This window comes from Paracoccus yibinensis, assembly GCF_030846195.1.
In the GTDB taxonomy this organism is placed as follows: Bacteria; Pseudomonadota; Alphaproteobacteria; order Rhodobacterales; family Rhodobacteraceae; genus Paracoccus; species Paracoccus yibinensis.
On sequence record NZ_JAVCWH010000001.1, the window covers coordinates 112776 to 222137 of the forward strand.

At 64.9% G+C, this 109362-nt stretch carries 119 protein-coding genes (2 of these 119 running past the window's edge); 58 read left to right on the forward strand and 61 right to left on the reverse strand.

Translation table 11 applies throughout. The features are described 5' to 3' along the window. From pheS to pyk, 6 genes are all read right to left on the reverse strand, one after another. Positions 1-740, reverse strand: partial view of a phenylalanine--tRNA ligase subunit alpha gene (gene pheS / locus RAH32_RS00540; protein WP_306605162.1) — the 5' portion only. It extends 343 nt beyond the left edge of the window; only the first 740 of its 1083 coding nucleotides appear in the window; it begins with the start codon at positions 738-740; its stop codon lies off the left edge, out of view. 60 nt (positions 741-800) lie between these two features. Beyond that, positions 801-2165, reverse strand: a complete 1365-nt coding sequence (locus tag RAH32_RS00545) for a cytochrome P450 (RefSeq protein WP_306604089.1) — start codon at positions 2163-2165, stop codon at positions 801-803. A gap of 101 nt (positions 2166-2266) precedes the next feature. Then, on the reverse strand, positions 2267-2626 hold the full coding sequence (gene rplT, locus RAH32_RS00550) for a 50S ribosomal protein L20 (RefSeq protein ID WP_103171045.1): 360 nt from the start codon (positions 2624-2626) through the stop codon (positions 2267-2269). A 16-nt stretch (positions 2627-2642) separates the two neighbouring features. After that, entirely contained in the window at positions 2643-2843 is a 201-nt protein-coding gene (gene rpmI, locus RAH32_RS00555; RefSeq protein WP_187793478.1) for a 50S ribosomal protein L35, read from the reverse strand. A gap of 108 nt (positions 2844-2951) precedes the next feature. Next, the gene (locus RAH32_RS00560) at positions 2952-3176 is read right to left on the reverse strand and encodes a hypothetical protein (RefSeq protein ID WP_306604096.1); all 225 of its coding nucleotides are present in this window, start codon (positions 3174-3176) and stop codon (positions 2952-2954) included. A gap of 33 nt (positions 3177-3209) precedes the next feature. Beyond that, complete coding sequence (gene pyk, locus RAH32_RS00565; RefSeq protein ID WP_306604098.1) at positions 3210-4655, reverse strand: pyruvate kinase; 1446 nt, start codon at positions 4653-4655, stop codon at positions 3210-3212. 113 nt (positions 4656-4768) lie between these two features. Between pyk and RAH32_RS00570 the strand changes: the two genes are divergently transcribed. Then, on the forward strand, positions 4769-5509 hold the full coding sequence (locus tag RAH32_RS00570) for an N-formylglutamate amidohydrolase (RefSeq protein WP_306604100.1): 741 nt from the start codon (positions 4769-4771) through the stop codon (positions 5507-5509). Between the two features lie 155 nt (positions 5510-5664). On the opposite strand, the gene RAH32_RS00575 is transcribed toward RAH32_RS00570, so the two are convergent. The 7 genes from RAH32_RS00575 to purC form a co-directional block, all read right to left on the reverse strand. Further along, positions 5665-6996 (reverse strand): glutamine synthetase family protein, encoded by a 1332-nt coding sequence (locus tag RAH32_RS00575; protein WP_306604102.1) that lies wholly within the window; start codon positions 6994-6996, stop codon positions 5665-5667. 4 nt (positions 6997-7000) lie between these two features. Next, positions 7001-7825: an ABC transporter permease gene (locus RAH32_RS00580; RefSeq protein WP_306604104.1), complete on the reverse strand. Its 825-nt coding sequence runs from the start codon at positions 7823-7825 to the stop codon at positions 7001-7003. Next, entirely contained in the window at positions 7822-8703 is an 882-nt protein-coding gene (locus tag RAH32_RS00585) for an ABC transporter permease (protein ID WP_306605164.1), read from the reverse strand. The genes RAH32_RS00580 and RAH32_RS00585 overlap by 4 nt, the downstream gene beginning before the upstream one ends. A 45-nt stretch (positions 8704-8748) precedes the next feature. Beyond that, positions 8749-9471, reverse strand: coding sequence for a transporter substrate-binding domain-containing protein (locus tag RAH32_RS00590; protein ID WP_306604106.1), 723 nt, complete (start codon positions 9469-9471; stop codon positions 8749-8751). Between the two features lie 26 nt (positions 9472-9497). Continuing rightward, complete coding sequence (locus RAH32_RS00595; RefSeq protein ID WP_306604109.1) at positions 9498-10295, reverse strand: ABC transporter ATP-binding protein; 798 nt, start codon at positions 10293-10295, stop codon at positions 9498-9500. A gap of 81 nt (positions 10296-10376) precedes the next feature. Further along, a complete protein-coding gene (purS, locus tag RAH32_RS00600) occupies positions 10377-10616 on the reverse strand; it encodes a phosphoribosylformylglycinamidine synthase subunit PurS (protein WP_306604111.1) in 240 nt (79 codons plus the stop codon). An 11-nt stretch (positions 10617-10627) separates the two neighbouring features. After that, positions 10628-11389, reverse strand: a complete 762-nt coding sequence (purC, locus tag RAH32_RS00605; protein ID WP_268941687.1) for a phosphoribosylaminoimidazolesuccinocarboxamide synthase — start codon at positions 11387-11389, stop codon at positions 10628-10630. 130 nt (positions 11390-11519) lie between these two features. On the opposite strand from purC, the gene RAH32_RS00610 reads away from it, so the two are divergent. Continuing rightward, positions 11520-11837, forward strand: coding sequence for a DUF1476 domain-containing protein (locus RAH32_RS00610; RefSeq protein WP_306604114.1), 318 nt, complete (start codon positions 11520-11522; stop codon positions 11835-11837). Positions 11838-11882: 45 nt separating this feature from the next. Here RAH32_RS00610 and RAH32_RS00615 read toward each other — a convergent pair whose 3' ends face one another. Genes RAH32_RS00615 through RAH32_RS00625 form a run of 3 tightly spaced genes read right to left on the reverse strand, consistent with a single transcriptional unit; the run spans position 11883 to position 14122 of the window. Continuing rightward, the gene (locus tag RAH32_RS00615; protein WP_306604117.1) at positions 11883-13187 is read right to left on the reverse strand and encodes an MATE family efflux transporter; all 1305 of its coding nucleotides are present in this window, start codon (positions 13185-13187) and stop codon (positions 11883-11885) included. Between the two features lie 9 nt (positions 13188-13196). Then, positions 13197-13703 (reverse strand): PaaI family thioesterase, encoded by a 507-nt coding sequence (locus RAH32_RS00620; RefSeq protein ID WP_373429632.1) that lies wholly within the window; start codon positions 13701-13703, stop codon positions 13197-13199. After that, on the reverse strand, positions 13700-14122 hold the full coding sequence (locus tag RAH32_RS00625; protein WP_306604119.1) for a PaaI family thioesterase: 423 nt from the start codon (positions 14120-14122) through the stop codon (positions 13700-13702). The genes RAH32_RS00620 and RAH32_RS00625 overlap by 4 nt, the downstream gene beginning before the upstream one ends. A 132-nt stretch (positions 14123-14254) precedes the next feature. On the opposite strand from RAH32_RS00625, the gene RAH32_RS00630 reads away from it, so the two are divergent. From RAH32_RS00630 to RAH32_RS00660, 7 genes are all read left to right on the forward strand, one after another. Beyond that, entirely contained in the window at positions 14255-14635 is a 381-nt protein-coding gene (locus RAH32_RS00630) for a MerR family transcriptional regulator (RefSeq protein WP_306604121.1), read from the forward strand. Between the two features lie 122 nt (positions 14636-14757). Beyond that, a complete protein-coding gene (locus tag RAH32_RS00635; protein WP_306604123.1) occupies positions 14758-15156 on the forward strand; it encodes a MerR family transcriptional regulator in 399 nt (132 codons plus the stop codon). Between the two features lie 4 nt (positions 15157-15160). Continuing rightward, a complete protein-coding gene (locus tag RAH32_RS00640; RefSeq protein WP_306604125.1) occupies positions 15161-16933 on the forward strand; it encodes an acyl-CoA dehydrogenase C-terminal domain-containing protein in 1773 nt (590 codons plus the stop codon). Positions 16934-17207: 274 nt separating this feature from the next. Further along, positions 17208-17849: a glutathione S-transferase family protein gene (locus RAH32_RS00645; RefSeq protein WP_306604127.1), complete on the forward strand. Its 642-nt coding sequence runs from the start codon at positions 17208-17210 to the stop codon at positions 17847-17849. After that, positions 17846-19057, forward strand: coding sequence for an acetyl-CoA C-acetyltransferase (locus tag RAH32_RS00650; RefSeq protein ID WP_306604129.1), 1212 nt, complete (start codon positions 17846-17848; stop codon positions 19055-19057). Before RAH32_RS00645 ends, RAH32_RS00650 begins: the two co-directional genes overlap by 4 nt. Then, positions 19057-19536, forward strand: a complete 480-nt coding sequence (locus tag RAH32_RS00655) for a cupin domain-containing protein (RefSeq protein ID WP_306604131.1) — start codon at positions 19057-19059, stop codon at positions 19534-19536. The genes RAH32_RS00650 and RAH32_RS00655 overlap by 1 nt, the downstream gene beginning before the upstream one ends. Continuing rightward, positions 19533-21716: a 3-hydroxyacyl-CoA dehydrogenase NAD-binding domain-containing protein gene (locus RAH32_RS00660; protein ID WP_306604132.1), complete on the forward strand. Its 2184-nt coding sequence runs from the start codon at positions 19533-19535 to the stop codon at positions 21714-21716. The genes RAH32_RS00655 and RAH32_RS00660 overlap by 4 nt, the downstream gene beginning before the upstream one ends. Before the next feature lie 81 nt (positions 21717-21797). On the opposite strand, the gene RAH32_RS00665 is transcribed toward RAH32_RS00660, so the two are convergent. From RAH32_RS00665 to obgE, 3 genes are all read right to left on the reverse strand, one after another. Beyond that, positions 21798-22061 carry a hypothetical protein gene (locus tag RAH32_RS00665; RefSeq protein WP_306604134.1) on the reverse strand — a complete coding sequence of 88 codons (264 nt, stop codon included), beginning with the start codon at positions 22059-22061 and terminating at the stop codon, positions 21798-21800. A gap of 98 nt (positions 22062-22159) precedes the next feature. Beyond that, the gene (gene proB / locus RAH32_RS00670; RefSeq protein WP_306604136.1) at positions 22160-23272 is read right to left on the reverse strand and encodes a glutamate 5-kinase; all 1113 of its coding nucleotides are present in this window, start codon (positions 23270-23272) and stop codon (positions 22160-22162) included. Next, positions 23260-24291 (reverse strand): GTPase ObgE, encoded by a 1032-nt coding sequence (gene obgE / locus RAH32_RS00675; RefSeq protein ID WP_306604137.1) that lies wholly within the window; start codon positions 24289-24291, stop codon positions 23260-23262. The genes proB and obgE overlap by 13 nt, the downstream gene beginning before the upstream one ends. 142 nt (positions 24292-24433) lie before the next feature. On the opposite strand from obgE, the gene RAH32_RS00680 reads away from it, so the two are divergent. The 5 genes from RAH32_RS00680 (at position 24434) to RAH32_RS00700 (ending at position 30031) form a co-directional block, all read left to right on the forward strand. Next, entirely contained in the window at positions 24434-25135 is a 702-nt protein-coding gene (locus RAH32_RS00680; RefSeq protein WP_306604138.1) for an aquaporin, read from the forward strand. A gap of 59 nt (positions 25136-25194) precedes the next feature. Then, a complete protein-coding gene (locus RAH32_RS00685) occupies positions 25195-26595 on the forward strand; it encodes a protein adenylyltransferase SelO (RefSeq protein WP_306604139.1) in 1401 nt (466 codons plus the stop codon). A gap of 89 nt (positions 26596-26684) precedes the next feature. Further along, entirely contained in the window at positions 26685-27371 is a 687-nt protein-coding gene (locus RAH32_RS00690; RefSeq protein ID WP_306604140.1) for an endonuclease/exonuclease/phosphatase family protein, read from the forward strand. 69 nt (positions 27372-27440) lie between these two features. Next, positions 27441-28715 carry a phosphopyruvate hydratase gene (gene eno / locus RAH32_RS00695; protein WP_306604141.1) on the forward strand — a complete coding sequence of 425 codons (1275 nt, stop codon included), beginning with the start codon at positions 27441-27443 and terminating at the stop codon, positions 28713-28715. A 194-nt stretch (positions 28716-28909) separates the two neighbouring features. After that, on the forward strand, positions 28910-30031 hold the full coding sequence (locus RAH32_RS00700; protein ID WP_306605168.1) for a TRAP transporter substrate-binding protein: 1122 nt from the start codon (positions 28910-28912) through the stop codon (positions 30029-30031). 131 nt (positions 30032-30162) lie between these two features. Here the strand turns inward: RAH32_RS00700 and RAH32_RS00705 are convergent, their stop codons facing one another. Both RAH32_RS00705 and RAH32_RS00710 read right to left on the reverse strand, forming a co-directional pair. Further along, positions 30163-32055, reverse strand: coding sequence for a TRAP transporter large permease (locus RAH32_RS00705; protein WP_306604142.1), 1893 nt, complete (start codon positions 32053-32055; stop codon positions 30163-30165). After that, positions 32052-32696: a TRAP transporter small permease subunit gene (locus RAH32_RS00710; RefSeq protein WP_306604143.1), complete on the reverse strand. Its 645-nt coding sequence runs from the start codon at positions 32694-32696 to the stop codon at positions 32052-32054. Before RAH32_RS00710 ends, RAH32_RS00705 begins: the two co-directional genes overlap by 4 nt. Before the next feature lie 579 nt (positions 32697-33275). On the opposite strand from RAH32_RS00710, the gene RAH32_RS00715 reads away from it, so the two are divergent. Genes RAH32_RS00715 through RAH32_RS00735 form a run of 5 tightly spaced genes read left to right on the forward strand, consistent with a single transcriptional unit; the run spans position 33276 to position 38754 of the window. Continuing rightward, positions 33276-34877 carry a peptide ABC transporter substrate-binding protein gene (locus tag RAH32_RS00715; RefSeq protein ID WP_306604144.1) on the forward strand — a complete coding sequence of 534 codons (1602 nt, stop codon included), beginning with the start codon at positions 33276-33278 and terminating at the stop codon, positions 34875-34877. A gap of 12 nt (positions 34878-34889) precedes the next feature. Further along, on the forward strand, positions 34890-35813 hold the full coding sequence (oppB, locus tag RAH32_RS00720) for an oligopeptide ABC transporter permease OppB (RefSeq protein WP_306604145.1): 924 nt from the start codon (positions 34890-34892) through the stop codon (positions 35811-35813). Positions 35814-35817: 4 nt separating this feature from the next. Beyond that, on the forward strand, positions 35818-36744 hold the full coding sequence (locus tag RAH32_RS00725; protein WP_306604147.1) for an ABC transporter permease subunit: 927 nt from the start codon (positions 35818-35820) through the stop codon (positions 36742-36744). A 1-nt stretch (position 36745) separates the two neighbouring features. Then, complete coding sequence (locus tag RAH32_RS00730; RefSeq protein ID WP_306604149.1) at positions 36746-37732, forward strand: oligopeptide/dipeptide ABC transporter ATP-binding protein; 987 nt, start codon at positions 36746-36748, stop codon at positions 37730-37732. After that, complete coding sequence (locus RAH32_RS00735; RefSeq protein ID WP_306604151.1) at positions 37729-38754, forward strand: oligopeptide/dipeptide ABC transporter ATP-binding protein; 1026 nt, start codon at positions 37729-37731, stop codon at positions 38752-38754. The genes RAH32_RS00730 and RAH32_RS00735 overlap by 4 nt, the downstream gene beginning before the upstream one ends. A gap of 61 nt (positions 38755-38815) precedes the next feature. Here the strand turns inward: RAH32_RS00735 and selD are convergent, their stop codons facing one another. Beyond that, the gene (gene selD, locus RAH32_RS00740) at positions 38816-39871 is read right to left on the reverse strand and encodes a selenide, water dikinase SelD (RefSeq protein ID WP_306604153.1); all 1056 of its coding nucleotides are present in this window, start codon (positions 39869-39871) and stop codon (positions 38816-38818) included. 97 nt (positions 39872-39968) lie between these two features. Between selD and hisF the strand changes: the two genes are divergently transcribed. The 5 genes from hisF (at position 39969) to aat (ending at position 43641) form a co-directional block, all read left to right on the forward strand. Continuing rightward, positions 39969-40730 (forward strand): imidazole glycerol phosphate synthase subunit HisF, encoded by a 762-nt coding sequence (hisF, locus tag RAH32_RS00745; protein ID WP_306604155.1) that lies wholly within the window; start codon positions 39969-39971, stop codon positions 40728-40730. Further along, positions 40727-41038 carry a phosphoribosyl-ATP diphosphatase gene (locus RAH32_RS00750; RefSeq protein WP_306604157.1) on the forward strand — a complete coding sequence of 104 codons (312 nt, stop codon included), beginning with the start codon at positions 40727-40729 and terminating at the stop codon, positions 41036-41038. Before hisF ends, RAH32_RS00750 begins: the two co-directional genes overlap by 4 nt. A 108-nt stretch (positions 41039-41146) precedes the next feature. Further along, positions 41147-41647, forward strand: a complete 501-nt coding sequence (gene accB, locus RAH32_RS00755; protein WP_306604159.1) for an acetyl-CoA carboxylase biotin carboxyl carrier protein — start codon at positions 41147-41149, stop codon at positions 41645-41647. A gap of 8 nt (positions 41648-41655) precedes the next feature. Beyond that, the gene (gene accC / locus RAH32_RS00760) at positions 41656-43002 is read left to right on the forward strand and encodes an acetyl-CoA carboxylase biotin carboxylase subunit (protein WP_306604161.1); all 1347 of its coding nucleotides are present in this window, start codon (positions 41656-41658) and stop codon (positions 43000-43002) included. A gap of 9 nt (positions 43003-43011) precedes the next feature. After that, positions 43012-43641, forward strand: coding sequence for a leucyl/phenylalanyl-tRNA--protein transferase (aat, locus tag RAH32_RS00765; protein WP_306604163.1), 630 nt, complete (start codon positions 43012-43014; stop codon positions 43639-43641). Here aat and RAH32_RS00770 read toward each other — a convergent pair. The 5 genes from RAH32_RS00770 to RAH32_RS00790 form a co-directional block, all read right to left on the reverse strand. Further along, positions 43608-43958 carry a DUF2155 domain-containing protein gene (locus RAH32_RS00770; RefSeq protein WP_306604165.1) on the reverse strand — a complete coding sequence of 117 codons (351 nt, stop codon included), beginning with the start codon at positions 43956-43958 and terminating at the stop codon, positions 43608-43610. The genes aat and RAH32_RS00770 overlap by 34 nt on opposite strands. Continuing rightward, positions 43955-44419 (reverse strand): outer membrane lipid asymmetry maintenance protein MlaD, encoded by a 465-nt coding sequence (mlaD, locus tag RAH32_RS00775; RefSeq protein WP_306604167.1) that lies wholly within the window; start codon positions 44417-44419, stop codon positions 43955-43957. Before mlaD ends, RAH32_RS00770 begins: the two co-directional genes overlap by 4 nt. Continuing rightward, positions 44420-44794 carry an NADH:ubiquinone oxidoreductase subunit NDUFA12 gene (locus RAH32_RS00780; protein WP_306604169.1) on the reverse strand — a complete coding sequence of 125 codons (375 nt, stop codon included), beginning with the start codon at positions 44792-44794 and terminating at the stop codon, positions 44420-44422. 147 nt (positions 44795-44941) lie between these two features. Further along, positions 44942-46207, reverse strand: coding sequence for an ATP-dependent Clp protease ATP-binding subunit ClpX (clpX, locus tag RAH32_RS00785; protein ID WP_306604171.1), 1266 nt, complete (start codon positions 46205-46207; stop codon positions 44942-44944). A gap of 152 nt (positions 46208-46359) precedes the next feature. Further along, positions 46360-46992 (reverse strand): ATP-dependent Clp protease proteolytic subunit, encoded by a 633-nt coding sequence (locus RAH32_RS00790; RefSeq protein ID WP_306604174.1) that lies wholly within the window; start codon positions 46990-46992, stop codon positions 46360-46362. A gap of 154 nt (positions 46993-47146) precedes the next feature. On the opposite strand from RAH32_RS00790, the gene pth reads away from it, so the two are divergent. From pth to RAH32_RS00805, 3 genes are read left to right on the forward strand one after another with little or no spacing between them, the layout of a single operon-like run. After that, the gene (gene pth / locus RAH32_RS00795) at positions 47147-47848 is read left to right on the forward strand and encodes an aminoacyl-tRNA hydrolase (RefSeq protein ID WP_306605170.1); all 702 of its coding nucleotides are present in this window, start codon (positions 47147-47149) and stop codon (positions 47846-47848) included. A gap of 57 nt (positions 47849-47905) precedes the next feature. Then, positions 47906-48280: a DUF2237 family protein gene (locus RAH32_RS00800; protein ID WP_306604176.1), complete on the forward strand. Its 375-nt coding sequence runs from the start codon at positions 47906-47908 to the stop codon at positions 48278-48280. Then, a complete protein-coding gene (locus tag RAH32_RS00805; RefSeq protein ID WP_306604178.1) occupies positions 48267-48872 on the forward strand; it encodes a DUF4893 domain-containing protein in 606 nt (201 codons plus the stop codon). The genes RAH32_RS00800 and RAH32_RS00805 overlap by 14 nt, the downstream gene beginning before the upstream one ends. Before the next feature lie 31 nt (positions 48873-48903). Here the strand turns inward: RAH32_RS00805 and RAH32_RS00810 are convergent, their stop codons facing one another. From RAH32_RS00810 to rpsA, 7 genes are all read right to left on the reverse strand, one after another. Beyond that, the gene (locus RAH32_RS00810) at positions 48904-49545 is read right to left on the reverse strand and encodes a hypothetical protein (protein ID WP_306604180.1); all 642 of its coding nucleotides are present in this window, start codon (positions 49543-49545) and stop codon (positions 48904-48906) included. A 59-nt stretch (positions 49546-49604) separates the two neighbouring features. Further along, the gene (gene trpB / locus RAH32_RS00815; RefSeq protein ID WP_306604182.1) at positions 49605-50831 is read right to left on the reverse strand and encodes a tryptophan synthase subunit beta; all 1227 of its coding nucleotides are present in this window, start codon (positions 50829-50831) and stop codon (positions 49605-49607) included. 33 nt (positions 50832-50864) lie between these two features. Further along, positions 50865-51311, reverse strand: a complete 447-nt coding sequence (locus RAH32_RS00820; RefSeq protein ID WP_306604184.1) for a GNAT family N-acetyltransferase — start codon at positions 51309-51311, stop codon at positions 50865-50867. After that, entirely contained in the window at positions 51308-51940 is a 633-nt protein-coding gene (locus RAH32_RS00825; protein WP_306604186.1) for a phosphoribosylanthranilate isomerase, read from the reverse strand. The genes RAH32_RS00820 and RAH32_RS00825 overlap by 4 nt, the downstream gene beginning before the upstream one ends. Before the next feature lie 3 nt (positions 51941-51943). Next, a complete protein-coding gene (locus RAH32_RS00830; protein WP_306604188.1) occupies positions 51944-52363 on the reverse strand; it encodes a LapA family protein in 420 nt (139 codons plus the stop codon). Positions 52364-52425: 62 nt separating this feature from the next. Beyond that, entirely contained in the window at positions 52426-52710 is a 285-nt protein-coding gene (gene ihfB, locus RAH32_RS00835; RefSeq protein WP_089388111.1) for an integration host factor subunit beta, read from the reverse strand. A 211-nt stretch (positions 52711-52921) separates the two neighbouring features. After that, on the reverse strand, positions 52922-54601 hold the full coding sequence (rpsA, locus tag RAH32_RS00840; protein WP_306604190.1) for a 30S ribosomal protein S1: 1680 nt from the start codon (positions 54599-54601) through the stop codon (positions 52922-52924). 283 nt (positions 54602-54884) lie between these two features. Between rpsA and modA the strand changes: the two genes are divergently transcribed. Genes modA through modC form a run of 3 tightly spaced genes read left to right on the forward strand, consistent with a single transcriptional unit; the run spans position 54885 to position 57404 of the window. Further along, positions 54885-55622, forward strand: a complete 738-nt coding sequence (gene modA, locus RAH32_RS00845) for a molybdate ABC transporter substrate-binding protein (protein ID WP_306604192.1) — start codon at positions 54885-54887, stop codon at positions 55620-55622. Between the two features lies 1 nt (position 55623). Continuing rightward, positions 55624-56319, forward strand: coding sequence for a molybdate ABC transporter permease subunit (modB, locus tag RAH32_RS00850; RefSeq protein ID WP_306604194.1), 696 nt, complete (start codon positions 55624-55626; stop codon positions 56317-56319). Continuing rightward, a complete protein-coding gene (modC, locus tag RAH32_RS00855) occupies positions 56316-57404 on the forward strand; it encodes a molybdenum ABC transporter ATP-binding protein (RefSeq protein ID WP_306604196.1) in 1089 nt (362 codons plus the stop codon). Before modB ends, modC begins: the two co-directional genes overlap by 4 nt. Here the strand turns inward: modC and RAH32_RS00860 are convergent. The 10 genes from RAH32_RS00860 to RAH32_RS00905 form a co-directional block, all read right to left on the reverse strand. Then, on the reverse strand, positions 57344-58189 hold the full coding sequence (locus tag RAH32_RS00860; RefSeq protein WP_306604198.1) for a metallophosphoesterase family protein: 846 nt from the start codon (positions 58187-58189) through the stop codon (positions 57344-57346). The genes modC and RAH32_RS00860 overlap by 61 nt on opposite strands. After that, positions 58186-59136 carry a diacylglycerol/lipid kinase family protein gene (locus tag RAH32_RS00865; RefSeq protein WP_306604200.1) on the reverse strand — a complete coding sequence of 317 codons (951 nt, stop codon included), beginning with the start codon at positions 59134-59136 and terminating at the stop codon, positions 58186-58188. The genes RAH32_RS00860 and RAH32_RS00865 overlap by 4 nt, the downstream gene beginning before the upstream one ends. 64 nt (positions 59137-59200) lie before the next feature. Further along, positions 59201-59401: a formate dehydrogenase subunit delta gene (locus tag RAH32_RS00870; RefSeq protein ID WP_306604202.1), complete on the reverse strand. Its 201-nt coding sequence runs from the start codon at positions 59399-59401 to the stop codon at positions 59201-59203. Further along, the gene (fdhD, locus tag RAH32_RS00875) at positions 59391-60215 is read right to left on the reverse strand and encodes a formate dehydrogenase accessory sulfurtransferase FdhD (RefSeq protein WP_306604204.1); all 825 of its coding nucleotides are present in this window, start codon (positions 60213-60215) and stop codon (positions 59391-59393) included. Before fdhD ends, RAH32_RS00870 begins: the two co-directional genes overlap by 11 nt. 3 nt (positions 60216-60218) lie before the next feature. Beyond that, the gene (gene fdhF, locus RAH32_RS00880; RefSeq protein WP_306604206.1) at positions 60219-63125 is read right to left on the reverse strand and encodes a formate dehydrogenase subunit alpha; all 2907 of its coding nucleotides are present in this window, start codon (positions 63123-63125) and stop codon (positions 60219-60221) included. After that, positions 63122-64639: a formate dehydrogenase beta subunit gene (locus RAH32_RS00885; protein WP_306604208.1), complete on the reverse strand. Its 1518-nt coding sequence runs from the start codon at positions 64637-64639 to the stop codon at positions 63122-63124. Before RAH32_RS00885 ends, fdhF begins: the two co-directional genes overlap by 4 nt. Then, on the reverse strand, positions 64636-65112 hold the full coding sequence (locus tag RAH32_RS00890) for a formate dehydrogenase subunit gamma (RefSeq protein ID WP_306604210.1): 477 nt from the start codon (positions 65110-65112) through the stop codon (positions 64636-64638). Before RAH32_RS00890 ends, RAH32_RS00885 begins: the two co-directional genes overlap by 4 nt. An 89-nt stretch (positions 65113-65201) precedes the next feature. After that, complete coding sequence (locus tag RAH32_RS00895) at positions 65202-66089, reverse strand: LysR family transcriptional regulator (protein ID WP_306604212.1); 888 nt, start codon at positions 66087-66089, stop codon at positions 65202-65204. Positions 66090-66107: 18 nt separating this feature from the next. Beyond that, entirely contained in the window at positions 66108-69230 is a 3123-nt protein-coding gene (locus tag RAH32_RS00900; RefSeq protein WP_306604213.1) for an efflux RND transporter permease subunit, read from the reverse strand. A 27-nt stretch (positions 69231-69257) separates the two neighbouring features. Beyond that, complete coding sequence (locus tag RAH32_RS00905; RefSeq protein ID WP_306604215.1) at positions 69258-70448, reverse strand: efflux RND transporter periplasmic adaptor subunit; 1191 nt, start codon at positions 70446-70448, stop codon at positions 69258-69260. A 204-nt stretch (positions 70449-70652) separates the two neighbouring features. On the opposite strand from RAH32_RS00905, the gene RAH32_RS00910 reads away from it, so the two are divergent. Both RAH32_RS00910 and RAH32_RS00915 read left to right on the forward strand, forming a co-directional pair. Next, positions 70653-70979 carry a DUF1330 domain-containing protein gene (locus RAH32_RS00910; protein ID WP_306604216.1) on the forward strand — a complete coding sequence of 109 codons (327 nt, stop codon included), beginning with the start codon at positions 70653-70655 and terminating at the stop codon, positions 70977-70979. A 77-nt stretch (positions 70980-71056) separates the two neighbouring features. After that, positions 71057-71806 carry a WecB/TagA/CpsF family glycosyltransferase gene (locus RAH32_RS00915; protein WP_306604217.1) on the forward strand — a complete coding sequence of 250 codons (750 nt, stop codon included), beginning with the start codon at positions 71057-71059 and terminating at the stop codon, positions 71804-71806. Here RAH32_RS00915 and RAH32_RS00920 read toward each other — a convergent pair whose 3' ends face one another. After that, a complete protein-coding gene (locus RAH32_RS00920) occupies positions 71807-72484 on the reverse strand; it encodes a sugar transferase (RefSeq protein ID WP_306604219.1) in 678 nt (225 codons plus the stop codon). A gap of 341 nt (positions 72485-72825) precedes the next feature. Between RAH32_RS00920 and RAH32_RS00925 the strand changes: the two genes are divergently transcribed. The 9 genes from RAH32_RS00925 to lexA all read left to right on the forward strand — a co-directional run bounded on the left by RAH32_RS00925 (position 72826) and on the right by lexA (position 81674). After that, a complete protein-coding gene (locus RAH32_RS00925; RefSeq protein WP_306604221.1) occupies positions 72826-74007 on the forward strand; it encodes a toxic anion resistance protein in 1182 nt (393 codons plus the stop codon). A gap of 68 nt (positions 74008-74075) precedes the next feature. Then, positions 74076-75032 carry a DUF2927 domain-containing protein gene (locus RAH32_RS00930; protein ID WP_306604228.1) on the forward strand — a complete coding sequence of 319 codons (957 nt, stop codon included), beginning with the start codon at positions 74076-74078 and terminating at the stop codon, positions 75030-75032. A 59-nt stretch (positions 75033-75091) separates the two neighbouring features. After that, a complete protein-coding gene (locus tag RAH32_RS00935) occupies positions 75092-76201 on the forward strand; it encodes an SPFH domain-containing protein (RefSeq protein WP_306604234.1) in 1110 nt (369 codons plus the stop codon). Between the two features lie 3 nt (positions 76202-76204). Beyond that, a complete protein-coding gene (locus RAH32_RS00940; protein ID WP_306604236.1) occupies positions 76205-77452 on the forward strand; it encodes a TFIIB-type zinc ribbon-containing protein in 1248 nt (415 codons plus the stop codon). Positions 77453-77465: 13 nt separating this feature from the next. Beyond that, the gene (locus RAH32_RS00945; RefSeq protein ID WP_306604237.1) at positions 77466-78377 is read left to right on the forward strand and encodes a carbohydrate kinase family protein; all 912 of its coding nucleotides are present in this window, start codon (positions 77466-77468) and stop codon (positions 78375-78377) included. A 42-nt stretch (positions 78378-78419) separates the two neighbouring features. Then, positions 78420-79211: an indole-3-glycerol phosphate synthase TrpC gene (trpC, locus tag RAH32_RS00950; protein WP_306604239.1), complete on the forward strand. Its 792-nt coding sequence runs from the start codon at positions 78420-78422 to the stop codon at positions 79209-79211. After that, a complete protein-coding gene (gene moaC, locus RAH32_RS00955) occupies positions 79208-79681 on the forward strand; it encodes a cyclic pyranopterin monophosphate synthase MoaC (RefSeq protein WP_306604241.1) in 474 nt (157 codons plus the stop codon). The genes trpC and moaC overlap by 4 nt, the downstream gene beginning before the upstream one ends. Beyond that, the gene (locus RAH32_RS00960; protein WP_306604243.1) at positions 79678-80856 is read left to right on the forward strand and encodes a molybdopterin molybdotransferase MoeA; all 1179 of its coding nucleotides are present in this window, start codon (positions 79678-79680) and stop codon (positions 80854-80856) included. The genes moaC and RAH32_RS00960 overlap by 4 nt, the downstream gene beginning before the upstream one ends. Before the next feature lie 101 nt (positions 80857-80957). Then, positions 80958-81674 carry a transcriptional repressor LexA gene (lexA, locus tag RAH32_RS00965; RefSeq protein WP_306605173.1) on the forward strand — a complete coding sequence of 239 codons (717 nt, stop codon included), beginning with the start codon at positions 80958-80960 and terminating at the stop codon, positions 81672-81674. A 14-nt stretch (positions 81675-81688) separates the two neighbouring features. On the opposite strand, the gene hemC is transcribed toward lexA, so the two are convergent. Continuing rightward, entirely contained in the window at positions 81689-82621 is a 933-nt protein-coding gene (gene hemC, locus RAH32_RS00970) for a hydroxymethylbilane synthase (RefSeq protein ID WP_306604245.1), read from the reverse strand. 83 nt (positions 82622-82704) lie between these two features. On the opposite strand from hemC, the gene hemE reads away from it, so the two are divergent. Continuing rightward, complete coding sequence (gene hemE, locus RAH32_RS00975) at positions 82705-83733, forward strand: uroporphyrinogen decarboxylase (RefSeq protein WP_306604247.1); 1029 nt, start codon at positions 82705-82707, stop codon at positions 83731-83733. Beyond that, positions 83730-84602, forward strand: coding sequence for a DMT family transporter (locus tag RAH32_RS00980; protein ID WP_306604249.1), 873 nt, complete (start codon positions 83730-83732; stop codon positions 84600-84602). The genes hemE and RAH32_RS00980 overlap by 4 nt, the downstream gene beginning before the upstream one ends. Positions 84603-84608: 6 nt before the next feature. On the opposite strand, the gene RAH32_RS00985 is transcribed toward RAH32_RS00980, so the two are convergent. Continuing rightward, on the reverse strand, positions 84609-84737 hold the full coding sequence (locus RAH32_RS00985) for a hypothetical protein (protein WP_306604251.1): 129 nt from the start codon (positions 84735-84737) through the stop codon (positions 84609-84611). Continuing rightward, positions 84728-85582, reverse strand: coding sequence for an oxygen-dependent coproporphyrinogen oxidase (gene hemF, locus RAH32_RS00990; protein ID WP_306604253.1), 855 nt, complete (start codon positions 85580-85582; stop codon positions 84728-84730). Before hemF ends, RAH32_RS00985 begins: the two co-directional genes overlap by 10 nt. A gap of 77 nt (positions 85583-85659) precedes the next feature. On the opposite strand from hemF, the gene RAH32_RS00995 reads away from it, so the two are divergent. Further along, complete coding sequence (locus tag RAH32_RS00995; protein WP_306604255.1) at positions 85660-86079, forward strand: hypothetical protein; 420 nt, start codon at positions 85660-85662, stop codon at positions 86077-86079. On the opposite strand, the gene RAH32_RS01000 is transcribed toward RAH32_RS00995, so the two are convergent. Genes RAH32_RS01000 through clpS form a run of 3 tightly spaced genes read right to left on the reverse strand, consistent with a single transcriptional unit; the run spans position 86080 to position 88210 of the window. Further along, the gene (locus tag RAH32_RS01000; RefSeq protein WP_306604257.1) at positions 86080-86886 is read right to left on the reverse strand and encodes an SDR family NAD(P)-dependent oxidoreductase; all 807 of its coding nucleotides are present in this window, start codon (positions 86884-86886) and stop codon (positions 86080-86082) included. Further along, positions 86886-87890: a class I SAM-dependent methyltransferase gene (locus RAH32_RS01005; RefSeq protein ID WP_306604259.1), complete on the reverse strand. Its 1005-nt coding sequence runs from the start codon at positions 87888-87890 to the stop codon at positions 86886-86888. Before RAH32_RS01005 ends, RAH32_RS01000 begins: the two co-directional genes overlap by 1 nt. Before the next feature lie 2 nt (positions 87891-87892). Continuing rightward, on the reverse strand, positions 87893-88210 hold the full coding sequence (clpS, locus tag RAH32_RS01010; protein WP_103171328.1) for an ATP-dependent Clp protease adapter ClpS: 318 nt from the start codon (positions 88208-88210) through the stop codon (positions 87893-87895). A gap of 217 nt (positions 88211-88427) precedes the next feature. Between clpS and RAH32_RS01015 the strand changes: the two genes are divergently transcribed. Next, entirely contained in the window at positions 88428-90071 is a 1644-nt protein-coding gene (locus tag RAH32_RS01015; RefSeq protein ID WP_306604261.1) for a D-alanyl-D-alanine carboxypeptidase family protein, read from the forward strand. A 71-nt stretch (positions 90072-90142) separates the two neighbouring features. Here RAH32_RS01015 and ccoS read toward each other — a convergent pair whose 3' ends face one another. From ccoS to ccoG, 4 genes are read right to left on the reverse strand one after another with little or no spacing between them, the layout of a single operon-like run. Beyond that, positions 90143-90304 carry a cbb3-type cytochrome oxidase assembly protein CcoS gene (gene ccoS / locus RAH32_RS01020; protein ID WP_103171242.1) on the reverse strand — a complete coding sequence of 54 codons (162 nt, stop codon included), beginning with the start codon at positions 90302-90304 and terminating at the stop codon, positions 90143-90145. A gap of 12 nt (positions 90305-90316) precedes the next feature. Continuing rightward, a complete protein-coding gene (locus RAH32_RS01025; protein ID WP_306604265.1) occupies positions 90317-92506 on the reverse strand; it encodes a heavy metal translocating P-type ATPase in 2190 nt (729 codons plus the stop codon). A gap of 1 nt (position 92507) precedes the next feature. Beyond that, the gene (locus RAH32_RS01030; protein WP_306604267.1) at positions 92508-92975 is read right to left on the reverse strand and encodes a FixH family protein; all 468 of its coding nucleotides are present in this window, start codon (positions 92973-92975) and stop codon (positions 92508-92510) included. A gap of 1 nt (position 92976) precedes the next feature. Continuing rightward, positions 92977-94527, reverse strand: coding sequence for a cytochrome c oxidase accessory protein CcoG (gene ccoG / locus RAH32_RS01035; protein WP_306604269.1), 1551 nt, complete (start codon positions 94525-94527; stop codon positions 92977-92979). A 146-nt stretch (positions 94528-94673) separates the two neighbouring features. On the opposite strand from ccoG, the gene RAH32_RS01040 reads away from it, so the two are divergent. From RAH32_RS01040 to RAH32_RS01060, 5 genes are all read left to right on the forward strand, one after another. Then, the gene (locus tag RAH32_RS01040; protein WP_306604271.1) at positions 94674-95333 is read left to right on the forward strand and encodes a glutathione S-transferase family protein; all 660 of its coding nucleotides are present in this window, start codon (positions 94674-94676) and stop codon (positions 95331-95333) included. A gap of 138 nt (positions 95334-95471) precedes the next feature. Next, complete coding sequence (gene parE, locus RAH32_RS01045; protein ID WP_306604274.1) at positions 95472-97430, forward strand: DNA topoisomerase IV subunit B; 1959 nt, start codon at positions 95472-95474, stop codon at positions 97428-97430. A 1-nt stretch (position 97431) separates the two neighbouring features. Then, entirely contained in the window at positions 97432-98265 is an 834-nt protein-coding gene (locus RAH32_RS01050) for a thymidylate synthase (RefSeq protein ID WP_306604276.1), read from the forward strand. A gap of 3 nt (positions 98266-98268) precedes the next feature. Then, entirely contained in the window at positions 98269-98748 is a 480-nt protein-coding gene (locus RAH32_RS01055; protein WP_306604278.1) for a dihydrofolate reductase, read from the forward strand. Between the two features lie 18 nt (positions 98749-98766). Next, on the forward strand, positions 98767-99195 hold the full coding sequence (locus RAH32_RS01060; protein WP_306604280.1) for a VOC family protein: 429 nt from the start codon (positions 98767-98769) through the stop codon (positions 99193-99195). 15 nt (positions 99196-99210) lie between these two features. Here RAH32_RS01060 and RAH32_RS01065 read toward each other — a convergent pair whose 3' ends face one another. Beyond that, the gene (locus tag RAH32_RS01065) at positions 99211-99711 is read right to left on the reverse strand and encodes a MarR family winged helix-turn-helix transcriptional regulator (RefSeq protein ID WP_306605176.1); all 501 of its coding nucleotides are present in this window, start codon (positions 99709-99711) and stop codon (positions 99211-99213) included. Positions 99712-99838: 127 nt separating this feature from the next. Further along, complete coding sequence (locus tag RAH32_RS01070; RefSeq protein WP_306604282.1) at positions 99839-100129, reverse strand: succinate dehydrogenase assembly factor 2; 291 nt, start codon at positions 100127-100129, stop codon at positions 99839-99841. Between the two features lie 85 nt (positions 100130-100214). Here RAH32_RS01070 and RAH32_RS01075 point away from each other — a divergent pair, with 85 nt between their 5' ends. Continuing rightward, positions 100215-101417 (forward strand): pyridoxal phosphate-dependent aminotransferase, encoded by a 1203-nt coding sequence (locus RAH32_RS01075; protein ID WP_306604284.1) that lies wholly within the window; start codon positions 100215-100217, stop codon positions 101415-101417. Between the two features lie 47 nt (positions 101418-101464). Further along, positions 101465-101848 carry a baeRF12 domain-containing protein gene (locus tag RAH32_RS01080; protein ID WP_306604299.1) on the forward strand — a complete coding sequence of 128 codons (384 nt, stop codon included), beginning with the start codon at positions 101465-101467 and terminating at the stop codon, positions 101846-101848. A 27-nt stretch (positions 101849-101875) separates the two neighbouring features. Here the strand turns inward: RAH32_RS01080 and RAH32_RS01085 are convergent, their stop codons facing one another. Next, positions 101876-102658: a 3-hydroxybutyrate dehydrogenase gene (locus tag RAH32_RS01085; protein ID WP_306604307.1), complete on the reverse strand. Its 783-nt coding sequence runs from the start codon at positions 102656-102658 to the stop codon at positions 101876-101878. Positions 102659-103007: 349 nt separating this feature from the next. On the opposite strand from RAH32_RS01085, the gene RAH32_RS01090 reads away from it, so the two are divergent. From RAH32_RS01090 to RAH32_RS01100, 3 genes are read left to right on the forward strand one after another with little or no spacing between them, the layout of a single operon-like run. Further along, positions 103008-104786: an extracellular solute-binding protein gene (locus RAH32_RS01090; RefSeq protein ID WP_373429637.1), complete on the forward strand. Its 1779-nt coding sequence runs from the start codon at positions 103008-103010 to the stop codon at positions 104784-104786. After that, positions 104783-104911 (forward strand): hypothetical protein, encoded by a 129-nt coding sequence (locus RAH32_RS01095; protein ID WP_306604314.1) that lies wholly within the window; start codon positions 104783-104785, stop codon positions 104909-104911. Before RAH32_RS01090 ends, RAH32_RS01095 begins: the two co-directional genes overlap by 4 nt. Further along, positions 104911-105252, forward strand: a complete 342-nt coding sequence (locus tag RAH32_RS01100; RefSeq protein ID WP_306604320.1) for a hypothetical protein — start codon at positions 104911-104913, stop codon at positions 105250-105252. The genes RAH32_RS01095 and RAH32_RS01100 overlap by 1 nt, the downstream gene beginning before the upstream one ends. A 3-nt stretch (positions 105253-105255) precedes the next feature. Here RAH32_RS01100 and RAH32_RS01105 read toward each other — a convergent pair whose 3' ends face one another. Then, on the reverse strand, positions 105256-105582 hold the full coding sequence (locus tag RAH32_RS01105; RefSeq protein ID WP_306604322.1) for a YnfA family protein: 327 nt from the start codon (positions 105580-105582) through the stop codon (positions 105256-105258). 116 nt (positions 105583-105698) lie between these two features. Between RAH32_RS01105 and RAH32_RS01110 the strand changes: the two genes are divergently transcribed. Further along, positions 105699-106586: a cation diffusion facilitator family transporter gene (locus RAH32_RS01110; RefSeq protein WP_306604335.1), complete on the forward strand. Its 888-nt coding sequence runs from the start codon at positions 105699-105701 to the stop codon at positions 106584-106586. Here RAH32_RS01110 and xth read toward each other — a convergent pair. After that, positions 106583-107368, reverse strand: a complete 786-nt coding sequence (xth, locus tag RAH32_RS01115; protein WP_306604343.1) for an exodeoxyribonuclease III — start codon at positions 107366-107368, stop codon at positions 106583-106585. The two genes, RAH32_RS01110 and xth, sit on opposite strands and share 4 nt — an antisense overlap. Before the next feature lie 65 nt (positions 107369-107433). On the opposite strand from xth, the gene RAH32_RS01120 reads away from it, so the two are divergent. Continuing rightward, positions 107434-108006, forward strand: coding sequence for a hypothetical protein (locus RAH32_RS01120; RefSeq protein WP_306604350.1), 573 nt, complete (start codon positions 107434-107436; stop codon positions 108004-108006). Here RAH32_RS01120 and RAH32_RS01125 read toward each other — a convergent pair. Further along, a complete protein-coding gene (locus tag RAH32_RS01125) occupies positions 108003-108326 on the reverse strand; it encodes a HesB/IscA family protein (protein ID WP_306604354.1) in 324 nt (107 codons plus the stop codon). The genes RAH32_RS01120 and RAH32_RS01125 overlap by 4 nt on opposite strands. A 75-nt stretch (positions 108327-108401) precedes the next feature. On the opposite strand from RAH32_RS01125, the gene RAH32_RS01130 reads away from it, so the two are divergent. After that, positions 108402-109362, forward strand: partial view of a deoxyguanosinetriphosphate triphosphohydrolase gene (locus RAH32_RS01130; RefSeq protein WP_306604356.1) — the 5' portion only. It continues 197 nt past the right edge of the window; the window shows 961 of its 1158 coding nt (coding positions 1-961); the start codon lies at positions 108402-108404; its stop codon lies off the right edge, out of view.

Consider the following 109362-nt stretch of genomic DNA (forward strand, 5'->3'; position numbering starts at 1 on the left):
ACCTGGCCCACCTCGAAGAAGGCGCGGCAGAATTCCTCCAACGTCCATTTCAGTTGCGCCATGCTGATGTCCCGGTCGATGGCGAGGCCCTCGACCTGGTGGAACATCGGCGTATGGGTCTGGTCCATGTCCATGCGATAGACGCGGCCAGGGCAGATCACGCGGATTGGCGCACCCTGGTCCTGCATCGCGCGGATCTGGACGGGGCTGGTATGGGTGCGCAGAACATGCGGCGGGCGGTTGTCGCCGGGCGCGCGGTGCATGAAGAAGGTGTCGTGTTCCTGGCGCGCGGGGTGTTCGGGCGCGATGTTCAGCGCGTCGAAGTTGTACCAGTCGGATTCGACCTGCGGGCCCTCGGCCACGGCAAAGCCCATGTCGGCGAAGATCGCCGTCACTTCCTCGGTCACCTGGCTGATCGGGTGGATCGTGCCCTGCGGGCGCGGGCGGCCGGGCAGCGTCACGTCCAGCCATTCGCCGGCCAGCCGCGCCTCCAGCGCCGCATCCTCAAGCGACAGCTTGCGGGCGCGCAGGGCGGCGTCCAGCTCGTCGCGCAGCTCGTTCAGCGCCCGGCCGGTGGTCTGACGTTCCTCGGGGCTCATGCGGCCCAGTTCGCGCATCTTGAGGCTGATCTCGCCCTTCTTGCCCAGGGCGGCAAGGCGCACCTCCTCGATCGCGGCGGGGTCAGTGGCACCGTTGATGCGGTCAAGCCATTGCTGGCGGAGGGGGTTCAGATCGTCCATCGTCATGCCTCGTCCTTGTCGGGCTTGGCGTTAGCATTTGTGCGGCCAAGGGGGAAGCCTTCAGCGCGGCGCCACGTCCAGCCAGACCCCGCCATGCGGGCGCAGCGTCAGGATCATGCGTGGCTGCGGGTTCCGCCCTGGAATGGCGCGAAAGCGGAAGCGCGCCAGCAGCGTGGACAGGATGATGACGGCCTCGTGCATGGCGAAGCTGGCGCCGATGCAGATGCGCGGCCCGGCCCCGAAGGGCAGATAGGCATAGCGGTCGGGCGTGACCAGGAAGCGGTCCGGGTCGAAGGCATCGGGACGATCCCACAGCAGATGGTGCCGGTGCAGTGCGTAGATCGGCAGCATGACGGTGTCGCCGGGTAAAACCTCTCGGCCACACAGGCGGTCCGCGACCTGCGCCGTGCGCGACAGGAAGGCGGCGGGCGGATAAAGCCGCAGCGCCTCGCTGACGATGCGTTGGGTCAGGGGCAGCATGGGCAGGTCGGCGGCCGTGGCGGCGCAGTCGCCCAGGACGGCCTGCCCCTCGGCCGCCGCGCGGTCCTGCACGGCGGGGTCGAAGGCGCAGAGATACAGCGCCCAGGCCAGGGTCAGGGCCGTCGTCTCATGCCCCGCGACGATGAAGGTCAGCAGGTTGTCGCGCAGTTCGTCGCGTGTCATGGTGCGGCCGGTTTCAGGATCGGCCGCATCCAGCAGCAGATCCAGCAGGTCGGGCGCGCCTTCCGTCCGGGGCGCGGCGGCGCGGGCGTCAATGGCGCGGTCGGCTATGTCCTTCATGCGGTTCAAGCCGGGACGAGAAAACATCCGGCCCGGGCGCGGTATCCAGCCTGGAAGGCCCATCACGTCCAGGAGCGAAACCTTGGCCGTCTGCGCGATATAGCCGTCGATGGCGTGATGCACCGCATCGCGGTCAAAGGCCTGGTCGCCCGACAGCGTGACATCGGAAATCACGTCGAAGGTGGCGGCCACCGTTTCCTCGAACAGATTGACCGGCCCACGCGCGGCGGCCAGGCGCCGGCTGGATGCCTCGGCCGCGGCAGTCATGATCGGGCCAAGCGCCTCGACATGGCGCAGGGCAAAGGCGGGGGCCATGGCACGGCGCTGCCACCGCCACTGGGCGCCCTCGGCCACGAACAGGCTGTCGCCGATGGCGGGTTCCAGGATCAGCTTGGTGACGGTGGATTTCGGATAATCCTCGACCCGGTTCTTGAGGATATGGCGCAGCGTAGGCGGGTCCATGACCATGTGGAACCGGACCCCCGTCTTGCCCGATACGATCGGCTGGCGGGTGGCGATCTGAGGGATCAATTCCAGCAGGTTGCGTCGCGCGGTCAGCGCGGTGCCGACAATGCCTAGTGGCTGCCGGGCAAGTACGACCTTGACAGGTTCCCGGGTGCGGATGGGCGCGGTTCCGACGTTCATCCTGCAAGGATAGGAAGCGCCCACCCCTGAAGCAATGGCGCCCATGGAAAAAGGCCGGTGCGCTTTGCACCGGCCTTGTTGCTGTCGCATTCCCTGACGAATCAGGCGGCGGCTTTCGCCTGCGCCACGATCGCGCCGAAAGCCTCGGGCTCGTTCACGGCCAGGTCGGCCAGAACCTTGCGGTCAACCTCGATCCCGGCTTTCGCCAGCAGGTTGATGAAGCGCGAATAGGTCATTTCCGCGTCCACCAGACGGACGGCGGCGTTGATCCGCTGGATCCACAGCGCGCGGAAGTTGCGCTTGCGCGTCTTGCGGTCGCGGGTGGCATACTGGTTCGCCTTGTCCACGGCCTGGGTGGCGGTGCGGAAGTTGCGCGAACGGTTGCCGTAATAGCCTTTCGCCGCGTCAAGAACCTTCTTGTGGCGGGCGTGGGTGACCTTGCCGGATTTAACTCGTGCCATTGTTCAGTCCTCGCGATCAGCGGTTGTAGGGCATGTATTTCTTGACGATCTTGGCATCCGCGTCCGACAGGACGGTGGTGCCGCGCGCATCGCGAATGAACTTCGTCGTGCGCTTGATCATGCCGTGGCGCTTGCCGGCCTGGGCCGATTTCACCTTGCCCGAAGCCGTGAACGAGAACCGCTTCTTGGCGGCCGACTTGGTCTTCATCTTCGGCATTTTCGTCTCCTTGATCGAAGTGAACGTGCGACTCGGCAATGCCATGGTGGCCGGCCGCACGGGCAGGAAGCGCGCCGTATAAGCGCGCTTGGCTGATTTGGCAAGGGCTTACGGCGCAGTCGTGCCGCCGGCAACGCGCGCCCAGGCCTGCGGGATCTGTTCCAGCGTGAAAGGCTGCGGCGACAGATAGGCGGCGGCGAAGATCGCGGCGATCCCCAGCACCAGCAGGATCGCGGCCGCGCGCGGGGGCTGCGTCCGCAAAAGCTGCACGACGGCGACAAGGACCGATATCAGGCACAGCGCGATGCCGCCCAGCAGCAGAAGATCAGACATGGATGTCCCCGGATTTGTTGACGTCCACCGGGCTTATTCTGGATCGGACGCGAAGATCAAGCGTTCGTCGCAAGGCGCGATGCGGACGATGTTGGTGCTGCCCGGTACGTTGAAGGGCACGCCCGCGATCACGACGACCTGACGGGTTTCGTCGGCAAAGTTGAATTCCCGTGCGGCGCGGGTGGCGTTGACCACCGCCTCCTTGAAGCGGCCCAGTTGCGGCGTGATGACACAATGCGTCCCCCAGGTCAGGCACATGCGGCGCAGGACCGATTCGACATGGGTCAGCGCAATGATCGGCACGCGCGGCCGTTCGCGCGCAACCAGGCTGGCGGTCTTGCCGGACTGGCTGAAGGCGCAGATCGCGGCGATGTCCGTGGTTTCCGCGATCTCACGCGCGGCGGTGACGATGGCGTCGGCCACGGTATGCAGCTTGTTCTGGCGCGAAGCCTCGATGATGGCGCGATAGTTGCTGTCGGCCTCGACGGACCGTGCGACGCTGTCCATGGTCCGCACGGCTTCGATGGGATAGGCGCCGGCGGCGCTTTCGGCCGACAGCATCACGGCGTCCGCGCCTTCGTAGATGGCGTTGGCGACGTCGCTGACCTCGGCCCGCGTGGGCATCGGGCTTTCGATCATCGACTCCAGCATTTGCGTGGCAACGATCACCGGCTTGGCGGCAGACCGGCATTTGCGCACCAGCCGTTTCTGGATGGGCGGGACCGAGTGAATGGGCAGTTCCACCCCAAGGTCGCCGCGCGCGACCATGATGCCGTCGGACACCGCAAGAATTTCCTCGAACGCATCGACCGCGGCGGGCTTTTCGATCTTGGACAGGATCGCGGCGCGGCCTTTGGCCAGGGCGCGCGCTTCCTCGACGTCGGCGGCCCGCTGAACAAAGGACAGCGCCAGCCAATCAACACCCAATTCGCAGGCAAATTCCAGATCCGCCCGGTCCTTGTCGGACAAAGCCGCCAGGGGCAGCACCACATCCGGCACGTTCACGCCCTTGCGGTCGCTGATGGTGCCGCCGACCGTCACCGTGCAATCGGCGAAGTCGGGACCGCATTCATCGACGCGCAGACGGATCTTGCCGTCGTTGACCAGCAGGTTGCTGCCCGGAACCAGGGCTGCGAAAATCTCGGGGTGGGGCAACTGCACGCGTTGAGAATCACCAAGCGCAGGGTCCAGATCGAAGCGGAAGCGGTTTCCCTCCTCCAGGTCGCAGGCTCCTGCGGTGAACTGGCCTACCCGCAGCTTCGGCCCCTGCAAATCCGCCAGGATGGCAATAGGACGGCCGGTCTCCGCCTCGACGGCGCGGATCGCGTCATAGCGGGCGCGGTGGTCGGCATGGCTGCCGTGGCTCATGTTCAGGCGAAAGACATCGGCGCCGGTGTCGAACAGCGCACGGATCATGTCCTGGGTGCTGGATGCAGGTCCCAAAGTTGCCACGATCTTCACGTTGCGATGTCGTCTCATCCCGGCGTCCTTCTTCCGTTTGCGCTAACTATGGTCCAGATCGCCAGCGGCTGCAACTGGCGTCCGGTGCGAGCATCGCATAGACAATCGCCAAGATGAAGGATGACCGACCCATGACCGAACGCGCCTTCTGGACCGAGGGCGAGGATCGCCCGTCCCGCTGGCTGATCACCTGCGACCACGCGACGAACCGGGTGCCTGCCTGGGTGGGGGGGGGCGACCTGGGCATCGCCCCCGAAGACATGGCGCGCCACATCGCCTATGACGTGGGCGCGGCCGGGTTGGCGTCGAAACTGGCGGTCATGATGGACGCGCCCGCGATCTTTTCGGATTTCTCGCGCCTGGTGATCGACCCAAACCGGGGCGAGGACGACCCGACCCTGCTGATGCGGCTTTATGACGGCACGGTCATCCCGGCGAACAAGAACGCCGACACGGCCGAGCGGGAGCGTCGCCTGAACCGGTTGCACCGCCCCTATCACACAGCCCTTGCCCGGCTGGCGGACGGCCATCCCGACCGCTGCATCTGCGCGATCCACAGCTTTACCCCGCAATTGCGCGGCCGTCCCCAGCGTCCTTGGCAAGTGGGGATTCTGTATTCCTATCAAGATGTGCGGCTGGGTGTACCCCTGGTCCAGGCCTGTCGCCAGATGGGCTGGATCACCGGGGAAAACCAACCTTATGACGGCCACCTTGAGGGTGACTCAATCGACCGCCATGCCCTGCGCCATGCCCGGCCCAATGTATTGGTGGAAGTCCGCAACGACCTGATTGCGGATGAGGTCGGCCAGGCCGAATGGGCCGCCCGGCTGGCTCCCGTGATCGCCGCGACGCTGACTGCGTCGGGGTTGTGATCCGGCGGGGCGAAATGTCAAGGCAACCGATTTCTGGCCCTTGAAGGCATGACCATCGGAAAACAGCCGGCATCTGCCGGCAGTCCCAACGTCCTGAAGGCTGCGGATGCAGAGATGTGGACTTGCTCGTGATAAGCGTGCGCCTGTATCTTAACTCAAACGGAGTCCAGATACAGTTCCACCGTTTCCTCGTCCGACAGTTCCGACATGTAGTGCAGTTCCTGCCGCTTGGTCATCACGAAATTGTCGATCAGATGGGATGGAAAGATTCGCCGCATTTCGGGGCATGTGTGGAAGGCATCGATCGCCTCGCCCCATGTGGCGGGAAGCTGATCCAGTTTCTGGTCATAGGCGTTCCCCTTGAAGGGTTCGGGTGCCTTCTGCTTTTCAAGCAGCCCGTTCAGCGCGGCCCCCAGGATCGCCGCGACCGTCAGATAGGGGTTCACGTCGCCGCCCGCCACGCGATGTTCGATCCGCCGTGCCTTGGGGCCAGAGGACGGGATGCGGATCGCCGCCGTGCGGTTTTCATAGGCCCAGCCTATGCCGGTCGGCGCATGGGCGTTGGGCACAAGCCGGTCATAACTGTTCTCGTGCGGGGCGAACAGCAGCGTCGATCCCGGCATGGCGCGCAGGCAGCCAGCAACCGCGTGGCGCAGTTCGTCCGTCCCCTCGTCCCCGCCATTGTCGAAGATGTTGCGTCCGTCCTTGTCGAGGATCGAGAAATGCATGTGCATCCCGTTCCCCGAAAACGTCTCGTAGGGCTTGGCCATGAAGCTGCCGGCAAAGCCGTATTGGCGCGCGATCCCCTTGACCAGCATCTTGAACAGCCAGGTGTCGTCCGCAGCCTTCAGCGGGTCGGCCTGGTGCATCAGGTTGATCTCGAACTGGCCCGGTCCTGCTTCGGATATGGCGGTATCGGCGGGTATGTCCATCGCCTCGCAGGCGTCATAAAGCGTGGTGAAGAACTGGTCGAAGGCGTCAAGCGCACGCAGGCTCAGCACCTCGCCGCCGGTGCGGCGCTTGCCTGATCTGGGACTTGGGGGAACGCGCAACTGGCGGCCTGAATCGTCGATCAGGAAGAATTCCAGCTCGGTCGCCACCACCGGGGTCAGTCCGGCCGCCTGGTATCGTTCGACGACACGGGCCAGGGCTTGCCGGGGATCGCCCTCATAGGGTCGTCCGTCCGGGTGGAACATCCACAAGGGCAAGAGCGCGGTCGGCGCGTCCAGCCAGGGCATCGGCAGGAAGCCACGTTCCGTAGGCAGCAGCAGCCCGTCAGGGTCGCCGATCTCGAAGACCAGGGGGCTGTCCTCGACATCCTCGCCCCAGATATCCAGGTTCAGGACGGAATAAGGAAACTTGGTCCCTTCCTCCAGCAGCTTGCTGGCATATCGGGCGGGGACGCGCTTGCCGCGGGCGACGCCGTTCAGATCGGAAGCGGCGACGCGGATGGTCTTGACCTCGGGGTGTTCTCTGAGCCAGTCCATGATTTCACCGGATGATTTGCGGGCGGTACCGGATACGCCCGGCCGCACCGGGCAGGTGGCGGTTCAGGCGCCGGTTCACGATGCCGGACAGACCGATCAGCGCAAGGGTCGAGACGATGAAATAAAGCGCGACGATCGGATAGGCAATGAAGGGGTTGAAAGTCTGGCCCGCGAAATAGCTGGCGTAATACAGGCTGTCGCCCCGCTGCTGAAAGGCCGGAAAGCCCGAAAAGAAGACCAGCGTGGTCGCATGGAACAGGAAGATCGCCTCGTTCGTGTAGGACGGCCAGGCCAGCCGCAGCATCGTGGGCCACAGCACGCGGCGGAACTTGGTCCAGCCGGTCATGCCATACGCCTCGGCGGCCTCGATGTCGCCCTTGGGGACCGACATCAGCGCGCCGTGGAAGATCTGCGCGGAATAGGCGGCGGTGTTCAGCGTCAGCACGATCAGCGCGCCGGCCCAGGCCTTGGTCAGCCAGCTTGTTGCCACGGTGAAGCCGAAGATCTCGACGCCCGCGCGGGGCAGCATCACCAGGGCCTCGTAGGCCAGGAAGAACTGGATGAACAAGGGGCTGCCGCGGAACAGGAAGATGAAGCCTTCGGCGGGCTTGCGCAGCCAGGAATTCGTGCTGGTCTTGGCAAGGGCAAGACCGGTCGCCAGGAAGAACCCGAACAGCAGGGCGAAGAAGGCGAAATACAGGTTCCAGATAAGCCCCGACCCGATCAGCGTGAACTGCTGGCACAGCGTGAAGTCGCTTCGCGGCAGCAGCCGTTCGCCGAAGCCAAGCGACCGCAGGCCATAGTCCATGATCGTCTGCGCGCAACTCACACCACACCTGCCTTGCGCTGCGCCTCGCCCGCCATGGTGGCTTGTCCCGCAGAAAGGCGATGGATCACCCGGTCAAGCACGCGTTCGGACACCCAAGTCATCAGCAGATAGAAGACCAGCACCGCCAGGAAGTAATAAAGCCGCCAGTCGGGGTGCGGATAGGCAAAGGACGATGTCTTGGCCCCGCCCAGTTCGCGTGCCCAATAGACGATGTCCTCGATCCCCAGAAGGAACAGCAGCGGCGTGGCCTTGATGAGGATCATCCACAGGTTCGACAGGCCCGGCAGCGCATAGGTCCACATCTGCGGCACCAGGATGCGCCTTGTGACCTGGCGGGGCGTCATGCCATAGGCCTCGGCCGTTTCCAGTTGCGCTCGGGGCACAGCCTGCATCGCGCCATACAGCACGTTCGCCGCGAAGGCGCCGAAAACGACCGAGAAGGCGATCACGGCCAGCGTCATGGCATAAATGTCATGCACCCATTCCGGGCTGGTGGACAGGGGCAGCTTGGCGGACGCGCAGACGACGAAATCGTTGCCCTGCCGCACTGGCGCGTCGCTGTCGCACAGCGCCTGATGCCGCAGCCATTCCAGCCCCTGATCCAGCGCAATCGGCACGAACAGGAAGAACACGATGTCCGGCACACCCCGCACCATCGAGGTATAGATTTTGCCGAACCACCGGACCGGCGCGATCCGCGACCGGGAGGCCATTGCGCCGCCATAGCCGAACAGCAATGCGATGGGCGCAGTGATCGCCAGCAACAGCAGGACCACCCCGAAGCTGGCATAGAACAGCATATGCGTGCCCGTCGTCAGATAACACGACAGCCAGGCAAGCCCGTCCAGCACCGAAGGGTCGCTGCAAAAGGAAAACATCATCTGTCCCGGTAAAGGCCGCGGGTCGTCCCGCAGCCCGTCAGATCATTCGTAGGTCTGCGCGTCGTCGCCAAAGTGCTTCTTGATCAACTCGTTCAGGCTACCATCTTCCTTCATCGCAGTGATGGCGGCGTCAAGTTTTTCGCGCAGTTCGGTATCGGATTGGCGCACGCCCACGCCGATGCCTTCGTCCAGGTTCACCTGCTCGCCCACGAAGACCAGATCGTTGCTGTCCTCGACGAAGGGGCGCATCACCTCGTGGTCGCCGAAGCCTGCATCCGCCTCTCCGTTGCGGACGGCGGCGAAGACCTGGTCGATGTTCGGGAATTCCAGCATCGTCGCGCCGGTTTCCGCGATGTGCGAGGCCTGCACGGTCCCGGTCTGCACGGCGATCACGCCGCCTTCCAGATCGACGCCATCCTGCAGCGCGACATAGGACGACGGCGCGGGCGGCAGGTAATCCTGCGTGAAGGCGATGACGGCCTTGCGTTCGTCGTTGATGCTCATGGCAGCCATGATGGTGTCATAGTTCGACGACACCAGGTTCGGGATGATCGAATCCCAGTCGTTCTTGACCCAGGTGCATTCCAGTTCCGCGCGCCGGCACAGTTCGTCGCCCAGTTCCCGCTCGAACCCCGCGACCTCGCCCGCCTCGTTGATGAAGTTGTAGGGAGGGTATGCACCCTCGGTCCCCATGCGGACGGTCTGGGTCATGCCCATTCCGGCGGTCAGGGCCAGTGCAGTTGCGGCAAGCAGCAGTTTCTTCATTCTTTCTCTCCTGTTGGTCATCTTTTCTAATGCGCCATCGAGGCGCTGAGGAACTGGCGCAGCCGGTCGGTCCGGGGCGCGCCGAAAAGCTGGTCCGGGGAGCCTTCCTCGGCGATCAGGCCCTGATGAAGGAAGACCACATGATCACTGACATCGGCGGCCAGGCGCATGTCATGGGTCACGATGATCATCGTGCGCTGTTCGTCGGCCAGATCCTTGATGACGCGCACGACCTCTTGCTGCAGCTCGGGATCCAGCGCGCTTGTCGGTTCGTCGAACAGCAGGGCCTTGGGCTGCATGCACAGGGCGCGGGCGATGGCGGCGCGCTGCTGCTGGCCGCCGGAAAGCTGCGCGGGCCAGGCGTCGCACTTGTCGCCGATGCCGACCTTCTCCAGCAGGGCGCGGGCGCGGGCCTCGACGGCGGTGCGATCCTCGCGCAGGACTGTCACGGGCGCCTCCATCACGTTCTGGAGGATGGTCATATGGGCCCACAGGTTGAACTGCTGGAACACCATCGACAGGTTGGTGCGGAACCGTATCACCTGGGCGCGGTCGGCGGGCACGCGGGCCATGCCCTGCCCTTTCCAGCGGACCGCTTCGCCTTCGAAACTGATCTCGCCCGCCTGGCTGTTTTCCAGCAGGTTGCAACAGCGCAGCAGCGTGGATTTTCCCGAACCCGAAGATCCGATCAGGCTGATCACATGGCCGCGCGGCGCGGTCAGGGAAACGCCCTTCAGCACCTCGACCGAACCATAGGCCTTGTGCAGGTCCTGGATCTGGATCACGGGCGCGGCGTCATTCTGGACGGGTTTATCGTTCATCATCGGCGCATTGGGCGACAATCCCGGCGCTTTTGCAACGGGGTCTGCAGGGCAACCTGCCGATAAACGCAGGTTGCCGCTGCGTCAGACGATCTCGACCGCGTATTTCTCGATGACGGTATTGGCCAGAAGCCCCTCGCACATCTTTTCCACCTCGGTCTTGGCCTGCGCCGCATCCGTCGCGTCCAGGTCCAGTTCGATCACCTTGCCCTGCCGGACACCCGAGACACCCTTGTGTCCAAGTCCGCCAAGCGCGTGGCGGATCGCCTCGCCCTGCGGGTCAAGGACGCCATCCTTCAGCATGATCGTGACACGGGCTTTCATGGCGTCTTCCTTCAGTTGATCGCGGTCGGTTTCAGGCTGGTGGTGTTGGCGGGCATCAGGCCCAGCCGGCGCGCAACCTCGGTATAGGCGTCGGTCAGGTTGCCCAGGTCGCGGCGGAACACGTCCTTGTCCAGCTTCTGCCCGGTCTTCATGTCCCACAACCGGCAGCTGTCGGGGCTGATCTCGTCCGCGACGATCAGGCGCATGAAGTCGTTGTCCCAGACCCGGCCGATCTCGATCTTGAAGTCGATCAGCTTGATGCCGACGCCATAGAAGACGCCCGACAGGAAGTCGTTGACGCGGAGTGCCAGCGACACGATGTCGTCCAGATCCTGCTGGGTCGCCCAGCCGAAGGCGATGATGTATTCTTCGCTGACCATCGGGTCGCCCAGTTCGTCGTTCTTGAAGCTGTATTCGACGATGGGACGCGGCAGCAGCGTGCCTTCCTCAAGCCCCAGTCGCTTGGACAGGGAACCTGCGGCGAAGTTGCGCACGATCACTTCCAGCGGCACGATTTCCACCTGGCGGATCAGCTGCTCGCGCATGTTGATGCGGCGGATGAAGTGGTTGGGGACGCCGATATTCGTCAGCCCGTTCATGAAGAATTCGGACAAGCGGTTGTTCAGGACGCCCTTGCCTTCGATCACGGCCTTTTTCTGGGCGTTGAAGGCGGTCGCGTCATCCTTGAAATACTGGACCAGGGTGCCGGGTTCGGTGCCTTCGTAAAGGATCTTCGCCTTGCCTTCGTAGATCTTCTTGCGGCGCGGTGCCATGACGGGCGTCCTTTCGCATGTCCCTTATCCAAAGCGCCTTACCCCACAAGCGCCCCCGGGGGCAATACGAGAGGCTTGCAAGCGCCCGTGGCCGGGATAACATCAAGACCAAGACAACACGGAGGCCACGATGACCACCTTCGACGACCGCGAACGCGGTTACGAATCCAAGTTCGCGCATGACGCAAACCTGCGCTTCAAGGCCGAGGCACGCCGCAATCGCCTATTGGGCGAATGGGCGGCCGGACTTCTGGGCAAGACGGGCGACGACGCGCGCGCCTATGCGATGACCGTCGTGACCTCTGACTTCGAGGAGCCGGGCGAGGACGATGTCTATCGCAAGCTGGCGGCCGATCTGGAAGGCAAGGCCGGCGAGTCGGAAATCCGCACCAAGATGGCCGAATTGACGCAGGTCGCGCGCCACCAGATCATCGACGAAACGAAGTGAAGCCTTTCTGATCACCAGATGCCGGGGGCCGTTCGGCCCCCGTTTTCATGCAGGCCGGGCCGCGGCTTCGGCGCGCGGATAACGCAGCGCCATGGTCACGCCGCGCGACAGGTTCAGCACCATCAGCGCCGCCCACAGCCCATGGTTTCCCCAGACTGGCGGCAACAGCAGCACGGCAGCCAGGAAAGCCAGGGCCGACCAGATCATCGCCACCCGCATGTCGCGCGTCAGCGTCGCGCCGATGAAGATGCCGTCCAGCATCCAGGCAGCGACCCCGATCAGCGGCGCAAGCCCCAGCCAAGGCAGATAGGCCCGCGCCTCGGCCCGCACCTTGGGGGATGTGGTCAGCAGGTCGATGATCCCCCCTCCACCAAGCCAGAACGCCAGTCCCAGGGCAAGCGCCCCTGCGACACCCCAGGCCGAGGTAAGACGGGATGCCTGCCGCACCCCATCCGGCCTGCGCGCGCCGACCGCCTGCCCCACCAGGCTTTCGGCGGCAAAGGCAAAGCCGTCCAGGGCATAGGCGATGATCGACAGGAATTGCAGCAGCACCTGGTTGGCAGCCAGGGTCACATCGCCCTGCCCCGCGCCCAGAAAGACGAAACTGGTGAAGCTGGCCTGAAGCAGGACAGACCGGATCATGATGTCGCTGTTCACGCGCGCAAGCCGCGTCAGCTTGTCCCGCGCGAACAGCCCGGCCGCATGCCAGCCCTGCGCCAGGGGCTTGCGGGTCATCCACAACCCCAGCCCAAGCCCGCAATATTCCGACAACAGCGTGCCGATTGCGACGCCGGGGACGCCCCACTCCAGTCCCAGCACGAACCAGACCGACAGGACGACGTTCAGCCCGTTCTGGACCAGTTGCAGCAAAAGCACGGACTTCGCCCGCTCGACGGCGATCAGCCAGCCGGTTATGGCGTAAAGGGCGATGGTCGCGGGCGCCCCCCAGATGCGGATCGCCAGATAATCGCGGGCCAGGGACTCGACCAAGGCCGAGGTCGGGGCAATCCTGAACGCAGCCCAGAAGACCACGCCCTGCATCAGAACGAAGGCCAGCCCCGCGACCCCGGCTATCGCCAGGGCGCGCAACAGATGCGCGCCGCTTTCCGCACCATCGCCTGCACCGTGGCTTTGTGCCACCAGGCCCGATGTGCCCATCCGCAGGAATCCGAAGATCCAGTAGATCGAGGTCAGGATCACGGACCCGACGGCAACCGCGCCGATCGCTTCTGGCCGGCCCAGTTGCCCGACTACCCCGGTATCGACAAGACCCAGCAACGGCACGGTCGCGTTCGATATCACGATGGGCAGGGCGATCGCCAGAACCCGCCGGTTGGTCGGCCTGTCCATTCCGGCGGCCTAGCCCTGCGGCATCAGGAAATGTCCCGTCGCCTGCGCCATCAGCCGGGCACGGTTGTCCTGCCATGCCTCGACCTGGACGCTGGCATAGCGCCGCCCCGACCGCACGACACGCGCGCGGGCATAGGCGTCGCGCGGCAGGCCGCTGCGCAGATAGTCCACGGTAAAATCGATGGTCTTGGGCAGGCGCGGCGGACTGGCCGCAACCGCTGCGTCGGGAACGGTGCGGCCCGACTCCATGTCCTCCCACATGGCGGCCCAGGCCAGTTCGATGATCGCGGTCGTTTCCAGAAACGCCGCCGTCACGCCGCCGTGGATCGCAGGCAGCATGGGGTTGCCGATCAGTTTTTCCTCGTAAGGCAGGATCGCGGTCAACTCGTCCCCGCGGCGGTCGAAGCGGATGCCCAGCCAGGTCAGATAGGGCACCCCGGACACAAGCGCCGCCAGGGCGGAATCGCGGCGGGACTTGATCCGGTCGAGGGGTTCGCGGCGGTCCATGGGCATCATCTTTCGACCGTGAAGGCGCCGGTGGCGGCGGCCACGGGATTGGCTTCGTCCTCGTCCAGGGCGACGGCCCGGACAAAGGCGACCGTCCGCGTCATGTGATAGCATTCGGCCCGCGCCGTGATCCGCTGGCCCTTGGTGGCCGAACGCATGTAGTCGATGCGCAGGTCGATGGTCGCCGTCGAGGACGGACCCGAGGGATGCGACATCACCGCCGCCCCGCAACTGGTGTCCATCAGCGCGGAAACCACGCCCCCATGCACCACCCCGCTGCGAGGATCGCCCACCAGATGTTCGGCCCAGGGCATGCTGATCGTGGCCGACCCCTCGCCCAAGGCATCGACCCGCATCCCAAGGGCTCGGGCATGGGGTATCGCCTCGATGAACTGCTGGGCGATTCGCGTCTGATCCGTTTCCGCCATGCCTGTGTTCCTGTCCCCATTGCATTGTCGCGCCACGCTATCCCTGACCGGCCCGCCCGCTCAACCCCCCGTCCCTTGCGCTTGGTCGCGCCAAGCGGATAGCTTTGCGTCAGTTGCCGCAGGAGAGGGCCGATGCCGGGCGAGCAGACGATCAGTTTCAAGGACATGTGCGCACGCTTCGACGTAACGCCCCGAACGCTGCGCTATTACGAATATATCGAACTTCTGAACCCCCGGAAGGAAGGCCGCGCGCGCTTCTATGGGCCTCGGGAAATCGCGCGCATGACCCTGATCCTGCGCGGCCGCCGGTTCGGCTTCTCGCTCGAGGAGATCCGGCAATGGCTCTTGATCTATGAACAGAAGGGATCGCGCGAACAGTATCAGGTCTGGCTGGATCTGGCCGACCGGCAGTTGAAGGTTCTGGATGAACAGATCGCCGACCTTCGATCCGCCCGCGCCGATCTGGAAGCCCTGCGCGCAACTGCCGCGCAGGAATTGAGCGACATGGGTTGACCCTGCGTCACGGTTGTCCTTGACTTCACCTGTGACGCGGCGTCTTGCTTACGTTCGCGTCAACTTGCCCCTATATCTGTGGTCAAGGACGGCAGACGGTGAATGAGGAGGAACCGCGATCCATGTCCGACGAGCTGATGACGATTCGCCAGATGTGCGATGCGTTCGGCGTCACCCCGCGCACGCTGCGCTTCTATGAGGCGCGCGAGCTGATCTTTCCCGAACGTCGCGGGCAGCATCGCCTGTATGACCGGAGGGACAGGGCGCGCCTGACGCTGATCCTGCGCGGCAAGCGGTTCGGCTTCAGCCTCGAGGAAATCCGCCAGCTGCTCGAACTCTACGAGCCGGGCGGCACGAACAAGGCGCAGATTGCCGCGACCATCGCGGTCGGCCGGCAGCGCCTTGGCGACATGGAACGCCAATATGCTGAACTGAGCGAGGCGATCGTCGATCTCAGGTCCCAGCTTTCCGATGCTGAAGCCCGTCTTGCCGTCGCGTCCAACGACACGACCACAGGGTAATGCCATGACGATTTACATCCCGCCTGTCCGCGACATGCAGTTTGCGCTGCATGACGTGCTGAAGCTGTCGCAATCCGGCCTGCCCGGCCACGAGGATCTGGATCCCGACTTCACCGAGGCGATTCTGGATGCGGCGGGCAAGCTGGCGGCCGAGGTTCTGGCGCCGCTGAATGCGGTGGGTGACAAGCAGGGCTGCCGGCTGGAGAACGGCGTGGTCCGCACGCCCGACGGTTTCGACCGGGCTTTTCAGGCCATGAAGGACGGCGGCTGGACCGCGCTGGATTGCGACCCCGAATACGGCGGCCAAGGAATGCCCTATGTGATGGGCGTCGCGACGGGCGAGATGTTCGTGTCGGCCAACATGGCCTTCAACATGTATCAGGGCCTGACCCACGGCGCCTATTCGGCGATCCACGCACACGGAACGGACGAACAGAAGCAGACCTACCTGCCCAGGATGGTCAGCTGCGACTGGACCGGCACCATGAACCTGACGGAGCCGCATTGCGGCACCGATCTGGGGATGCTGCGCACCAAGGCCGAGCCGCAGGACGACGGCAGCTATCTGATCACCGGCCAGAAGATCTTCATTTCGGCGGGCGATCATGACCTGGCGGAAAACGTCATCCACCTGGTCCTTGCCAAGGCGCCGGGCGGGGGCGAGGGAACCAAGGGCATCAGCCTGTTCATCGTGCCGAAATTCCTGGTGAACCCGGACGGATCGCTAGGTGAACGCAACGGCGTGACCGTCGGGAAGCTGGAAGAAAAGATGGGCATCCACGGCAATGCCACCTGCGTCATGAACTATGACGGCGCAAAGGGCTGGCTGCTGGGCGATCTGCACAAAGGAATGCGGGCCATGTTCACGATGATGAACGAGGCGCGCCTGGGCGTTGGCCTGCAGGGCTATGCCTGCGCCGTGCCCGCCTATCAGAACGCCGTTGCCTATGCGACGGACCGCCTGCAAGGCCGCGCCGTGACGGGGGCGGCCAATCCCCAGGGTCCGGCCGATCCGCTGATCGTCCATCCCGACATCCGCCGCAGCCTGATGGACCAGAAATCCTTTCTGGAAGGCGCGCGGATGCTGGCACTGTGGGGCGCGCACCTGATCGACAAGGGGCACAATGGCGATGCCGATGCCGAAGGCCTCGTATCCCTGCTGACACCTGTCATCAAGGGCTTCCTGACCGACAAGGGCTTCGAGACCGCCGTTCTGGCCCAGCAGGTCTATGGCGGGCACGGCTATATCGAGGAATGGGGTATGTCGCAATTCGTCCGCGACGCCCGCATTACCATGATCTATGAAGGGGCGAACGGCGTACAGGCCCTGGATCTGGTTGGTCGCAAGCTGGCGCTGGACGGCGGCAAGCATGTCATGGGCTTCTTCGAAATGGTGAAGTCCTTCTGCAAGCAACAGGGCGACAGCGCCATTGCCGCCGATTTCATCGCTCCGCTGAAGAATGCGTCGAAGGATCTGCAGACCGCCGCCATGTTCTTCATGGAGCGCGGCATGAAGAACCCGAACGACGCACTGTCGGGCAGCTATGACTTCATGCACCTGTTCGGCCATGTCGCGCTTGGCCTGATGTGGGCTCAGATGGCGGTCGCGGCACAAGAGGCGCTGGACGCGGGACGCGGCGACGCGGCCTTCCTGAAGACCAAGCTGGCAACGGGGCGTTACTATATGAGGCGGCAGTTGCCGATAACTGCGACACATCTCGCGCGGATCCAGTCGGGCGCTGCGCCGGTGATGGAACTGGAGGCGGAGGCGTTCTGAGCCTGCCAACCATGGCACCTGCTTCACGGACAGGAGCCTCCGGCGGGGATATTTGAGTGAAGAAGAAACGGCGTTTCCGGCCTGCGCTCGGCCATCGGCATCAAACTCGCAGGCCGGAAACTTCTCCTTCAGCGGTCATCGGCTTCCCAGCCTGTACCGCAATGCCAAGATTGGAATGAAAATATTGAAGAAGGATTAATTCCACTCCTTCTTCTTCATGAAAATATCCCGCGGGGGTCCGGGGGCGCGAAGCCCCCGGCGATGGAGGAACAGGATGACTGCGCAACTCTGGTGCTTTGGCGAATCCGGCAACGCCTACAAGGCGGCGCTGACCATGGAACTGGCGGGCTATGACTGGGCGCCGGTCCATGTCGATTTCTTCAACGGAGAGGCGCGCAGCCCTGCGTTCCGCGTCATCAACCCCATGGGTGAGGTTCCCGTCTTTCGTGAAGGCGACCTGACCCTGTCGCAATCCGCTGTCATCCAGCTTCACATCGCTGAACGGACCGGCAAGTTCCTGGGATCGAACCGCAACGAGACCCTTCGCTGGCTGATGTTCGACAACCACAAGCTTTCGGGTCAGGCGGGTCACGCCCGCTTTCTTCTGAACTTCCTGCCTGCGGACAAACGCCCGGCAGGCGCGGCGGAATACCTGCAAGGGCGGCTGAAAGCCGCCTACAAGGTGCTGGACGACCACCTGTCCACCCGCGACTGGGTCGCAGACGGCAGCCCCACCATCGCCGATTTCGCCTGTTGCGGTTACCTGTTCTATCCCGAACCCTTTGGCTTCGACCGCAAGGACTGGCCCCATATCGACCGCTGGCTGGACGCGATCAGCGCCCTGCCCGGCTGGAAACACCCCTATGACCTGATGCCCGGCAATCCCTCGGACCGGGCACCCAAGGAGGACGCATGACCGACGCATTCATCTATGACACCGTCCGCACGCCCCGAGGCAAGGGCCGCAGCGATGGCAGCCTGCACGAAGTGACCTCGCTTGCGCTGTCGGCCCGCCTGCTGAACGCCGTCAAGGAACGCAACAACCTGGAGGGCAACGCGGTCGAGGACGTGATCTGGGGCAATGTCACCCAGGTCAAGGAACAGGGCGGCTGCCTTGCGCGCTCGGCCGTGCTGGCCTCGGACCTGGACGAACGCATCCCCGGCCTGTCGATCAACCGCTTCTGCGCCAGCGGCATGGAGGCCGTGAACCTGGCTGCCAACCAGGTCAAGGCGGGCGCCGGCAACGGCTATATCGCCGGCGGGGTCGAGATGATGAGCCGCGTTCCCATGGGCAGCGACGGCGCGGCGATTGCCGTTGATCCGTCGCTGGCGATGAAGACCTATTTCGTGCCCCAGGGCATCAGCGCGGACATCATCGCCACCGAATACGGCTTCACCCGAGAGGAAGCCGACAAGCTGGCCGTCGAAAGCCAGCGTCGTGCAGCAGCGGCCTGGGAGGAAGGGCGCTTTGCCCGCTCCATCGTGCCGGTCAGGGACCAGAACGGGCTGACCATCCTTGACCGCGACGAATACATGCGTCCCGGCACCACCATGGAGGATCTGGCCAAGCTGAAGCCCGCCTTCAAGGACATGGGCGAGGTGATGCCCGGCTTCGACAAGGTCGCGATGCTGAAATACCCGCATCTGGACCGCATCGACCACATCCACCACGCGGGTAACTCCAGCGGCATCGTGGACGGCGCCGCCGCCGTGCTGATCGGGAACGAGGAGTTCGGCCGCGCCCACGGGCTTAAGCCCCGCGCCCGGATCCGCGCCACCGCCAAGATCGGCACCGATCCCACGATCATGCTGACCGGTCCGGTCCCGGTGACCGAGAAGATCCTGGCCGACAGCGGCATGTCCATCAGCGATATCGACCTGTTCGAAGTGAACGAGGCCTTCGCCGCCGTCGTGCTGCGCTTCATGCAGGCCTTCCAGGTCGATCCCGGCAAGGTCAACGTCAACGGCGGCGCGATGGCAATGGGGCACCCCCTGGGCGCGACCGGTGCGATCATCATTGGCACGCTGCTGGATGAACTGGAGCGGCAGGACAAGGAAGTCGGCCTTGCAACCCTGTGCATCGCATCCGGCATGGGCGCGGCCACCATCATCGAGCGGGTGTGATGCGCAAGCTCGACCTGTCCCAGGTGCCGGTCAAGACCGGCTCGATCTATCCCGGGCCCTATGCGGCGATGATGGCCGGGCGGTCCAGCCTGCGGTTGGGGCAGGCGGCGGGGCTGACGCAGTTCGGCGTCAATCTGATCACGCTGGAACCCGGCGCCATGTCCTCGCTGCGCCATTGGCACCGGGCCGAGGACGAGTTCGTCATGGTGACCGAGGGTGAATGCGTGATGATCACCGATGATGGCGAGGAGATCATGCGCCCCGGTGATTGCGTGGGCTTTCCCGCCAACACGCCGGATGGCCACCACTTCATCAACCGCAGCGATGCGCCCGCCCGCTTTCTCGTGATCGGCAGCAAGGCCGCCGAGGAAGTCGCGACCTATTCCGATGTCGATCTGGTGCTGACCATGAAGGACGGGACTGCGACCTATACCCACAAGGACGGGCGGCCCTATGCGCCCGAGGGAGAGAACGAATGACCGATTTCACCATGCAGAAGGACGCCGATGGCGTGGCCGTCATTACCTGGGACGTGCCGGGCAAGTCGATGAACGTGCTGTCGCTTGAAGGTGCAGCGCAGTTGGACGCGCTGATCGACGAGGCACTGTCCGACGAGGCCGTCAAGGGCATCGTCATCACCAGCGGCAAGAAGGACTTCGCCGCCGGGATGGACCTGAACGTCATCGCGCAGATGAAGCAGGGCGGCGCCCAGCAGATCTTCGACGGAATCATGACCCTGCACCACGCCCTGCGCAAGATCGAGCGGGGGGGCATGGACCCGAAGACGCTCAAGGGCGGCAAGCCCATCGCCGCCGCCCTGCCCGGCACCGCGCTTGGCATCGGGCTGGAACTGCCGTTGGCCACGCACCGCATTTTTGCGGCGGACAATCCCAAGGCCAAGATCGGCCTGCCCGAGATCATGGTCGGCATCTTCCCCGGCGGCGGCGGCACGATCCGGCTGTCGCGCAAGCTGGGCGCCATGGCCGCCGCGCCCTTTTTGCTGGAAGGCAAGCTGTCGGACCCGAAGAAGGCCAAGGCCGCCGGGCTGATCGACGAAGTGGTCGCCGATCCGCTGCCTGCTGCCCGCGAATGGGTGCTGAACGCGAAGGACGCCGACCTGGTCAAGCCTTGGGACCAGAAGGGCTACAAGATGCCGGGTGGCGAGCCCTATCACCCGGCGGGCTTCATGACCTTCGTGGGCGCCTCGGCCATGGTGAACGGCAAGACCATGGGGGTCTATCCCGCCGCCAAGGCGCTGCTGTCCGCGGTCTATGAAGGCGCGCAGGTGCCCTTCGACACGGCGCTGAAGATCGAGGCGCGGTGGTTCACCAACGTGCTGATGAACCCGTCCAGCACGGCGATGATCCGCAGCCTGTTCATCAACAAGGAAGCCTTGGAGAAGGGCGCGAACCGCCCCGAGGCGCCGGACCAGTCGGTCAGGAAGGTCGGCATTCTGGGCGCAGGGATGATGGGCGCGGGCATCGCCTATGTCAGCGCCATGGCGGGGATCCAGGTGGTGCTGATCGACGCGAAACAGGAGGCCGCGGACAAGGGCAAGGCCTATTCCGAAGGGCTGCTAGACAAGGCCATCAGCCGCAAGAAATCCACCGAGGAGAAGAAGACCGAGGTTCTGGCGCGCATCACCGCGACGACCGATTACGCCGCGCTGGAGGGCTGCGACCTGGTGGTCGAGGCCGTGTTCGAGGACCCCTCTATCAAGGCCGAGGTCACGAAGAAAGCCGAGGCCGCGATCCCGGCGGACGCGATTTTCGCCACCAACACCTCAACCCTGCCGATCAGCGACCTGGCGAAGGCCAGCAGCCGCCCGGACCAGTTCATCGGCATCCACTTCTTCAGCCCCGTGGACAAGATGATGCTGGTCGAGATCATCAAGGGCCAGCAGACCGGCCCCCGCGCGGTGGCCAAGGCGCTGGATTTCGTGCGCCAGATCCGCAAGACGCCGATTGTGGTGAACGACGCGCGCTTCTTCTATGCCAACCGCTGCATCATTCCCTATATCAACGAAGGCATCCGCATGGTGGCCGAGGGCGTGAACCCGGTGCTGGTCGAAAACGCCGCCAAGCTGATGGGGATGCCGCTGGGGCCGCTGCAACTGGTCGATGAGACATCCATCGACTTGGGCGTGAAGATCGCCAAGGCCACCCGCGCGGCGATGGGCGACGCCTATCCCGACGGCAATGTGGACGAGGTGCTGTTCTGGATGGCAGAGCAGGGTCGCCTGGGCCGCAAGTCGAACGCAGGCTTCTATGCCTATGACGCGGAGGGCAAGCGGCAGGGGCTATGGGAGGGCTTGGCCGCCCGCTATCCGCAGCCGGACGACCAGCCGGACCTGACCACCGTGCAGCACCGCCTGATGTTCGCTCAGACGCTGGAAGCCGTGCGCGCCTTTGAACAAGGCGTACTGGAGGATATCCGAGAAGGCGATGTGGGCGCGATCCTGGGCTGGGGCTTCGCGCCCTGGTCTGGCGGTCCCTTCGCCTGGCTGGACATGCTGGAGGCCGCGCGGGCCGTGCAGATCTGCGACCGCCTGTCGGCCGAGCATGGCGACCGCTTCGCCGCCCCGCAGATGCTGCGCGACATTGCCGAAAGCGGGCGGTCCTTCTATGACCGCTTCGGCAGCGGCAAGAAGGCCGCCTGACCCAAGCGAAACGCCCCGGCCTTCACGGCCGGGGCGTGCCTGATCCTGCCCCTGCGTTGTTATTGTTGGCCTTCTCTGGGATCAGTCGTCCCAGCGGTCGTCGTCATCATCATCGTCGTCGTCCCAGCGATCATCATCGTCATCATCGTCATCGTGACGGATGCGGTAGCTGTATTCCCAGCGGCGGTCGTCATCGTCACGATCCCAGAAAGGGCCGTGATATTGCGGCGCGACGAAGCCGCGCAGGATGCGGCTGACGCCCTCGTCATCGCCCGCCAGGGCGGCGCTGGGCAAGGCCAGGCTTGCGGTGGCGGCAAGGGCAAGCAGGAAGCTGTGTCGTGTCATGGCTGCGGTTCCTTCATCTGTCGCAGGCCATCCTGCCTGCGGGATGATGACGGACCAGCCGCAGGATTATTCCCGCGCTTGCGAAAAAACTGCGCCGCCTACAGCGCCATGTCGTCGCGATGGACCAGGGCGGCACGGCCGGTATAGCCCAGGATCGCCTCGATCTGGTCCGAGCGGTTGCCCGCGATGCGCCGTGCCTCGTCGGCGGTATAACGGGCAAGGCCGGTCGCCACCGTCTCGCCCGAAGGGCCAGTGATCGCCACCGGATCGCCCCGGCCGAAATCGCCCACGACCGTGCGCACGCCCGCAGGCAGCAGCGACTTGCCCCCTTGCAGCGCCCGGACCGCGCCTTCGTCCACGACCAGGGCGCCCTTGGGCTTCATGGCCGCGATCCAACGCTTGCGGGCAAGCTGAGGATCGCTTTCAGGCAGGAACCAACTGCATCGCGCGCCATTCGCCACCGCCGACAGCGGGCGCGTCACCGACCCTTCGGCAATCGCCATGGCGCAACCCCCGGCGATGGCGGTGCGCGCGGCCATCAGCTTGGTCTTCATGCCGCCCTTGGATAGACCGGATACCGGATCGCCGCCCATGGCCTCGATCTCGGGCGTCAGGGCCTCGATGACGGGCAGGTGGCGCGCGGTCGGGTCGGTCTTGGGATTGGCGGTGTAAAGCCCGTCCACGTCCGACAGCAGCAGCAACTGGTCCGCGCCGCAGGTCACGGCGATCTGGGCGGCCAGCCGGTCGTTATCGCCGAAGCGGATCTCGTCGGTCGCCACCGTATCGTTTTCGTTGACAATCGGCACCACGCCAAGCGACAGCAGCGTCTGCATGGTCGCCCGGCTGTTGAGGTAGCGGCGCCGATCCGCGCTGTCCTCCAGCGTCAGCAACACCTGAGCGGTAGTCACGCCGTGCGGGGCCAACGCCTCCTCATAAGCCCGCGCCAGCCGAATCTGGCCCACGGCGGCGGCGGCCTGCGCCTGTTCCAGCGGCAGCGCGCCCAAGGGCAGGCCCAGCACCCGCCGCCCAAGCGCGATGGATCCCGACGACACCAGCACCACGTCGCAGCCGCGTCGGCGCCAGTCGGCCACGTCGTCGCACAAGGCCCGCAGCCAGTCGCCGCGCAAGCCGTTTTCATCCACCAGCAGCGCCGAGCCGACCTTGATGACCAGCCGCCGCGCCCCGGTCAGCGACGGGCTTACGGCTGCCATGGCGCCTCGGGTTCGTCCTTCACGGCGCGGCGGGTCGGCTCGATCTGCGTCCAGAGCGCGCGCAGAACCTCGGTCACGCCCAGCTTGGCCACCCCCGACATCAGCAGGACCGGGCCGCCGATCTCGGCCTCCAGCGCGGCCCGACGTTCGACGATGGTGTCGTCGTCGAGCGCATCAATCTTGTTCAGCGCCGTCACGCGCGGCTTGTCCATCAGCACCGGCGAATAGGCCTCAAGCTCGGTCAGGATGGTGCGGGCGTCGGTCGCCACATCGTCCGAGGTGCCATCGACCAGATGCAGCAGCACGTTGCTGCGTTCCACATGGCCCAGGAACTGGTCGCCCAGGCCCCTGCCCTCGCTCGCGCCCTCGATCAGGCCGGGGATGTCGGCCATGACGAACTCGTATCCGTCGATGCCGACCACGCCCAGGTTCGGGTGCAGCGTGGTGAAGGGATAATCCGCGATCTTGGGCCGGGCATTCGACACGGCCGCCAGGAAGGTGGACTTGCCTGCATTCGGCAGCCCCACCAGCCCCGCATCCGCGATCAGCTTCAGCCGCAGCCAGATGGTGCGTTCGATGCCCGGCTGGCCCGGATTGGCGTTGCGCGGGCTGCGGTTGGTCGAGGTCTTGAAATGCAGGTTGCCCCAGCCGCCATTGCCGCCGCGCGCCAGCAGAACCCTCTGGCCGGGTTCGGTCAGGTCGGCGATGACGGTTTCCTCGTCCTCCTCCAGGATTTCGGTGCCCACGGGCACGCGCAGGGTGATATCCTCGCCAGACTTGCCGGTCATCTGGCTGCCCATGCCGTGCTGGCCGGACTTGGCGAAGAAATGCTGCTGATAGCGGAAATCGATCAGGGTGTTCAGCCCCTCGACCGCCTCGGCCCAGACATCGCCGCCATTGCCGCCGTCCCCGCCATCGGGGCCGCCGTATTCGATGAACTTCTCGCGCCGGAAGGACACGCAGCCCGCGCCGCCGCCACCCGAGCGGATATAGACTTTGGCGAGGTCAAGAAATTTCATGCGGCAGGCTCCTGTTCAAGGGGATGCGATACGCCCACTGGGCCCATCCTTCAAGAGGCGCAGGATTATTGCGAAAAACGCGATGGCTGAGCAAACTGGACAGATCGGTTCAAAACGACCCGAATCATGGTGGAGAGTGTCAATGTCAAGCAAGGCCCTGGCCGAGTTCATCGGCACATTCATCCTTGTCTTCTTTGGAGTAGGCTCGGCGGTGCTGATGGGTGCCGAGATCGGCTTTCACGGTATTTCCATGGCATTCGGCCTGTCGATCATCGCAGCGGCCTATGGCCTTGGCGCGATATCGGGGGCCCAGCTCAACCCTGCGGTGTCGCTTGGCTTCCTGACTTCGGGGCGGATGGGCGGGGGTGACTTTGTCGCTTATTGCATTGCGCAGATTCTGGGGGCGACTGCCGCGGCCGCAGTCATCTATCTGATCGCCTCGGGCAAGTCGGACTATTCCATCGCCCAGAACGGCCTTGGCCAGAACGGCTGGGGTGAGGGTTACAACGGCGGCTATACCCTGATGTCCGCCCTGGTCTTCGAATTCGTGGCGACCTTCCTGTTCGTGACCGTGATCCTGGGCGCGACCCAGACCGACGCACCGGCGGGCTTTGCTGGGCTTGCGATCGGGCTGACGCTTGCCGGAATCCACCTTGTCGGTATCGACGTGACGGGAGTTTCGGTCAACCCCGCCAGGTCGATCGGACCAGCCATCTTCGTGGGCGGACCGGCCCTGTCGCAGCTTTGGCTGTTCATCCTGGCACCCCTTGCAGGGGGGGCCTTGGCGGGCGCACTGCACGGCGCAGGGATCACCCGTTCGCCGCACGTCAAGCCGCGGGGCTGATCGACTGCCCCTTTTTCCATCCGCCTCCTGATCCTAGATGAAAGGGACAGGAGGCCCTGATGATCCATTTCGACAACAGCTATGCCCGTCTGCCACAGGGCTTCTTTGCCCGCGTGGCGCCTACGCCTGTCGCCCAGCCACGCCTGCTGGCACTGAACGACGGTCTGGCGCGCCGGCTGGGCCTGGATGCGGACTGGCTGACCGGTCCCGAGGGCGTGGCGATGCTGGCGGGCAACGCCGTTCCGCAAGGGGCCGAGCCGATTGCCCAAGCCTATGCAGGCCACCAGTTCGGCGGCTTTGTCCCGCAGCTTGGCGACGGGCGCGCGGTGCTGCTGGGCGAGGTTGTGGCCCCCGACGGGGCGCGCTTCGACATCCAGCTGAAGGGCAGCGGACCGACGCCGTTCTCCCGGCGCGGCGACGGAAGGGCTTGGGTCGGGCCGGTGCTGCGCGAATACATCGTCAGCGAGTTCATGCATGCGATGGGCGTGCCGACCACGCGCGCCCTGGCGGCCGTCGCCACCGGGGAAACGGTCTGGCGGGAAAGCGGCCTGCCGGGCGCGGTGCTCACCCGCGTGGCTTCCAGCCATATCCGCGTCGGCACCTTCCAGTATTTCGCCGTCCGGGGGCAGGAGGACGCCTTGGCCGCCCTGACCGACCACGTCATCGCCCGCCATTATCCCACCGCCAACGGCCCGTTGTCGCTGCTGGATCACGTCATCGCGCGGCAGGCCGAAACCATCGCGCACTGGATGGCGCTTGGCTTCATCCACGGGGTGATGAACACCGACAACATGGCCGTGTCGGGGGAAACCATCGACTATGGCCCCTGCGCCTTCATGGACGCCTATCATCCCGACACGGTGTTTTCGTCCATCGACCGGGGCGGGCGCTATGCCTGGGCGCAGCAGCCGCAGATCGCGGTATGGAACCTGGCGCAGCTTGCCACCTGCCTGATCCCGCTGATGGGCGAACGCGACGCTGCCATCGAAGCCGCGACAAAGTCCGTCCACAGCTTCGCCCCGATCTATCAGGCCGCCTGGCGCCGCCGCTTCGGCGAAAAGCTGGGCCTGACCGAGGCCGCCGACGTGCAACCCCTGGCCGAGCGCCTGTTGACCATGATGGCCCAGCAGCGCGCCGACTTCACCCGTGTCTTCGCGGGCCTCGCCGACGGCCGCGCGCGGGACGAATTCATCGACCGCGAGGCCTTCGACGCCTGGGCTGTTGACTGGCAGGCGCAGAACCCCGATCCCGAGTTGATGCGTCATGCGAACCCCGTCCGCATCCCGCGCAACCACCAGATCGAGGAAGCCATCGTCGCAGCCGTGGCCGACGATCTTGGCCCCTTCCAGCGCCTGTTCGACGCCGTGATCCATCCGCGAGAGGCGCGCGCCGAATGGGATGACCTGTCTCATGCGCCCCTTGCGGAACAGATCGTGCATCAGACCTTCTGCGGGACCTGATCAAAACGCGGGCACTGCGCCGCCGCGACACCGCAAGCCCTTGCGGCCACCTTGCCCCTGGCTATCCTGCGCCGAGTACGAAAGGCGGCATGTTTTTGTTGAGACTGGCAAGTTACAACCTGCACAAATGCCGTGGCCTGACCGGCCCGCACGCGCCGGAACGCAACCTTGCCGTCATTGCTGCGCTGCGGCCAGACATCATCGCCCTGCAAGAGGTTGATTTTCGCCTGGGCGCCCGCCCCGAGGCCCTGCCCCGCCGGCTGATCCGCGATGCGACCGGCCTGGTCCCGGCGAACATGGCGACGACTGGGGAAAACTCGCTTGGCTGGCACGGCCAGACGATCCTGATGCGCCCCGACCTGGCGGAACAGGCGGTGCTGCGCCGCCTGCCTTTGCCAGGGATCGAGCCGCGAGGGGCGGTCGTCCTTCGCCTGCCCCGGCTGACCGTGATCGGCGTCCATCTGGGGCTTGCACGGTCGTCGCGCCGGGCCCAGCTTGCACGGATCACGGCCCAGGCCGCGCGGATCGCCGACGACAACATCGTCCTGATGGGCGACTTCAACGAATGGCACGACAGCCGGGGGCTGGAATCGCTGGCCGGTTTCCGCGTCATTGCCCCTGGGCCTTCCTATCCTGCACCCCTGCCGCAGTTCCGGTTCGACCGCTTCGCCATGTCCCATCATCTGACCCTGCTGCGTCAGGGCGTCTTTACCGGGGCCAGCGCGCGTGAGGCGTCCGACCACCTGCCCATCTGGGCAGAGATCGAGGAGCCCTGAAATTGCCGCTTTCGGCCTGCCCCTGCGGCAGCTATGAAGGCGCCGACATCAGGCAACGGAGGGGCACCCATGACCGCCATCATCGACATCTTCGCGCGCGAGATCCTGGACAGCCGCGGCAACCCGACCGTCGAGGTCGACGTGACGCTGGAAGACGGCACGATGGGCCGGGCGGCGGTGCCCTCGGGCGCATCCACGGGCGCGCATGAGGCGGTCGAGAAGCGCGACGGCGACAAGGCCCGCTACATGGGCAAGGGCGTGCTGGAAGCCGTGGCGGCGGTCAATGGCGAAATCGCCGAGAACCTGATCGGCGAGGACGCGACCGAACAGCGCGCCATCGACGCCATGATGTGCGACCTGGACGGCACCCCCAACAAGGGCCGCCTGGGCGCCAATGCCATCCTGGGCGTGAGCCTCGCGGTGGCCAAGGCCGCGGCGGATGCCTGCCAGCAGCCGCTCTACCGCTATGTGGGCGGCACGGCGGCGCGGATCCTGCCGGTGCCGATGATGAACATCATCAATGGCGGCGAACATGCCGACAATCCCATCGACATCCAGGAGTTCATGGTCATGCCGGTCAGCGCGGAGAACATCCGCGACGCCGTGCGCATGGGTTCGGAGGTGTTCCACACGCTGAAGAAGGAGCTTTCGGCGGCGGGGCTGGCGACCGGCGTAGGCGACGAGGGCGGCTTTGCGCCGAACCTGTCCTCCACCCGCGACGCGCTGGACTTCATCCTGCGCGCGGTCGAGAAGGCCGGCTACAAGCCCGGTGACGACATCATGCTGGCGCTGGACTGCGCCTCCACCGAATACTTCAAGGGCGGCCGCTACGAGTTGAAGGGCGAGGGCAAGTCGCTCACCTCGGCCGAGAACGTGGACTACCTGGCCGCGCTGTGTTCCGACTATCCGATCCTGTCGATCGAGGACGGCTGCGCCGAGGACGACTGGGAGGGCTGGAAGCTGCTGACCGACCGCCTGGGCGGCAGCGTGCAACTGGTCGGCGACGACCTGTTCGTGACCAACCCCGCGCGGCTGGCCGAAGGGATCGCCAAGGGTTGCGGCAACTCGCTGCTGGTCAAGGTCAACCAGATCGGCACGCTGTCGGAAACGCTGGACGCGGTGCGCATGGCGGATCGCGCGGGCTATACCAGCGTCATGTCCCACCGCTCGGGCGAGACCGAGGACGCCACCATCGCCGACCTGGCGGTCGCCACCAACTGCGGCCAGATCAAGACTGGCAGCCTCGCCCGCTCGGACCGGCTGGCCAAATACAACCAGCTGATCCGCATCGAGGAAATGCTGGGTGCCACGGCGGAATACGCAGGGAAATCCATCCTGCGGTGATCGCATCCCCTTCGGAAACCGCAAAGCCGCCCCTGCACCTGCGGGGGCGGCTTCATTTTTGTCGTTGACCTGACGCACCCTCTCGACAGGCGGCGATCAGGGACTAAACTGCACCTCGTTCGGGGGCATGACCCCGCTGGGCAACGATCCCGATTGCCCGCATCGGAGGAGAGTTTATGAAAGATTCCAAGAACCTGCACCGCAGGTCGTTCCTGACCACGGCCTCGGTCGGCGGCGTCGCCGCAGCGGCGGGCGCCACGCTGGCGGCCCCCGCCATCGCGCAGGAATCGCCGACGATCAACTGGCGCGTGGCGTCGTCCTTCCCGAAGTCGCTGGACACCATCTATGGCGGCGGGGAAGAAATCTCGGTCCGCCTGAAGGAAGCGACCGACGGCAAGTTCAACCTGCAGGTCTTCGCCGCGGGCGAGATCGTGCCGGGCCTGGACGCCATCAACGCGGCGGGCGACGGGACCGTGGAATGCGCCCATTCGGTGGGCTATTACAACTGGGGCAAGGACCCGGCCTTTGCCTGCGGCGCGGACCTGCCCTTCACCTTCAGTGCACGCGCAAAGGCTGCCTACAACTATCACGGCGGCGGCATCGACTCGTACAACCAGTTCCTGGAAACAGTCGGCCTGGTGGCCTTCCCGGCCGGCAATACCGGCGTGCAGATGGGCGGCTGGTACCGCAAGGAAGTGAACACCTTGGCCGACATGCAGGGCCTGAAGATGCGCATCTCGGGTCTTGCCGGGCGCGTGGTCGAGAAGCTGGGCGTCGTGCCGCAGCAGATCGCCGGCGGCGACATCTATCCGTCGCTGGAAAAGGGCACGATCGACGCCGCCGAATGGGTTGGCCCCTATGACGACAACAAGCTGGGCTTCCAGAAGGTCGCGCCATACTACTATTATCCGGGCTTCTGGGAAGGCGGGCCGACGGTCAGCTTCTTCATCAACAAGTCCAAGTACGACGAGCTGCCCGAGCATTACAAGGCATTGCTGCGCACCTGCTGCCAGGCATCCGACCAGAACATGCTGGCCAAGTACGACTATCGCAACCCGACCGCGCTGAAGGAACTGGCCGCGTCGGGCGCGCAGCTTCGGTCCTTCAGCGAAGAGATCATGAACGCGGCCTTCACCGCCGCGAACGAGGTCTATGCCGAACTGTCCGCCCAGAACGAACAATTCAAGCGGCAGTACGAGGCGCAGCTGCAGTTCCGCGACGACTGGTATCTGTACAACCAGACTGCGGAATACACCTTCGACACCTTCATGATGATCCAGCAGCGCAACGGCAAGCTGGCCCCCACCCAAGGCTGAGATCGTCCCGAAACGACAGAACCGCCGCGGATCATCCGCGGCGGTTTTTCATGCGACAACGAAAGGCCGACGCGCGTCCCGGTGCGGGTGGCGGAATGAAAAAAGGCCGGGTCGAACCCGGCCTTTTGTCGTCAGTTGCTGCCGCCAAGACCCGGCGGCGGGCCGCCCAGGCCCAGACCGCCCGGGGCGGGCGCAGGCTGCGGCTCGGCCGGGGGCGCGCCTTCGGCTGGGGCTGCGGGTGCCGGTGCCGCCGGTGCGCCAAGGCCGGGAGGAGGCGCGCCGAGGCCCGGGGGCGTGCCGCCCAGGCCGCCCGAGGGGGGCGTCGTGCCGCCGTCGGCCGGGGCTTGCTGGCCAAAGGGCGCACCCAGGCCACCCAGCGATCCAAAGCCGCCGCTGGTGCCGCTGCCCATTCCTCCGGCCGGGATTTCCAGCCGGATGTTCGAGGTATCGACCGGCGCCCCCTTGTAGTGCATGACCATGCCGGGGAAGGCGATCACCACGCCGATCATCACCAACTGGATGCAGACGAACGGCACCGCGCCCCAGTAGATCTGGCCGGTTCTGACAGGCGCCGTCCGCTTCTTGGTGACCTTGTCGATATACTCGGCCTTGGGCGCGACCGAGCGCAGGTAGAACAGCGCAAAGCCGAAGGGCGGGTGCATGAAGGCGGTCTGCATGTTCACGCCCAGGATCACGCCGAACCAGATCAGGTCGATGCCCAACGCCTCGGCCGCGGGGGCCAGCAGGGGCACGATGATGAAGGCCAGTTCGAAGAAGTCCAGGAAGAAGGCCAGCAGGAACACCATGATCGAGACCACGATGAGGAAGCCGTATTCGCCCCCCGGCAGCGAGGTCAGCAGGTGTTCCACCCAAAGGTGCCCGTTCACGCCATAGAAGGTCAGCGAGAAGACCCGCGCGCCGATCAGGATGAACATCACAAAGGCCGACAGCCGCGTGGTGGCGTAAAGCGCCTGGCGGATCACGTCCATCGACAGCCGCTTCTTGATGCCCGCCATGAACAGCGCGCCGACTGCGCCCATCGCGCCGCCCTCGGTCGGGGTGGCGATGCCCAGGAAGATCGTGCCCAGCACCAGGAAGATCAGCGCAAGCGGCGGGATCAGCACGATGATGACCTGCTGGGCCAGCCGCGACATCATGTTGATGCCCGTGACCTTGTCCAGCAGCGCCACGACATAGATCACCGACACAGCGATCACGAGGCCCCAGATCGGCGCATCGGCTGCGTGGTCCGGCCCCAGCCAGCGGGTCGTCAGCCAGAAGATGACGGCCGCCCCCGCCAGGGCCACGATCAGCGAGGTGACGCCCGATCCCAGGGTCCGCGCCTCTTTCGGCAGCGCCGGCAGATAATGCGGCCGGATCATCGACACCACGAAGATGTAAAGCATGTAGAACCCGGTCAGCACCAGGCCGGGGATCATCGCGCCCTTGTACATGTCGCCCACCGAGCGGCCCAACTGGTCCGCCAGCACGATCAGCACCAGCGACGGCGGGATGATCTGCGCCAATGTCCCGGACGCCGCGATCACGCCCGAGGCCACGCGCCGGTCATAGCCATAGCGCAGCATGATCGGCAGCGAGATCAGGCCCATCGCGATGACGGACGCGGCGACCACGCCGGTGGTGGCTGCCAGCAGCGCACCCACGATGACGACGGCATAGGCAAGGCCGCCCCTGATCGGGCCGAACAGCTGGCCGATCGTGTCCAGAAGGTCCTCGGCCATGCCGGATTTTTCCAGCACGATGCCCATGAAGGTGAAGAAGGGGATCGCCAGCAATGTCTCGTTGGCGACGACCCCTCCGAAGAAGCGGTCAGGCAGGGCGCCAAGAAGCGGCCAGGAAAGGTTGATGGACCCGCCCGACAGCGGTGCAAGTTCCACGCCGATGATGAAGAACAAAAGGCCGTTCGCCGCCAGGGCGAAGGCGACCGGATAGCCGACCAGCAGGAAGACGATCAGCGAAACGAACATGATCGGCGCCATGTTCTGCGCGATGAGTTCCATCATTTGCGGTCGTCCTTGCGCGTCTTGTCGGCGGGAATGTCGGTCAGCGGGTGGTCGGGATCGGCAAAGCCCGCCTGTTTCAGCAGTTCCTCGTCCAGATCCAGCGGCGCGTGGTGGCCGGAGGGCGCGTTGTAGTCGGGGATGATCCCGCGCATCACGGCAATCTTCTTGATGATCTCGGAGATGCCCTGGAACAGCAGCAGCAGGAAGCCCGTGAACAGCAGCGCCTTGGCCGGCCACAGGATCAGCCCGCCGGCGTTCATCGACATCTCTCCGGTGCGATAGGATCGCGCAAGCCAGGGCCAGGTCAGCCACAGCGTCAGCAGGACCATCGGCATCAGGAAGAAGATGTGGCCCAGAAGCTCGATCCAGTGCTGGACCCGGCGTGACAAGGCACCGAACAGGATGTCGATGCGGATATGCTCGTTCTCCAGCAGCGTATAGGCCGCCGCCAGCAGGAAGGCCGCGCCGTAAAGATACCATTGCAATTCAAGCCAGGCATTCGACGACATGCTGAATGCCTTGCGGATGACCGCGTTGATCGCACTGACGAAGATCGCCAGCAGGATCAACCAGGACACGTTCCTGCCGATCACGGTGTTGACGCGGTCGATGCCGCGGGACAGGGCCAGAAGGCCGTTCATCAAGAGTCCTCCCCCATGAAAACCAGCCTTATAGGCCAAATGGCCGACTGTTCATTTCACCCGCCGTATGCGCGAACAGGCAAAATGGGTCAAGAAGTTCGGTAATGGGCGCGTCACGTCATCGGACCACGGGGCGCGTTTTGCTCCGCAGGCCCGACGCCGTCTGCCAAGTGACGCAACGTCGCGAACCGACTGTCGGAATGGCCGCGCGTGGGCGGCAAGATGGCGGCGGCACCTTCCGCGGCAACGCCCGGACAGGAAATCCCGGGATGCACCCTGACGGGGCCAAGCCGCACCCCTTCTGCAAGATACGGGTTGATCCCCTGGCGTTTTTCTTTGCCCGCCGTTGGAAGCGCCGTTCGAGGAGGACCCCTTGTGCAGCCTGTCCCGGCCTGTCGCTGCGTTCATGACAGGACGCATTGGCAGCCGCCCCAGGGGACGCGCGAGCCCTGGACATCCGCATCCCCTCACGGGAATGCGACACGTTCCAACGCCGAAGCGCCTTTACCCGTCAGGATCATGGGGTAACGTCGGCCGGACGTGCATCAAGACGCCGTCATTCAACGCAAAGGGGAGCCGATGTCCAAGCTGTTCACGACCACCGCCCTTCTGGCCGCCTTGGCCCTGCCCGCCCAGGCCGTCCAGCCCGCGCCGGGTGAAACGCTGGCCGACAGCCAGACTTATACCTATTGGCTGCTGGACGCGATCAAGACGCTTGACCCGGCCAAGAACACCGATGTCGAAGGCTCGGACGTGCTGCGCCAATTGTTCGAGGGGCTGATGAACGAAGACGCGACCGGCGCGATGATTCCCGGCGTTGCCGAAAGCCACACGGAAAGCGAAGACGGACTGACCCATACCTTCACGCTGCGCGAAGCCAAGTGGTCGAACGGCGATCCGGTCACGGCGCAGGATTTCGCCTATGCCTGGCAGCGCGTGGTGAACCCGGAAACCGCCTCGGAATATGCGTGGTTCCTGGAACTGATGAACATCCAGAACGCCACCCAGATCATCGCGGGCGAGATGACGCCCGACCAGCTGGGCGTCCGCGCTGTGGACGACAAGACGCTGGAGGTGACGCTGACCACGCGCACCCCCTATTTCCTGAAGACCCTGTCCCACGCCACCACCTTCCCGGTCCCGCAAAAGGTGGTGGAACAGCATGGCGACGCCTGGACCCAGCCCGGCAACCTGGTCGGCAACGGCGCCTTCATGCTGGAAAGCCACAACCTTGGCGTTGACATCACCCTGGTGAAGAACCCGAACTATTGGGATGCCGATAATGTGGTGATGGAAACCGTGCGCGGCGTCACCGTGAACGACAACAACATCGGCCTGACCCGCTATCTGGCGGGTGAACTGGACCGCGTGCAGATCCCGGCCGGACAGTATCCGCGCCTGTCACAGGAATATCCTGACCAGGCGGTCTCGATCCCCTATGCCTGTTCCTATGCCTATGTCTTCAACGTATCCGACAAGGGCCCCGAGGCGCTGAAAGACGTGCGCGTCCGCCAGGCGCTGTCGCTGGGCCTGAACCGCGACATCATCGTGAACCAGGTGCTGCAGGGCGGCCAGAAGCCGGCCTATAGCTGGACCCACTGGGCCATCGAAGGCTTCCAGGCCCCCGATGCCGAGATCGCCACCATGACGCAGGAGGAACGGACCGAGAAGGCCCGTGCCCTGCTGACCGAGGCGGGCTATGGCCCCGACAATCCCCTGTCGCTGTCGCTGCAATACAACACCGACGAGAACCACAAGAAGCTGGCCATCGCCGCGCAGCAGTTCTGGAAGCCGCTGGGCGTGAACATCACGCTGAACAATGTCGAATGGAAGGTGCATACCGACCGGATGCAGAACCAGGACTTCGACATGGCCCGCTATGCCTGGTGCGCCGACTATAACGAGGCGACGACCTTCCTGGATTGGTTCCGCACCGACGGCTATAATTCGGGCAAGTGGTCGAACGCGGAATACGACAAGCTGATGGCGGATTCGAAGACTGCCGAGGATACCGCGCCGCTCTACAAGCAGGCCGAGGAGATCCTGGCCGAGGAAGTGCCCGCGGCCTTCGTTTATCACTATTCCAAGGTCGACATGATCAACCCGACGATCAAGGGCCTGCCGACCCAGAACGTGACGAACGCCTGGTATGCCAAGGACCTGTATCGGGTGGCCGAGTAAGGTTCGCCGCCGATGTTCGCCTTCATCCTGCGGCGGCTGGCGGTGGCGGTTCCCACGCTGCTGCTGCTGATCGTGCTGTCCTTCCTGCTGATGCATCTGGCGCCCGGCGGGCCGTTCACCCAGGAACGCGCCCTGCCGCCGCAGGTGCTGGCGAACCTCAATGCGAAATACGGGCTGGACGACCCGCTGTGGCGCCAGATCTGGAACTATGTTTACGGCATCGTGGTCCATTTCGACTTCGGCCCCAGCTTCGTCTATCCCGACCGGACCGTGAACCAGCTGATCGCGGACGGTTTTCCGGTGACGCTGACCTATGGCACGCTGGCCTTTCTGGCAGCGGTCCTGGTCGGCGTCACGCTGGGCACGCTGGCCGCTATCCGGCAGAACGGGTGGCTGGACTATCTTGCGGTCGGCATCTCGATCGGAGCGCAGGTGCTCCCGAACTTCGTGATGGCACCGCTGCTTGTGCTGGTCCTGACCCTGTGGCTGGGCTGGCTGCCCGGCGGGGGGTGGAGCTTTTCAGACCCCTCCTTCTGGATCATGCCGGTGATCGCGCTGTCCACCAGCTACATGGCGTCCATCGCGCGGATCACACGGTCCTCCATGCTCGAGGTGCTGGGGTCGAACCACATCCGCACCGCCCGCGCCAAGGGAATGCCCGAACGCCGCGTCATTCTGCGCCACGCGTTGCGCCCGGCGATGCTGCCGGTCGTCAGCTATCTGGGGCCGGTCTTCGTGTCGATGATCACCGGATCGGTGGTGATCGACATCTATTTTTCCACCGGCGGGATCGGCAAGGCCTTCGTGGATTCGGCGCTGAACCGCGACTACGCGGTGATGATGGGCGTCACCATCCTGGTTGGCGCGCTGACCATCCTGTTCAACCTGGTCGTCGATATCCTTTACGCCTGGATCGACCCGAAGATCCGGTACTAAGCCCATGGTGATCGAACACGACAAGATGCGCTCGCTCGCCGCGCGGATGACCCAGCCCGAGGTCCGGGGCCGGTCCCCCTGGGCCGACGCCCGCCGCCGCTTCCTGCGCAACAAGGCGGCGATGACGGGATTGGTAATCCTGCTGCTGGTCGCGCTGTTCGCGATCTTCGGGGGCCAGATCGCCGTCTGGTCGAACGAGGAACTGGATTTCAGCGTCATGGGCCAGGTCGCGACGATGGGCCAGCCCTCGTTGGAAAACGGCCATTACTTCGGCACCGACGACCTGGGCCGCGACCTGTTCGCGCGCACCGTCCAGGGCACGCAGATCAGCCTGCTGGTCGGCATCGTGGGCGCGGGCATCGCGGTGATCGTCGGCACGCTTTACGGCGCGGTGGCGGGCTATGTCGGGGGGCGGACCGACCAGATCATGATGCGGACGGTCGATATCCTGATGTCGATCCCCTACATGTTCGTGCTGATCCTGCTCTTGGTGATGTTCGGGCGGTCGATGACCATGCTGTTTCTGGGCATCGGCCTGATCTCGTGGCTGGACATGGCGCGCATCGTGCGCGGCCAGACCCTGTCCCTGAAGAACCGCGAGTTCATCGAGGCCGCCCGCGCCACCGGCGTGTCCACCTGGCGCATCATCATCCGCCACATCGTGCCGAACCTGCTGGGCGTGGTCGCGGTCTATGCCACGCTGCTGGTGCCGCTGATGATCCTGACCGAAAGCTTCATCAGCTTCCTGGGCCTGGGCGTGCAGGAACCCCTGACCTCGTGGGGTGCGCTGATTTCGGAAGGGGCCGGCACCATGAGCTATGGAACCCTGTGGCAGCTGGCTTTCCCGCTGTTCTTCTTCGTCATCACCCTGTTCGGCTTTTTCTTCGTGGGCGACGGTCTTCGCGATGCCCTTGATCCCAAGGACCGCTGACATGGCACTTCTGGAGATCCGCGACCTGTCGGTCCGCTTCCACACCCACGACGCCGAGGTTCATGCCGTCAGCGATGTCGGCCTGACCGTCCAGCCGGGCGAGACGCTGGGCATCGTCGGCGAATCCGGTTCAGGCAAGTCGCAACTGGCCTTTGCGGTCATGGGCCTTCTGGCGCGCAACGGCCAGGCCTCGGGCAGCGTTCGGCTGGACGGGCAGGAAATCCTGAACGCCCCGCCCAAGGTCATCAACCGGGTCCGGGCCGAGAAGATCGCGATGATCTTTCAGGATCCCATGACCTCGCTGAATCCTTATATGCGCGTCTCGGACCAGATGGCCGAGGTGCTGGTCCTTCACAAGGGCCTGTCCAAGCGCGCGGCCGTGGCCGAATCCGTGCGGATGCTGGACGCGGTGCGAATCCCCGACGCCAAGGGCCGGGTGCGCCTTTATCCGCATGAGTTCAGCGGCGGGATGCGGCAGCGGGTGATGATCGCGATGGCGCTGCTGTGCCGGCCCAAGCTGCTGATCGCGGACGAACCCACGACCGCCCTGGACGTGACGGTGCAGGCGCAGATCATGACGTTGCTGTCGGACCTGCAACGCGACTTCGGCATGGCGATGATGCTGATCACCCACGACCTGGGGGTCGTCGCCGGATCCTGTTCGCGCGTGGCGGTGATGTATGGCGGGCGCATCCGGGAGCTGGGCCCGGTGGGTCCGCTCTTCGCCGATCCCGCCCACCCCTATACCCAAGGATTGCTGTCGGCGATCCCGCGAATCGACACGGACGAGGGCGAACTGGCCGTCATCCCCGGACAGCCGCCCGACATGTCCCGCCCGCCGCAGGGCTGTGCCTTCGGGCCGCGCTGCGCTTATCGCCGCGGCGACTGCGACCACCGCCCGCCGCTGGCGTCCTTCGCCCCCGACCGCTGGCGCGCCTGCTTCGCCCCGCTGGCGGAACTGCGCGCCGGAACGGAGACACACCCATGACGAAGCCCCTTCTTGACGTCCACGACCTTCGCGTCAGCTTTTCCGTCCGGCAGGCTGGCGCGATGCCCTGGTCCCGCCCCCGCAACCTTCAGGCCGTCGGCGGCGTCAGCTTCACCCTGCAACCAGGCGAGACTCTGGGCGTCGTGGGCGAATCCGGCTGCGGGAAATCCACGCTGGCCCGCGCCCTGATCGGCCTTGTCCCCGCCACGGGCCGCGCGGAATGGCAGGACGGAACCGACCTCATCGGCCTGTCGGCGCGGCAGATGATGGCCTATCGCAGCCAGATCCAGATGATCTTCCAGGATCCGCTGGCCAGCCTCGACCCGCGCATGACCGTGGGCCAGATCATCGCGGAACCGCTGGTCACCCACCAGCCCGGCCTTCCGAAGGCTCAGGTCCGCGACCGCGTGAAGGCGATGATGGACCGGGTGGGCCTGCTGCCCAGCCAGATCAACCGCTATCCCCACGAATTCAGCGGCGGCCAGTGCCAGCGGATCGGCATCGCCCGCGCGCTGATCGTGGAACCCCGGCTGATCATCTGCGACGAACCCGTCAGCGCGCTCGACGTCTCGATCCAGGCGCAGGTCATCAACCTGCTGATGCGACTGCAGGCCGATCTTGGCCTGTCGCTGATCTTCATCGCCCACGACCTGTCGGTGGTGCGCCACATCAGCGACCGTGTGATGGTCCTCTACCTGGGCAAGGTGATGGAGATCGCGCCCGCCCGCGACCTTTATGCCGATCCGCAGCACCCCTATACGCAGGCGCTGCTGTCAGCCGTCCCGGTGCCGGATCCCGCGCATGACCCCGCCGCGACCGTGGTGCCGCTGAAAGGCGACCTGCCCTCGCCCATGAATCCACCCTCGGGCTGCGTCTTCCGCACCCGCTGCCCGCGTGGGGCACCCCGCTGCGCGGCCGAGGTGCCGGTCCTTGCCGGAGGTCGCCACCAGACCGCCTGCCATTTCCCCGGCCCCCTCACGCCACAGGAAATCGCCCGCGCCCGCGCCACCGAAGCGGCCTGACCCGCCGCTTCTTCTTCATCCAAATATCCCCGCCGGAGGCATGGCGGGCTTGCCCGCCAAGTCAGCCGACGACGATGTGCCCCGGCCCCTCGACGGCGCGACCGATCACGGCAGCCTCGGCAAAGCCGTGGTCGCGGAAGATCGCCAGGGCAGCCTCGGCCTGGTCCTCGGCACAAGCAACCAGCAGCCCGCCGCTGGTCTGCGGATCGGTCAGCAGCGCGCGATGAGTGTCGGCAAAGCCGTCGGGCAGCGCAACCTCGGCCCCATAGCTGGCCCAGTTCCGCCCTGACGCGCCAGTGACGAAGCCTTGCGCCGCCAGGTCACGGGCACCTGCGAGCAGTGGAACTGCGGACCAGTCCAAGCGCAGCTCGCAGCCCGATCCCCGCGCCATCTCGAGCGCGTGGCCGGCCAGGCCGAAGCCCGTCACGTCTGTCATCGCATGAACCCCCGCCAGCCGCGCCAGATCCGGGCCGGGGGTGTTCAGCCTGGTCGTGGCCGCGATCATCGCGCGATAGCCGTCACCCGACAGCGCGCCCTTCTTCAGCGCCGCCGACATCACGCCGACGCCCAGCGGCTTGCCCAGGATCAGCACGTCACCCGGACGCGCACCGCTGTTACGCTTCACATGGGCAGGATCGACCAGCCCAAGCGCCACCAGGCCATAGATCGCCTCGACCGAATCGATGGTATGGCCGCCGCCGATGGGGATGCCCGCCTCGCGGCAGGCCATGGCGCCGCCTTCCAGGATGCGGGCGATCGTCTCGCCCGACAGGGTGTTGATCGGCATCCCCACCAGCGACAGCGCCATGATCGGCGTGCCGCCCATGGCGTAAACGTCGCTGATCGCGTTGGTCGCGGCGATGCGCCCGAAATCCAGCGGGTCGTCCACGATGGGCATGAAGAAATCCGTCGTCGCCACAAGCGCCTGCCGGTCATTCAACCGATAGACCGCCGCGTCGTCCGAGGTCTCGATCCCCACCAGCAGCGCCTCGGGGACCGGCAGCATCGCCGTGCCACGCAGCAAGCCGGTCAGCACGCCCGGCGCAATCTTGCAGCCGCAGCCGCCCCCGTGGGACAAAGATGTCAGGCGCGGTTCTGTCGTGTGCTGGTCGTCCATCGGGGTCTCCGTTCGGTTCGCGTCACGCTATCACCCGCAAATCGCATCTTCAACGAAGGCCCGTTTGCGCATAGGACAGGCCGGCAAGGAGAAGCCCATGCTCAAGACCCGGATCATCCCCTGCCTGGACGTGGCCGATGGCCGCGTCGTGAAGGGTGTCAACTTCGTGGATCTGATCGACGCCGGTGACCCGGTCGAGGCCGCGCGCGCCTATGACGCCGCAGGCGCCGACGAGATCTGCTTCCTGGACATCCATGCGACCCATGAAAACCGGGGCACGATGTTCGACCTGGTGACGCGCACGGCGGAACAATGCTTCGTGCCGCTGACGGTGGGCGGCGGCGTCAGGACGCATGACGACGTGCGGGCGCTGCTGCTGGCGGGGGCGGACAAGGTCAGCTTCAACTCGGCCGCCGTGGCGAACCCGGATGTGGTGGCCCATGCCGCCGACCGCTTCGGCAGCCAGTGCATCGTCGTGGCCATCGACGCCAAGACCGTGGCTGATGGCCGGTGGAAGATCTTCACCCATGGCGGCCGAAAGCCCACCGGCATCGACGCCGTGGAATTTGCCCGCACCGTCGAGGCCAAGGGCGCCGGAGAGATCCTGCTGACCTCCATGGACCGCGACGGCACGCGCGCAGGCTTCAACATCCCGCTGACGCGCGCCATCGCGGATGCGGTGAACATTCCGGTCATCGCTTCGGGCGGGGTCGGCACGCTGGACCACCTGGTCGAGGGCGTGACCGAAGGCCATGCAAGCGCGGTTCTTGCAGCTTCGATCTTCCATTTCGGCACCTTCACCATCGCCGAGGCCAAGGCCCACATGGCCGCCGCCGGCATCCCCATGAGGCTGACATGAGCGCGATCCATGACCTGGCCGCAACCATCGCCGCCCGCAGGACCGCCGACCCCGACAGCAGCTGGACCGCGAAGCTTCTGGCCAAAGGCCCCGAGAAATGCGCCGAGAAATTCGGCGAGGAAGCCGTCGAGGCGATCATCGAGGCGGTAAAGGGCGACCGGGACCGCCTGACCAGCGAGGCGGCGGATGTCGTCTTTCACCTGCTGGTGATGCTGGCTGCGCGCGATGTCACCTTGACGGATGTCGAAGCCGAGCTTGCGCGGCGCGCCGGGACATCGGGCCTGTCGGAAAAGGCCTCACGGTCCTAATCGCGCGTGTCGTCGTCTCAAACCCTTTTCCTTGGACGGGCTGGGGGTCTATAAGCGGGCAAATTGTTGCGGCCGGGCCGCGACCGAATAAACATGGCAGAGGACCGCATGAGCAACGATTCCAAGAACGGCAAGCATCACGAAGGCGACGTGGCTTTCATCCAGTCGCTTGCGGAACTGTTGAATTCCAGCGACCTGTCCGAACTGTCGGTCAAACGCGAATACGGTGAACATGACCGCCTGACGGTCAGCCTCTCCAAGCACGGCAAGCCCGTGGTCCATGCTGCACCTGCGCCTGTTGCCGTTGCGCCCGCACCTGCGGCCCCTGCCCATACCGCCCAACTGCCCGCGATCAGCGAAGATCCGGCCAGCCTGCCGGGCGCCGTCACCTCGCCTATGGTCGGCACTGCCTACCTGTCTGCCGAACCCGGCGCCACGCCCTTCGTCCAGATCGGCCAGACCGTTGCCGAGGGCGACACCCTGCTGATCGTCGAGGCGATGAAGACCATGAACCACATCCCCTCGCCCCGCGCAGGCACAGTCAGGCGCATCCTGATCGACGACGGCACCCCTGTCGAATTCGGCGCCCCCCTGATGGTCGTCGAGTGAGGCAAGGCATGTTCGACAAAATCCTGATCGCCAACCGGGGCGAGATCGCCCTGCGCGTGATTCGCGCCTGCCGTGAGATGGGCATCGCATCCGTCGCAGTCCATTCGACCGCCGATGCCGACGCAATGCATGTCCGCATGGCTGACGAGTCGGTCTGCATTGGCCCGGCGCCCTCTGCGGCCAGCTACCTGTCGATGCCCGCCATCATCTCGGCCTGCGAGATCACGGGCGCGCAGGCCATTCATCCGGGCTATGGCTTCCTGTCGGAAAACGCGGCCTTCGTGCAGATGGTGGAAGACCACGGCATCACCTTCATCGGTCCCCGCGCGGAACATATCCGCATCATGGGTGACAAGATCACCGCCAAGGACACGATGAAGAACCTGGGCGTGCCCTGCGTGCCGGGCAGCGAAGGCGGCGTGGATGACGTGGACCAGGCCAAGCGTGTCGCGGCGGGGATCGGCTATCCGGTCATCATCAAGGCCACCGCGGGCGGCGGCGGTCGCGGCATGAAGGTCGCCCAGGACGAAGCAGGCCTGGAGGTCGCGTTCCGCACCGCGCGGGCCGAGGCCAAGGCAGCCTTCGGCAATCCCGACGTCTATATCGAGAAATACCTGCAAAGGCCGCGCCATATCGAAATCCAGGTCTTTGGCGACGGCAAGGGCCGCGCCGTCCATCTGGGCGAGCGTGACTGCTCCCTGCAACGCCGCCACCAGAAGGTGCTGGAGGAAGCCCCCGGTCCGGCGATCAGCGCCGAGGAACGCGCGCGGATCGGCAAGATCTGTGCCGATGCCGTTGCCCGGATCGGCTATGCCGGCGCGGGCACCATCGAGTTTCTATATGAGGATGGTGAGTTCTATTTCATCGAAATGAACACGCGCCTGCAGGTTGAACATCCCGTGACCGAGGCAATCTTCGGCGTCGATCTGGTCCGCCAGCAGATTTTGGTCGCGGCGGGCGCCGAGATGGAGTTCCGGCAAGAGGATCTGGCCATTCGCGGGCATTCGATCGAAGTGCGGATCAATGCCGAAAAGGTGCCCGGATTCTCGCCTTGTCCCGGGCGGATTACGCAATATCATGCGCCGGGTGGCCTGGGCGTGCGCATCGACAGTGCGCTTTATGACGGCTATTCCATACCCCCCTATTACGACAGCCTGATCGGCAAGCTGATCGTGCATGGCCGCGACCGGTCCGAGGCCCTGGCCCGGCTTGAACGCGCTTTGGGAGAACTGATCGTGGACGGCATCGATACGACCGTGCCGCTGTTCACCGCACTGCTGCAGGAACCTGACATCCGGTCGGGCAACTATTCGATTCACTGGCTGGAACGCTGGCTGGATCACAGGTTCGGCTGATCCCGGACCATGCTGACGCCGGCGCAATTGCTGCAAGGCTATGCGCAGGGCGTCTTTCCCATGGCCGAAAGTGCCCGTGATCCCCGGCTCTATTGGTATGACCCCCCGATGCGGGGGATTCTGCCCGTGGGCGGGGTCCATGCTTCTCGGTCGCTGCGACGCGACCTGCGCCGGGGTGGGTGGTCGGCCCATCTGGACGGCGATTTCAACGCCGTCGTGAATGCCTGCGCAGACCGGGGCACGACCTGGATCAATACGCCCCTGAAGCGGCTTTATCGCGACCTGTTCCGGGCGGGCTTCGCCCATGCCATCGAGGTCCGGCATGAAGGAACCTTTGCGGGCGGCATCTTCGGCGTGACCCTGGGGGCGGCATTCTTCGGTGAATCGATGGTGTCGGCCCGGACGAACGGCTCAAAGATGGCCTTGCTGTGGATCTCCAGCCACTTGGCGCGCTGCGGCTTTACGCTGTTCGACACGCAGTTTCTGACGCCGCACCTGGAACGCATGGGCGGGCGAGAGATCACCCGCGCGCAGTATCGCCTGATGCTGGCCGATGCCCTGGAGCGGCAGACGGACCTGCGGTCCTGCGCGCTGCCCTCAGCCGATCAGCTTTGGCAGGAAATAACCCACACGTCATAGCGCGCGTCGTCCAGGGCGGACAGCGCGGGCGACGAGGCGATCATCCAGCCGCTGAACAAGGTGACGTTCTGCGAAACATCGGTGATGGTCAGTTGCGCATAGGCATCCGAACTGGGATCGCCAGCCGGATACCGGCATTCCCCCAGCCGCACCTGCAACCTGCCATAGCGAACGGCCTCGCCCACCAGGACGGGCAAATCCGTCGTTCGCCCCGAAATCTTGTCCAAACCTCGAAGAAGGGCGCCGTCCGCGCGGGCCACCTCTTGCGCCGCAGCGGGGTTGGTCATGGCGGCGGCAAGCAGCAGGGCGCGGATCACGGTGTCTCCTCGTCTCCGGCCTGGCTGTCCACGAACTTCATCATCAGTTGCAACAGGCTGACAGCGCCCTGCACGTCCTCGATCTCGTCCCCTGGCGCCAGGTTGTCGGGACTGCCGCCCGGCTGGATCTGGATGTAGGCGCCGCCCAGAAGCCCATCCGACTGGATCAGAGCGGCACTGTCCGACGGCAGAGCGATATCCGCAGGAAGGCTTAGTCTGGCATCCGCCATATAGGTGTCCGGGTTCAGCGAGACGCTGGAGACCCGGCCCACCGGAACCCCTGCCAGCCGAACCTCGGTTCCGACAGCTATGCCATCGACATCGGGAAAGGATGCCCTGACCTCGTAGCCTGTTTCACGGGCAAAGCCCTGACCGAAGCCCCACAGCAGAAATCCCGCCGCTGCCGCAAGCACAGCTGTTCCGGCCAGCAATTCCGCCCGATGTTCGGCCCCGGCGTTCATTTATTCCGGCTGCCAGGCATCATAGTCGCGGCGCGCGGGCTGATCGGCGCGATACAGCGATCCGTCGGGATAATAGGCGCCAGGCGTTCCCGTCCGGTTTTCCTGGTGAGGCTTTTCCCAAGGTTTGTGGACCAGCGGGGCTTTGGTCGGCGGCTCGTCCCAAGTGTGATGCAGCCAGCCATGCCATTCGGGACTGACCCGGCTGGCCTGCGATTCGCCGCTGTAGATCACCCAGCGGCGTGATCCATCCTTGTTCTGGTAGAAGATGTTGCCATCGGCATCCTCACCGACCTTGGTGCCGTTCCGCCAGGTCCAGAACTGGGTATTGATGGTCTGGCTGTTCCACCAGGTCAGGGCGCGAAGCAGGAAGGACATGGGCTGGAACCTCTTATTCGTGGCTGCCGAACATATGACGCAAAGCGCGTCCGAGATCCAGCCTGCCTGATCTGCCGCGCCCCGGTGTCAGGGGCTGGATCAGCCCCTGAAATGACGCAGGGTGGCACGCCGCCCCTGCGCCAAGGCTCAGCCCGCCGAGGCCGCTTCCTTTTTCGGATCCGCATGGATCAGCAGCGGCTTGGTCGCCGCGTTGTCAACGGCCTCCTCGTTCACGACGACTTCCTCGACGCTGTCCATGCCGGGCAGTTCGAACATCGTGTCCAGAAGGATATCCTCCATGATCGACCGCAGGCCGCGCGCGCCGGTCTTGCGCTTGATGGCGCGCTTGGCGATGGCCTGAAGCGCGTCTTCCGTGAAGGTCAGTTGCACGCCTTCCAGATCGAACAGGCGCTGATACTGCTTCACAAGCGCGTTCTTCGGCTTGGTCAGGATGATGATCAGCGCTTCCTCGTCCAGATCGGTCAGGGTGGCGATGACCGGCAGACGGCCCACGAATTCCGGGATCAGGCCAAACTTCAGCAGATCCTCGGGCTCAAGCTCCTTGAACAGCTCGCCCACGCCGCGGTCGTCGTTTTCCTTGACCGACGCGCCGAAGCCCATTGCGGTGCCCTTGTTGCGCTGCGCGATGATCCGGTCCAGCCCTGCGAACGCCCCGCCGCAGATAAACAGGATATTGGTCGTGTCGACCTGCAGGAACTCCTGCTGGGGATGCTTGCGCCCGCCCTGCGGGGGAACCGATGCGACCGTGCCTTCCATGATCTTCAGCAGCGCCTGCTGCACGCCCTCGCCCGAAACGTCGCGGGTGATCGAGGGGTTGTCGGACTTGCGCGTGATCTTGTCGACCTCGTCGATATAGACGATGCCGCGCTGCGCGCGTTCGACATTGTATTCGCTGGCCTGCAGCAGCTTGAGGATGATGTTCTCGACATCCTCGCCCACATAGCCCGCCTCGGTCAGGGTCGTGGCATCCGCCATGGTGAAGGGCACGTCCAGGATGCGGGCCAACGTCTGGGCCAGCAGGGTCTTGCCGCAGCCGGTGGGACCGATCAGCAGGATGTTCGACTTGGCCAGTTCGATATCGCCCTTGGATCCGTGGTTCAGCCGCTTGTAGTGGTTGTGCACCGCGACCGAGAGCACCCGCTTGGCATGTTCCTGGCCGATCACATAGTCGTCCAGAACCGCGCAGATTTCCTTGGGCGTCGGCACCCCGTCGCCCGACTTCAGCCCCGAGGATTTGGTTTCCTCGCGGATGATGTCCATGCACAGTTCGACGCATTCGTCGCAGATGAACACGGTCGGTCCCGCAATCAGCTTGCGCACCTCGTGCTGGCTCTTGCCGCAAAAGCTGCAATAGAGCGTGTTCTTGCTGTCACTGCCGGACTGGTTCGCCATCGTCCACGTTCCTTGATAGCCGCAGGTCTTTCAACCCGCAGGCGGCGCCGGTCGCCCTGAGCCGCATCTGAGTTATCCGTGGCGAACGGGCCGCCAACGGTTGTGTCCTTTATGTTAGGGTTGACGGACGCCCGTCACAATCCCCAACAAGTCTATTTCTTCTCGGGTTCCGCCTTGCCGCGTGGCGCGACGACCTCATCGATCAGGCCCCAGTCCTTCGCCTCCTCCGGCGACATGAAGCGGTCGCGCTCCAGCGCTTCCTCGACCTCGGCCAGGCTGCGGCCCGTGTGGGTCACATAGATTTCATTCAGGCGGCGCTTCAGCTTCTCGGTCTCGCGCGCATGGATCAGGATGTCGGTGGCCTGGCCCTGGAACCCGCCCGAGGGCTGGTGGACCATCACGCGGCTGTTGGGCAGCGAATAGCGCAGGCCCGGTTCGCCCGCCGCCAGCAGCAGCGAGCCCATGGACGCGGCCTGCCCCACCACCAGCGTAGAGACGCGCGGGCGGATATACTGCATCGTGTCATAGATCGACAGGCCCGAGGTCACGACGCCGCCGGGGCTGTTGATGTACATGCTGATGTCCTTGTTGGGATTTTCAGCCTCAAGGAACAGCAGTTGCGCGCAGATCAGCGTGGACATGCCATCATGGACGGGCCCCGAGACGAAGATGATCCGTTCCTTGAGCAGGCGCGAGAAGATGTCATAGGCCCGTTCCCCGCGCGAGGTCTGTTCGACCACCATGGGGACAAGGGTGTTCATGTAGAATTCTGCCGGATCGGTCATCGTCTGTCCTTGCCTTGGATCCCTGCCTGCGCGATTCGTCAGGGCGCTGAACCCATCTGTTAGCCGCGAAAGGTTGACAGAGTCTTAGTAACGGGCAAGGTCCGCCGCAAGGCATGGAACGAAGATCGCCCCGATGCGGGGCCAGGAGGCAGGCGTGAAGCTGATCGTGGGACTGGGCAATCCCGGCGCAAAATACGCGGCGAACCGGCACAATATCGGCTTCATGGCGGTTGACAGGATTGCCGCCGATCACGGTTTTTCGTCCTGGAAGCCGCGCTTTCAAGCCCTGAGCGCGGAGGGACGGCTGGGCAATGCGCGCGTGACTTTGCTGAAACCGCAGACCTTCATGAACCTGTCCGGCCAATCCGTGGGCGAGGCGATGCGCTATCTGAAGCTGACTCCGGCCCAGGTGATCGTGCTTCATGACGAACTGGACCTGGCCCCCGGCAAGTGCCGCCTGAAGCTGGGTGGCGGCCATGCAGGGCATAACGGGTTGCGGTCGATCCACCAGCATATTGGTCCAGATTATCATCGCGTTCGCCTGGGGATTGGGCATCCCGGTCACAAGGACCGGGTGGCAGGCTATGTGCTGTCGGATTTCGCCAAGGCCGACGGGGAGTGGCTGGACGACCTGCTGCGCGGCATATCCGACGGGGCAGAGGCCCTGGCCGCAGAGGACGGCACGAGGTTTCAGAACCAGGTTGCGGCCCGCACGCAGCCCGCGCGGAACAGCGGCACGATGCCTGCCACCCCTGCCCCAGCCCAGCCCCGATCTGCCCCGGCGGCCACCGCATCACCCGACAGCCCTGCCAGCTTGACCGACAAGCTGCGACAGCTGACCGACCGCTTTCGCTGAGCCGGGGCTTGGCGGGCGTCCAGCGGGGCTGTAGGCTGACAGGGGGAGGATCGAGACATGGAGCCATCGCTGAACGTGCTGGGAACGCGCCTGGAACCGTGTTCGACAAAACCGCTGACTGGGTTCTATCGCAACGGATGCTGCGATACCGGTGAAGGCGACAGAGGCAGCCACACGGTCTGCGTAGTCGTCGATGCGGAGTTCCTGGCACTGTCGAAATACCTGGGCAACGACCTGTCCACGCCTCGCCCCGAATTCCGCTTCGACGGGCTGAAGCCTGGCGACCGCTGGTGCCTGTGCGCGCCACGTTTCCTGCAAGCCGCACAGGAATTCGGTGCGCCGAAGGTGGTGCTGGAATCGACCCATGCGCGTGCCCTGGACATCATCCCGATCGAACTGCTGCGCGCCCATGCGGTCGATGCGCAGGGTTGAACTTCTGGCCCTTGCGGCGCTGTGGCTGGTGCCTTTGCAGGTCCCGGCGCAGCCCCTGCCCGATCTGCCGGCATTGCGCAGCGATGATCAGCGCAGGCTGTCGGAATACCACGCCGCGGCAGGAGAGGCGCTGCTGGGCGCCTTAGCAGCCGGTGATCCCGCAGAGCTTGCCGTTCTGACCGACGGCTTGGCAGGTGACGTCCTTCCACCCGACCAGGCGATCCGGGACATGGCCGGGGATTGGTCCTGCCGAATGATCAAGCTGGGAGGCCTGCTGCCGATCACGGTTTATAGCTCTTTCCGCTGCGCGATCAGCCCGGATGGCGGGTTTGAAAAGCTGACGGGATCGCAGCGGACCAAGGGGAACATCCGCCAAGAGGGCGATCGGCTGATCTATCTGGGGACCGGGTTCGTGGCAGGGGACACGCCACCATCCTATGAGGATCTTCCGGCGCAGGTCGATGCGGGGGCCAGCCCGCAGTTCGTGCCGGAAATAGGCTTGGTCGAGATGGTTTCAGACAAAAAAGGGCGGGTCATGTTCCCCGCCCCCCATCTTGAATCCCGCTTCAACATTCTGCTGTTAAGCCGCTAAGACACTTGTATTTCCGGGTTCGGTCGGCGGATCAGCCGCCGGACCCGGCTCCGTCCGAACCACCATCTGATCCTGTGGAACCGCCATCGGCACCGCCATCAGCCCCACTCTCGGATCCGCTGCCCGATCCGTCGGAACCGCCATCAGTCCCGGCACCAGGGCTGCCCGCATCGGCGCCATTGCTTCCGGCTTCAGCGCCGGTTCCTGCGTCCTCTTCGCCGTCGTCACCGGCATCCGTGCCGCCGCTGCCGGCGCCCAGGACATCCTTGGCGATATCGGAACCGCGATTGCTGGTGGCGTCAGGCTGTTCGCGCAGTTCGACCCCATCGACCGATATCAGCGTGCCATTCGCGATGCTGTAGACCAGTTCGGTCGGCTGACCGTTGCGCTGCGCGGTGATGGTCATGATCGCCCCTTCGCGCAGGATATGGATGTTGGTGAACCCTTGCGAGAGCAGCGTCTCGATCACGACCTGATCGTTGTTGATCTGCTCCGGCAGCGGAAAGGCCGGGACGGCCACTGCACCCACGGGGGGTTGGGGTTGCAGGGCGGGATCCACAACAACGGCGGTATTGCCGCCCGGTGTTTCGACGACGGTCTGCGCCAGGGAGGCGGTGGCCAGAAACAGGCCGGATGCGCCGGCAAGCGCAAAGCCGAGGGTCTTGTTGGACATGGTATCCTCCGATCATGGGGTCGGATGACAAACCCGCTCCGCATGACCGGGGTTCCGCCTTAGGTCTTGATATCAAAGCCCAGATGCTTGGCGACGGTGAAGATGTCCTTGTCGCCCCGTCCGCACATGTTCATGACGATGATATGGTCGCGCGGCAGACCGGGGGCGATCTTCATCACATGCGCCAGGGCATGGCTGGGTTCCAGGGCGGGGATGATGCCTTCCTGGGCGCAGCACAGCTGGAAGGCCTCAAGCGCCTCGGCGTCGGTGATGCTGACATATTCGGCGCGGCCTGTGTCGTTCAGCCATGCGTGCTCCGGCCCGATGCCGGGATAATCCAGACCCGCGCTGATGGAATGACCTTCAAGGATCTGCCCGTCGTCATCCTGCAGCAGATAGGTCCGGTTGCCGTGCAAGACGCCCGCGCGCCCGCCGGAAAGGCTGGCACAGTGCTGCATCCGGTCGTCCACGCCCTTGCCGCCGGCCTCGACCCCGATGATGCGTACCTCCTTGTCGTCCAGGAACGGATAGAACAGGCCCATGGCGTTCGATCCGCCGCCGATCGCGGCGATGATGGTGTCGGGCAGACGACCTTCGCGCGGCAGGATCTGTTCCTTGACTTCCTTGCCGATGATCGACTGGAAATCGCGCACCATCGCCGGATAGGGATGCGGACCTGCCACCGTGCCGATGCAATAGAAGGTGTCGCGCACATTGGTCACCCAGTCGCGCAGCGCGTCGTTCATCGCATCTTTCAGCGTGCCGCGTCCGCTGGTGACGGGCACAACCTCGGCCCCCAGAAGGCGCATCCGAAAGACGTTCGGCGCCTGCCGTTCCACGTCATGGGCACCCATATAGACCACGCATTTCAGCCCGAAGCGCGCGCAGACCGTGGCGGTCGCCACACCATGCTGGCCCGCGCCGGTTTCGGCAATGATGCGGGTCTTGCCCATGCGGCGCGCGAGCAGGATCTGACCCAGAACGTTGTTGATCTTGTGCGCGCCGGTGTGGTTCAACTCGTCGCGCTTCATGTAGATCTTGGCGCCGCCCAGGTATTCGGTCAGGCGTTCGGCGAAATACAGGGGCGACGGGCGGCCGACGTAATGGGTCCACAGATCGTCCATCTCGGCCCAGAAGTCGGCATCGGTCTTGGCGCGCTCGTATTCGGCTTCCAGATCCAGGATCAACGGCATCAGGGTCTCACTGACGAAGCGGCCGCCATAGATGCCGAACCGCCCCTGCTCATCGGGTCCGGTCTTGTAGCTGTTCACCAGATCGTCTGCCATGGAACGCGCCTTCGCTGTGGTATGAGAGGAAGCCTAGAGGGCTTTCTTATAGCCGATGTGGCTGGGGGTGAAGCCCAGCCGGTCATAGAAGCGATGCGCGTCGGTCCGCGCCCGGTTGGTCGTCAGCTGCATTTGGGTGCAGCCCGCCGCCCTTGCGCGCGCCTCGGCATCGGCCATCAGCTGGGCGCCAATGCCCTGTCCGCGCAGGTTTGATGCAACCCGCACCCCTTCGATCTGGGCGCGAAAGGCAGCACCCACGGACAGGCCGGGCAGGAAGACGATCTGATAGCAGGCCACGATTCCGTCATCCAGCAGCCCGACGATCAGGTGATTGCCGGTCTGCGCCTGCATCGCATCGAAGGCAGCCAGATAGGGCCGCATGTCGGCCTTTTCCCGGCCTTTCCCGAAGATGTCGTCGGAAAGCAAAGCGACGACCGCAGGAACCTCGTCCCGGCCCGCAGCACGGAAGCGGACCGTCATGATGCGGCACTGATGAAGGCACGGATCAGGGCCTCGTCCTTGACGCCGGGTTCGGTTTCCACGCCCGAGGACACATCGACGGCAGGCGCCCCGGTCAGGCGGATCGCCTCGGCCACGTTCTGCGCGGTCAGGCCGCCCGCCAGCATCCAGGGCCGCAGCCACTTGCGCCCCACCAGCAGGCGCCAGTCGAAGGACAATCCGTTGCCGCCAGGCAGGTCGGCATCCCTTGGCGGCTTCGCATCCACCAGAAGCATGTCGGCGACCAGACCGTAATCGGTCAGTGCCGGCAGGTCAGAGGGGTCGGACAGCCCCACGGCCTTCATCACCGGCAGGCCGGTCAGCGCCTTGATCCGGGCCACGCGGTCGGGGCTTTCGCTGCCGTGAAGCTGGATGACGTCAAGGGGAACCTTGCCCAGCACGTCGTCCAGCAGTTCGTCGTCAGGATCCACGAACAGCCCGACGGACGCCACGCCGACGGGGACATGCGAGACCAGCCGGGCCGCCTCTTCGACGGAGACGGCCCGGGGCGATTTCGGAAAAAAGACCAGCCCGACATAGCGCGCCCCGGCATCAGCCGCAGCCTCGATATGTTCAGGGCGGCGAAGTCCGCAGATCTTGACCTGGGCCATACCTCAACGCCCGGCGGGCAACGTCGTGCCGGGGGCAGGTTCGACCGAGGCGATGGGACGCGCGGGCACGGTGGCCTTGGGCCGGTCCAGGATCGCCAGAACCTCGTCCTTGGGGGCGGCATGGCGGTGGCGCAGATGACCCACCTCGTTTTCAAGGCGGGTGGCGCGGTCGGCCTGCGCGCGGGCCTCACGGCGGATATGGGCCTCGCGCAACCATTCCCAGAGCAGGCCCGCCAGCATTCCCAGGGCGAAAGTCAGGAAGATTATAAGGAACAGGGGCAGATCCACCGACCAGCGGCCGCCCAGGTATTGCCCGAAATTCGCGGGAAAGGCCGAAAGCGTCACGATGTCACGATTGGCCAGGGCCACGGCGATCAGGATGATCGCCAGTACCGCCACGAAGATCAGTCGAAGAAAGCGCATGGGTTGTCCTTGGCTGCGGCCGCCGGATGCGGCACGGTGTCCTTGCAGGGCTTTTATGCCCTTCAGGCGTCCCCGTTCAACCGATCGCGCAACAGTTTTCCGGTCTTGAAGAAGGGAACATACTTCTGGTCGACATCCACCGCCTCGCCCGTTCGAGGATTGCGGCCGGTGCGTGCGTCACGCTTCTTGACGGAAAAGGCGCCAAAGCCGCGCAGTTCGACCCGGTCGCCCCGCGCCATGGCATCGATGATTTCCTCGAACACGGTATTCACGATCCGCTCGACGTCGCGCCGGAACAGATGCGGGTTTTCGTCAGCGATAAGCTGGATCAATTCTGACCGGATCATCATCCCCCCAGGTGGCGTAACGGGCTGCACGGCATCGTTCGCTGAACTTGCGACAAGAAGGCAACGCAGGAAAAGGTTCCCAGTTTCCATAGCGATGCCAGTTTTGCCCCCGGCACGCAAGAGAGGTGAATTCCCCCTGCCCATCGCGCGGGCAGCAAGAAGCCCGCCCCGCATCCGCGGGACGGGCCGTATCAGGCAGTCAGCCGATCGCTCAGCGGTCGCGGTTCAGCGCAGCGCCCAGGATATCACCCAGAGAGGCGCCCGAGTCGGAGGAACCATACTGATCGATGGCCTCTTTCTCCTCGGCGATCTCGCGGGCCTTGATCGACAGGCCCAGACGGCGGGTCTTGGTGTCGATGTTGGTGACGCGGGCATCGACCTTGTCACCGACCTGGAATCGCTCGGGACGCTGATCCTGACGGTCGCGGGCCAGATCGGAACGGCGGATGAACGACTTGACGCCGTTGTATTCCACCTCGATGCCGCCATCCTCGATCGCGGTGACCTCGACGGTGACGACCGAACCACGCTTCACACCGTCAACGGCTTCGGCCATGTTTTCGTTTTCCAGCGCCTTGATCGACAGGCTGATGCGTTCCTTCTCGACATCCACGTCCTGCACGACGGCTTTGACCACGTCGCCCTTGCGGAAGTCCTGGATCGCGTCTTCGCCACGGGCATCCCACGAGATGTCCGACAGGTGGACCATGCCGTCGATATCGCCTTCAAGGCCCACGAACAGACCGAATTCGGTGATGTTCTTGACCTCGCCTTCGATGACGGTGCCCGAGGGATGGGCTTCGGCAAAGACTTCCCAAGGGTTGCGCTGCGTCTGCTTCAGACCCAACGAAACGCGGCGCTTGGATTCGTCGATCTCCAGCACCATCACGTCAACCTCTTGCGAGGTGGAGACGATCTTGCCCGGATGGACGTTCTTCTTGGTCCAGGACATTTCGGACACATGGACCAGACCCTCGACCCCGGCTTCCAGCTCGACGAAGGCGCCGTAGTCGGTGATGTTGGTCACGCGGCCCTGGTGGACCGAACCGATGGGGAACTTGTCGCCCACGGTGTCCCACGGATCGGACTGGAGCTGCTTCATGCCCAGGCTGATGCGGTGGCTGTCCTTGTTGATCTTGATGACCTGGACCTTCAGGGTCTCGCCGATCGACAGGATCTCGGACGGGTGGTTGACGCGGCGCCAGGCCATGTCGGTGACGTGCAGCAGGCCGTCAACGCCGCCCAGGTCGACGAACGCACCGTATTCGGTGATGTTCTTGACGACGCCGTCCACGGTCTGGCCTTCGGTCAGGTTGGCGATGACCTCGGCGCGCTGTTCGGCGCGGCTTTCTTCCAGGATGGCGCGGCGCGACACGACGATGTTGCCACGGCGGCGGTCCATCTTCAGGATCTGGAACGGCTGCTTCAGACCCATGAGCGGGCCGGCGTCGCGCACGGGGCGCACATCGACCTGGCTGCCGGGCAGGAAGGCCACGGCGCCGCCCAGATCGACCGTGAAGCCGCCCTTGACGCGGCCGAAGATGGCGCCTTCGACGCGCTCTTCATCGGCATAGGCTTTTTCCAGACGGTCCCAGGCTTCTTCGCGGCGGGCTTTCTCGCGCGAGATGCTGGCTTCGCCGCGGGCGTTTTCCACGCGGTCCAGATAGACTTCGACTTCGTCGCCAACCTTGATGTTGGGTTCTTCGCCGGGGTTCGCGAATTCCTTCAGATCGACGCGGCCTTCCATCTTGTAGCCCACGTCGATGATGGCCTGGCCCGCCTCGATGGCGATGACGCGGCCCTTGACGACCGAACCTTCGTCCGGGGTGTCAATGTCGAAGCTTTCGTTCAGGAGGGCTTCGAATTCCTCCATGGTCGCTTTAGCGCACATATATGATCGGTTTCCTTTACGACGATTTTACTGGCCATGCGGTTGGCTCCGCCGGTCTTTATGGCTGCCCTCGGGAACGGCAAAGGGTCGCGGCATGACGCCCGACCCGTTCAGATGCGGCCTGTTCTGACCATCTCGCCCCTAAGACTGACCGCCATATAAGGACGAAAAGCGGGAAACTCAACGCGAAAGTCACAAAAGGGATATGTCAGTTGAGAGATATCGCTTGCAGGATCGGGGCGGCAAGCAATAGGTTCGGCCGAACGTATCGACCGAGGCGCCGATGATCCGCCCTGCCCTTCTGCTTGCCCTGCTCGCCAGCCCGGCCATGGCTGATGATGTCACCGTCTTCGCCGCGGCCTCGCTGAAGAATGCCCTGGACGAGGTCGCGGCACAGTTCATGCAAGAGACCGGCCATGATGTGACGATTTCCTATGCCGGGTCGAACACCTTGGCCAAGCAGATCATCGCAGGGGCGCCCGCCGATCTGTTCATTTCGGCCAGCAAGGAATGGATGGACCTGGTTGAGGATGCCGGCCTGATCGAAAGGCGGACCGATCTTCTGGGCAACCGCCTGGTGCTGATCGCGCATGGCGCGGCGCAGCCGGTGCAGATTTCGCCGGATACCGATCTGGCCGGTCTGCTGGACGGCGGCAAGCTGGCCATGGCCCTGGTCGATTCCGTTCCCGCCGGACAATACGGCAAGGCCGCCCTGGAAAACCTTGGCCTGTGGGACGACGTCCAGGCCGATGTCGCGCAGTCCGACAACGTGCGTGCCGCCCTGGCGCTTGTCGCGACCGGAGAGGCGCCCCTCGGCATCGTCTATGCCACGGATGCGGCCGCCGAGGATGGCGTGACCATCGTGGGCGAATTTCCGTCGGACAGCCATCACCCGATGACCTATCCCGCCGCCCTGCTGGCCGGGGCATCGGACGATGCCGACCAGGCCTTCCATGACGCCTTGTCGGGCAGCGCGGCGGTCGCGGTCTTCGAAAAGCATGGCTTCACGGTGATGAACTGACGTGGCCGACTGGCTGACCCCCGAGGCTTGGCAAGCCGTCCGCCTGTCATTGAAGGTGTCGCTGTGGGCAACGCTGGCGAGCCTGCCACTGGGGATCCTGGCGGCCTATGCGCTGGCCCGCTGGCGCTTTCCGGGGCATGGGCTGCTGAACGGGCTGGTGCATCTGCCCTTGGTGCTGCCGCCGGTCGTCACAGGCTATCTGCTGCTGCTGACTTTCGGGCGGCGCGGTTGGATCGGGCAATGGCTGGATCAGATCGGCATCGTCCTGGCGTTCCGCTGGACGGGCGCGGCCCTGGCCGCCGCCATCATGGCCTTTCCGCTGATGGTCCGCGCAATTCGCCTGTCCGTCGAGGCGGTGGATCCCCGACTGGAACAAGCCGCCTCCACCCTGGGGGCGTCGCGTCCCTGGGTGTTCCTGACCGTGACCCTGCCCCTGATCCTGCCGGGCATCCTGGCGGGTGCGATCCTGGCATTCGCCAAGGCCATGGGGGAATTCGGCGCGACGATCACCTTCGTGTCGAACATTCCCGGCCAGACGCAGACCGTGCCTTCGGCCATCTATGCCTTCCTGCAGGCGCCAGGAGGCGAGACGGCGGCTGCCCGGCTGGTCCTTGCGGCCATTGCGGTTGCCCTGGGGGCGCTGTTCCTGTCGGAATGGCTGTCGCGGCTGGTCGCACGGCGGATCGGGGGGGCGTGATGCTGTCCGTCACGCTGCGCCACCGGTTCGCGGGCTTCACGCTGGATGTGGGTTTCGATGCGCCGGAGGGGTTGACAGCGCTGTTCGGGCATTCGGGATCCGGCAAGACCACGGTGGTCAATGCCGTGGCCGGGCTGCTGCGTCCCGACTTCGCCTGCATCACGGATGGGGATACGGTGCTGACCGACAGCCGACGGGGGATCTTCCTGCCGCCGCACCGGCGAGGCATCGGATATGTTTTCCAGGACGCAAGGCTGTTTCCCCACCTGACCGTGCGGCAGAACCTGCTGTTCGGCCATTGGTTCACCGGCCGGGGACAAAAGGCCCAACTGTCCCGCGTGGTTGACATGCTGGGCATCGGCGCGCTGCTGCCGCGTCGTCCTGCCGCGCTGTCGGGGGGCGAACGCCAACGGGTCGCGCTTGGCCGCGCGATCCTGTCCCATCCCCGGATGCTGCTGATGGACGAACCGCTCGCGTCCCTGGACCAGCCCCGCAAGGACGAGATCCTGCCCTATCTGGAACGCCTGCGCGATGAGGTGGGGCTGCCGATCCTCTATGTCACCCATTCCCCGGCCGAGGTCGCCCGGCTGGCCACCACCATTGTCCTGATGGACCGTGGCCGCGTCCTGGCATCCGGTCCCGCGGCGCAGGTCATGTCGGACCCTGCGACTGCCCCGAGGCTCGGACTGGCGGACACCGGCGCCATCCTGACCGCACAGATAAAGGGGCAGGATGCCGATGGACTGACCTGGCTCTCGACACCCGCCGGGCCGTTGTTCCTGCCGCAGGTCGCGGCGCCCATAGGCCGCAGTCTGCGCCTGCGGATCCTGGCGCAGGACGTGATGATCGCGACCGTGCCCCCGCAAGGGATTTCAGCCCTGAACATCATTCCCGCCACGGTCCGCGACCTGACCCATGCGGACGGCGGCGTGCTGGTGCGGCTTGATGTGGGCGGGCAGGCTATCCTGTCGCGGATCACCGCGCGATCGGCCCGCGTTCTGGACCTGCAACCCGGCAAGCCGGTTCATGCCGTGCTGAAGGCGGTTTCCGTGGCACCCGGCACGATCGGCCTTTCCGCCGGCTGATGGGCGACCCAGACCCCGCTTTCGCGCGAAAAATATTCGTGTTCAGGTGAGTTGAACCCCTGACCCATCGGCGCGATATGGCGTTCGATGGACAGAAAAGGACTGTCGATCTGCAGGACCGCAAATTCGTTCTGCCGGTCCGACAGCCGCCCGCACAGCGCGCTGCCGCCCTGCACCTGCAATAGTCCCGGATGGGCCGTCTGGTCCAGCATCGCACCCGTCGCCCAGACATGCAGATGACCCGACAGCGCGATCTGCGCCCCGGCGCGCTCCAGTCGCGCCAGGGCCTGAGGCGCGCGACGCGACAATTCCTTGTCCACCTGGGCCAGATGCTCCAAAGGGTGGTGCAGCGCCACGATGTTCATGCCATTGCGATCCAGGCTGCGTTCGAGGCGCCGGATTTCGCCGTCGCGGATGATGCCGCGCTGAACGGCAAAGGGATCAACGCTGTTGAGGCCCAGAACCCGCACCGGTCCGAGCTTGCGTGTGGGCGTCAGATCCGAACCGACCGCCTGCCGAAAGCCACGCCAGGGCATGAGGAAGCGGACGGGCAGGTTGTACAGCGGCACGTCGTGATTGCCCGGAATGACCAGCAGCGGCGCCCGGATCCGTTCCAGAAAGGCGGCTGCCTGGGCATACTGGGCGGCGCGGGCACGATGCGTCAGGTCGCCCGTGATGACCACAAGATCCGCCCTCGCCCCGTTCACATGATCAAGCAGCGGTTCTACAAGATCGGCGCGGTGATATCCGAAATGGAGGTCGGACAGGTGGGCAATGCGGATCACGCCTGCGCATCCCTGGTCTTGCTGCTGCCATCGGCCGGAACCAGGACCTTCAGCGCGCCCTGTCGGACCTGGACGTGGAAGGGGCTTTCCATGCGCGTCTTTTCCCCGTCATGCGCGACCAACTGCTGAGGCCTGTCCGTTTCGATGGTCAGACTGTCGGTAACGATCAGGTCGAAGTCGCTGTCCTTGGCGCTGAACCCGAAGGCCAGCCGAAGGGCCGACCGCAGCAGTGGCAGGGGCTTGCGCGCCTTGGCGATCAGAACGGCCAGGTTTCCGGCGCGGATCGCATCGGCCCCGTCCAGGCCGAAGGCATCAAGCTGATAGGCGCTGCGCGCGACGAAAACCAGGGCCGTCGTGAACCGGCGTTCCTTGCCATCGACAATCGCGGTCAGCCGCATCGGATTGCGCAGCCGGCGCAGCGCCACCAGCACCGACCAATAGGCCGCCATCCGCGACCGGCCCCAGCGTTTGTAGATCCCCTCTCGGGTCTTGAGGATGTGGGGATAGGCGCCCAGGCTGACATTGTTCAGGAAGACCAGATCGTCGATCTGCCCCACGTCCACCGCACGGGGGCGGGCATCCAGCAGCGTCTCAAGCCCTTCCTCGATCGTTTCGCCCACACCAAGATCGCGCGCGAAGTAATTGAACGTGCCCCCCGGCAATACGCCCATCAGCGCGTCTGTTTCCGCCAGGGCGCCAGCGACCGCGGATTGCGTGCCGTCTCCGCCCACGGCGACGATGACGTCAAAGCCGTCCGCGACCGCCTGCCGGGCAAGGTGGCTCAACTGGTCGCCCTGGCTGGTTTCACGCAGCGCGAATTCGGCCACCTTGTCCTGCAGGGCGGCGCGGATCGTGTCCGCCTGATCATCCTGCTTTCCCGATCTCCGGTTGCGGATCACGCACAGTCTGCAGGCTGAAAGATCCACCTTGTCGGCTGTATCGCGCATCTGCCACTCCGCTGGTTGTCACAGACAACACGACGGGCCGCAGCGCGGTTTCACGTCCGCAAGATCAAAGCCGCTGCGCCGCCTGTTCGACCGAGGGGCGCAGCCCTGCACCCCCTGCCGCGATATAGGATTTCAACTGGTCGCGCATCCGAGGCTCCCAATAGTCCTTGAGATGCGCGGCGATCTTGTCAGGCGCATCGCCGGGCTGGGTGTCGAAAAAGGTGGCGATCTGGTTGGCCATGGTGACCATCTTCTCAGGCGACATCGGAAACCTCGGCGCGCAGCCGCTGGGGGTGGCAGAACAGGTCGAACCCCTCGCCCCGCGCAAAGGCGGCAAGGGTCAGGCCCGCGCCCTCGGCCAGGCGCAGGGCATGCAGCGTGGGGGCAGAGACGGCGATCAGGATGGCGCAGCCCGCCATCACGCATTTCTGGACCATCTCGGTCGACACCCGGCTGGTCAGGACGATGGCGCCCTGCGCAGGGTCGATGCCCTGCCGGGCCATGGCGCCGATCAGCTTGTCCAGGGCATTGTGGCGGCCCACATCCTCACGCGCCAGGACCACGCCCTGGCCCGGCAACAGGAAGCCTGCCGCATGGACAGCGCGCGTCCGGTCATGCAGCGGCTGCCAGCCGCGCAGGGACTCGGTCGCCGCCGCGATCTCCGCGACCGCCAGCATCGGGCCGGTGTCGGACAGGCTGGGCAGCGACCGCACCGCAGCCTCGATGCTGTCGATGCCGCACAACCCGCAGCCGACCGGACCCGCCAGCGAACGACGGCGGGCGGCAAGCGCCGCGCCGCGATCCTCGGCAAGCCACATCTGCGCCTCGATCCCCTTGGGGTGGGCGATCACGTCGCAACTGGCGATCTGGTCCAGGGCGGTCACGATCCCTTCGGTCAGGGAAAAGCCTACCGCGAAATCCTCGACATCCGCAGGCGTCGCCATCATCACGGCATGGGTCGAGCCGTCATAGACCATGGCGATGGCCGTTTCCTCGGGCAGTGCGCGCGTTACCGCAACGTGGCTGCCCGGTCGGTAGTGGGTCGCGTCCGTGGCCCCGAAGGGCGGCGGCAGGTCCATGTCCTACTCCGCTGCGGTCAGGATCCGCCGTGACCGTTCGGCCTGCTCGGCATAGCTTTCCTGCCACTCCGATGGACCGTTCGAGGGGCTGACCTGCACCGCCGTCACCTTGAATTCCGGGCAGTTCGTCGCCCAGTCCGAAAAATCAGTGGTGACAACGTTAGCCTGCGTCGCTGGGTGATGGAAGGTGGTGTAAACCACGCCCGCCGCGACCCGGTCGGTCAGGGTTGCCCGCAGCGTGGTTTCCCCCGCGCGTGAGGCCAGCCGCACCCAGTCGCCGTCGTTGATGCCGCGCTGTTCGGCGTCATGCGGATTGATCTCCAGCACATCCTCGGCGTGCCAGACCACGTTCTCCGTTCGCCGGGTCTGCGCGCCGACGTTATACTGCGACAGAATCCGCCCTGTGGTCAGCAGCAGCGGGAAGCGCGGGCCGGTGCGCTCGTCGGTCGCGACATATTCCGTGACCATGAAATGGCCCTTGCCCGAGACGAAGCCATCCACATGCATCAAGGGCGTGCCGTCCGGCACAGTCTCGTTGCAGGGCCACTGGACGGACCCCTTCTCCTCCAGCACCTCATAGGTGACGCCGGCGAAGCTGGGGGTCGTGGCTGCGATCTCCTCCATGATCTGGCGGGGGTGGGTATAATGCCAGTTCGCGCCCATGGCATTGGCCAGAAGCTGCGTGACCTCCCAATCCTCGTATCCGTTGCGGGGGGCCATCACCTTGCGGACGCGGTTGATGCGGCGTTCGGCATTGGTGAAGGTTCCGTCCTTTTCCAGGAAGGTCGAGCCCGGCAGGAAGACATGGGCGTAATTCGCGGTTTCGTTCAGGAACAGGTCGTGGACGATCACGCATTCCATCGCCGCAAGGCCCGCCGCGACATGATGGGTGTCGGGGTCGGATTGCAGGATGTCCTCGCCCTGGCAGTAAAGGCCTTTGAAGGTGCCCTCGACAGCCGCGTCCAGCATGTTCGGGATACGCAGGCCCGGTTCAGGGTCGATGGTGCAGCCCCAGGCCTGTTCGAAGATTGCGCGGACGTCGGGCAGCTTGACGTGGCGATAGCCGGGCAGTTCGTGCGGGAAGCTGCCCATGTCGCAGGATCCCTGCACGTTGTTCTGCCCCCGCAGCGGGTTCACGCCGACGCCCGGACGGCCGATATTGCCGGTCAGCATGGCAAGGTTCGCAATCCCCATGACCGCCGTCGAGCCTTGCGAATGTTCCGTCACGCCCAGACCATAGTAGATCGCGCCATTGCCGCCGGTCGCATAGAGCCGGGCGGCCGCGCGCAGGTCGGCTGCGGGAACGCCGGTCAGCATCTCCACGTTTTCAGGCGCGTGGCGCGGGTCGCTGACGAAATCGACATAGAACTGGAACTCGTCCCAGTCGCAGCGGGTGCGGATGAAGTCCTGGTCGAACAGCCCCTCGGTCACGATGACATGGGCCATGGCGGTGACAACGGCCACGTTGGTGCCGGGCTTCAGCGGCAGGTGATACTCCGCTTGGATATGTGGCGAGCGCACGATGTCGGTGCGGCGCGGATCGACCACGATCAGCTTGGCGCCCTGGCGCAGGCGCTTTTTCAGGCGGCTGGCAAAGACCGGGTGACCGTCCGTCGGGTTCGCGCCGATGATCACGACTACATCGGCCTGTTCGACCGAGTCGAAATCCTGCGTCCCGGCCGAGGTGCCATAGGTCTTGCCCAACCCGTAACCGGTCGGCGAATGGCAGACGCGGGCGCAGGTGTCGGTGTTGTTGTTGCCGAATACCGCGCGGGTCAGCTTCTGCACCAGATAGGTTTCCTCGTTGGTGCAGCGGCTTGAAGTGATGACGCCGACCGACTTGCGGCCGTATTTTTGCTGGATGCCCGTCATCTTCGCGGCGGCAAAGGCCATCGCCTCGGCCCATTCGACCTCGCGCCAGGGCTGGTCGATGGTTTCGCGGATCATCGGCTTGAGGATCCGGTCCTTGTGCTGGGCATAGCCATAGGCGAAGCGGCCCTTGACGCAGCTATGGCCGCGATTGGCCTTGCCATGCTTGTAGGGGACCATGCGCACCAACTGGTCGCCGTTCAATTCCGCCTTGAAGGAACAGCCCACGCCGCAATAGGCGCAGGTGGTGATGACGGACCGTTCGGGTGTGCCCAATTCGATCACCGACTTTTCCTGCAAGGTCGCGGTCGGGCAGGCCTGCACGCAGGCGCCGCAGGATACGCAATCCGAGGACAGGAAATCGTCGCCGATGGCGCCCGCCTTGACGCGGCTGTCAAAGCCCCGGCCTTCGATGGTCAGGGCGAAGGTGCCCTGCACTTCCTCGCAGGCGCGGACGCAGCGGGAACAGACGATGCACTTGGCCGGATCATAGGTGAAATACGGGTTGCTCTCGTCCTTGGGCGTGTAATGCGCATTCACCCCCACGCCGTCGCGCGGCGCAAAGTGGTTCAGCAGCGTGTTCCCTTCGGGCGCTTTATACCGCACGTCGCGCAGGCCGACATTGCCCGCCATGTCCTGCAATTCGCAGTCGCCGTTGGCCGCGCAGGTCAGGCAGTCCAGCGGGTGGTCGCTGATATACAGCTCCATGACCCCCTTGCGCATCCGGCGCAGCTTGTCGGACTGGGTGTGGACGACCATGCCCTCCATCACCGGCGTCGTGCAGGAGGCAGGCGTGCCGCGGCGGCCCTCGATCTCCACCACGCAGAGGCGGCAGGACCCGAAGGCCTCCATGTTGTCGCTGGCGCAAAGCTTGGGGACCATGATCCCCGCCTCGGCGGCAGCGCGCATCACGGAGGTGCCCTCGGGCACGGTGATGGCGATCCCGTCCACGGTCAACGTGACCGGCAGCCCGGCCCTGGCGGGCGTGCCCATGTCGCGGTCGTCGCCCGACGCGTATTGGGGGATGATGAAGTCTCTCATTCGGCTGCCTCCTGCAAGGTGGCGAAATCGTCGGGGAAATGGGTCAGGGCGGACATGACCGGGAAGGGCGTGAAACCCCCAAGCGCGCAAAGCGAGCCGTCCTTCATCGTCTCGCACAGGTCGGTCAGCAGCGGGATCGCGGCGGCGTCCCCCTGGGCGATGCGGTCGATGGTCTCGACCCCGCGCACCGCGCCGATCCGGCAGGGCGTGCATTTGCCGCAGGATTCGACGGCGCAGAACTCCATTGCAAAGCGGGCCATGCGCAGCATGTCGGCGGTGTCGTCGAAGACAACCAGGCCCGCATGGCCGATCAAACCGCCTTGCCGGTCGAATTCCTCGTATCCCATCGGCGTGTCGAACTTGGACACCGGCATATAGGCACCCAAGGGACCGCCGACCTGCACGGCCTTGACCGGACGGCCTGTTGCGGTGCCGCCGCCGATGTCGTTCACGACCTCGCCCAGGGTCATGCCGAAGGCGGTCTCGAACAGCCCGCCGCGCTTGACGTTGCCCGCGATCTGCAGGGTCACGGTGCCGCGCGACCGGCCGAGGCCAAAGTCCGCGTAATGCTGCGCGCCCTTCTCGAAGATCACCGGGACGGTCGCCAGCGAAATCACGTTGTTCACGACCGTGGGCTGGCCCAGGAAGCCCTGCAAGGCAGGCAGCGGCGGCTTGGCGCGTACGGTGCCGCGCTTGCCCTCCAGGCTGTTCAGCAGCGACGTTTCCTCGCCGCAGACATAGGCGCCCGCGCCGGTGCGGACCTCCATGTCGAAGGCGCGGCCCGATCCCAGAACATCAGGTCCAAGCAGCCCCCGTTGCCGGGCGATCTTGACGGCCTGCATCAGGATGCGGATTGCGTCGGGGTATTCCGACCGCAGATAGACATAGCCGCGCGTTGCCCCCACGCCCAGGCCCGCGATCGCCATGCCCTCGATCAGCGAAAACGGATCGCCCTCGATGATCATGCGGTCGGCGAAGGTGCCGCTGTCGCCCTCGTCGGCATTGCAGACAATGTATTTCTGCGGGGCTTCCGCCTCGGCCACGGTCTTCCACTTGATGCCGGTCGGAAAGCCCGCGCCGCCACGACCGCGCAATCCGCTGGCGGTGACTTCCTGCACGATCTGTGACCCGGTCATGCCAAGCGCCCGGCGCAGACCGACCAGGCCGCCATTGGCTGCGTAGTCATCCAGATCCAGCGGGTCGATCACGCCGCAGCGCGCGAAGGTCAGCCGGGTCTGGCGGGCGAACCAGTCAATGTCCTCGACCCTGCCAAGACTGTTCAGCTTGCCGTCCAACAGATCGGGCACCTGGTCGGGGGTCACGTTTCCGTAACCGATGCGGCCTTCGGGCGTGTCGACCTCGACCAAGGGTTCAAGCCAGACCATGCCGCGCGTGCCGTTGCGGACAAGCTGCACGTCCAGGCCGCGCGCCTTGGCCTCGCGCGCAAGCGCGTCGGCCACGTCATCCGCGCCAAGCGCCTTGGCGGCGCTGTCCCCAGGAACGAAGATCTTCATACGCCTACCTCGGCCAGGATACGGTCCATGCGGGCGTCGTCAACGCGGCCCACGACCTTGCCGTCCACCATGACGGCGGGGGCGCAGGCGCACATGCCGAGGCAATAGACCGGCTCCACCGTCACCGCGCCGTTGGGCGTCGTGCCGTGCCAGGCTATCCCCAGCTTTTGCAGGGTGGATTCGGCCAGGGCATTGGCGCCCATGGACTGGCAGGCCTCGGCGCGGCAAATCTTCAGGATGTGGCGTCCTGCCGGATTTCTGCGGAAATCATGGTAGAAGCTGATGACGCCATGCACCTCGGCCCGGCCCAGGTTCAGGATATCGGCCAATACCGGAACGGCGGCCTGCGGCACGAACCCCCAGGTGTCCTGCAGCGCATGCAACATCGGCAATAGCGGCCCTTCCAGCGAGGCAAGCGGCGTGACGACGCCGCGGATTTCCTCCTCGGACGGGGCTGGCGCACTGGAATGCATATAGGCTGGCCTTTCAACGATCGTTCGTCGTCATCAAAGCAGGTCAGCAATCTGGAAATCAATATCGTTGTTTCGTTGGATGATAGGAATTATCTATCGTCTGCCATGCGCCGTGCTTCGGAAAGTAATGCTTCAAGGACAGGAGTATGCGGTTCGCGCCAAGGGGCAACAAGGCCCACGGCGTGGCTTGCCCCGGCGCCGTCCAGGGGGATCATCCGCAGCGGCTTGCCGTCCGTCAGGAAACCCGCGATATCCTCGGGCAGGATGGTGATCCAGCCGCCTTCCAGCACATGCGCGACCAATACCACGGTGGAACTGGATTCGACGGTGGCTTGCGGGGTCACGCCCGCCTCGATCAGGTTGCGGTTGATGATGCGGCGGTTCTGCATGTCGCTGGTCAGCAGGCACATCCGGTGCCCTGCCAGATCGGCCCAGCCCACCCGTTCCTGCCGGGCCAGAGGAGAACTTTCGGCGCAAACCAGCATATAGCGTTCATCATAAAGCCGCACGGTGCTGACCCGGCCCAGCGGTTCGTTGTCCAGATAGGATATTCCCGCATCTACCGTCAGGTCGTCGATCATCTGCAGGATCTCGACCGAGGTGCGCGACAGGATGGTCATGCCGACATTGGGATGGGCCGCCCCGAAGCGCGCGCTGATCCGCGCGGCCCAGGTCAGGGCGGTGGGGATCACGGCGATCCGCAACTGGCCCGAGAGGCCGTGGCGGGTCGCGCGCATCTCCTCCCTCAACTGCCGGGTGTCGCCGACGATGCGGCGCGCCCAGACAAGCGCCGACTGCCCCTCGGGGGTCAGCCCGCCAAAGCGGGATCCGCGAAAGATCAGCAGGACACCAAGCTGTTCCTCAAGCTGCTTGATGCCCGCCGACAGGGTGGGCTGGGTGATTCCCAGGCTTTCGGCGGCGCGGCCGAAATGGCGTTCCTTGGCGACGGCCAGGAACATCTCCAGCTTGTCGATCATGCCGGCCCCCTTGCGGGATCACTGTGCAGGCGCGGCCTGCGCTTCGTCAAACCTGTCCTTGCGGCCCAGCAACCGGCGCATCAGCACATAGAACAGCGGCGCGAACAGGATGCCCATCACGGTCGAGGCGATGGTCCCGCCGATCACCGTGGCGCCGATGGCGTTGCGGCCATTGGCGCCCGCGCCGGTGGACAACAGCAAGGGCAGCACGCCCAGGGTAAAGGCAATCGAGGTCATGATGATCGGGCGGAACCGCTGGCGCGCAGCCTCGACCACGGCCTTGAACAGGGGCACGCCGGCTTCGGACTGCTCGCGGGCGAACTCGACGATCAGGATCGCGTTCTTGCCGGTCAGGCCGATCACGGTCAGCAGGCCAACCTGGAAGAAGACGCCGTTGTCAAAGCCCCCAAGGTAGGCGCCGACAAGGGCGCCCAGCACACCGATCGGCATGACCAGGATCACCGCCAGCGGGATCGACCAGCTTTCGTAAAGCGCGGCAAGGCACAGGAACACCGCCGCCAGCGACAGCGCATAAAGCAGCGTCGTCTGGTCGCCGGATTCGCGTTCCTCCAGCGACAGGCCGGTCCAGGCCACGGCGAATCCGGGCATCTGGGCCACCAGCCGCTCGACCTCGGCCATGGCGTCGCCGGAACTGACGCCGGGGGCCGGGCTGCCCTGGATCTGCATCGAGGGGATGCCGTTATATCGGTTCAGGCCCTGCGGCCCGAAGGTCCATTCCCCGGTCGAGAAGTTCGAGAAGGGCACCAGCCCGCCCATGGAGTTCCTGACCCGCCACTTGTCGAAGTCGCTGGGGTTGGACCGCGATGTCGCTTCGCCTTGGACATAGACCCGCTTGATGCGGCCGCGATCCACGAAATCGTTCACATAGCGGCCTGTCCAGGCAATCTGCAGAAGGTTCGCCACGTCCGTCGCCGTCACGCCCATCGCGCCTGCCTTGCGCCAGTCGATGTCCAGGCGGAACTGCGCCGCATCCTCAAGACCCGACGGGCGGGCCTGGGCGATCAGCGGGCTTTGCGCAGCCATGCCAAGGAACTGGTTCCGCGCCTCCAGCAATTGTTCATGCGATTGCCCGCCGCGCGCCTGCAGATAAAAATCGAAGCCCGAGACGTTGCCCAGTTCGATCACCGAGGGGGGCACGATGGGAAAGACCATCGCGTCCTGGATCTGGCTCAAGGCGCCAAAGGCGCGGCCCGCGACCGCCTGCACCGATTGCGCGGGGTTGGGACGGTCCTTCCAGTCCTTCATCCGCACGAAGGCCATCCCGACATTCTGGCCCTGCCCCGCGAAGCTGAAGCCCACCACCCCGAACATCGAATCGACTGAATCCTTTTCCTGGTTCAGGAAGTAATCCTGCACCTGGTCGATCACCGCCGCCGTCCGATCCGCAGTAGCGCCGGTCGGACCCTGGATCAGGACGAACATGATCCCCTGATCCTCGTCCGGCAGGAATCCTTCGGGCGTGCGCAGGAACAGCAGCACCATGGCCGTCCCGATGGCCGCATAAACCAGCAGCATCCGCAGCGGGCGGCGCACGATCCAGCCCACCGCGCCGGTATAGCCATTGGTCGTGCGGTCGAAGTTGCGGTTGAACCAGCCGAACAGGCCGCGCCTGGTGTGATGGTCCTTGGACCGCAGCAGCGTCGCGCAAAGGGCGGGCGTCAGCGTCAGCGCCACCAGCACCGACAGCGCCATGGCCGAGACGATGGTGATCGCGAACTGCTGATAGATCACCCCGGTCGATCCGGGAAAGAAGGCCATCGGCACGAAAACCGCCGACAGGACCAGGGCGATGCCGATCAGCGCGCCGGTGATCTGGCCCATGGATTTGCGCGTCGCCTCTCGCGGCTCAAGCCCCTCTTCCTCCATGATCCGCTCGACGTTTTCGACGACCACGATGGCGTCGTCCACCAGCAGGCCGATGGCCAGCACCATGGCCAGCATGGTCAGCGTGTTGATGGTGAAGCCGAAGGCCGCCATGATGCCGAAGGTGCCCAGCAGCACGATGGGAACGGCCAGCGTTGGGATCAGGGTCGCCCGCCAGTTCTGCAAGAAGACATACATGACGATGAAGACCAGCACGATCGCCTCGATCAGCGTCTTGACGACCTCCTCGATCGAGATCTCGACAAAGGGCGAGGTGTCGAAGGGGATCACGTAGTCCACGCCCTCGGGGAAGAATTCGGCGAATTCCTCCATCCGTGCCTTGACGCGCTCGGCTGTATCAAGGGCGTTGGCCCCCGGCGCCAGGCTCAGCGCCATGCCCGACGCGGGGCGGCCGTTGAAGGTCGCGTCGGTGGCATAGCTTTCGGACCCGATCTCGACGCGGGCCACGTCGCGCAGTAGCACAAGCCCGCCGTTTTCCTCGGCGCGCAGGACGATCTGGCGGAAATCCTCGGGCGTGGACAGCAGGGATTGCGCGGTTACCGTCGCGTTCAGCTGCTGGCCCTCGACCGTGGGCAGGTCGCCAAAGGCCCCGGCCGAGATCTGCGTGTTCTGCGCCGACACCGCCGCCACCACGTCCGAGGGCGCGATCTCATAGGCGGCCAGCTTGTCGGGATCCAGCCAGATGCGCATGGCATAGGGCGCCCCGAAGACCTGGACGCTGCCCACGCCCTCGACCCGCGACAGGTCGTCCACCAGGTTCGAGAACATGTAGTCGGACAGGTCGGTCTGGTCGTAGTTGTCGTCGCCGATCAGGCCGATCACCATCAGGAAGCCGGCGGTCGATTTCTCGACCACCACGCCCTGCCGCTGCACGGGTTCGGGCAGCAGCGGCGTTGCCTGGGACAGCTTGTTCTGGACCTGCACCTGGGCGATGTCCACGTCGGTCCCAGTCTCGAACGTCAACGTCGTGGACGACGAGCCGGCCGAAGTCGAACTGGACGAGATATAGCGCAGCCCGTCCAGGCCGGTCATCTGCTGTTCGATGACCTGCGTCACCGTGTTCGAGATGGTTTCGGCGGACGCGCCCGGATAGGTCGCGCGGATCGTGACCGAAGGCGGCGCGATCTGGGGATATTGCGCCACCGGCAGGGTCAGGATCGACAGAATGCCGATGCCCATGATGATGATCGAGATCACCCAGGCGAAGACCGGACGGTCGATGAAGAAACGGGCCATGATCTGTCGCGCCTTCGCTTTGTGGCGTCAGTTGGTGGATGCGGCTTCGGCCTGGGGGGCCGTCCGGTCGGCGGATGCGGTGGCGGCGGGTTCCGCGCTGCCGCGTTCCTGAGGCGTCACGGGTGCGCCGGGCGCGACACGTTGCAGGCCCGAGACGATGATGCGGTCGCCCGCGGCAAGGCCGTCGGTCACGACCCAGTCGCTGCCCTGGTCCTGCGCGATCTCCAGCGGGCGTTCCTCGACCAGGTTCTGGTCGTTCACGACCATGGCGACGGGACGGCCGCGCCGGTCGCGGCTGACACCTTCTTGCGGGACGAGGATTGCGTTCTTCAACTGCGCTTGCGGGATGTCGGCCTGAACGAACATGCCGGGCAGCAGCAGGCTGTCGGGATTGGCAAACTCCATCCGCAGGGTGATGACTCCGGTCGTCTCGTCCACATAGGGTTCGGCAGCGGTCATCGAACCGGTATGTTCATAAGTGCTGCCATCGGCCAGGCGCAGCGTCACGGTGCGGTCCACGCCCTGGGGCAGCGCCGCCTCGGGTCCCATGCGCTGCCAGCGGATGATCTCGGCAGCGGATTGGGTCACGTCCACGCGGACCGGATCGATGCGGCGGATCACCGCCAGCGGAGTAGCCTGGCCAGCCGTGACCAGGGCACCGGGGCTGACCTGGGCAAGGCCGATCACCCCGTCGATGGGCGCGGTGATGGTCGTGCGGTCCAGGTCGATCTGGGCTGCCAGCAACTGCGCCTCGGCCGCCTTGACCGCAGCCTCGGCGGCGTCGCGGGCAGCGATGGCGGTATCCTGCGTCTGTTCGCTGGCGACACGCCTGTCGCGCAGGGCCACCACGCGCTCCGCCTCTCTGCGCGAAGCATCTGCCTGGGCCTGGGCCTGGGCGAGCGAGGCCTGGGCCTGGGCCAACGCGGCTTCATAGGTGCGAGGGTCGATGCGATAAAGGGGATCGCCTGCCGAAACCTGGCTGCCCTCCTCGAACAGGCGTTCCATGATCAAGCCACCGACCTGGGGACGCAGTTCCGCTTCGGCCGAAGCCACGACGCGGCCGGGCAGGCTGGACGTCAGCGTGATGTCCTGTGGCTGCAATGTAACGACTGTGACGGCAGGGGGCGGCATGTCGCCGCCCGGCGCCTGGGCGAAGGCGCCAAGTGGGGCAGCCGCGACCATGCCGGCAAGAACGAGGAGTCGAGTCAGCGTGGCCATGCTGTCCGTCCGTTTGGATGAATAAACCGAAACCGGCGCGTGCCCTTCGCGTAAAGGCAGTCTTTCGCCGCCGCACACGCTATCGTCAAGCGATGTGAAGGACAACGGGGTCCATACGTTTTTGCACGCAGGAACACGGCGTGCTTGCCTGATGCCTGGCTGACAGGCACTCTGTCCCCGAAGTCAAGAAAGGGAGGGCTTTGCATGGCTGCCTATCTGATCGCCGACGTGACCGTGACAGAGGATTCCTGGGTGCCGGACTACGCCGCCCGCGTCCACGAGATCGCGGCCCGGCATGGCGGGCGCTATCTGTCGCGGTCGGGCAATATCGACACGCTCGAGGGCAAGCCCCTGGGCAATACCCTGGTTGCCCTGATCGAGTTTCCGTCGAAAGAGGCTGCCCGCGCCTTTGCCAACGACCCCGAATATGCCCCGTTCTCCCAGGCCCGCAAGGCAGGCAGCATCAGCAATTTCCACCTGATCGACGACACCGACCTGGCGGGCAGCATTCCCTATTTGCCGAAAGGTTGAACTGTCCGATTGCGGCGACCGGGCAAAGCTGCAAGGAACGGGCACGGTCATTCGGGCCAGACCAGGCGGGACATCTGATGCAGTTTGCTTATGGTTCTTCGGTGATCCGGGTAAACATGCCCGATCATCCCTCGCTGCTGAGTGAAATCACCCGCCGCCTGCGCGGGGGCGAAGGTTTTGCCCTGGCGACGATCAACCTGGATCATTTGGTAAAGCTGCGGCAGGACACCCGCTTTCGCGAGGCCTATTCGCGGCAGGATCTGGTGGTGGCCGATGGCAATCCCATCGTCTGGCTGTCGCGGCTTGCCCGCGATCCGGTCGGGCTGGTGACGGGATCGGACCTGGTGATCCCTCTGGCCCGGCTTGCCGCGGCCGAGGATGCGGGCCTTGCCCTGGTGGGAACCACAGACGCTGCCCTGGACGCGGCGGCGGCTGAAATCCAGCGCCGCGCGCCGGGTTGCCGGATCGTGGCCCGGATCGCCCCTCCCATGGGCTTTGACCCGGACAGCGACGCGGCACGCGATCTGCTGATGCAGATCCAGGCCAGCGGGGCGCGGCTATGCTTCCTGGCGCTTGGCGCACCCAAGCAGGAACGGCTGGCGGCGCGGGGCCGGTCGCTGGTGCCTGAAATCGGCTTCGCCTCCATCGGTGCCGGGCTGGATTTCCTTGCCGGGAACCAGCGGCGCGCGCCCGAATGGGTCAGGCGGATCGCGATGGAATGGGCCTGGCGGATGCTGTCTGCGCCCCGGCGGCTTGTGCCGCGATACGCCCGCTGCGCCGCAATCTTGCCGTCCGAGGCTGTCGCGGCGCTGCGTCAGCGGCGCTGATCAGCAGCCCGTGCGGCCCAGCACCACGGATACCGTGCGCAGCAGGATCGCCACGTCGCTGGCGAATGACAGGCTGCGTTCATAGCGGTCGTCATACCAGGCACGGGCCGCGAAGGTGGTCTTGTTGCGTCCGGCGGTCTGCCAGAACCCGGTGATCCCCGGACGCAGCAGGTAATAGCCGTCACCCGGATACATCGCCTGCTGGTCGGGCATCATGGGGCGGGGTCCGACCAGGCTCATGTCGCCCGTAAGGACGTTCCACAACTGGGGCAGTTCATCCAGCGAACTGGCGCGCAGCATCCGACCGAACCATGTGACGCGCGGATCGTCGCGCAGCTTTTGCGTGCTTTCCCATTCCTGCCGCGCCTCTGGGTTCTGGGCGAGATAGGCATCCAGCCGCTGATCGGCATCATGGATCATGCTGCGCAGCTTCCACATGCGGAAAATCCGCCCCTCGCGGCCGATGCGCTGTTGCGAATAGAACGGGTTCCTTCCGTCCAGCAGGACAACCAAAGCCAGAAGGACGATCAGCGGCAGGACGACCGGGGACGCCAGAACCACCAGAACCACGTCCAGCGGACGCTTGACCAGGCTGCGATACAGCCAGGGGCGGGATGCTTCGACCGAGGGAACGGCCGCGACATTGGCCAACACGACAGACTGAGACTTGACCGACATATTTACCTGCACTGAACACTTGGAAAAAACATGCCCTCGAAACCTTGAGGACGACCATCGGCAACAGGCAGAGGCTAGCATTCCGTCATTCGAAATAATATGAATAAAATTTTAAACGTTCTCATAAAGGCATGACATTTTAGACAGGTATCACGGCATTGCTTCCTGACGTGCCTATGTTGAGGCGTCCTCTTGCCTCATCACCCCGACCTGCGAATCGCCGGAGTGACCCCCTTGCACCGGCTGCGTATTTTCGGCTTCACTCGGTTGAAACGCGCCGCGTTAGACCTATGCTGCGCCGCGACACGCCTGTCCGCGACAGGGACAAGGAAGGAAGCGCCATGACCGACGAAACCCGCCGCCGGGCCGAGGAAATCCGCCGCGAAATCGAGACGGTGACTGCGGCGCCATTGCCGCAGCCCCAGCCAGACCCCCTGTCGGTCCGTGCCGCCGATCCGCAGCTTGCAGCCGAGATCCGCCGCCGCATGGACGAAATCGACCTGGGCGACAGCGGCTCCATCGTGCGCTTCGGCACGCGCGCCCAGGCGGGCTTGCAGGAAATCAGCCAGAAGATGCTGGCCGACGTCAAAAGCAAGGATGTCGGCCCGGCGGGCGAAAGCCTGCGCAGCATCGTCACCACCATCCGCGGCTTCTCGACCTCCGAACTGGACATGCGCCGCACGCGAAGCTGGTGGGAAAAGCTGCTGGGCCGGTCGGCGCCTTTCGCGAAGTTCGTGGCGAATTACGAACAGGTCCAGACGCAGATCGACCGGATCACGGTGGAACTGGAACGCCATGAACAGACGCTTCTGAAAGACATCAAGGCGCTGGATCTGCTTTATGACCATACGCTGAACTTCTATGACGAACTCGCGCTGTATATCGCCGCGGGCGAGGAGAAGCTGCGCGAACTGGACAGCACCGCCGTCCCCGAACTGGAGGCGCGCGTCAGGGCCGCCCCCGAGGACGATCAGGTCATGCAGGCGCAGGCGCTGCGCGACCTGCGGGCGGTCCGCGACGACCTGGAACGGCGGGTCCACGACCTGAAGTTGACGCGGCAGGTGACGATGCAGTCCCTGCCCTCGATCCGCCTGGTCCAGGAGAACGACAAGTCACTGGTGACGAAGATCAACTCGACATTGGTGAACACGGTGCCGCTGTGGGAAACGCAGCTTGCCCAGGCGGTGACGATCCAGCGCAGCGCCGAAGCCGCGCGCGCGGTCAAGGAGGCCAGCGACCTGACCAACGACCTGCTGACGCGAAACGCCGACAATCTGCGCCAGGCGAATGTCCAGATCCGCACCCAGACCGAACGCGGCGTCTTCGACATCAACTCGGTCAAGGCCGCGAATGCCCAGCTGATCGCCACGATCGAGGACAGCCTGCGCATCGCCGACGAAGGCCGCGCCCGCCGTGCCGCCGCCGAAAGCGACCTGACGAAGATGGAGGCGGAACTGCGCGACACGCTGGCCCGTGCGACGGCGCAGCGTCAGGGGACGACACCGGGGACGCCCGCACGGTGATGAAGGAATTGGTTGGACGGAAAGGCATTCTTTTCCTTTTGGGCTTGCTGGTTCTGACGGCTTGCCAGGTGCCCGAACCTGCACCCGCGCCTGAACCCGCGCCCCGGCCCGTGGCACGGCCTGCCGGGCTTGAACCCTCGCAGGAAGACTTGCGGAAGGCCCGCGCCGAACGCAACCGCGCGGCCAATGCCGCGGCAGCCGAGGCGCGCACCCAGGCCAGCCTGGTCAGCACCGCGCAGCGGGAATTCTATGCCCGTGCCGAACGCGCCCTGCGCGACCAGGGCCGGTTGCGCCGCGATCGGGTGCCCCTGGATGCGCCCATCGACGCCGACACGCTGACCCGGAACTTCATCGCCATCGCCTTGCGGGACGAATACGGCACCACCGGCATCCAGCCCGGCAGCCATGATTCCCCGGCTCCGCTGCGCCGGTGGCAGGATCCGGTCCGCCTGCAGATCGAATTCGGACCGGTCGTGGACGTGGCTAACCGGCGTGCCTATCGGGTCGAGGTCAGCCAATTCGCCCAGCGGCTTGCGCAGGCCACCGGCCACGGCGTCTCGCTGACCGACAGCGGCGGCAATTTCGTCGTCCTTGTCCTGTCCGACGACGAACGCCGAGCCATCGGGCCTCGTCTTGCGCAACTGGTGCCGGGCATTCCGCCAGACGACATCATCGTCATGCAGAACCTGGACGCCGACAACTTCTGCACCGTCTTCGCCTATTCGCGCGGCGCCGAGCCGGTCTATTCCAACGCCGTCGCCCTGATCCGGGCCGAGCTTCCGCCCCTGCTGCAAAGCTCCTGCATTCACGAGGAACTGGCGCAGGGCATGGGGCTTGCCAACGACAGCCCCCAGGCGCGCCCGTCGATCTTCAACGACGACGAGGAATTCGCCTTGCTGACCCGGCATGACGAATTGCTTCTGCGGATCCTTTACGACCCACGCCTGCGTCCCGGCATGTCAGCGTCCGAAGCCGAACCTATCGTCCGCCAGATCGCGACCGAATTGCTGGCGCAAAGCATCTGACTTGCGCCGGCCCCTGCCTTGGCAGCATACAAGGACAGGGGCACCCGGCGGAGGGAAAGATGGCAATCTTCGACATTCTCGGCGGCGAGTTCATCGAGGTCATCGAATGGACCGACGACACGCGCGACACGATGGTCTGGCGTTATCCGACCGTCGGCAACGCGATTAAATACGGCGCCAAGCTGACCGTCCGCGAAGGGCAGGCCGCCGTCTTCGTGCATGAGGGCCAGCTTGCCGACACCTTCGGCCCCGGCCTTTACATGCTTGAAACCAACAACCTGCCGATCCTGACGCGGTTGCAGCATTGGGATCACGGGTTCCGCAGCCCCTTCAAGTCCGAGATCTATTTCGTCAGCACCACGCGGTTCAACGACCTCAAATGGGGCACGCGAAACCCGATCATGGCGCGCGATCCCGAATTCGGTCCGGTCCGCCTGCGGGCCTTCGGGACCTATTCGATGCGCGTGACCGACCCTGCGCGCTTCATGACGGAAATCGTGGGCACCGACGGCGAATTCACCCGCGACGAGATCGCCTTCCAGATCCGCAACGTCATCGTGCAGGAATTTTCCCGCGTCATCGCTGGGTCGGGGATCCCGGTCCTGGACATGGCCGCGAATACCGATCAGCTGGGCAAGCTGGTCGCCCAGGCCATCGAACCGACGATCGCGGCCTATGGCATCTCCATTCCCGAATTCTACATCGAAAACATCAGCCTGCCCCAGGAAGTCGAGAAGATGCTGGACAAGCGCACCTCGATGGGGATCCTGGGCGATCTGGACCGCTTCGGCCAGTATGCGGCTGGCGAGGCCATGGTGAACGCCAGCCAGAACCCCGGCGCGGCGGGGGCCGGAATGGGCGCGGCCATGGGCGCGGCGATGGGCATGGGCATCACCCGGCCTGCGGCGGGACCATGGGGCAGCGCACAGCAAGCCGGGGCCATGCCGCCTCCCTTGCCCGGCCCGACCGAAGCCGCCTGGCACGTCGCGCTGAACGGCACGGCCCAGGGTCCGTTCGACCTGGCGGGTCTGGAACGCCTGGCCACAGAAGGCCGCTTCGGGAACGAAACGCTGGTCTGGACGCCCGGTCAGGACGGCTGGCGCAAGGCCGGCGACATCCCCGATCTGGCGAGGCTGTTTCCGACCATGCCGCCGCCCCTGCCCGGCTGATCCATGCCGACCCCTCGGGCTGAACACCGCTATCCCTGCGAACAATGCGGGGCCAGCCTGCGTTTCCAGCCGGGCCAGCAGATGCTGGTCTGTGACTGGTGTGGACACAGGCAGGCCATCGGCGACGGTCCTGCCCGCGCACCCGCCCGTCAGCCGCATGGCGGGGCCGATGGTGCCGAGGCGATCCTGGCCGATCCCGAAACGGGCCGTGCGCTGCAATGGGATGCGGGCCACAAATCCCCGGATCTGGTTGAAATTCCGTTGGAACAGGGTCTGCGCCTGGACGCCGGGTCCGATCTGGCGGAAACGGTCCGGCTGCTTTCCTGCCCGAACTGCGGCGCCCATATCGAGATCGGCACCTCGGTCCACTCGAATGTCTGCCCGTTCTGCGCCACCCCTGTCGTCACCGACACCGGCGCAAGTCGCAAGATAAAGCCGCAGGGGGTTATGCCCTTTCGTCTGACCGAGGATCAGGCCCACAAGGCGATGCAGGAATGGCTGAAGGGGTTGTGGTTCGCACCGTCCGGCCTGACCGCCTATGCCAGGCGCAGCCGGCGGATGCGCGGCGTCTATTCGCCCTATTGGACCTTCGATGCCAGCACCCGGTCGCGCTATGTGGGCCAACGTGGTGACTATTATTATGAAACCGTATGGGTAACGCAGCAGGTCAATGGCCGCAGCCAGCAGGTTGCCCGCCAGGTCCGCCGAACCCGCTGGCGTCCGGCAGCGGGCCAGGTCGCGCGGAATTTCAACGATGTTCTGGTGCTGGCCTCGGCATCGCTGCCGCACAGGATCGTGGATGGGTTGACGCCCTGGGATCTGTCCCACCTGCGCCCCTATCGCCCCGATTACCTGGCGGGCCTGGAATCCGAGGCCTATACGATCCCCCTGGCCGAGGGACACAAGACCGCAAGGGCGGAAATGGCGGGCGTCATCCTGAACGATGCCCGCCGCGACATCGGCGGCGACGAACAGCGCGTGGATCACATCCAGACCGACCACACGGACGAGACGTTCAAGCACATCATGCTGCCGATCTGGACCGCCGCCTATCGTTACAACGGCAAGAGCTATCGCTTTGTCGTCAACGGGCAGTCCGGGCGGGTCATGGGCGAGCGCCCCTGGTCGATCTGGAAAATAGCCGCCGCCGTCATCGCCGCTCTGGTTGCGGTAACGGCTTTCCTGTATCTGGCCGAGGCAGGGGGCTATATCGACATGCAGATGGACGATGTCGTCATCCAGGGTTTTTGAGCGGGAGGGGACGATGATCCTGTGTGCGGGCGAATCGCTGATCGACATGGTGCCGGAAGACGGGGCGTTTCGCCCCCTGGTGGGCGGTTCGGTCTATAATACGGCCATCGCCCTTGGACGACTGGGCGAGCCTGCCGCCTATTTCTGGCCGATCAGCCGCGATCCGTTCGGCGACATGCTGCTGCGCCCCCTGTCCGAGGCAGGGGTGAACACCGATCTGTGTCCACGCACGGACCGGCTGACCACGCTAGCCCTTGTGACGCTGACCGGAGGTGAAGCGCGCTATTCCTTCTATGACGAAGGTTCGGCCGGACGAATGCTGAAGCCCGACGACATCCCGACCCTGCCTGGCCTTGTCGAGGCCATTTTTGTTGGCGGTATCAGCCTTGTCCCCGATCCCTGCGGCGCGGCCATCGAGGCGCTGATCGAAAAGGATGGCGGCAGGCTGCCGGTGATGCTGGACCCGAACATTCGGCCTTTCTTCATTGCCGATGCCGATGCGTATCGGGCGCGTCTCGCGCGCCTGATCGGGCAGGCCGATATCGTGAAGCTGTCGGGCGACGATCTGGCATGGCTTTATCCGGGCGAAAGCCCCGACGCGGCCATCCGAAAGGTGCTGGAGCAGGGTCCACGGCTGGTCCTGCAAACGGGGGGGGCTGCGGGTGCGCAGGCGCATTGGTCGGGCGAAACTGTCGCGGCCCCCGCCATTCGCGTAACGGTCGCCGACACCATCGGCGCGGGCGACACCTTCAATGCGGGCGTTCTGGCAAGCCTTCGCCGTCAGGGCGTCCTGTCCAAGGCGGGACTGGCCGCAATCACGGCGGAACAGATCACCGCCGCCCTGACACTAGGCACGCAGGCCGCATCGATTACCGTGTCCCGACCCGGTGCCAATCCGCCTTGGGCGCACGAGATGCCGGCCTGAACGCCCTTTCCGAACCGCGCAAGCGGCGCTAGAACCGTTCGCATGGACATTCTGGACAAGATCAAGGCCTACAAGCTGGACGAGATCGCCGCCGCCAAGGCTGCCCGTCCGCTGGCCGATATCGACGCGGCCGCCCGCGCCGCGCCGGCCCCTCGCGGCTTTGCCCGCGCCCTGACGGCCAAAGCTGCGACCGGCCCGGCGCTGATTGCGGAGATCAAGAAGGCCAGTCCCTCCAAGGGGCTGATCCGACCGGACTTCGATCCTCCAGCGCTTGCAAGGGCCTATCAGGCGGGCGGGGCAGCTTGTCTGTCGGTTCTGACGGACGCCCCCAGCTTTCAGGGGGCGCCGGAATACCTGACGGCGGCCCGCGACGCCTGTTCGTTGCCCGTGCTGCGCAAGGATTTCCTCTATGACCCCTATCAGGTGGCCGAGGCGCGGTCCTGGGGCGCCGATTGCATCCTGATCATCATGGCTTCGGTCGATGACGCCCTTGCAGCCGAGCTTGAAGACGCTGCCTTCCACTGGGGCATGGACGCCCTGATCGAGGTTCATGATGCTGCGGAACTGGATCGCGCCTTGCAGCTGAAATCGCCACTGATCGGGATAAATAACCGAAACCTCAAGACCTTCGATCTGTCATTGAATGTAACACGCGAACTTGCCCCACGGATTCCGGCGGACCGCGACATCGTTTGCGAAAGCGGTTTGTTCACCGCCGCCGATCTTGCCGCGATGATGCCGATCGGTGCCCGGCGCTTCCTGATCGGCGAAAGCCTGATGCGTCAGGCCGATGTGACCTCTGCCACGCGGCACATCCTGGATGTCGCCGCATGAGCCTGACTCATTTCGATGCCTCCGGCCAGGCTCATATGGTCGATGTCTCCGACAAGGCCGTGACTGCGCGCGAGGCCGTGGCCGAAGGCTGCGTCACGATGCTGCCCGAGACCCTCGCCCTTGCGCAGGGCGGCGCAGCCAAGGGCGACGTGATGGGCGTCGCCCGTCTGGCGGGGATCATGGCCTCCAAACGCACCGCCGACCTGATCCCGTTGTGCCATCCCCTGCCGATCAGCAAGGTCTCGGTCGATCTGGTGCCGGATCCGGCCTTGCCCGGCATCCGCGTCACCGCAACCGTCCGCACCACGGGCCAGACCGGGGTCGAGATGGAGGCGCTGACTGCCGTGTCGGTGGCGTGCCTGACCATCTATGACATGCTGAAGGCGGCCGAGAAGTCCATGACCATTGGCAGTATCCGTCTTGTCCGCAAAAGTGGCGGAGAGTCAGGGGATTACGAGGCCTATCTGTGATAACGGTAGAACAGGCCCTCGCTCAAGTCCTGTCGCTGGCACCCCCGCCGGTGTCGGAGATCGTTCCCTTGCATCAGGCTTGGGGCCGCGCTCTGCTGGAGCCCGCAATCTCGCGGATGACGCAGCCGCCCTTTGCGGCCTCGGCGATGGACGGTTATGCCGTCCGCTCCTCGGACATCGGCCAGTCGCTGACCGTCATCGGAGAAGCCGCCGCAGGACATCCCCATGCCGGGCGGGCGATCGCGGGAACGGCTGTCAGGATCTTTACCGGGGCGCCCGTCCCGGAGGGTTATGACCGCGTGATCATGCAGGAAAACGTCCTGCGCGAGGGAGATCGGATCACGGTCACGGACCCGGCAGGCGGGAGCAACATCCGCCCGGCAGGGGACGATTTCCGTAAGGGCGACCATTTTGCACCCGGACGTCGGCTTCGCGCGGCGGATATCGCGCTGCTGGCGGCGATGAACATTCCTGCCGTCACGGTTTCCACCCGCCCGCGTATCGCGATCCTGGCAGGAGGAGATGAGCTGGTGTCACCCGGCACCGTCCCGGCCCCCGGTCAGATCATCAGTTCAAACGATCTGGCCATTGCCGCACTTGTTCGGGAATCGGGCGGAGAGGCGGATGTCCTTCCGATCGCCCGGGATACCGAGGACAGCCTTCGAGCAGGGTTCGCAGCGGCCAGGGATGCCGATCTGCTTGTCACGATTGGCGGGGCCTCGGTTGGGGATCACGATCTGATCGGCAAGGTTGCGGCGGACCAGGGGCTTGATCTTGCCTTCCACAAGATCGCCATGCGTCCGGGAAAGCCCTTGATGGGGGGCCAGCTGAACGGAAAGCCCATGCTGGGCCTTCCGGGCAATCCGGTATCGGCAATCATTTGCGGCATCTTGTTCATGCAACCTCTAATCGCAGCGATGCAGGGCTTGCATAAGCCTCGACCGGTGCTGAAAGCGCGGCTTGCCGACGATCTTCCAGCCGAAGGAAACCGGCAGCATTATCTGCGCGCCACCCTCCAGGATGGGGGTGATCTGCCCTTGATCCGTCCTTTCCCCAGTCAGGATTCGGCGCGGTTGTCGCTGATGGCCCGCGCGGATGCCCTGCTGGTGCGGCCTGGGAGCGATCCGCCTCGTGCTGCGGGGGACATCGTCGATTTCCTTCCGTTGTCCGGCTGAGGATTAACTAAATTTTCAGTTCCTTATGCTCTGTTTGTTGACGCGATTCAGCTTGTGCGATAGAACAGAAAAGGAACAAGAAGATGCCGGGGATGGATGCGATGCTGACGAAAAAGCAGATTCAACTGCTGGATTTCATTCAGAAACGCATGGCTCGCGACGGTGTGCCGCCGTCCTTCGATGAAATGAAGGAAGCCCTGGACCTGCGGTCCAAGTCCGGGATCCACCGGCTTGTCACTGCGCTCGAGGAACGGGGCTTCATCCGCCGCCTTCCTCACCGGGCACGCGCCCTGGAAATCGTGCGTCTTCCCAATGCGCTGCTTGCCGATGCCGACGCCGAGACGGCTGCTTCCAAACAAGGCTTCACGCCGCGCGTTGTTTCCTCGGCCAAACCTCCGCGTCCGCGGGGGGCGATCACGATCGCCGACAGTCCGGCGGTCGAACTGCCGCTGATGGGCCGGATCGCTGCCGGTGTGCCGATCGAGGCGATTTCGGAAGTCTCGCACCATGTCGCCGTCCCGGGTACCATGCTGTCCGGGCGCGAACATCACTATGCACTCGAGGTGCAAGGCGACTCGATGATCGAGGCCGGGATAAACGACGGGGACGTGGTCGTGATCCGGGAACAGGACACGGCCGATAATGGCGACATCATCGTGGCCTTGGTGGACGGCAACGAAGCCACGCTCAAACGCTATCGCCGCAAGGGGGGCATGATCGCGCTGGAAGCGGCTAACCCGACCTATGAAACCCGGATCCTGCCCGAGGATCGGGTGCGCATTCAGGGACGCCTCGTCGGACTGATCCGCAGCTACTGATCCGGCGTCCAGATTCAGAGATGGTCGAAGAACCCGTTGCCTGCCCGCCCCAGTAGCTCTTCGGCCAGATCGGCGCCCATGGCGGGGCCGTCATTAACGCTTCCCTCTCGGTGACCGCTGATGGCCGCGGAGCCATCAGGCCGCAAGATCTCCCCTCGCAACAGCAGGCTGTCCTCGCGGAGTTCGGCCAAGCCAGCAATGGGTGTCTGGCACGATCCGTCCAGTTGCGCCAGGAACGCGCGTTCAGCGTAGATGCGGTGGCCGGTTTCGACGTGGTGAATGGCGGCCAGCAGTTCAGCACACAGACTGTCCCCTGCCCGCCTTTCGACGCCAATGGCGCCTTGTGCAACCGCAGGAAGCATCTCGGCCGGGTCGATGGGATCACGCGCCACATGCAACATTCCCAGGCGCGACAGCCCCGCCATTGCCAGGAAAGTCGCCACGGCCACGCCTTCGTCCAGCTTCCTCAGCCGCGTCTGGACGTTGCCGCGAAACTCGACCAGTTGCAGGTCCGGGCGGCGGTGCGCCAGTTGCGCCCGCCGCCGCAGGCTGGAGGTTCCGACGACCGAACCTGCCGGAAGATCCCCAATGGACTGAACCTGCGGGCTGACAAAGGCATCGCGCACGTCCTCACGCGGCAGCAGACAGTCGATCACCAGACCATCGGGCTGCAACGTGGGCATGTCCTTCATCGAATGCACGGCGATGTCGATCTCGCCCGCGATCAGCGCGTCTTCGATTTCCCTGGTGAACAATCCCTTTCCGCCGATCTCCTTGAGGGGGCGATCCAGGATCCTGTCGCCGGTCGTCTTGATCACGACAATCTGGAAAGCCTCGGGCGGCAGGCCGTGGGCGGCGGCCAGCCGGTCCCGGGTCTCGTGGGCCTGGGCAAGCGCCAGCTTCGAGCCGCGCGTTCCGATCTTCAGGGGGCGTGTTGGGTCGGGCATCTGCATCATCACCCTCGCATAGCGGTAGCGGGGCTGCTTGACAACGCCCCCCGCCTCGCCTTGAACGGGCCGCAGGAGGCCCTATGACCAAACTTCTCTTGCGCGCCCTGGCAGGCGAAACCCTGCCCACCCCGCCGATCTGGATGATGCGCCAGGCCGGCCGCTATCTGCCGGAATACCGCGCGACACGGGCTCAGGCCGGGGACTTTCTGTCGCTGTGCTACAACCCCGATCTTGCGGCCGAGGTGACGTTGCAGCCGATCCGCCGGTTCGGCTTCGACGCGGCGATCCTGTTCGCCGATATCCTGCTGGTTCCGCAGGCACTTGGCGCCGATCTGTGGTTCGTAACGGGCGAAGGGCCGCGGCTGTCCGCCATCACTTCGGCCAGCGACCTGGGGCGCCTGAAACCTGCCGACGCGATCCATCACCGCCTAGCGCCCGTCTACGAGACACTTCGCATCCTGACGCGCGAACTGCCCCGGGAAACAGCGCTGATCGGTTTCGCCGGCGCGCCCTGGACCGTCGCCACCTATATGATCGCCGGGCGCGGAACGCCGGACCAGGCCCCCGCCCATGCGTTGAAAGAGCGGGACCGGGCGACCTTTACCGCGCTGATCGACCGCATCACCGATGCCACGATCCATTACCTGTCCGCCCAGATCGAGGCCGGGGCCGAGGTCGTCAAGCTGTTCGACAGCTGGGCGGGCAGCCTGAAGGGCGCGGATTTCGACGACTTCGCCGTGGCCCCGGCGCGCCGGATCATTGCCACGCTGAAGGAACGCCACCCCGGCATTCCCGTCATCGCCTTTCCGCGAGAGGCGGGCGAACGCTATGTCGGTTTTGCGCGGGCCACCGGGGCCGACTGCGTAGCCCTGGATAATTCCGTCGATGCGGACTGGGCCGCGCGGCATGTGCAGATCGACGGCTGCGTGCAGGGCAACATGGACCCGCGTCACATGGTCACGGGCGGACCGGCCCTGGTGGCCGAGGCTCAGCGGATCACCCGCGCGCTGCGAGGCGGGCCGCATGTGTTCAATCTGGGTCACGGCATAACCCCGGACGCCCATCCCGACAATGTCGCGGCAATGATCGAGGCTGTCCGCAGCGCATGATCTGGGTCGCGGCCACCCTGATTGCGGCCACGGCGCAGACTGCGCGCAACGCCGCACAGGCGGGACTTACACGGCAGATCGGCACGTTGGGCGCGACTGCCGTGCGGTTCGTCTTCGGCTTTCCCTTTGCAGTGGCGGCCTTGTGCTTGACAGCGATCTGGGTGCCGATACCGCAACCGGACGCGACGGTTCTGGGTTGGGCCGCGCTTGGTGCGATGGCACAGATCGCCGCGACCGCGCTGATGCTGGTCACGATGCGGGGACAGGGATTCGGCGTTGCCACGGCTCTGATGAAGACCGAACCGGTGACGCTCGCACTGGTCGGTGCGTTGGTCCTGGCCGAACCGCTTGGCCTGCCCCGGCTGGGCGCAATCGGCCTGGCGACGCTGGGTGTGGTTCTGGCATCCGGCGCGACCTGGTCCCTCACGGCCTGGCGCCCGGTGGCCACGGGGATCCTGTCGGGCGCACTGTTCGGGCTGTCGGCCATCGGCTTTCGCGGCGCGTTGCTGGCCCTGCCCGACGGAAGCTCTGGCATCCGAGCGATCACGATCCTGGCGATCACCCTGGGGCTTCAGACGGTGGTCATGGCCGTCTGGCTTGTCTTGTGCGACCGCCCTGCCCTGACGGGAATCATGACCCAATGGCGCGTTTCGCTGGTCGCCGGGCTTCTGGGCGCCGTCGCGTCGCTGTTCTGGTTCATCGGTTTCGCTTTGACGCCTGCCGCCAATGTCCGCACCCTGGCCCTGGTCGAGGTCGTCATGGCGCAAGCCCTCTCGGGCCGGGTTTTCCGTCAATCCGTCGCGCCGTTGCAACTGCTGGGAATGGGGTTGATTCTGGCCGGCGTCGGCTGGTTGTTGGCAGTGACGTGACACATGTCAGGCAGCAATCTTGAACGACAGCCAGACGACCACCCCGACCAGCATCAGTGACAGGATCTGCCCGAGGGGATTTGCCCCGGCAAGGCCCCGTCCGATCTCAGCGGGCAAATGCTGGATCAGATCCATTTCGCCAGGGGCGGCAGGCTCATCAGGACGGCATCGGCGTTGTGGCCGGTCTCCAATCCGAACTTGGTGCCCCGGTCATAGACAAGGTTGTATTCCGCATAAAGCCCGCGATGGACCAGTTGCGTATCGCGGTCTTCATCGGCGAAGGGCCGGCTCATGCGTGCCTCGGCCAGGGGCAGGAAGGCTGGCAGGAACGCCTCGCCCACGGCGCGGGTGAAGGCGAAATCGGCCTGCCAGTCGCCGGTGTTGAGATCGTCGAAGAAGATGCCGCCTACGCCCCGCGCCCGGCCGCGGTGGGGAATAAAGAAATACTCGTCGGCCCAGGCCTTGAAGCGGTCGTAGTAGGCGGCGTCATGAGCGTCGCAGGCCGCCCGCAGGGTGGCGTGAAAATGGGCCGTGTCGTCGGCATATTCGATGCAGGGGTTCAGATCGGCCCCGCCGCCGAACCACCACGCGCCGGGTGTCCAGAACATGCGCGTGTTCATGTGGACCGCTGGGGCATGGGGGTTCTGCATATGCGCGACAAGGCTGATCCCCGAAGCCCAGAAGCGCGGGTCGCCATCGATCCCCGGCACCCCACGCGAGGCCATGGCGGCCTGCGCACGGGGGGCAAGGGTGCCGTGGACTTCGGACCAGTTGACGCCGACCTTTTCAAAGACGCGGCCGCCGCGCATGACCGACATCAAACCGCCGCCGCCATCGTTGGTGCGGGTGGTGGGCATCACCTCGAAACGGCCAGGGATGGCACTGCCGGGACCGCGATCCTCCAACGCCTCGAACGCCGTGACGATACGGTCGCGAAGGGTGCGAAACCAAGCGGCGGCAATGCGGCGTTCCTGTTCCATGGGCCTTCTCCAATCTTGATTTGCCACCCCGGCGACGCGGCGTTAGCATCCGATAACCTGCTGTAAAGAGAGCCGCCATGACCCGCAACACCGCCCTTGCCGCAACGCTGGCCCTGCCGTTCCTCGTGGCCGCCTGCGGCACGCCCCAGGAACGCTGCATCAGCAACAATACCAGCGAATACCGCACCGTCAGCAGCTTGCTGGCCGAGGTCGAGGGAAATCTGGCGCGCGGTTATGCGTGGGAGGAACGGCAGGTCGTGCGCGACCGTCTGACCCAGTGCCGCACCGTGTGGCGCGACAAGGACGGCAATGCGGTCGTAGGCTACGAACCCTGCTGGCGCGATTACGTGGATACCGAACGCTATCGGGTTCCTATCGATCCGGCGGCAGAGGAACGCAAGCGCGACAACCTGGCCGCGCGTCAGGCGCAGTTGCGCAACAGGGCCGAAGCCGTTGTCCAGGCCTGCCGCGCCGCCTATCCCGAAGATCAGGGCTGATCAGACCGTCTGCACCGCCACGCGGTCGGTCAGGCTGCGCCCCCCATCGACCGTCACGATCTGGCCCGTCACGAAGCGCGACGCATCGCTTGCCAGATACAGGACGGTATCAACCAGTTCGTCGGCAGGCGCGATGCGGCCCATGGGCGTTGCGGCGATGATGTGGTCGCGCAGGCCCGGCTTCTCGCGCAGCGAGTCCTGCAGTTCATGGGACATGACGCTTCCGAAGCGGATGCCGTTCACGCGGATCCTGTGCGGTGCAAGGGCCAGGGCCATCCCGCGCGTCGCCTGTTCCTGTGCCGCATAGGCAATGGAGTAGCCCAGCATGGTGGGCACCGGATGCAGCGCCGCGAGGGTCGAGACATTGACGATGGTGCCTGCGGTGCCCGCGTCGGGATTGGCCTCGGCCTGCTTGATCATGCGCTTGGCCACGATCTGGGTCATCCGCAGTCCGGCCATCATGTTCTGGCGCAACAATTGTTCCAGCACGTCCAGATCGGTGTCCAGCGGGTCCGATGCCTTGACCAGCCGATGCGCGTTGACCAGGATATCCACCCGGTCAAAGGCATCCAGCGTGGCCGACAGAAGGTTGGCAGTCGCCAGCTTTTCCGACATCCGGCCCAAGAAGCTGCGGACATGCGGATCGCGTTCGTCGTAATCCGACATCGCCGTGGCCAGTGCGCTTTCGTCCGTATCCGCAAACATCACATGGGCGCCGCGTTCCACGAAGGCCCGGGCAACGGCCAGGCCGATGCCGCGCGCGGCGCCGGTGACGATGGCCGTCTTGCCCTGAATCGACATGCCCATCAGCGCCGGCCCTTGCGCGCGGCGCCCCGGTTCGCGCCCGTCGCCTCGATGACCTTGAAGCGGTTATCGCCGCTGATCTCGGTTACATGTGCGAAATGTTGTGTGAGGACCGTTTCATAGGGCAGGTGCCGGTTCGCCACCATCCACAGCCGCCCCGCCCCGGTCAGCAGTCTGGCCGCCGCGGCGATGAAGTCGGCACCGATGCGAGGGTCGGCTGCCCGTCGCTCGTGGAACGGCGGGTTCATGATGATCCCGTTCACGGGTTCAGACAGCGTGAAGTCCCGCGCATCGGCCCAGTGAAACCGCGCGCGCGGATCGGCGATGTTGTCACGGGCGGATTCCAGCGCGGCATGATCCGCCTCGACCAGGTGGAGGATCTCGATGCCGGGCCGGATAAGGGCCTGCGCCGAAAGCCATCCCCAGCCCGCGCCCAGATCGACGACCCGGGTTGGCATCCTGTCGGGCAATGCGGCGGCAAGCATGGCTGATCCGGGATCCACCCCGTCGGCCGAAAACACGCCGGGCCGGGTCACGAAGCCGGGCGCGACCTCGTGGGCGCGGGTCGTCCAGTCGTCAGGCAGCCAACCGCCTGCAGGCACCGTCATGCGGAAGATCTTGCCATGCGCCTTGCTGTGTACCTCCTCCACCGGGGCAAGGGCACGCATTTCTTTCAAGACCGAATCTATGCCGTCGGACTTCTGCCCGTCGATCCACAGCGCAGCGCCGGGCGCCAAGCGAGACGCGGCATCGGCTATGCGTGCCCGCGCCTCGGCCTTGGCGCGCGGCAGGATCACCAAGGCCGCATCGAAACGTCCGTCGATGACGGGTGCGACCTGAAATCCGCGTGCGGCAAGGGCGCGATGATCGGGAAAGTGGCCCTGCTGAATGCGGGTTCGCGCCGGTTCCAGGGGCGACAGGTCGTCCATTCCCCGCGCACCGATTACCAGAAACTCCCCTTCGGGAAGGCCATCCGAAAGGGCCAGGGCCAGACGAGTCGTTGTCACTGTTACTCTTTTTCCATGGTGCATTGCAGCGGATGCTGCTGCCGCCGCGCCAATTCCATCACCTGCGCGACCTTGGTTTCGGCGACCTCGTGCGAAAAGACGCCAACGACTGCCACGCCCTTGCGGTGGACGGTCAGCATGATCTCGATCGCCTGGGCATGGGTCATGTTGAACAGGCGTTCCAGCACATGCACCACGAACTCCATCGGCGTGAAATCGTCATTCAGCATCAGCACCTTGTACATGGGCGGACGCTGCGTGCGCGTGCGGGGTTTGACGGCCAGTTCGATATGGTCGTCGGGTCCGTCGCCGTCTGTCATCCAGTGCGCCATTCTGTCCGGTCTGGTCATGCTGATCCTGTTACGCAAGCAATATAATCCATTTCACGCCCGATGAAACCCCGGCCAAAGTTGAGAGGGGACAGTAAAATACACCAAATGAGCGGTTACATGACCGTGAATGTCATGCTATTATCGGAATATTAAGCAAGGGCATGCGACAAACGACATGCCGTCCCGAGGCAGAGAGACCGCGACAGTGATCCATATTCCCCAAGCAGCCCGGCTGTGGGCTATTCTTCTGCTGGCCGTATTGGCTCCGGCGACGCTTTCGGCGGCACCCTTCGCCGCCTATGTGATCGACGCGCGCACGGGCCAGCCGATCTACAAGCAAAACGAGGATACGCGGCTGCATCCCGCGTCCCTGACCAAGATGATGACGCTCTACATGGCCTTCACGGCCGTGGAACGAGGGCAGGTCAGACTGGATTCGCAATTCCCCGTGTCCAGCAATGCCGCGGCCGAACCGCCGTCAAAGCTGGGGCTGCGCGCGGGGCAGCGGATCGAACTGCGCTATCTGATCCGGGCCGCCGCCATCAAGTCCGCAAACGACGCCGCCACCGCCATCGGTGAAGGTCTGGCGGGATCGGAGGAGGCGTTTGCCCAGCAGATGACCCAGATGGCGCGCGCCCTGGGGATGCGGAACACCAATTTCCGCAACGCTCATGGCCTGACGCAGGAAGGGCACTATTCGTCCGCCCATGACATGACCATCCTGGGGCGGCGCCTGTTTTATGATTTCCCGCAATACTACAACATCTTCTCGCGTCGTTCGGCGGATGCCGGGATCGCGCAGGTATCCTCGACCAACAAGCGGTTCCTGGATGCCTACGAAGGCGCGGACGGCATCAAGACGGGCTATACGCGCGCGGCCGGCTTCAACCTGACTGCTTCGGCGCAGCGCGGAAACAAGCGGCTGGTCGCCACCGTCCTGGGCGGCACCTCGACCGCGCATCGCAACCAGGTCATGGCGCAGTTGCTGGATGCGGGCTTCAGCCGCGTGCCGAATCGTGTCCGCGAGGTGCGCCCCGAGGCACCGCGCCTGCTGGCGCAGCGCGTCGTGCGCCGTGCCCAGGTCGCACCTTCGGCTGCCGCGACGGCGCCCGAACCACAGCGGCTGGTGCTTTCGGCTTCTGCTCCGCCGGTGCGGGTCAGCCGCCCTGCCCTGGCATCGACAGCGGCTGTCGCCGAAGCCGCCCCCCAGGCGGCGCCGGTGGGTGGGCTATCCTTGAGAGCAAGCGCCCGTCCTGTCAGCCGCCGCGCGTCCGTGGCCGTGGCAGAGGCAACGGCGGTCGAGACTGCGCCCGCGCCACAATCGGCCAGCCTGGCCGCGCCGGTCCTCGCCGCCTCCCCCCGCCCCGTTCCCGCGCCCCGTTCCCGCCCCACGGCCAGCATCGCCGCGCCCGAGGCAGTCAATCCGGGAGCAGAGCCTGAAGCAATCGCCCGCGCCGTGGCCGAGGCCGTGCCGCAAAACGGGGCGACCTCGATGTCCCTGCTGGCTTCGCCCGCGCCGAAGCCGCGTTCGGAAACAGTGATCCTTGCCGCCATGGGCGAAGGCGACCTTGCCGACCCCGAGGCCTTGGAAATCGTGTCCCGCCCGGCCAACAGCGGCCGCGGCTGGGGCGTGACGCTGGGCATGTTCACCTCGAAGGCAGAGGCCGAAAAGCTGCTGCTGCGCAGCGCCCTGCAGGATGGCGCCATCCTGGGCGGGGCACAGCGCCACGTCGCGGATACCAAGCGAGGCTTTCAGCCAAGCTTTGCCAACCTGACCAAGGCCAATGCCGAACTGGTCTGCGAACGTTTCATCAGCCGGTCGCAGGAATGCCAGGTGGTCGGGCGCTGAAGCCAGGCAGCATCAAGACATGAACAAGGGGCGGAGTGATCTCCGCCCCTTGTTCATGTCTGCCGGTCCCCTCAGTCGGGCTTGGGGCGGTCGTCCCACTTGTCGCTGAGGATGCGTTCGGCATCGCCCTTCGGATCCTCGAACTGGCGCGACCGCAAGGCCCAGATGAAGGCGACAAGCCCCGCCGCGCCAAGGCCCAGCGATACCGGAATCAGGATGGACAGGATTTCCATGACGTTTCCTTTTCAATCCCGCAGACGCAGCGCATTCAGCGTTACCGTGATCGAGCTGAGCGACATTGCCAGCGCCGCGATCAAGGGCGTCACCATGCCCGCCACCGCCAAGGGCACCGCCACGATATTATAGGCGATCGAAATCGCGAAGTTCTCCTGGATGCGGCGGGTGGCACGACGCGCGGTCGTGACCGCCTCTGCCACGGGCACAAGGTCGGTGCCGGTCAGCACCATGTCGCTGGCCACGCGCGCGGCGTCAAGCGCACTGGCCGGCGAAATCGACGCATGGGCTCGCGCAAGCGCCGCCGTGTCGTTCAGCCCGTCACCCACCATCAGCACGCGCGCGCCTCCGGCGGCAAGATCGGCAACCATGGCTTCCTTGCCTTGAGGATCGACGGCGGCATGGAAATCCGCAATGCCAAGCCGTGCAGCCAGGTTCGCAACGGCGGCCGGCCTGTCGCCCGAGATCAGCACGACCCGCAACCCGGCCTTGCGAAGCATGGCCACGCAGTCCTCTGCTCCGGGGCGCAGTTCGTCGGTGAACTCCAGGCGGATCGGAGCGTGGCCTTCCACCGCCAGCCAGGTCGCACTGGTGGGCCGGTCCTCATCATCCGCCCAGCCCAGCCAGTCGGCACGGCCCAGGCGGACTATCCTGCCCTGCCAGCAGGCCGAGACGCCGAAACCGGGATGTTCGGTCACGTCCGTCAGATCGGCGGCAGGGTGATCGGCCAAGGCGGCCGTCAGGGCTGCCGACAAGGGGTGGGCCGAGGCCAGTGCCATGGCGCGGGCAACGGGGCGCAGGCCCGGGGGCAGCGGATCAGCGCTCACCAGAGACGGGCGACCCAGGGTCAGGGTGCCGGTCTTATCGAAGACGACTGTATCAACTTCCGCAAGGCGCTCCAGGGCGGTTCCATCCTTGATCAGCAGGCCGCGCCGGAACAGCCGTCCCGATGCCGCCGTGGCGACTGCCGGAACTGCCAGGCCAAGCGCGCAGGGGCAGGTCACGATCAGAACCGCCGCCGCGATGTTCACGGCAAGGCGCAGATCGCCGGTGGCCCAGAGCCAGCCTGCGAAACTGCACAAGGCCATCAGGTGAACGCTGGGCGAATAGAGCCGCGACGCCCGTTCCGCAAGCGAGGTGTAGCGTCCGCGAGCGGCCTCGGCCGCCTCGACCAGGGCGGTCAGCCGTGCCAGCGAAGAATCACGCCCCGCCGCCGTCACGCGCAGGATCAGCGGCCCGGTCAGGTTCACCTCACCCGCAGACAGCATCTGGCCCGGCGCGGCCAGGACCGGCAGGGTTTCCCCGGTCAGAAGGGCGCGGTCGATCTCGGACCGCCCCTCGACGATCTGGCCGTCGGCGGGGATACGCGCGCCGGGCCGGATGCGAATCAGGTCGCCGGGGCGCAGGCCGGCGACGGGAACGGTTTGTTCGGCGCCGTCCAGCAGCAGCGTGGCGCGCGGAACCTCCAGCGCAGTCAACTCGGCCGCGGCGGATCGGGCGATGGCGCGGGTGCGATGGTCCAGATAGCGGCCGATCAGCAGGAAGAAGCACAGCATCGCCGCCGCGTCGAAATAAGCGTGGTGCCCCGACTGCATCGTCTCATAGACCGAAATGGCGCTTGCAAGGATCAGCGCCAGCGAAATGGGCACATCCATGCCCAACCGGCCTACCCGGATCGCGGCCCAGGCACTGCGGAAGAAGGGCTGGCCCGCGAAGAACACCGTGGGAAGCGCAATGGCGCCGCTGATCCAGTGGAACAAGTCCCGCGTGGCAGATTCGGCCCCCGACCAGACGGCGACCGACAGGATCATGATGTTCATCATCGCGAATCCCGACACGCCGATGCGCATCAGCAGGTCGCGGCCCTGCCGGTCGGCGGTGGTGGCCGACAGCGCATCGGGGTCCAGTTCGTGCGCCTCGTATCCCACACCCGCCAAAACCGAGATCAGGTCGTCGGCAGTGAGGCCCGGCGCATCCACGGTGACGCGGCGCAGGGTCAGGTTCACGCGAGCGCTGCGCACGCCCGGATGAGCGACCAGCGCGGTCTCCACATCGGTGATGCAGGTCGCGCAATGGGCAGTCGGCAGGGACAGGATCACCGTGCCCTGCGCCACTTCGGCACGGTCGGCCAGACGTTGCGCCAAGGGCGCCGCATCGCAGGCGGGACAGGCGCTGAAGCCTGATGCGGTCAGGTCGGCCATGTCAGTTCGCCCTTGCCCCGGCATAATGATCCAAGCGCTGCCGGAACGGCGTTCCGTCGGGCGCGACAGCCTGGACATCGATATTCCAGGCCCCCGGTTCCAGCACCAGCGGCGCGCGGAAAATGCCGCCGCCTGCCTGTTCGAACTGCGGCGTCACATCGTCGCGCTTGTGCGTTGGCCGCCCGATGGTGGCCGAGAAGTCGCGCAGAACGGGATGGGCACCCTTGGCGTCCACGATCTCGATCGCGATCTGCGTGCCTTCCTGGCTGGCCCTTGCGGTCCAGCCCAGGCTCTGCTGGGCCGCACGGTCGCGATCGAACTGCTGCGAGGCGACATAGCTGTTCTTGACCTCCAGCCCTGGAAAGCTGCCCACGGCCAGGAAGGCCATGACCAGATTGACGGCGATGATGACGCCAAAGGCCGACAGCGTGATGAAAAGGACATGGCGTCCGGTCAGTTCCCTGGTCATCCTATTCACCCTTTCCGTGGAAGATCGTGCCGACGGATGCGGTCGTGCCGTCGGTTTCGTCGCGGACGACAAGGTCAAGCTGCGTCGTGGCCTGCGTCGCAATCTCGGACCCGGCTGGCGCGGTGACGTAAAGCCTGCGGCTCAACGTCTCGTCCGCAGGAACCTCGGTCATGCCGGAAGGCGCGCCCTCGACCGTGACGACAAGGCCGTCCGCGCCCTCGACCGCGAAGCTGAAGCTGCGGGCGTCATGCTGCTTGTTGCGCAGGCGAACCTCATAAGTGTTGCGGATGGCGCCGTCGGACATCGTCACGAACAGCGGATTGCGCACGGGCGAGACATTGAGGTCGAAGGGCGAGCGGATGAACAGCGCGACGATCAGCGCGATCCCAATCCCGGACCACAGCGTGAAATAGAGGATCGTGCGCGGCCGGAAGATATGCCGCCAGACCGATTTCGGCTGCGCGCCGGCACGTTCGGCCGTTTCGTCCTTCAGCGCCATGTAGTCGATCAGCCCGCGCGGCTTGCCGATCTTGTCCATGATCTCGTCGCAGGCGTCGATGCACAGCGCGCAGGTAATGCACTCCATCTGCTGTCCTTCGCGGATGTCGATGCCCATCGGGCAGACGTTCACGCAGGCCAGACAATCGATGCAGTCGCCCGCCGAATTGACGGGGATCGGTCCGCCGACCCCGGTCGGCACGCCGGGATAAGGAACGGGCGGATACTTGCCCCCTGCAGCGGGCCCGGCGGCATGGCTTTCAGCCTCGGCCTGGAAGGCTGCGGCGGCAGGGCGGTGTCGCACGTTAGTCTTGCCCCGCGGTTCGCCCCGCCATTCGCGATAGGCGACGGTCAAGGTGTCCTCGTCCATCATCGCCGCCTGAATGCGGGGCCAGGGGCAGGCATAGATGCAGATCTGTTCGCGGGCAAAGCCGCCAAAGAAGAAGGTCGTCGCAGTCAGGATCGCCATGGTGATATAGGCGACGGGATGGGCCTGGCCGGTCAGCAGGTTACCCAGAAGTGTCGGAGCGTCGGTGAAATAGAAGATCCAGGCCCCGCCGGTCATCAGCGCGATCACCAGCCAGACGGCCCATTTGGCCAGCCGCAGCCGGATCTTCTGCGCGTCCCATTCCTGACGATGCAGGCGGATGCGTGCGTTGCGATCGCCCTCGATCCAGCGTTCCACCAACATGAACAGGTCGGTCCAGACCGTCTGCGGACAGGCATAGCCGCACCACACCCGTCCCAGGGCACTGGTGAACAGGAACAAGCCCAACCCCGCCATGACCAGAAGGCCCGCCACGAAATAGAATTCGTGAGGCCAGATCTCGATCCAGAAAAAGAAGAACCGCCGGTTGGCCAGGTCAACCAGCACGGCCTGATCCGGCATGGTGGGACCACGGTCCCATCGCAGCCACGGCATGACGTAATAGATCGTCAGGGCAACCGCCATGACAATCCATTTGAGGTTCCTGAACCGCCCCTTGACGCGTTTCGGAAAGATCGGTTCCCGCTTGGCGTAAAGGCTGGGGTGGTCCAATTCGGAATTGGACATTTTGAGAATCGCTCCTGTTTCGCGGGTCCGGTCTAGACCGGCTGGCGGGGCTGTTCCTTGACCTGCATCAAATCGCGTGGGCACGCCTTGTCCCCTTTCCCGCCCCATCAAGCTGGCATAGCCTTGAGGGGAAGAAGGAGCTTTCAATGCTGACCATTCACGGCGTCACCCGTTCGCGCGCCTCGCGCCTCATCTGGCTCTGCCACGAAATCGGACTGGAGTTTCGCCAGATCCCGGTCATCCAGGCCTATCGCCTGGCCGAACCCGACGCGCCGGATGCCCCCCTGAACACGCATTCCCCCGAATTCCTGGCCCTCTCGCCTGCCGGAACCATCCCGGTGATCGAGGATGACGGCCTGGTGCTGGGTGAATCCCTGGCGGCGACCCTGTATCTGGCGCGCAAGTACGGCGGCGATCTCGGCCCCGCTGACCTGGCCGAAGACGCGCTGATGATGCAGTGGAGCTTTTACGCCGCCACCAGCGTCGAACCGGATGCCCTGACGATCCTGTTTCTGCACGCGCCGTCGCGCCTGCAACCGGGCGACGACCAGGCGATCGTGGCCAACGCCGCCGAACGGCTGATCCGCCCGCTGAAGGTGATCGAAGCGCATCTCGCCACGCACGAACATCTGGTCGGCGGACGATTTACCGTGGCGGACCTCAACCTGGCCGAAGTCTTGCGCTATGCCCAGGGATACGGGGAACTGATGAGCCAGTTTCCGGCGGTCATGTCCTGGCTGGAACGCTGCCAGTCCCGTCCGGCCTTCCGCAGGATGTGGGACGCACGGCTGGCCGAACCCGAGTGAGATTGAAACGGGCAAGGGAACATCCGATATGATGACACATCCCGCAACCGGCCGCGCGACGCAGCCTGGTCCGGCAGCACTGGCATTGATCCCGCCAGCATGAGATAGTCCCCCAACCAAGAACAAGAGCAGAACCCGATGGCCGACGATCTTCTTTCCGCAGTCGATGCGACCGACAGCTATTCCGCCGCCTCGATCGAGGTGCTGGAGGGGCTGGAGCCGGTGCGCAAGCGTCCCGGCATGTATATCGGCGGAACCGACGAACGCGCGCTGCATCACCTTGTAGCCGAGATCCTCGACAACTCGATGGACGAGGCGGTCGCCGGCCATGCCACCCGCATCGAGGTCGAGCTGCTGGCCGATTACAGTGTCAGCATCCGCGACAACGGCCGCGGCATCCCCATCGACCCCCACCCCAAGTTTCCGGGCAAGTCGGCGCTGGAAGTGATCCTGTGCACGCTGCACGCAGGCGGCAAGTTCTCGGGCGATGCCTACCAGACCTCGGGCGGGTTGCACGGGGTTGGCGCATCGGTCGTGAACGCGCTGTCGGACAGCATGATCGTGCAGGTCGCGCGCAACAAGGAGCTGTTTGAACAGCGGTTCTCGCGCGGCATTCCGCAGGGTCCGGTGGCCAGGGTCGGCGCCGCCCCCAACCGGCGCGGCACGACCGTCACCTTCCACGCGGATGAAGACATCTTCGGCCATCACCGCTTCAAGCCCGCGCGGCTGCTGAAGATGGTAAAGTCCAAGGCCTACCTGTTCAGCGGTGTCGAGATCCGCTGGAAATCGGAAATCGACGACGGCGAAACCCCGCGCGAGGCGACTTTTCATTTCCCCGGCGGTCTTGCGGACTATCTGTCCGAGACTCTGCACGGGGCCAGCACCTATGCCGACCGCCCCTTCGCGGGCAGCGTCGATTTCCGCCGCCAGGGCGCGGCGGGCAAGGTCGATTGGGCGATCAACTGGACGCCCTCGCGCGACGGTTTCATCCAGTCCTATTGCAACACGGTCCCCACACCCGAAGGCGGCACGCATGAGGCGGGCTTCTGGTCCGCGATCCTCAAGGGCGTGCGGGCCTATGGCGAACGGATCAGCAACAAGAAGGCCGCGAACATCACGCGCGAGGATCTGCTGACCGGCGGCTGCGCGCTTGTGTCCTGCTTCATCCGCGAACCGGAATTCGTGGGCCAGACCAAGGATCGCCTTGCCACGACCGAGGCCGCGCGCCTTGTCGAAAACGCCGTCCGCGACCATTTCGATACCTGGCTTGCGGCCGATACGAAGTCGGCGGGCGCGATCCTGGATTTCCTGATCCTGCGCGCCGACGAACGCCTGCGCCGCAAGCAGGAAAAGGAAACGGCCCGCAAGACGGCCACCAAGAAGCTGCGCCTGCCCGGCAAGCTGGTCGATTGCAGCGCCACCAGCCGCGACGGGACCGAACTGTTCATTGTCGAGGGCGACAGCGCCGGCGGCAGCGCCAAGATGGCGCGCGACCGCACCAACCAGGCGCTGCTGCCGCTGCGGGGCAAGATCCTGAACGTGCTAGGCGCGGCCTCGACCAAGATGGGGGCCAACCAGGAAATCAGCAATCTGTGCCAAGCCCTTGGCGTCGGAATGGGATCCAAGTTCAAGGTCGATGACCTGCGCTATGACAAGGTCATCATCATGACGGATGCGGATGTGGACGGGGCGCATATTGCGTCCTTGCTGATGACCTTCTTCTTCACGCAGATGCGGCCGATGATCGACAAGGGGCACCTTTATCTCGCCTGCCCGCCGCTCTACCGCCTGACGCAGGGTGCGCACCGGGTCTATGTCGCGGATGACGCAGAAAAGGAACGGATGCTGGCCAAGGGTCTGGGCGGGCGGGGCAAGATCGACGTGCAGCGATTCAAGGGCCTGGGAGAGATGGACGCCAAGGACTTGAAGGACACAACGATGAACCCAAAGACGCGCAAGCTGATCCGGGTCAGCATCGACGATGACGAAGGGGGCGAAACCGGCGACCTGGTCGAACGGCTGATGGGCAAGAAGCCGGAACTGCGCTTCGAATACATCCAGGAAAATGCCCGCTTCGCCGAAGAACTGGACGTCTGACATGCGGCAGTACCACGACGCCCTGCGCACGGTCCTGGAGCAAGGGCAGGAAAGCACAGACCGGACAGGGACGGGGACGATCAGTCATTTCGGGCTGCAATGTCGCTATCCACTGACCGACGGCTTTCCGCTGGTGACGACCAAGAAGCTGCACCTGAAGTCGATCATCCACGAACTTTTGTGGTTTCTGTCGGGCGATACGAACATCCGCTATCTGCAGGAAAACGGTGTCTCGATCTGGGACGAATGGGCGGACGAAAATGGCGATCTTGGCCCGGTTTACGGTCACCAGTGGCGCCGCTTCCCCAAGCTGATACGCAGCGGTCAGGACGCCGAGGGCCAGCCCCTGTTCTTCGCAGGCCATGTGGATCAGATCGCGGACCTTGTGGAAGCAATCCGCAAGACGCCGGATTCCCGCCGGTTGATCGTGTCGACCTGGAATCCCGGGGACGTCCCGGACATGGCACTGCCACCCTGCCACACGCTGTGGCAGGTGCGGATTCTGGCGGGCAAGCTGCACCTGCAGCTGTACCAGCGGTCGGCCGACATGTTCCTGGGGGTGCCTTTCAACATCGCATCATATGCGCTGTTGCAGGTGATGCTGGCCCATGTCACCGGCTATGAGCCGGGCGACTTCGTGCATTCCATCGGCGACGCGCATATCTATTCGAACCACGTGGATCAGGTGCGGACCCAGTTGGCGCGGACGCCGAAGCCGCTGCCCCAATTGCGCCTGCGGCGCGAAGTTGGTTCAATCTTCGATTTCCGTTATGACGATTTTGAGGTGCTGAACTATGACCCCGATCCGGCCATCAAGGCCCCCGTGGCGGTCTGATCCATGCTGACCCTGATCGCAGCCCGCGACCGCAATGGCGCCATCGGCAAGGACAACGACATCCCCTGGCACGCGCCCGAGGATCTGGCCTTCTTCCAGCGAGAGACGACCGGCGGGGCTGTCATCATGGGTCGCAAGACCTGGGAAAGCTTGCCTTTCAAACCCCTGAAGAACCGGCTGAACCTGGTCGTGTCATCAGACCCTGCAGTCGCAGAAAATGTTATCTCCACCCCGCAGGCCGCTGTGGATCACGCGCACAGCCTGGGTCATCGTCGGGTCTATGGCATTGGCGGTGCAGGCATCTATCATGCATTGCTTCCCAAAGCCGACCGCTTGCTGCTGACCCAGGTGGACTTGGATGTCGAGGATGCGGACGCGTTCTTTCCCGACTTCGAGAAGGATCAGTGGCATTGTCTGGGGTCGGTTGACTTGCGCCAGGAAACGCCCCGCTGCACCCTCTTCGAATACCTGCGTCGCCGCTGACCCAACAGGAGGATCTTGATGAATATCCGCTACTTGCACACCATGGTTCGTGTAAAGGATCTGGACAGGACCATGGCCTTCTTCAAGCTGCTGGGGCTGGAGGAAACGCGCCGCATCGACAACGACAAGGGCCGCTTTACGCTGGTCTTCATGGCGCCTCCGGGCCAGCCGGAATGTCCGGTCGAACTGACCTACAACTGGGACGGCGATGAAGGTTTGCCTTCCGACAGCCGCCACTTCGGCCACCTGGCCTATCGCGTCGGCAACATCTATGACCTTTGCCAGAAGCTGATGGACGCTGGCGTCACCATCAACCGTCCGCCGCGGGACGGGCACATGGCCTTCGTGCGCAGCCCTGACAATGTCTCGATCGAACTGCTGCAGGAAGGCGATCACCTGCCCTCGGCCGAGCCTTGGGCCAGCATGGAAAATACCGGCCACTGGTAAGGCTGCACCCGCGGGTCAATAGATATAGCGGATCTGTTCCAGCCAGAACCGCTCGATCCGGCGGCTTTGCAGGTTGACCTGCTCCAGGGGCGGGTCTTCCAGCACGCCGGACATGGCCAGGCCTTCGGCATGGCGCAGGAACAGGCGGTGGACCATGTCGCGGATCGCCTGGCCTTCCGGCGTCAGCTTGACCCGCACCGAACGGCGGTCCATGTCGCTGCGTTCGTGATGGACATAGCCCATCGTCACCAGCTTCTTCAGGTTATAGCTGACATTCGATCCTTGATACATGCCGCGGGACCGAAGTTCGCCCGCCGACACCTCGGCCCCGCCGAGGTTGTAGAGGATCATGGCCTGCACCGGGGTCAGATCGTGCTGGCCAAGGCGTTCGAATTCGTCCTTGACCAGATCCAGCATCAGCCGGTGCAGCCGTTCCAGAAGCTGCAGGGATTCAAGATAGGCTTCGGTCGTGTCTGCCAGATCCGGCAGGGCCTGAACGTCGGCCTGGGGGCGCATATCGCGCGGCGCGGGTGAAATCATGGCGTCTCGCGGTCCTGATTTGTTCCTCATGGCCCGATATTGACGCAAAAACCAAAATCTTCAGTTAATGCAACCGAATTTCCCGCACAGAGTAGGAAGAATTTTATCGAACGGGCCTCAGCCGTTCCGCGGCATGATCCGCAATCCGGTCCAGGATCGCACTGACTTCGGCGGGACCGCGATTGGTGCCGCCGTTCACCCGTGCCGTTACCCACAGATACAGATCCTGATCATTTTCAGACAGCATGGCCTCATAGGCATCCAGTTCGGCCGAATTCAGCGATGCCAGGGGCCCATCGGCGAAATGGCCCAGGATCAGATCCATTTCCTTCATGCCCCGGCGCCAGCTGCGCATCTTCAGGCGGCGCAGACGGGTTTCAGCCGATTCGATCATTCTTCCATCCTTCCGCGACGCTTGCCGTCCTGGGATCCGCAGCATAATCCATGCAGGCAAGACGTTCAAACCAGCAAGGACCGCCATGGCTTTCCTGTCCGACCGCCTGAGCCGAATCAAGCCATCGCCGACGATCGCGATGACGACCCGCGCGGCCGAGTTGCGGGCAAAGGGACGCGACATCATCAGCCTGTCCGCCGGAGAGCCGGATTTCGACACGCCCAGCCATATCCGTGACGCGGCGAAGGCCGCCATTGATGCGGGCCACACGCGCTATACCGCCGTGGACGGCACGCCGTCGCTGAAACGCGCGATCTGCGACAAGTTCGCGCGGGAAAACGGGCTGGATTATGCCCCGTCGCAGATCACGGTCGGCACGGGCGGCAAGCAGATCCTGTTCAACGCGCTGATGGCGACGCTGGACGATGGCGACGAGGTCATCATCCCTGCCCCCTATTGGGTCAGCTATCCCGACATGGTGCTTCTGGCGGGGGGCAAGCCGGTGATCGTCGAATGCGGGCTGGATCAGGGGTTTCGCCTGACACCCGACGCGCTTGAGGCTGCCATCACGCCACGCACGAAATGGCTGATCCTGAACTCGCCCTCCAACCCGTCGGGTGCTGGATACGATCGCGCAGCCATGCAGGCGCTGACCGACGTTCTGCTGCGCCATCCGCAGGTCTGGTGCCTCTCGGACGACATCTATGAACACCTGGTCTTCGACGGATTCGATTTCGTGACACCTGCCCAAGTCGAACCACGCCTGAAGGACCGCACGCTGATCATGAACGGTGTCAGCAAGGCCTATGCCATGACAGGCTGGCGCATCGGCTATGGCGCGGCACCGGAGCCGCTGGTCAAGGCCATGGCGAAACTGCAATCGCAATCGACGTCGAATCCCTGTTCGGTCAGCCAATACGCGGCCGAGGCGGCACTGACCGGACCGCAGGACTACATCAGCGAAAGCCGCGCCGTCTTTCAGCGCCGCCGTGATCTGGTGGTGACCGGGCTGAACGCCTGTCCCGGCATCGACTGCCCCACGCCGCAAGGGGCGTTCTATGTCTATCCCTCCATCGAGGGGCTTATTGGCAAGACCTCGGCTGCGGGCGTGGCGATCACGGATGACGAGGCCTTCGCGAATGCGCTGCTGGATGAAACCGGCGTTGCGGTGGTCTTCGGCGCGGCTTTCGGCCTGTCCCCGCATTTCCGCATCTCTTACGCGACCAGCGACCAGCAGTTGACCGAGGCCGTTACCCGCATCCGCCGCTTCTGCGAAGGGTGCAACTGAGGCTTGTGATCCTGCGTTTCCGTACCTGGTAACGACAGGAGATCACGATGCTTCCTCATGACACTCTGGTTGTCGTGGCCGATGGCCATTCGGCGACGCTGTTCCGCAATACGGCCAGGCACGGCATCGAGTTGTCTGAAACCGAACGGGTCACGCCGGAAAGCCTGAACCAGCCAAAAGCCGGTGACGTCAACTCCGACATTGTGCCTGCGGCCGATCCCGCGGTGTTTGCAGCCCGGCTTGTCGATCACCTGAACGACCTGGTGCTGAAGCACAAGGCGGACGACATCGTCATCATCGCGGATCCGTCCACCCTGGGGATGCTGCGCAAGCGGTATCACAAGGAACTGCAATTCCGCCTGCGCAGGGAAGTGGCCAAGAACCTGACGAATTCCGATCTTCGCGACATCGAGGATGCGCTGTCGTCATAGACAGCGGCCCTTGAGCGAACGGTTCCGTCACAGGGCGGTCCATCCTCCATCGACGCTGATGGCGGTGCCGGTGATCTGGGCCGCGGCGTCGCTGCACAGGAAGGCCGCCGTGTCCCCCAGTTGTTCGACCGTCACGAACTCTTTCGATGGTTGGCGCTCCAGCATGACCTTCTGGATGACCTCGTCGCGGCTCATGCCGTATTCCTTCATCGTGTCGGGGATCTGCGCCTCGACCAGCGGCGTCAGGACATAGCCGGGGCAGACCGCATTGCAGGTGATCGCCTCTTTTGCGGTTTCCAGTGCCGTGACCTTGGTGAAGCCGACGATCCCGTGCTTGGCCGCCACATAGGCGGATTTGAAGGCGCTTGCCGTCAGGCCGTGGGCGGACGCGACATTGATGATGCGCCCCCAGCCCGCGGCCCGCATCATCGGCAGGGCCGCTGCAGTCGTGTGAAAGGCCGAGGTCAGGTTGATGGCGATGATCGCGTCCCACTTTTCGACCGGGAAATCCGGGATCGGCGCGACATGCTGGATGCCCGCATTGTTTACCAGGATATCGCAGCGCCCCGCCTGGCTGATCAAGGCCCGGCATTCATCGCCCCTGGACATGTCCGCCTTGATATAGCGCGCGGCGACGCCATGGTCCCGGGCCACGGACTCAGCCAGGGCATGATCCTCGTCCCGATCCGTGAAACTGTTCAGGACGATATCCGCCCCCGCCATGGCCAGGCGATGCGCAATGCCCAGCCCGATGCCAGAGTTAGAACCCGTCACGACTGCGGTTTTACCGTCTAGAAATTTTTGGAACATCGCCCCCCTCCTGACTGTCGGCTTTAAGACGGGCAGCAAGCGCCCAAGCCGTTTGCAGGTGCAGCATGGGCAAAAAAAAGCGCCCGCACAAGGCGGGCGCAAGTCATGAGGCAGGTTTCATACAGGCAAGAAACCTATCGAGCAGTAAGCCATTTATACGCTAATGCCTGTCAGAGTCCAACGAAGAAGTTCGACCCGCCATTGACGATCTCCATCCGAGTTAGTTGAATTTGTATCGAAAAGAAGAAAACCGGGCAGACAGGCGATGAAATTCTTAAGAAACCTTAACAAATCCGCGATTATTCGTGCCTTGTGCCTGATTTCCGGCGGTTTTCTGACTGTTGCATCAATGCCGCTCGAAGGACGTGCCGAACCGGTCCACGGGCTTGCGATGTATGGTCAGCCTGCTCTACCTCAAGGATTCCAAGCACTCCCCTACGTCAACCCCGACGCGCCCCAAGGCGGGATGATTCGTTTGGCCGAACCGGGTGGCTTCGACTCGCTCAAGCCCTGGGTGTTGAAAGGCAATGCAGCATGGGGCGTCGGCGTCCATGTCGCCGAGACCTTGATGTATCGCAGCCTTGACGAACCCTTCACGCTTTACGGCCTTCTGGCGCAGTCCGTCGAAACGGCGCCGGACCGAAGCTGGGTGGAATTCACCCTGCGCCCCGAGGCCCGGTTCTCGGACGGATCGCCCGTGACCGTCGAGGACGTGATGTGGTCATACGAGACGCTGGGAACGCAGGGTCATCCACGCTATCACGGTGCCTGGTCCAAGGTCGCGAAGATGGAACAGACCGGCCCCGGCCGCATCCGCTTTACCTTTTCGGAAAACGACCGGGAGCTGGCCATGCTGATGGGGCTGCGGCCGGTTCTGAAGAAGGCGCAGTGGGAAGGGAAGGACTTCTCGGCCTCGGGGCTGGAGGCGCCGATCGGGTCCGGCCCCTATGTCGTGGACCAGGTCGAACCGGGGCGCATGGTCACCTTTCGGCGCGATCCCGATTATTGGGGCAAGGATCTGGCCGTCAACAAAGGGCGCAACAACCTTGACGTGATCCGCTATGACTATTTCGGTGACGCCAATGCCATGTTCGAGGCTTTCAAGGCAGGCGAGGTCACGGTCTGGCGGGAACTGTCAGCCAACAAGTGGGAACAGGAATACAACTTCCCCCTGATGACGCGGGGGGATGCAGTCAAGGCGGAAATCCCCAATGGCCGCCCATCGGGGATCATGGGGCTGGTGATGAACACCCGCAACCCACTGTTTGCCGACTGGCGGGTCCGCCAGGCCATGATCGAGGCGTTCAACTTCCGTTTCATCAATGCCACGCTGAATGGTGGCAAGGACCAGCGGATCACCTCGTATTTCGCAAATTCCAGCTTGGCCATGCAGCCTGGCCCCGCGACGGGCCGCGTGGCCGAACTGCTGGCACCCTTCGCCACGGATCTGCCCCCCGGCACCATCGAGGGCTATGCCTTGCCCGAGGGGTCAGACCGCGCCCTGGATCGGGCGGGCCTGCGGCGGGCGATGGCGCTGCTGGCCGACGCGGGATGGTCCGTGCGCGATGGTGTCCTGCAAAACGCGGAAGGCCGCCCCTTCGCCTTCGAGATCCTGCTGAACCAGTCCGGCACCGCCATGCGCACCGCATCCGAAACCCAGCAGATTGCCGACATCTATGTCCAGGCGCTGCGGAACCTGGGGATGCAGGTGCGCATCACGTTGCTGGACCCGGCCCAGTTCGTGCAGCGCACCAATGAATTCCAGTTCGACATGACCTGGTATGAACGCGCCTTGTCGCTGTCACCGGGAAACGAACAGTTGCTCTACTGGGGGTCCGAGGCTGCGGACCAGCCGGGCAGCCGGAACTGGATGGGCATGAAAAGTCCGGCGGCCGATGCCGTCATCGCCGCAATGGTCCGATCGGAAACGGATGAGGAATTCACTTCCGCCGTCCGCGCGCTGGATCGAATCCTGACCGCAGGGCGTTACGTGATACCGGCCGGGTTCTCGCCGGTCTCGCGGCTGGCCCATGCTGCGGACCTGCGGTATCCTGCCCAGACAACGCCGCTTTACGGAGATTGGCCGGGCTTCCTGCCCGAGCTGTGGTGGCAGGAGGCAGAAGAATGAAGGCAGTCTTGGGCATGCTGCTGGCCTGCGCGGTGCTGGCTGGCTGCAATACGGTCGCGGGTGTCGGTGAGGACATCACCGGAATTGCAAACTGGGCGCAATCCTCGATGGGAGGCGGATACTGATGAAATGGAGCCATGTGCAGCAGAACTGGGCCGCCTTCTACGAGGCGATCGTCGAGAAATGGCCCGAGGTCGATGAAACCGACCTGGACGAGATCGACGGCGATCAGCGTGCCTTCGTGGCCTATCTTGCAGAGGCGACCGGCCAGGAACCGTCCGAAATCCGCGAGGAACTGCGCGAATGGCTGGCCGGAGAGATCCCCTCTGATGTCGTCATGGATCCCACGCATGACAATCATTCCATTGCGCTCAGCGCCAAGTATGTGGGCGAGGGCGAGGACGAATACGCGGATGACGCCCGCTTCGGCGACGACGACGAATATCGCGACGACGGCGACGACTGACCTTCAGGCGGCGCGCGGTCCCCACAGGATGATCGCCGCGCCAGCCAGGCAGACTGCGGTGCCCAGCACATCCCACTGATCGGGCCTGCGCCCCTCGGCCAGCCAAAGCCACAGAACGGACGCGGTGATATAGACGCCGCCATAGGCCGCATAGGCCCGTCCCGCGAGATCGGTCGGGCTGAGCGACAGGATCCAGGCAAACAGCGCCAGCAAGGCCATGCCTGGCATCAGCCACAAAGGCGACTGGTCCAGGCGATGCCATGCCCAGAAGGTGAAGCAGCCGGCGATTTCAGCCAGGGCGGCAGTCAGATAGATCGCAAGGGCCTGCATTCCGTCCCTCTAGCCCGTGGTCTGGGGTGGCGTCCAGCGGCCCTTTCCAGTTGCAACTGGGGCCGCGTTCTGCCACATGCAGCCCGACGGGGGGCATGTGATGAAGGACCGTCGCGATGAATCGCACCATCAAGATTGCCCTGGGCAGCATTGCGATCGGGATCGTCGTGCTTGCCCTCAAGACGCTGGCGTGGCACCTGACGGGTTCGGTGGCGCTGCTGTCGGATGCGCTTGAAAGCACCGTCAACGTGGCGACGGCCCTTGCCGCGCTGATCGCAATCCGCATTGCCCAGCGTCCTGCCGACCGCAGCCACCCCTATGGGCACCACAAGGCAGAGTTTGTGGCAGCCGTGCTGGAAGGCGTGATGATCATCGTCGCGGCCCTGCTGATCCTTGAGGAAGCCTATCAGGGGATCCGCAACCCGCAGCCGCTGACCGCGCCCTTCACGGGCCTGCTGATCAACGGCTTCGCAGGTTGCATCAACGCCTTCTGGTGTGCCGTGCTGATCCGCCAAGGCCGCCGCCTGAAATCCCCCGCCCTCGTCGCCGACGGACACCACCTGCTGTCGGATGTCGTCACCTCGGCCGGGGTGATCGTCGGGGTCTTGCTGGCGACCGTTTCGGGTTATCCGCTTCTGGACCCGATCCTGGCCGGACTGGTGGCGATCAACATCCTGTGGTCGGGCTGGAAGGTGATGTCGGCCTCGCTTGGCGGGTTGATGGACAGGGCGGTGTCGGACGACATGCTGCGCGACATCCGGGCCACCATCTCGGACCATGCGGACGGCGCGATCGAGGCGCATGACCTGCGGACCCGCCATGCGGGCAGCATGACCTTTATCGACTTCCACCTTGTCGTGGACGGCGACACGCCTGTGGCCCAGGCCCATGCGATCTGCGACCGCATCGAGACCGCGCTAAAGAAACGGCTGGATGATGCGCAGATCACCATCCACGTCGAGCCCGAACACAAGGCCAAGCATTCGGGCGTGCTGGTACTCTAGGCCGCCAGACGCACCCACACGGGAACATGATCGCTGGGCTTTTCGCCCGCGCGGGCTTCCTTGTCGATGCCGGTTTCCACCAGCAGGTCGGCGGCCTGCGGCGACAGCAGCAGGTGGTCGATGCGGATGCCGTCGTCGCGCGACCAGGACCCGGCTTGATAATCCCAGAAGGTGAACGGCCCGCGCGTGGCCCAGGGGTCGCGGATGCGGACAGCATCCGTCCAGCCCTGGTTGACGATCCGCCGGAACGCCTCGCGGCTTTGGGGCAGGAACAGCGCATCATCGACCCAGGCCTGCGGCCGGGCGGCATCGCGGGGTTCGGGGATGATGTTGAAGTCGCCCAGCATCACCACCGGAAGCTCGCTTTCCAGCAGTTCCGCGGCGCGCAGGCGTAGACGCTCCATCCAGGCCAGCTTGTAGTCGTATTTCGGCCCCGGCGCCGGATTGCCGTTGGGCAGATAAAGCCCGGCGATGCGCACGGCCGTGGAACCGACCACCGTCGCCTCGATATAGCGGGCCTGTTCGTCGGCATCGTCGCCCGGCAAACCGCGCGTCACATCTTCCAGCGGCAGCTTCGACAGGATCGCGACGCCGTTGAAGCCCTTCTGGCCGTGGGTCTCGACCGCCCAGCCCAGATCCTCGAAATGGGCGCGGGGAAAGCCCTCGTCCACGGACTTGATTTCCTGAAGGACGACCAGATCGGCCGCCGATCCGGCCAACCAGTCAGTCAGCGCTTGGATCCGGGCCTTGACGCCATTGATGTTGAATGTCGCGATTTTCATGGGCCGCATCTTTATCCGCTGTCCCGCAATTGGCAACCGGAGTCGGGACGCCTAAGTTCCCCCCTATGCGCCGCCTGATCGCCCTTCTGCTGACGATCATCCTGACCCTGCCCGCCCTGGCGCAGGATCGGCCGCGCGCGGGGCTGATGTGGAACCGCAGCGGGTTGCCCGCGACGCTGCCGCTGGTCGTGCAGACGCTGCCGGGGCGGGACTATGCGGTCTTCTTGTCGCCCGAAGCCGGGGGCGATCCGGTCATGGCAGGATATATCCATGGCGGGCAGTTCTTCCGCCTGCTGGTCCCACCAGGCACATGGACCGTCCGCTTTGCCCACGGCACCGACTGGCAGGGCGAGGATGCGCTGTTCGGTCCCGACACCGAATGGACCCAGGTCGAGGAGCCAATGACCTTTGTCGCCTCGGTCGCCCGCAAGCACGGCTACATCATCCGCCTGATCGAGACTGACGGCAGAGTTCGCGTGGCGTCGGCAGGTCCGCTGGACCTGTGCCAGGGTCTGACGGTGACGACCGAGGTCATCGAGTTGGACGAAGAACTCGAAGAAGACGCGAACCGCCTGCCGACCCCCGGACTGCTGCGACTGGAGATCGACTTGGACACCCGCAACAGGGTCTGCGGCTAGATCGAGAACGAGGTGCCGCAGCCGCAACTGGATGAGGCGTTGGGATTGTCGATCACGAAGCGCGCGCCGATCAGTTCGTCCGCAAAGTCGATGGTGGCCCCCGCCAGATACGGCAGCGAGACGGGATCGACCACGACCTTCTGGCCCGCGCCTTCCAGCACCAGGTCGTCGGCCTCGGCCTGATCCAGACGAATGTCATACTGAAACCCCGAACAGCCGCCGCCTGACACGGCCACGCGCAACGGGCGGATCTCGCCCGAATCGTTGATCTCGGCCAGGCGGGCAAAGGCGCGTTCGGTGACTTTGGGGGGCAGGTTCATGGGGCGTTCCCGTTTTCGTCGGCAGTGCCTAAATATAGTGTCCACCGGACCTGTTGCAAGGAAGGCCCTGCTGCCGTGATTGCCCCCTATGCCTGCCATCCCGAAGCCAGCCGCGGGCGGCTGCATCCCGAACGCATGTCCACCTTCCGCAGCCCCTGGCAGCGCGACCGCGACCGCATCATCCATTCCAGCGCCTTCCGCCGCCTGAAGCACAAGACCCAGGTCTTTGTCGAACATGATGGAGAGGCCTATCGCGGCGACTATTTCCGCACCCGCCTGACCCATACGATCGAGGTGGCCCAGGTTGCCCGCACCATCGCCGGCGCGTTGGGCCTGAACACGGATCTGGCGGAAACCGTGGCCTTGGCACATGATCTGGGGCACCCGCCCTTCGGCCATACGGGGGAAGATGCCCTGGCCGCGCTGATGGAACCTTATGGGGGTTTTGACCACAACGCCCAGGCCCTGCGCATCGTCACCCGGCTGGAACGCCATTACGCCGACTTTGACGGCCTGAACCTGACCTGGGAAGCGTTGGAGGGCATCGCCAAGCACAACGGCCCCGTCACCGGCCCCCTGCCCTATGCCCTGGCCGAGGTGAATGCCCAGTGGGATCTGGAACTGCACACCAATGCCAGCGCCGAGGCGCAGGTCGCGGCGGTGGCCGACGACGTGGCCTATAACCACCACGACCTGCACGACGGCTTGCGCGCCGAACTGTTTACCGAGGACGAGTTGGCCGAACTGCCCGTCGTCGGCCCCGCCTTCGCCGAGGTGGACCGGCTTTATCCCGGTCTCGACCCCACCCGCCGCCGGTACGAGGCGCTGCGCCGCGTCTTCGGCGTCATGGTGGAGGACGTGATCGCCGTCGCACAGAACCGCCTGGCCGGGTTGCAGCCGGAATCCGCACAGGAGATCCGCGACATGGACGGGCCGATCATCCGCTTTTCCAAGCCGCTTTATCAGAACATCAAGGCGATCAAGTCCTTCCTGTTCACGCGCATGTATCGTGCCCCTTCCGTCGTGGTGGAGCGCA

What these genes read in the sequence shown, in the direction of transcription:
- mlaD (WP_306604167.1), bottom strand. Translation starts at nt 44,419, where the DNA reads ATGAACGCCGGGGCCGAACATCGGGCGGAATTGCTGGCCGGAACAGCT.
- RAH32_RS00705 (WP_306604142.1), bottom strand. Translation starts at nt 32,055, where the DNA reads ATGATGGAACTCATCGCGCAGAACATGGCGCCGATCATGTTCGTTTCG.
- clpX (WP_306604171.1), bottom strand. Translation starts at nt 46,207, where the DNA reads ATGGCGAACCAGTCCGGCAGTGACAGCAAGAACACGCTCTATTGCAGC.
- hemE (WP_306604247.1), top strand. Translation starts at nt 82,705, where the DNA reads ATGACCAAACTTCTCTTGCGCGCCCTGGCAGGCGAAACCCTGCCCACC.
- RAH32_RS00655 (WP_306604131.1), top strand. Translation starts at nt 19,057, where the DNA reads ATGCGCAAGCTCGACCTGTCCCAGGTGCCGGTCAAGACCGGCTCGATC.
- accC (WP_306604161.1), top strand. Translation starts at nt 41,656, where the DNA reads ATGTTCGACAAAATCCTGATCGCCAACCGGGGCGAGATCGCCCTGCGC.
- RAH32_RS00910 (WP_306604216.1), top strand. Translation starts at nt 70,653, where the DNA reads ATGGCTGCCTATCTGATCGCCGACGTGACCGTGACAGAGGATTCCTGG.
- selD (WP_306604153.1), bottom strand. Translation starts at nt 39,871, where the DNA reads ATGGACGACCAGCACACGACAGAACCGCGCCTGACATCTTTGTCCCAC.
- RAH32_RS00730 (WP_306604149.1), top strand. Translation starts at nt 36,746, where the DNA reads ATGGCACTTCTGGAGATCCGCGACCTGTCGGTCCGCTTCCACACCCAC.
- purS (WP_306604111.1), bottom strand. Translation starts at nt 10,616, where the DNA reads ATGAAAGCCCGTGTCACGATCATGCTGAAGGATGGCGTCCTTGACCCG.
- RAH32_RS00715 (WP_306604144.1), top strand. Translation starts at nt 33,276, where the DNA reads ATGTCCAAGCTGTTCACGACCACCGCCCTTCTGGCCGCCTTGGCCCTG.
- RAH32_RS01040 (WP_306604271.1), top strand. Translation starts at nt 94,674, where the DNA reads ATGCTGACCATTCACGGCGTCACCCGTTCGCGCGCCTCGCGCCTCATC.
- RAH32_RS00925 (WP_306604221.1), top strand. Translation starts at nt 72,826, where the DNA reads ATGACCGACGAAACCCGCCGCCGGGCCGAGGAAATCCGCCGCGAAATC.
- RAH32_RS00915 (WP_306604217.1), top strand. Translation starts at nt 71,057, where the DNA reads ATGCAGTTTGCTTATGGTTCTTCGGTGATCCGGGTAAACATGCCCGAT.
- RAH32_RS00890 (WP_306604210.1), bottom strand. Translation starts at nt 65,112, where the DNA reads ATGCATTCCAGTGCGCCAGCCCCGTCCGAGGAGGAAATCCGCGGCGTC.
- RAH32_RS01120 (WP_306604350.1), top strand. Translation starts at nt 107,434, where the DNA reads ATGCGCCGCCTGATCGCCCTTCTGCTGACGATCATCCTGACCCTGCCC.
- RAH32_RS00575 (WP_306604102.1), bottom strand. Translation starts at nt 6,996, where the DNA reads ATGGACTGGCTCAGAGAACACCCCGAGGTCAAGACCATCCGCGTCGCC.
- RAH32_RS00810 (WP_306604180.1), bottom strand. Translation starts at nt 49,545, where the DNA reads ATGTCCAACAAGACCCTCGGCTTTGCGCTTGCCGGCGCATCCGGCCTG.
- rplT (WP_103171045.1), bottom strand. Translation starts at nt 2,626, where the DNA reads ATGGCACGAGTTAAATCCGGCAAGGTCACCCACGCCCGCCACAAGAAG.
- purC (WP_268941687.1), bottom strand. Translation starts at nt 11,389, where the DNA reads ATGGCACCGCGCCGCAAGAAGATCTACGAAGGCAAGGCGAAGATCCTT.
- RAH32_RS00790 (WP_306604174.1), bottom strand. Translation starts at nt 46,992, where the DNA reads ATGACCGATCCGGCAGAATTCTACATGAACACCCTTGTCCCCATGGTG.
- RAH32_RS01055 (WP_306604278.1), top strand. Translation starts at nt 98,269, where the DNA reads ATGCTGACCCTGATCGCAGCCCGCGACCGCAATGGCGCCATCGGCAAG.
- RAH32_RS00620 (WP_373429632.1), bottom strand. Translation starts at nt 13,703, where the DNA reads ATGATGCCCATGGACCGCCGCGAACCCCTCGACCGGATCAAGTCCCGC.
- RAH32_RS01105 (WP_306604322.1), bottom strand. Translation starts at nt 105,582, where the DNA reads ATGCAGGCCCTTGCGATCTATCTGACTGCCGCCCTGGCTGAAATCGCC.
- lexA (WP_306605173.1), top strand. Translation starts at nt 80,958, where the DNA reads ATGCTGACGAAAAAGCAGATTCAACTGCTGGATTTCATTCAGAAACGC.
- ccoS (WP_103171242.1), bottom strand. Translation starts at nt 90,304, where the DNA reads ATGGAAATCCTGTCCATCCTGATTCCGGTATCGCTGGGCCTTGGCGCG.
- hemF (WP_306604253.1), bottom strand. Translation starts at nt 85,582, where the DNA reads ATGGAACAGGAACGCCGCATTGCCGCCGCTTGGTTTCGCACCCTTCGC.
- RAH32_RS01070 (WP_306604282.1), bottom strand. Translation starts at nt 100,129, where the DNA reads ATGATCGAATCGGCTGAAACCCGTCTGCGCCGCCTGAAGATGCGCAGC.
- RAH32_RS00710 (WP_306604143.1), bottom strand. Translation starts at nt 32,696, where the DNA reads ATGAACGGCCTTCTGGCCCTGTCCCGCGGCATCGACCGCGTCAACACC.
- RAH32_RS01100 (WP_306604320.1), top strand. Translation starts at nt 104,911, where the DNA reads ATGAAATGGAGCCATGTGCAGCAGAACTGGGCCGCCTTCTACGAGGCG.
- RAH32_RS00665 (WP_306604134.1), bottom strand. Translation starts at nt 22,061, where the DNA reads ATGACACGACACAGCTTCCTGCTTGCCCTTGCCGCCACCGCAAGCCTG.
- eno (WP_306604141.1), top strand. Translation starts at nt 27,441, where the DNA reads ATGACCGCCATCATCGACATCTTCGCGCGCGAGATCCTGGACAGCCGC.
- RAH32_RS01080 (WP_306604299.1), top strand. Translation starts at nt 101,465, where the DNA reads ATGCTTCCTCATGACACTCTGGTTGTCGTGGCCGATGGCCATTCGGCG.
- RAH32_RS00590 (WP_306604106.1), bottom strand. Translation starts at nt 9,471, where the DNA reads ATGAAGAAACTGCTGCTTGCCGCAACTGCACTGGCCCTGACCGCCGGA.
- RAH32_RS00640 (WP_306604125.1), top strand. Translation starts at nt 15,161, where the DNA reads ATGACGATTTACATCCCGCCTGTCCGCGACATGCAGTTTGCGCTGCAT.
- rpsA (WP_306604190.1), bottom strand. Translation starts at nt 54,601, where the DNA reads ATGTGCGCTAAAGCGACCATGGAGGAATTCGAAGCCCTCCTGAACGAA.
- RAH32_RS00940 (WP_306604236.1), top strand. Translation starts at nt 76,205, where the DNA reads ATGCCGACCCCTCGGGCTGAACACCGCTATCCCTGCGAACAATGCGGG.
- RAH32_RS00885 (WP_306604208.1), bottom strand. Translation starts at nt 64,639, where the DNA reads ATGAAGATCTTCGTTCCTGGGGACAGCGCCGCCAAGGCGCTTGGCGCG.
- RAH32_RS00980 (WP_306604249.1), top strand. Translation starts at nt 83,730, where the DNA reads ATGATCTGGGTCGCGGCCACCCTGATTGCGGCCACGGCGCAGACTGCG.
- RAH32_RS00610 (WP_306604114.1), top strand. Translation starts at nt 11,520, where the DNA reads ATGACCACCTTCGACGACCGCGAACGCGGTTACGAATCCAAGTTCGCG.
- RAH32_RS00995 (WP_306604255.1), top strand. Translation starts at nt 85,660, where the DNA reads ATGACCCGCAACACCGCCCTTGCCGCAACGCTGGCCCTGCCGTTCCTC.
- hemC (WP_306604245.1), bottom strand. Translation starts at nt 82,621, where the DNA reads ATGCCCGACCCAACACGCCCCCTGAAGATCGGAACGCGCGGCTCGAAG.
- RAH32_RS00635 (WP_306604123.1), top strand. Translation starts at nt 14,758, where the DNA reads ATGTCCGACGAGCTGATGACGATTCGCCAGATGTGCGATGCGTTCGGC.
- RAH32_RS00865 (WP_306604200.1), bottom strand. Translation starts at nt 59,136, where the DNA reads ATGCGCGATACAGCCGACAAGGTGGATCTTTCAGCCTGCAGACTGTGC.
- RAH32_RS00905 (WP_306604215.1), bottom strand. Translation starts at nt 70,448, where the DNA reads ATGGCCACGCTGACTCGACTCCTCGTTCTTGCCGGCATGGTCGCGGCT.
- hisF (WP_306604155.1), top strand. Translation starts at nt 39,969, where the DNA reads ATGCTCAAGACCCGGATCATCCCCTGCCTGGACGTGGCCGATGGCCGC.
- RAH32_RS01075 (WP_306604284.1), top strand. Translation starts at nt 100,215, where the DNA reads ATGGCTTTCCTGTCCGACCGCCTGAGCCGAATCAAGCCATCGCCGACG.
- RAH32_RS00585 (WP_306605164.1), bottom strand. Translation starts at nt 8,703, where the DNA reads ATGTTTTCCTTTTGCAGCGACCCTTCGGTGCTGGACGGGCTTGCCTGG.
- RAH32_RS00630 (WP_306604121.1), top strand. Translation starts at nt 14,255, where the DNA reads ATGCCGGGCGAGCAGACGATCAGTTTCAAGGACATGTGCGCACGCTTC.
- clpS (WP_103171328.1), bottom strand. Translation starts at nt 88,210, where the DNA reads ATGACAGACGGCGACGGACCCGACGACCATATCGAACTGGCCGTCAAA.
- RAH32_RS00725 (WP_306604147.1), top strand. Translation starts at nt 35,818, where the DNA reads ATGGTGATCGAACACGACAAGATGCGCTCGCTCGCCGCGCGGATGACC.
- moaC (WP_306604241.1), top strand. Translation starts at nt 79,208, where the DNA reads ATGAGCCTGACTCATTTCGATGCCTCCGGCCAGGCTCATATGGTCGAT.
- RAH32_RS00945 (WP_306604237.1), top strand. Translation starts at nt 77,466, where the DNA reads ATGATCCTGTGTGCGGGCGAATCGCTGATCGACATGGTGCCGGAAGAC.
- trpC (WP_306604239.1), top strand. Translation starts at nt 78,420, where the DNA reads ATGGACATTCTGGACAAGATCAAGGCCTACAAGCTGGACGAGATCGCC.
- RAH32_RS00735 (WP_306604151.1), top strand. Translation starts at nt 37,729, where the DNA reads ATGACGAAGCCCCTTCTTGACGTCCACGACCTTCGCGTCAGCTTTTCC.
- RAH32_RS01025 (WP_306604265.1), bottom strand. Translation starts at nt 92,506, where the DNA reads ATGGCCGACCTGACCGCATCAGGCTTCAGCGCCTGTCCCGCCTGCGAT.
- parE (WP_306604274.1), top strand. Translation starts at nt 95,472, where the DNA reads ATGGCCGACGATCTTCTTTCCGCAGTCGATGCGACCGACAGCTATTCC.
- RAH32_RS01090 (WP_373429637.1), top strand. Translation starts at nt 103,008, where the DNA reads ATGCCGCTCGAAGGACGTGCCGAACCGGTCCACGGGCTTGCGATGTAT.
- ihfB (WP_089388111.1), bottom strand. Translation starts at nt 52,710, where the DNA reads ATGATCCGGTCAGAATTGATCCAGCTTATCGCTGACGAAAACCCGCAT.
- RAH32_RS00685 (WP_306604139.1), top strand. Translation starts at nt 25,195, where the DNA reads ATGATCCATTTCGACAACAGCTATGCCCGTCTGCCACAGGGCTTCTTT.
- RAH32_RS00570 (WP_306604100.1), top strand. Translation starts at nt 4,769, where the DNA reads ATGACCGAACGCGCCTTCTGGACCGAGGGCGAGGATCGCCCGTCCCGC.
- trpB (WP_306604182.1), bottom strand. Translation starts at nt 50,831, where the DNA reads ATGGCAGACGATCTGGTGAACAGCTACAAGACCGGACCCGATGAGCAG.
- proB (WP_306604136.1), bottom strand. Translation starts at nt 23,272, where the DNA reads ATGGCAGCCGTAAGCCCGTCGCTGACCGGGGCGCGGCGGCTGGTCATC.
- RAH32_RS00830 (WP_306604188.1), bottom strand. Translation starts at nt 52,363, where the DNA reads ATGCGCTTTCTTCGACTGATCTTCGTGGCGGTACTGGCGATCATCCTG.
- RAH32_RS00825 (WP_306604186.1), bottom strand. Translation starts at nt 51,940, where the DNA reads ATGGCCCAGGTCAAGATCTGCGGACTTCGCCGCCCTGAACATATCGAG.
- RAH32_RS01095 (WP_306604314.1), top strand. Translation starts at nt 104,783, where the DNA reads ATGAAGGCAGTCTTGGGCATGCTGCTGGCCTGCGCGGTGCTGGCTGGC.
- RAH32_RS00935 (WP_306604234.1), top strand. Translation starts at nt 75,092, where the DNA reads ATGGCAATCTTCGACATTCTCGGCGGCGAGTTCATCGAGGTCATCGAA.
- RAH32_RS00800 (WP_306604176.1), top strand. Translation starts at nt 47,906, where the DNA reads ATGGAGCCATCGCTGAACGTGCTGGGAACGCGCCTGGAACCGTGTTCG.
- RAH32_RS00690 (WP_306604140.1), top strand. Translation starts at nt 26,685, where the DNA reads ATGTTTTTGTTGAGACTGGCAAGTTACAACCTGCACAAATGCCGTGGC.
- RAH32_RS00870 (WP_306604202.1), bottom strand. Translation starts at nt 59,401, where the DNA reads ATGTCGCCTGAGAAGATGGTCACCATGGCCAACCAGATCGCCACCTTT.
- aat (WP_306604163.1), top strand. Translation starts at nt 43,012, where the DNA reads ATGCTGACGCCGGCGCAATTGCTGCAAGGCTATGCGCAGGGCGTCTTT.
- RAH32_RS00920 (WP_306604219.1), bottom strand. Translation starts at nt 72,484, where the DNA reads ATGTCGGTCAAGTCTCAGTCTGTCGTGTTGGCCAATGTCGCGGCCGTT.
- modA (WP_306604192.1), top strand. Translation starts at nt 54,885, where the DNA reads ATGATCCGCCCTGCCCTTCTGCTTGCCCTGCTCGCCAGCCCGGCCATG.
- pyk (WP_306604098.1), bottom strand. Translation starts at nt 4,655, where the DNA reads ATGAGACGACATCGCAACGTGAAGATCGTGGCAACTTTGGGACCTGCA.
- rpmI (WP_187793478.1), bottom strand. Translation starts at nt 2,843, where the DNA reads ATGCCGAAGATGAAGACCAAGTCGGCCGCCAAGAAGCGGTTCTCGTTC.
- RAH32_RS00595 (WP_306604109.1), bottom strand. Translation starts at nt 10,295, where the DNA reads ATGATGAACGATAAACCCGTCCAGAATGACGCCGCGCCCGTGATCCAG.
- RAH32_RS00985 (WP_306604251.1), bottom strand. Translation starts at nt 84,737, where the DNA reads ATGGATCTGATCCAGCATTTGCCCGCTGAGATCGGACGGGGCCTTGCC.
- RAH32_RS00805 (WP_306604178.1), top strand. Translation starts at nt 48,267, where the DNA reads ATGCGCAGGGTTGAACTTCTGGCCCTTGCGGCGCTGTGGCTGGTGCCT.
- accB (WP_306604159.1), top strand. Translation starts at nt 41,147, where the DNA reads ATGAGCAACGATTCCAAGAACGGCAAGCATCACGAAGGCGACGTGGCT.
- RAH32_RS01110 (WP_306604335.1), top strand. Translation starts at nt 105,699, where the DNA reads ATGAATCGCACCATCAAGATTGCCCTGGGCAGCATTGCGATCGGGATC.
- RAH32_RS01085 (WP_306604307.1), bottom strand. Translation starts at nt 102,658, where the DNA reads ATGTTCCAAAAATTTCTAGACGGTAAAACCGCAGTCGTGACGGGTTCT.
- fdhF (WP_306604206.1), bottom strand. Translation starts at nt 63,125, where the DNA reads ATGAGAGACTTCATCATCCCCCAATACGCGTCGGGCGACGACCGCGAC.
- fdhD (WP_306604204.1), bottom strand. Translation starts at nt 60,215, where the DNA reads ATGGACCTGCCGCCGCCCTTCGGGGCCACGGACGCGACCCACTACCGA.
- RAH32_RS01125 (WP_306604354.1), bottom strand. Translation starts at nt 108,326, where the DNA reads ATGAACCTGCCCCCCAAAGTCACCGAACGCGCCTTTGCCCGCCTGGCC.
- RAH32_RS01050 (WP_306604276.1), top strand. Translation starts at nt 97,432, where the DNA reads ATGCGGCAGTACCACGACGCCCTGCGCACGGTCCTGGAGCAAGGGCAG.
- RAH32_RS01065 (WP_306605176.1), bottom strand. Translation starts at nt 99,711, where the DNA reads ATGCGCCCCCAGGCCGACGTTCAGGCCCTGCCGGATCTGGCAGACACG.
- oppB (WP_306604145.1), top strand. Translation starts at nt 34,890, where the DNA reads ATGTTCGCCTTCATCCTGCGGCGGCTGGCGGTGGCGGTTCCCACGCTG.
- RAH32_RS00895 (WP_306604212.1), bottom strand. Translation starts at nt 66,089, where the DNA reads ATGATCGACAAGCTGGAGATGTTCCTGGCCGTCGCCAAGGAACGCCAT.
- xth (WP_306604343.1), bottom strand. Translation starts at nt 107,368, where the DNA reads ATGAAAATCGCGACATTCAACATCAATGGCGTCAAGGCCCGGATCCAA.
- ccoG (WP_306604269.1), bottom strand. Translation starts at nt 94,527, where the DNA reads ATGTCCAATTCCGAATTGGACCACCCCAGCCTTTACGCCAAGCGGGAA.
- RAH32_RS00680 (WP_306604138.1), top strand. Translation starts at nt 24,434, where the DNA reads ATGTCAAGCAAGGCCCTGGCCGAGTTCATCGGCACATTCATCCTTGTC.
- RAH32_RS00900 (WP_306604213.1), bottom strand. Translation starts at nt 69,230, where the DNA reads ATGGCCCGTTTCTTCATCGACCGTCCGGTCTTCGCCTGGGTGATCTCG.
- obgE (WP_306604137.1), bottom strand. Translation starts at nt 24,291, where the DNA reads ATGAAATTTCTTGACCTCGCCAAAGTCTATATCCGCTCGGGTGGCGGC.
- RAH32_RS01030 (WP_306604267.1), bottom strand. Translation starts at nt 92,975, where the DNA reads ATGACCAGGGAACTGACCGGACGCCATGTCCTTTTCATCACGCTGTCG.
- RAH32_RS01000 (WP_306604257.1), bottom strand. Translation starts at nt 86,886, where the DNA reads ATGGGCATGTCGATTCAGGGCAAGACGGCCATCGTCACCGGCGCCGCG.
- RAH32_RS00650 (WP_306604129.1), top strand. Translation starts at nt 17,846, where the DNA reads ATGACCGACGCATTCATCTATGACACCGTCCGCACGCCCCGAGGCAAG.
- RAH32_RS00750 (WP_306604157.1), top strand. Translation starts at nt 40,727, where the DNA reads ATGAGCGCGATCCATGACCTGGCCGCAACCATCGCCGCCCGCAGGACC.
- RAH32_RS00545 (WP_306604089.1), bottom strand. Translation starts at nt 2,165, where the DNA reads ATGAACGTCGGAACCGCGCCCATCCGCACCCGGGAACCTGTCAAGGTC.
- RAH32_RS00625 (WP_306604119.1), bottom strand. Translation starts at nt 14,122, where the DNA reads ATGGCGGAAACGGATCAGACGCGAATCGCCCAGCAGTTCATCGAGGCG.
- RAH32_RS00780 (WP_306604169.1), bottom strand. Translation starts at nt 44,794, where the DNA reads ATGTCCTTCCTGCTTCGCGCCCTGACCTGGTGGAACAGCCAGACCATC.
- RAH32_RS00615 (WP_306604117.1), bottom strand. Translation starts at nt 13,187, where the DNA reads ATGGACAGGCCGACCAACCGGCGGGTTCTGGCGATCGCCCTGCCCATC.
- RAH32_RS00560 (WP_306604096.1), bottom strand. Translation starts at nt 3,176, where the DNA reads ATGTCTGATCTTCTGCTGCTGGGCGGCATCGCGCTGTGCCTGATATCG.
- RAH32_RS00660 (WP_306604132.1), top strand. Translation starts at nt 19,533, where the DNA reads ATGACCGATTTCACCATGCAGAAGGACGCCGATGGCGTGGCCGTCATT.
- RAH32_RS00645 (WP_306604127.1), top strand. Translation starts at nt 17,208, where the DNA reads ATGACTGCGCAACTCTGGTGCTTTGGCGAATCCGGCAACGCCTACAAG.
- RAH32_RS00820 (WP_306604184.1), bottom strand. Translation starts at nt 51,311, where the DNA reads ATGACGGTCCGCTTCCGTGCTGCGGGCCGGGACGAGGTTCCTGCGGTC.
- RAH32_RS01060 (WP_306604280.1), top strand. Translation starts at nt 98,767, where the DNA reads ATGAATATCCGCTACTTGCACACCATGGTTCGTGTAAAGGATCTGGAC.